Source organism: Gardnerella sp. CCPDSM (assembly GCF_056754715.1).
The window spans coordinates 1-115343 of sequence record NZ_JBQEQO010000001.1; the positions used below are offsets into that span (position 1 = coordinate 1).

The window sequence follows — 115343 nt, forward strand, 5'->3', positions numbered from 1 at the left end:
GAGAGATATGGCACAAAGCGACATTTTTATGTCGCCAAAATTGCCGCTTTGTCGCCAAAATAATAAAGATATATTTACGTGGCGTATGAGAACATGGAGTTATCGTGACAGTTTTTGCTAGATTTGCGATTTTTGCTAATTTTGCGATTCTTGCCACGATAACGCATGATTTGAGCGCTGCTAGTTTAGCGGAATAACAACATTGACCAGCCAAGTGTCATCATCTTTTTGAGCGCTTAAAGATCCACCTAAACGTTCCACGGATTTTTTGTGGAACAGTAGCCCTTTGCCAAAAACGAGCCTTTCGCCAAACTTATTCAACGTCGAAATCGAATTCATGCACATTATTCTGCATTCGCGCTCATCAACCGTAACATTCATAGAAAAATCAACGCTAGTATTGCAATGCTTGCGAATATTAGTAAGCAACTCACTGCACATGCTAATCGCACATTGAGCCTTTTCAGTACTAACAGTTGCAGATGCAGTAAAATCACCACTCCCCGAACTTTTATCAACCACTGTTAGAGAGCCATAGTACCCAAGCTGCTCACAAATTTGCCGTTCAGCTTGTAAGCGCGCACGAATATTGCATAAGAAATCAGTCAAACTTATGCGATCATTGCTATTAGAACCATAAACAAACTGCGTGCTAGAAATATTCGAATCTAAAGAATCATCATACTTATGCTCAGCTTGCTCAAGCAGACTGATAACAAGTCTCGCTTTGGAAAGCGCGTTACGCGAATGTTCAACAATCTGCTCTAACGATTCTTTTGTATGTTCATTGTTCTCAGCATATAAAGCATCAGTTGCAAGTAGCGTAATATCCGTAATCTCATTGTTCACATCGTCATGCAATTGCAACGCAACCGACGCAATATAAGACTGGAACTTGCTCCGAACAATATCCATTTTTGCGCGATTATTTTCTTCCAACATGTTCAAATACTTGCGCAAAGCGTAACCGCAAATCATGGAAATAAGAATAAAACAAGGAAAAGTAAGAGGAATGTACTCTAATTTTGCAAAGTACATAATATTCAGCGAAACTATGTACGCACAAAGCAAATACTTCCACGAATCGTAAAAGCCTGCAACAAACATGCTAGCAATCAGCGCAAAAAGCACGCAAGTTGCATTTACGCCTGGTACTGCTAACGTTACGCAATACAAAATCGGAGTTACGAGTGATATTTGACGAGGAAAAGCAATCAAAAGAAATATTGCAAACATCCAAACGTATTGACACGCAGATTGTAATGGATTATGCCACAACCCAGCTGTATTGCACGATTGCACATCCATTGACACTACGAGAATTGCCAATATTATGAATAAAGTTCGCTGAATTTTCCAGCTTTTAACCAACTCAATAACGCGCGAAAATGTTTTCATTAACATGCGCTATCCGTTTCTTGAGAAAGATTCGGACGTTCCTGCGGAAAATCATTGAAATATTGCATATTGCTATCTTGCTTACGATTTTGCATTGCAGCAAATGCGGATATTGCTTGCACGCGATTAGAAACATGCAATTTTTTGTAAATCCTATGAATATGCGTGTTTACAGTGTTTGGCATAAGACCAAGTTGAGCCGCAATCTGATTCGTCGTGTAGCCTTTAGCGAGCAGATCCATGATTTTTAGTTCTTGCGGCGGCAAAACGCTGCGCGACCTTGATTTAGAAAGCCTAATAAAAGATTCTTGCGGAGTAGCAAAATCGTACGCAACGTCTTTAACGCAACGGCAGCCATACACGTTCTTATTATCGCAATATTGCAAAGCTTCTGCCAATCCTTTGAAATTGTCTTTAGCAACCATCGCTTGTCCGCCAACTTGCGAAACCATCGAAGCGTAGGATCTACAATCGTAAGAAGTCATACCAATTAAAATAATGCTGTTGTTTTTCTCGCGAATTGCGCGTATTACGTCTACTCCAGACATGTCTTTCATTGACATATCAATCAAAATATAATCCGGAGTAGTTTTTGCCACTTGGCAATATTTCAAAGCTTGCGTTCCAGATTTTACGCACCATTTGCACACGTACTCACTCGGCAAAAGCTTGCTGAGCACGTTTCGCATAACCGCTAAAACTAGTTGGTCGTTATCTACTATTGCATACGTTTTTGGCATAATGGCTTTCTTGCAATCACACGCTACTTTTCTTATATTCTACTTTATAAACGCGCGCAAAGTAGGGCAAATTGTGTAGTAAAAAATGATTACAAGTACTGCGCGTAAATCATATGTGCTTATAATAAGTAACAATATGCAGCTTTTGGTTGCGCTGAAAATTCATTTTCAATAAAGATTGCAGCAGGATTATATGACAAAACGATTAGTAGTATTGCACTCCGCAGAAGTAGCTGCGATGGCGCTTGCCTCAACAGCTGCCTTTATGCGTAGTTTTGGCTTTTTCGTTTTGTGGCTTGTTCCAGGACTTCTTTCTGTTGCATTGTATTCTTATGCATATTTTTTCTTGCGAAAAATCGTTATTAAAGGAAAAAATGCGTATATAGAAAATAATATATCTAAGATTGATGGCGCGGGCGCTAACAGCACAAGTAGTGACGTTGAGAATACAGAGAACAACAAAGATTACATAATTACTCTTGAGCGAGAGCGCAAAAAAGTCGAATCACAAAATAAGCAAATACTCAACAATTACTCAAATAATTTAATAAATATTATTTCATGCTTTATTTGTGGACTTATTCACGTTCCTTGGATTTATTACTACGGAATTGCAAATGGCGTCTTAACATTGGTGATCTTGTGGCGAGTAATAAAGCGACCACAAGGTCACCCTATTGACGAAAGCGATTTTTAAAGATTTAAGGCTTTAAGGATTTAAGGATTTAAGGCTTATTGTTGATCTTCCATTGAAAGATTTAATCCTTTTGCAGCATTGCGAAAATATTCTACGTGATCGCCATAACCGTCTGCAATAATAGCATCCTCTTTTACAACAAAAGAGCCATTTTCTAGCACAATATATTTTGTAAAGAATTCTTCTAATTGCTTAGCTAATTCATCAATTTCATCTTGTGAAAGCTCTTCGCTACTATTTTCCGCAAGTTTATCTTTCTGCTTTTGAATTTGATTAATGCCATTTTCACTAACGTTTCCTATTTTGTTTACGTTATCTTCTGGCTGCCAAGAGTTTATGCCAAAATCACTCATGCTTACACTACCCATATTTGCGCTACTCATGTTTGTATCTCCTTGTATTTGTAACGTATTTGCACAACATATTTGTGCGTTGCTTTAAGTCTAATTACCAACATTTTCCGCGCAATATTGAGTACTAAGTTCTGAGTACATAATATTGCTCGAAGACTTGCGGCATTTATACTAGAAATACATACGAACGATAGGCAGTGTACGCGAATTAGCTACAATGCTCACAAACAAAACAGCAAATTGGAAGGGAACAACTCATGAGCAAGGACTCTATAAAACTTATTAAAAAAACGCTTATTTGGATTCTTAAGTGGGCAATATTTACATCAATCGAATTCCTTCTTTTGTACGTTGCGCTTATATCTTGGAATCATGATTTTGCACAGTTCATGAACGAATACAGAAATGCGATTATTCCATTTATGGCAGCAACTGGAGCTATGGCAGCAGCGATGATTCGCGACGAAGGCACTATTCTTGAAGTCAAAGATTAAGGTAGTTAAGATTATTGCGCGGATGCGATTGAAGCCTCTTGGCGAGCAACATCAAGCGCTTTGTTGAAGGCGTCGCTAGTCCAACTTGCTCCAGCAACAACCGAAATATGCAAATCTTTTAGCGGTTTTCCAACGATTTTTCCAGGGATAGCCTTTGAGAATGCATCCATATGGCCCTTGGAAATCGGCGTAAACGGATGAGATGTTATTTGCACACTGCTAATATTTCCATTTGCAACGCTTAAATTTACTTCAATACTATCTTCTGCAACAGGGCCATATGTAGCTTTGATTTTATAATCGCCATCTTTATAATTGCCGGTGTCTGTTTTAGGCTGATTCTGCTGGTTTTTAGAATCTTGCGAATCTCCAGAATCCTCAATTTGCGCAGAAGACTTAGATTGTTGAGCGCCAGCATCGTACTTTCCAGAAGGATTACCGCCATCATCAGCGCTCTGACCGGAATTACCAGCGAACTCATCGTTCATCGGCACAGCGCTTGGCTCACCACAAGCAGAAAACATAGCGGACGACGCGGCTACAATCGCAAGTGTAGCAACGGTTTTTGCAACTTTTTTAGACTTCAAATCATCACGCAAATTATTGCAACGTAAAACATCGTGAAACATATTATCCAAAACCATAAAATCATCGCCTTTAAATCTTGTATATTTTAAAACTTCGCGCAACTAATCATCTAAAAACTAATCATCTAAATTCGCTAATTTAGGCGACTTAGTAGGCTCATGGTCTTGCAAAGCTTCCGCAACACTTTCATCAACGTGAGCACTCGTAAACGCAGGCTTGCCACCAATCGCCTCGTATTCTTTGCGCGCATCCTCATTATTCCAACGCTCACCAACGAGCACACCGTGATTAAGCATAATTTCGCGATCCGCACACTGAGCTACCAAAGAATCGTGGGTTACAACAATAATCGTAGTGCCTTGATTGTGCAGCTGCTTAAACAAGTCGAGCACAATCTGCTCATTTTTTTCATCCAAATTACCTGTAGGCTCATCTGCAAGAAGCAATTTAGGGCAGTTAATAAGCGCACGAGCAACGCATACACGCTGCTGCTCGCCGCCAGAAAGCTGGCTTGGCAAATGGTGAGCGCGATCCTTCAAACCCACGCGATCCAAAGCATCCATTGCTTGAGCTTCGTCAACAACCGAATGATAGTATTGCGCAACCATCACATTTTCAACGGCAGTTAAATGCGGCACAAGATAAAACTTTTGAAAAACTAAGCCGATTACGTTTTTACGAACGTCAGCAAGCTGACCGGCGTTCAAATCCTCAAGTTTGCGTCCTTGCAAAGACACGGAACCCTTGGACGGCGAATCCATGCAGCCAATAATGTTCATGAGTGTTGTTTTGCCAGAGCCACTGGAGCCAACAATAGAAAGCCACTCGCCTTCTGGCACAGTAAGCGACAAATCGTCAACCGCGCGAAGAGAGCCGTAAATCTTGGAAATATGATCCAAAGTCAAAAGCATTTTCGGATTAGACTCCGCGCTTTCCGTCTTATTTTCTACATTCTCTGTCATATTAAATCCTTAACTCAAATCCTTAACTCAAATCTTAAATAATCTCTAAATTTACGCTTAAAACTATTCTTCTCGAAGCACAATCGCAGGGTCAATTTTCGAAGCGCGCAGAACAGGCGGCAACGCAGCAACGCAAGACGCAATAATGCTAAACGCCACAGAAAACGCAACAAGCCACCAATTCACACCCAAATCTCTAGAGAACACCATCGTTGCAAGCAGGCGTGCAAACACATACCCTACTGCTGTACCGGCAATGCCACCAACGAAACCGTATAGCCCAGCTTCCGCGGTAAATTCCACGCCAATACTCTTGGCACTTGCACCCAAAGCTTTGCGCAAACCAATTTCGTTTCGACGCTGCTGCACAATCGAAGAAATCGTAGTGCTCACACCAACCATCATCAGCACCAAAACAACAAGCGACACAATCCAAAACAGGCTGCGAAGCATTGTAACAATACCGGTATCTGCTGCAGTAACTTTAGTAACTTGCTGAGCGCGCACGCGCATAGAAGTCATATCGTTAATACTTCGCACAACCGCATCAACGCTAGGTGCAGAAGACGAGTAAGCAATTACATCTGCTCCGCGCTTAACGCCAGTAAGAATATTCACATCCGCATTAAGAGCATAAAGCATGGAATCTTCCGCGCCACCAGTATCCAAAATGCCACAAACGCGGAAAGTTGTGCCGTGAGTATCCATAATATCCGTTGAGACGCGGCCTTCAACAAGCTTTTGCTGAGAAGATTTTTGCGAAGACTGATCTGCAGATTTATTTGCGGACTGATTTGCAGACTTACTTTCAGACTTACTTTCAGACTTACTTTCAGACTTTTCTGCCGGCTTATGCGAGCCGTCAGTATTATCCGAAGATCTATACGCAATCGCAATACGAGAGCCTATTTTTAAGCCCATCGCAGAAGCAACATCTCGACCAACCATAACATTTCCGCCGCTAGGCCAGTCGCCATCCACATTCCAATGTTTATTAAGCGACTTTACTGAACGAACGTCTATTCCTGCTAAAACATACGGAGCTGCGTTAATACGCACGTTTTCGTAACGATATGTAGCAGATCGCATAGCACCTTTTGCAAGAACCATATCGTTTGTGTGCAAAACCATTGCGCGATCAATACCGTTTTTCCACTCGCCTTCCAAAGGAGTTACGATAATATTCGCTCCGTACGCGCGCATTTCGTCACTCATCTGTTGAGGCACAACAAGGCAGATTGCAGCTAAGCAAAACAGCGTAGCAGCGCCAACAAGCGTTGCAATAACAGCCATTACAGCGCGCGATTTACGGCGAAATACCGCGCTAAACAGCATGGTAATAAACATCGTGTTATTCGACGTAATATAAGATCTACCTGCCATGAAGCACCTCCGCAGGACGCACACTCAGAATCGAACGAATCGACGAGCCTGCAGCCGCAAGCACAGTCAGCGCAAGCAGCACAAACACAAGCACAAACACCATTGGGCGGAACAAAATCGCGGATCCAAACACCGTAAAACCAATAATCTGCGCCATTGCAAATCCCAAAACCATGCCAAACAACGCTCCCGCAAACGCAATAACCGCAGTTTCCATAAGCATAAGACGAGCAACAGCACCATCTCGCGCACCCAAAGCCTTAAGCAAGGCAAGCTCACCAGAACGCTCCGAAATTGAAGCAGCCATAAGATTCGCCACAGCAACAGCAGCAGCAATCAAACTCAATGCAGTCATCAAAACCATAACAGCACGCGTCTTATTTAATACGTTACCCTGCAACGCCGCAACTTGACGAACCTGCTTTGCAACAGCTCCCGGAATTACCTCCTCAATTTGGTAAGTAATCGAACTCGGGTAAGCAGTGCAATACCAAGTCTCCCACTCTTCCTGGCTTAGAGCTGCCGGATTTTTAGCAGCTTTACGAGCCAAATCATTTTCCGGAGTTGTAAGCGCTTTTACCTCAATCAAATCAGTCATATTCGGCTTATTTGCAAGATTTTGAGCATCGCTAGAGCTTGCGTAAATTGCGTTATTATCGTCGTCGCCAGAATCATATACTCCAACCAAGCGCAACGAAACCTCGCGCCCGTCACGAAGCAAACGCAAACGCTGACCAAGTTTTAAGTGCAATCGCTCAGCTAGCTGCGAACCTACCATTGCCTCGGATTGATTATCTTTTGCCCAACGACCTGAGCGAATCTTCCACCACGAACGCAAACCTTGAACGCCAACAACAGTTGTTTCACCAGAAGCCAGCGCAAGCTTGCGATTAAACCAAGTTCCAACAATAGGTACCACAGTTTTAGTAGAAGAATTCGCTTCAAAATTTGCGTGAACAGTTATTTTCGGCGCAAAATTCGTAATATTGAACGCCCAGAAAATCATTTTAATTTTCGCAGCATCCGATTCCTTCAAAAAAGCAGTAGACTCTTGGCTTTCGGCAATTGCTAAACTATGCAAAGCGGAGGAATTAGTTTGTTCGCGAGACGCATACAAATCATTCACCACAGCGCTAGATTTTGGCTGAACAACAATATTCGAACCGTACGAACTAAGCTCGGCGTTAATCTTGTCTCCAACGTCGTACACAACGCTAAGCATAGCAACGCTTACGCACGCGCTTAAGCACACTACAAGCGCAATCAGCAGACGCTTTTTTATTTGTCGCACAAGAGATCGAGCAACCATGCGCATCATAAACATTTGCGTTGCTCCTTACTTAAAGTGCGAACTAAGCACGTCTAAATCAGCAGTATGAATTGTGATTTTGCCATGCCCAGCCTTATACGGGAACGGAATCGGATTGCAACCACCTTTAAATCCAATAGTTGCTAAGTTAATTGCTACGTCGCATTTGCGGCAAATAATCTTACCGTCTTTTTCGTAGTAGCCTGCATCACCGCAGTTTTCGCAAGCATCCAAGCCAACGCCGTACGCTCCACCATTCTTTTTAATGATTATAAAGCGCATAACAGTGCCGTCTTTTGCTTTGTATTGGAAGCGATGAAGATGGCCGTCTGAAATTTGCACAAAGTTGATAGTTGCCACACCATCGTGCAATTCGTACGGTTCTGGAGGAGTAAGAGTTGGCTTAATATTCATAATAGATACGCCTGCAGTAAGCGTAAGTATTACGGTAACAGCAGCCAAAAGTGCTGCGAGCGCAGACTTTCGAGATTTCCGCTTAAAAGCTCGCTTCGTGCGAATTTCTGCAGCATTTTCTCCAACTACTGCCGTTTTAAAGCCGATTATGAGAGACGAAACTGCAGGAATCAAAAATACGCTAATTTGCGCCATAATCATCAGCGGATTATTGTTAATCAGCCAAACAAGCACGCTGAAAGAAAAGTCGTCAATATAAAGCAGAATGCTTCCTTGCATAATCTGCAAAAGTGAAGTTATGTGCTGCACAAGCAGAATAATCATGCTTAGCACAATCGCAATTTTGAAGGAAATCGCGTTAGACGTGGCTCGCAAAGAGCGCACCATAAGACTTAAGCAAATTGCTGCAATAACACCAATTACGAATCCAAGCGCACGAAGTAGCATGTCGGAAGTAAAAGGAGGCGTGCTTGAATCTACAAAAATCGTAAGCTGTAAAATAACGTCTGGAAGCGCATAAAATACGGTAAGCGCTAGCGCACACGCGCCAATTGCGTTGCTTATGTGCATTAAAAGTGGATGTTCGCGCCAGTTTTCAACAGTTTTACGAGAACGAATTACAACCGCAATTGCTGCAATATCAAAAGGAACTGCAACGCACAGCGCCGGCATATTAATAAAGTTGCGTTGATTAATTACTACGCTTGCGCGAAGAATTGCAAAAATAAGTGCAGCGACTGTGCCAAACGACAATCCGTACAGTCTCCAGCGCGCACTCAGCGGCTTATCGCGCCCCTCACCAACAGTAAGAGAAGCGCTTAAGCCCATTGTAAGTAGCGTAAGAGGGAGCAGCCCAGGAAGTACTGCTACGAACAGTCTGAGCATGACTCCCTCCTTTGCTATTAGTTACAATCTATTATTCAATAATTACTAATAATTACTAATAATTACTAGCTATTACAATTACTAGCTATTTCTAACTATTACTAATTATTACTAGCTATTACTACCACTGGCGAGGAGTGTACTTCCAGTCGTCGAAAGTAGCCTTGATTGGCTCAGTCCAGAAGCGGCCGGTTACGCCTGTAGCAGGATCAACGTGAAGCATCCAACCCTTCTTTTCTGGGGATTCGACAGAAAGCACGAGCTTGTAGTTGCCAGCCTTGTCGAGCTTAACGTTTGCACCGTAGTGAGGACCGTCGGAAGCGTTCATCTGCATGAAAGTACCCTTGCCAACGGATTCGCCACTTGCCTTATCAACAATCTCATAGTTCACAGTCAAATCTGGAATGAACTCGCCCTTGCCGTAGCCAAGCTTGGTGCCTTCCTTGTTTGCGTGAATATCGGCTTCAAGGTGGAAGCTAGCTTCGCTCGCCTTCAAACCCATGCCAGCTGGAACCATGTCCACTGGCTGGAAGTACACGGCGCCGATAGTAAGAGGTCCAATGTTTTGATCCTGGTGAGGGCCAACTGGCACCTCTTCAAAGCCCTTATCGCCGCCCTTGTCATCAGACTTGTCATCGGCCTTCTGCTCTGTTGCTTGTGACTTAGAAGCAGACTTTGCAGCATTTCCGTTAGAACCGCAGCCGGCAAGCGCAAGAATACCTGCGAGAGCCAAAGCAGCAAGTGCCATCATCTTATTATTCTTCATATCTAACCTTTTTTCTTTTGATTGATTAGTTATTTTTATTATTAAATTATTTATTAAATTATTAAATTATTAAATTATTAAATTAGTTAGTTAGCTATTTAGTTATTTTTATATTTATTGTTAGCTATCTATCTGTTGTTTATTTATTTGTTATTTATTTATTTGTTATTTATTTATTTGTTATTTATTTATTTGTTATTTATTTATTTATTTGTTATTTATTTATTATTTTGTCTATTTACTTTCTATCGCGCGCTTCCCACGGCTTCGCGCAATAGAAACGCAAAGTAGCGAAATCACAACAATCGCAGCCAAAATTTGAGCCACAATTGTTTCCACGTACGGATAGAATCCAAGCCAATCGTTAGTTGGCAAGCCTTGAATATACATACCTGCAAGCGCATCGCCCTCAATAAGAGCGTGCACGCCGCCGCCGGCAAAAATCACCACAAGCACCGACATAAGAGCACTTGTGCCAGTAAAGAATGGGCGAATTGGTATGCGAACAGAAGCAAAGCGAATAAGCAAGAATATAACTACCAAAACCGCAGCCGCAGAAACGAAACCGCCCCAAATCATGGAGGCAGCTCCGTTCGAAACAGCAAAAATAGCCTGGTAGAAGATTACAGTTTCCGCGCCTTCTCTAAACACCGCAAGGAAGCTAAGCAGAGCGAGCGAAATCAAGCTGCCTTTAGACACAGCAGCAGTAGTCTGATTGCTAATATACTTATTCCATGCTTGTACGGAAGAACGCGAAATCATCCAGTTGCTTGTGTACAAAAGCATAAGCATTGCAAACAGCGCAACCACGCCTTCTGTAATCTCTTGCTGAGGCCCAGAACCGTTGAAAAGTAAGCCAAACAGAGCTGCAACAATCAACGAAGCCACAACACCTGCCACAAGTCCCAAGTAAATGTACTTAACCATGTTTTTGTGACCGGATTTAATCAGGTACGCAATAATTGCTGCAACAACAAGCAGAGCTTCCAAGCCTTCGCGAAGCAAAATTACAAAAGCCTGTCCAAAAGAGCTTGTTATAAACTGCATAAACGGATTTGCGTTTGAAGATGCGCCTTTGTCTAATTTCGCCGAGTCTTCAATAAGCATTGCTTTAAGATCCGTTACGAACTTCTTAACTTGCTCAATTGTTTGGCCGTTGTTCATTGCTTGTCGGCACTCTTTGAATTGATATTCGACTGTTGAAACGCGGCTTCCGCTTATTGCGTTCATTACGTTCTTTTCGAAGCCGAGCTTTTCGTAATACTGGTAGTAGGCTTCGTTGATTAAATCAACTGCTGTTGCAACTTGCGACTTGTTTCCTTTTGCGGATTTGTAGGTTGCAACGGATTTGTCGAGAATAACGTTCATTTCTCGCGCAACTTGGCTCCATGTGCGGCCATTGCGTCCAAGATTTTTCTTTTTTGCAGCGTCGAGCTTTTTGCGTTCTGATTTGATTTGCGCACGAAGTTTTTGCGCGTAAATATTCGGCTTATCTATTTTTGAGTTTGAGTCGAGCTGAGCTGCAGTTTGCGAAACGTCTGCCGAAAGAGCTTTCGACACAGCGCTTATTTGTGATCCTTGATTTTGTTGATACACAAGCGTTTGCAGCTGCTGGAATTGGTCTTGTTGCGACTGAACTTTGTTCTGACCAAAGGTATCTCGCACAACAGTAATCATGTTCGAAGCAACGTAAACGGAATTGTAAGCTGCTTGGAATCTAGTTGCAGCACCGGAATTATTACCGTTATTGTATTCCGTTTGGCCTTGTTGAAATTCGTCATCTATTGCTTTGGAAACGGCAGACCAGCTAGCATAAGAACGATCTGCATCTGTTGCGAAAGCTGGCGTAGTTATAGCAAACGAGCTTATAACGAAACTCAATAACATGCACACAGCCAGCATCAGTGCAGCCGAATCACGAACAATTCGGCGCACTTTTACACACGCGCGCATAACATCTCCTCGCGTATTCTTACACTTCTACTTCTCAATGTGCTCTACCCCGATCGAGCACTCCCAACTAAAACTTGCCATCAAAGGCCCCACAGGTACATAATATCGACATATTAAGTAGATTGATATAGTTAAGCGCAAAAAACACGCAAATATTGCAAAAATGATATTGATAACGATAATTATCAATCTTTTTTCTGTGATTATTCGGCAAAAAAGTGCGCTGGGAAGGCGGCCGTTTTGCGAAGCGCATGATTTGGCGAGATTACAGCAAACTCAGCGCTTGTAGTTTGCACTATTTTTTGCAAATCGCTTTCTTGTGAAATAAAAAGCGCAGTTGCGAGCGCATCGGCGTAAGCAGTTGGAAAAACGCAAGTTTTAGCAGGAACGTAAGTCCAGCTTGCAGCGAGTTTTTGCGAAGGAACGCCGTATAAAGCGTTAATTAAGTGAGTTGCAATTAAATTAGATTCAAAAGCATCGGATTCAAAAGCATTAGCGTCTGAAGAACTAGCACATACTTTCCAGCGCCTTCTTGCAGTAGATGAAGCACACAACGCGCCGTTTGCAATTGATGCCACACCTACAGCTTGCGTTGTGTCAAAAGGATTTTCTAGTGCAACTTTTATTCGGCTATTTTCTTCGCTAAAGCAAGCGCGCATATCACCACCGGCGTTTACCAAAAAATCAAAATCCGCAGGAAAATCACTATTCGCAGGCGTCTCTCCACCAAGCTCATCTTTAATAATCTGCGCCACGAGATCTACAAAATAGCCCTTTCCAGCCGCACCAAAATCAAGCTGTACTGAATGACTTGTGTGGAGCATTGTGCTACCGTCAGCTCGCGAAATATCTGACCACGTAACTGGCAAAGCGCGATGATATTTGTTCCAACTGGCACTGGCACTGGCACTGCCACTATTCTCGCTCGCATTATCTGCCAATTCAGGAATAAATTTCACAGAATTATCGTATCCAAGCGCAAGTAAATCCGCGCCAACGCACGCATCGAAAGCTCCGTGCGTTGCAGCATAAAACTCGTCATAAATTGCAAAAAGCGGCTGAGCCCACGATGGAAACTCAAAATCGCCGCCAGCCTTCGCACAAGCCATGCGCGAAACTAGCGAATCTGCACGAAAGCGCGAAAGAGTACACTCATACTCTTCAACAAAAGCGCGAATCCGCTGTTCAACGCACTGAGGAATCGGTTTGCTGCTGGAAATAATAATCCCCGTGCCAAGCGCGCGCTCAATCGCAACAACATTCCCGAACATCATTTGCCTCACGCAAACATTTCATTCGCTTTTTTAGAAAGCTCATACCGAAGAGGACGTTCGCCCACCGAGTCAATCATTCCAAGCTCAATCAAACCGTTAAGCGCACTCACAATCTTTCTCTCACCAATCTTCTCATCAATTGCATTGCCAACGTATTCGCTTAATTGCTTGCGAGTCATTGGAGTTGGATTATACGAAAAAAGCTTATTTTGCAACAAAATAGTCATAACCTCGTACTGCACTTTAGAAATCGCTGTTTTCTTGGAGAACTCTAATAGCTTACCCATGCAGTAAATAATCTGTTTTAATTGCAAAATAATATTGTTTAAGACTTCGTTCTGTGCTTTTTTAATATATTGCAACATTGTGCAGCAAAACATAGTTAAATCATTGCAATTAAACAGTTCTTGCGATTTGGAAAAAGCGGCATAGTATCCAGATTTTTCTGCGTAAATTACAGAACTTAAGCTCAAAATTGTTGGCATCGAAAGCTGCTCGTGCAATTGCAAAGCAAGCAAAAACCGCCCAGTTCTGCCGTTTCCATCGTAAAACGGGTGCACGCTCTCAAAAGCATAATGACACATGCACGCTTTAATAAGCGTTGGAACTTCGGCACTATTCATCAAACTCAACATCTGCGTTAAATGATCTTGAATTTCCACTTCCGTTGAATCGCCATCGTGCACTACATTATTTGCAGCATCACGAATACTTACTTTTCCACTCCTAAAAATCTCGCCATCTGGAATATCGCCTGATTCTAATTCGCCTTGCATAATGCTGTTGTAGATTTTTCGTATATCTTGCAAGGTTTGTGGAATTGAAGTGCTACTCTCATTGGAATCTGCAACTGACTTTACAGGCGACTTTTCGACTGACTTTACATTCAAATCCGCAACAGACTCCGCAACAGACTTTTCTTTAGAATCTGCAAGCTCAAGAAAAAGCTTAGTAAATTCACTAAAACGCGTATGCTTATTCTGCTCGCTAGCAGCATCAAGTGCTTTGGAAAGCTCTTTTCTAGTGCTGTGAACACCCTCAATAATGTTGGTATTTTGCACTTCTTTTGCAATAAGTTGCATTAAATACTCGCGTTGAGCAAACCGCGGCAACCTGCTCCACGCTTTTTCAACCGCTTTTTCAGTATTCGCAATATCATTCATGTGCGTCACAAGATCCGTTACGCACATTGCAAAAATCTCATGCGCGTCAAATATGATTCCAGAACGATACGTTGCAGGATTATCAATGCGCAATAGATATTCTTTTTCCGCAATATCGCAAGGTTTTGCATTACTTTTAGACATCGCAACTGTTTTGCGTATTGTTTTGTAATCCATAATGCGACTCCATTTACATTATTGCGTTTACATTATTGAAGATTTTGTAGTAATGTCTTGCAATATTTTGCTTGCGCTATTTTACATATACGCAAATAACGCATTTATCACAAAATGATTGCTTAACTAACGTAAAAATCTATTCTATACCGACATTTTGGCAAAATGAAGGCATAGCGCACAAAAAACATTCATCTATACCGACATTTTCACAAAATGAAGGCATAGCACACAAAAAACATTCGTCTATACCGACATTTTCACAAAAACGCACTATAGAAAAATCAGCAGCGCTGGCAACATCAACATAACGCCACTCGTTTCGGCGTATATTATTCCAAAGATAAGCGCTATGTTATATCTAAATCTTTACTTATTTGCACATAACAACAATAAAAAGTAAAGATAATTGCGATTTTATGCACACAAATGTAAAGATTCGCAAAACTATAAGAAAAAAGAAAGGGGCCTTCTCTCGCGAACGCGAGCAAGCAAACGCAAACAAGCAAACGCGAGCGAAAGCCCTTAAAACTACGAAACCTTAAGGGCTATCTTCTACTTAAGCAACCAATCAACAATGCTTTCAACGCGAATACCGTCATAATCATCGTCTAAAGCCTTACTCAAAGTAATAACCAGCTTTTCGTAATTATTCTGAATCTTACGAAGCGGCTTTAACTCGCGCTCGCGCACAGACTCATCCATCATACTTTCAGTTACTTGAATATAAAGCTTTTCGCAAGCAGAAGTAGCAACAAAATCCACTTCCAAATTATCTATTTTGCCAACAGCAACATCGTATCCTCGCCTTAAAAGCTCAAAGAAAACAACGTTCTCTAGCGCGTGCCCTCTATCTCTGTCCCTAAACCCAAGCAAATAATTGCGCAACCCAATATCAACAATGTAATACTTGCCAAGAGTGCGTAAATAATCCTTACCTTTAATATCGAAACGTTTAACATCGTAAAACATGTAAGATTCTTTTAACGCACCAACATAAGCGGATATAGTTTGAGTAGCAGGCTTAGCGCCGCGTGCGCGCAAGCCACGAGAATCGCTATCCGCAGAATCAAGCAACTTTTCCGAAGAAAGCGTATTACACACAGAATTTAATGACGTATTGTTTCCAATATTATCTGCCAAAAACATAATGATTTTTCTAAGAAGGTCGGCGTCTGTAATCTGCCTTTGCCCGCGGCGCTTCTCGCGCTCGAGTATATCGCGAACTACTACAGTGGAATAAATTCCGTCCAACAAAGTCATTGCTATACTCTGATTAAAGCCTGATTCTAGGGCAATATCACAAATTGCAGGCATACCACCGTAACGCATATAAGCTACAAACAAGTCATCAAGCTCTACACTACTGCCATTCGCACTAACTGCTCTTTTTTTCAAATCGCCGAGCGGAGACTTATATTCTTCAATAGAATAATCCTGAAAATCAACAAACTCTTTGAACGAAAGCGGATACATTTTCACTTCCACATACCGCCCAGACAAGTACGTTGAGTACTCCGAAGAAAGCAGGTATGCGTTGGATCCAGTTATGTAAATATCGCAATCAAAATCTACGCGAAACGAGTTAATTGCATCTTCCCAACGATCTATACGTTGCAGCTCATCAAAGAAAAGATACGTTTTTCTAGGAGACTTAACACCAGAAGACTCAATCTTAGTAGACTCAATCTTGCTTTTAACGTAATTGTATAAGTCTTTGTAACTCATATCTTGAAACTCGAGCGACTCAAAGTTTATAGAGATAATTTGATTCTGCTCAACTCCGGAATTAAGAAGGTAAGATTGCATAAGTTTAAGCAGAGTTGACTTACCACAGCGACGAATGCCCGTCACCACTTTTACAGGTTCAGTATCTTTGAAAGTTATAAGCTGATTAAGGTAAATATCGCGATTTTTAATACTTTTGCCGACTATTGCAGAGCGATTGCCACGCATTGGCATATTATCGCTTTCAAGTAACTGATTTTGCGAATTTACCATAATAAACCTCGACTCCGCTTTAACAAGTTCAGCGATTAGCAAAACAGTACCAATGCTGATTGTGTGGCCACAAATTTCATGAATTTTATAATCCTATGAATATTATGAGTCAAACTTCGATTTTTTACAAGTTTAGGTTATTGATGACCTAAACTTTTATTTTTCGTAAGTTTAGGTTATTGATAACTTAAACTTTTGGTTTTTAGAAATTTAAGTTGCGCACAAACGCAAGCAAGCAAACGCGAGAAAGAAAGCTCTAATCAATCTATTCCATAACGAGTTTTATACGCAGCATAATCCTTATCTTGCAAAACGCTAGCCACATTCGGCGCGTATTCATATTCTTCTTCAACAAGATGCGCAAACTGCTGCTGAGCCAAAAGATCAACTTGCAAAGGCTTTGTAATAATGCGGAACATATCCTCAAGAAGCTTCGTATCGTTAGCATCTTTAGCCTGGATTGAAGCCTTGTCATTAACGAGCTGAGTTATTAATCCCCAATCAAAATGGTACCCAGCATCTCGCGCAACTATATCCCAAAAAACACGTTGCGTTCTACCATTGCCCTCACGAAACGGATGTAAAACATTAAAATTATTGTAATTTACGCTTAGCTTACTAATAAATTCATCAATAGATAAACCTTGCAATAAATTATCATTTTTAAGCGTTTGCTCACAATAACGAATCCCAACGCCCATGTATTCAAGCGGATGAAACGGCTCGCCGCCGCCTTTAGTCATGTCAATAGTGCGAATCTGACCAGCCCAATCGTAAACATCCTGAAAAAGATAATGATGAATCCACTGCAATTGCTTAACAGTTCCTTCAGCATGAGGCAAGTGTTCGTACAAAATAGAGCACCTTGTGAGAACAGCATCGTTCTCATATTTATCTAATTCAATCTGATTATTTATATTAGACTTGTTCTTCAGCACTCGCGTATGAGGAATAAGATATGGGTCAAAAACTGTTTCCATAGCACTAACGCAATCCGAGTAAGTTAATCCATTACACCATACCTAGAGCGCATTCTAGCAACAAATTCGTCACTGGTTATAAAACCTTTAGCATATTGATTTGCGTCATAAAGAAACTCTTTTGAAGGCGAATTGCCTTCAAGTCTGCCTGAAGCTATTGCAAGACCCAAATTTTCTTCACGTCTACGTTGCGTTTCTTTATCAATCATTCCTACTCCCTGCCAGCACCGCACCCAAATCAAAAACAACTATCAACTATTTTACTATTCGCAATGCATTTTAATTACAGCATATTTTGCGATTTTGCGTACTCAAAAGTAAAGATAAGCAAAACTTAAGCAAAAAGAAAAGAGCATTAGCGCGAACGCAAACAGACGCCTCCACTTTCAAAAGTGAAAAAATATTACAGTTTTGAAAGTGAAAATGATATAATACTTTCAAAAGTAAAATAAAATTAAAGTTTTGAAAGTGAAAATACGTATCCGCTTTCAAAAGTGAAAAATACTATTATTCTGAAGACGAAAGGCGATTGAAATGAAACTCATCGAGAGAACAGATTACCTAAATCGCCTAAAGCGACTTAAGGACACCCCAGATATAAAAATCATTACCGGTATTCGGCGCAGCGGAAAATCGGAGTTGTTGCGCGCTTACCGCACGCATTTAGAAAACACCTACAGTAATCAAAGTAGCAAACTTTACGCGTCAGCAAAGCATGCGCAACTTCCAAACACACTACAACAACAAAATAACCTAAATAATCAGCAACTTAACATAATCAGCATCGACTTTAATAACCTAAATTATGAAAATCTGAAAAATTACAAAAGCCTTTTTGAATACGTCGAAAGCCGTTATATACCAGGCGCTTACAACGTTCTTATGATTGACGAAGTGCAATTGTGCCCAAAATTTGAGCTTGCGATTAATAGTCTTCACAATAGCAATAAATACGATATTTACTTAACGGGATCCAACGCATTCTTACTTAGCTCGGATCTTGCAACACTGTTTAGTGGGAGATTTGTTGAAATACCAGTATTTCCGTTTAGTTTTGCAGAATATTGCGAATACTTTGAAATAACAAGCAACTTTAACGATGCTCTGCAAAAGTATTTACAACAGGGTGGACTCGCCGGCTCATATGTTTACGCTAACCAAGACGATGCAAAAGCGTACATAAAAAACGTGTATACAACTCTTGTTAAACGCGATTTAGTAGACAAATACGCAATATCAGAAGTGTCACTTCTTGACTCAATATGCGAATTTTTAATGGATAATATTGCAAATCTCACAACCGCAAACAATGTAAGCTCAATACTTAAAAAGAATCAGATTGAAACAACTCACATAACTGTTGGTAATTATCTAAAATATTTATGCAATGCGTTCATGTTTTATAAAGTAAAACGTTACGATATTCGCGGCAAAAAATACTTAGAAACAAACGAAAAATACTATTTAGCAGATACCGCACTACGCTACGCAATTCTAGGAACGCGAAATATGGATTACGGAAGAGCGTACGAAAATATTGTAGCACTTGAGCTTATGCGAAGAGGATACTCAATTTACGTTGGTAAACTTTACCAAAAAGAAGTAGATTTTGTAGCAGTAAAAGCGAGCGAAAAGCTTTATATTCAAGTTTCAGACAACATTAGTGATGATACAACGTTGGCGCGCGAACTCTCGCCGCTAAAAGCAATAAAAGACTCTTACCCTAAAATCCTGCTTGCAAATACGCGTCACGATTCTTATGACATTGACGGAATACGCGTAATAGACATAGCGCAATGGCTGCTCGAAGCAAACACGCCGTTTAGTTTGTGAACGTTACTTTCTCAGTAGGCTGACTGAGTTTTTAACAGTGTTTTGCTTATCACCGTTACTTTCTCAGTTCGTTAGCTGAGTTAGTAACAGTGTTTCGCCTCTGAGATCTATTTTCTTTACGCGCGAAATAAAAACAAAAAGGCAGGAGCTTGAGGATACCCCAAACTCCTGCCTTAATAAGAGATTACTTAACTTGCGCAAGTTTATAAAACTCACAAAAGCAATAAAACTTACGTAAGCAATAAAAGCAAACCCTAAATCACTTTTGCGTTAGGCAACACGTTGCCGTCTTTATCAACGTTACAACTGTGTTCAACAGCAATCGTGATGTGATCATCGTCAACAGAGAAGAAGCCGTCCGTCACTTTAAAAACGTGACGCACACCCTTCAAATCGTCAACCTTCACGAAACCGTGATCAATTAACGCAAGCACAGCCTCATGCCCAGGAAGCACACCCATCGCGCCATTCACAGAAGGAATAACCACAAACTTAGCATCGCCTTCCCACACAGGATGCCTGGCTGCCACCACACTAACGTGCAGCGATTTTACTTGCTTCTCTGCCATAATCACGCACCAAACTCTTGCTGCATATCGTGCCAACGACGCTCAAGATCGTCAATGCCACCAATGCCGGAGAATGCCTGCTCAGGAATTTCATCGTAAACACCATCGCAAATACGAGTGAATGCTTCGATGGTTTCGTCTGCTGGCACGTAAGAACCTGGACGACCTGTGAACTTTTCAGCCACATAGAAGTTCTGGCCAAGGAACTGCTCAATCTTACGAGCGCGGCTCACAGTGGTCTTATCTTCCTCACCAAGTTCATCAATACCAATCAAAGCGATGATATCCTGAAGCTCCTTGTTGCGCTGCAAAATAGCCTTCACACGGTTTGCGCAATCGTAATGAGCCTGTCCAACGTAACGCGGATCCAAAATTCTAGAAGTAGAAGCCAAAGGATCCACAGCTGGGTAAATACCCTTAGCTGCAATATCACGAGAAAGCTCAGTAGTTGCATCCAAGTGCGTAAAGGTTGTTGCAGGAGCAGGATCGGTGTAATCATCTGCAGGAACGTAAATAGCCTGAAGTGACGTAATGGAATGGCCGCGCGTAGAAGTAATACGCTCCTGCAACGCACCCATTTCATCAGCCAAGTTTGGCTGATAACCCACTGCAGAAGGCATTCGACCCAGCAACGTGGAAACCTCAGAACCAGCCTGAGTAAAGCGGAAGATGTTGTCAATAAACAGCAACACATCCTGATTCTGCACATCGCGGAAGTACTCAGCCATGGTCAAAGCGGTAAGAGGCACGCGAAGACGAGTCCCAGGAGGCTCATCCATCTGGCCAAAGACAAGTGCCGTTTTCTCCAAAACGCCAGCTTCAGCCATTTCGCCAATCAAATCGTTACCTTCACGGGTACGCTCGCCGACGCCAGCAAACACAGACACACCACCGTGGTTCTGTGCAACGCGCTGAATCATTTCCTGAATCAACACTGTTTTACCAACGCCTGCACCACCGAACAGACCAATCTTGCCGCCCTGAACGTAAGGGGTAAGCAAATCGATAACCTTAATGCCAGTCTCGAACATCTGAGTCTTAGACTCGAGCTGATCGAAAGCTGGTGGGTTGCGGTGGATTGGCCAACGCTCAGTTACTTCAATATTCTCGCCTGGCTTGGCATTCAAAATGTTGCCGGTAACGTCAAAAACGTGACCCTTAGTAACATCGCCAACAGGAACGGAAATTGGACCGCCGGTATCTCGCACTAAAGCACCACGAACCAAGCCGTCAGTAGGCTTCAACGCAACTGCACGTACGGTTGAATCACCAAGGTGCTGCTCAACTTCCAGCGTAATCTCATGAACGGTATCGCCTTCCGTATTACCAACGGTATTGATATCGACCTTGAGAGCATTGTAAATATCCGGCAGATAGCCGACCGGGAATTCAACGTCAATCACGGAACCCTGAACGCGGGTTACGCGACCAGCTGTTGGATCGACCTCCTGCTCAGCTTCTGGAGGCGCTGTGGTCTGATTTTCAGCCATATGCTCCTAATCCTCCTCATTATTCAGCGCATCAGCGCTGCCGATAATCTCGGTAAGTTCTTGAGTGATAGATGCCTGACGTGAAGCATTAAGCTTTCTAGTCAAATCATCCACCAAATTGCGGGCGTTATCTGTAGCCGTATGCATAGCGTTCTGCCTACTTGCTGTTTCAGAAGCAGCAGAAGTAAGTAAGCACTCGTGAATACGAGACTGAATATACTTCGGCAAAACAGCATCCAGCACTTCATCCGGACTTGGCTCGAAGCAATACTCAACAGCGTCTGGATTGCTTTGACTTACTGCTTCTTCACGAGCCGAAACTGCACTAGTAGACGACAACGATGCTGAAGGTCCAGAAGCTGCTTCGTAATCAGGACGGTGCATAGCAAACTCCTCACCATCCTTCAACGGAACAAGCTCAACTGGCAGCATGCGCAGCGTACGAACTTTTTGCCTCACCATATTGATAAATTCGGTGAACACAATATACAGTTCCGAAACTCCGCCTTCTGCTTCCGGCGTCATATAAGCATCCATTAAAGTATCGGAAATCTTTTCAGCAATAGTAACGTCAGGATGATCAGTAGAACCTTCCCAAGTACCTGCCACATCGCGATTGCGATACTTATAGTAAGTTGCACCACGACGACCATACACGTACAGTTCCGCGTGCTTACCTTCTGCATCAAGCTTAGCTAAAAGCGCTTCAGTCTCACGAATAATCGAAGACGTAAATGCACCTGCCATGCCACGATCAGAGGTAAGTGCTAGAACTGCTACGCGATTGCCGGCATGTTCTTTACCAAAAATAGGATGCTTGATATTTGCTTCGTGATGAGCTACCAACGCCTGCACGGCATCGAAAATTGCGTCACTATAAGGCTTAGCATTAAGCGCAATATCTCGCGCTTTAGCAATATGCGAAGACGCAATCATTTCCTGAGCCTTAAAGATTTTACCCAAAGACTGTGTGGAAATAATTCTCGATTTCAATGCAAGTTGGGAGGACATACGCTACTTCCCCTCAGGCTCGCGACCGTCTGTTTTTGGCTTAGCTACAAGCTGTTCCTTTTCAACAGGAGCAGGATTTTCAGCCGGCGGCAATGAATCCTTTACAATCAAAGGCTTGCCAGCAGAGGTCTTAAACGTCCTACGGAAATCTTCAATAGCCGCATCAAGCTTAGCTTCAGTTTCCTTAGTGAAGTCTTCAGTATCGCGAATTACTTGCAAAATGTCGGTTCCACTATCCAAATAATCCAACAATTCGCTTTCAAATCGCAAAACATCCTTCACAGGAATATCGTCAAGCTTGCCGTGCGTACCAGCCCACACAGAAACCACTTCCTGCTCCATAGAGCGAGGAGAGAACTGCTTCTGCTTAAGCAACTCGGTTAAACGAGCGCCACGCGTAAGCTGAGCCTTTGAAGCAGCATCCAAATCGGAAGCAAACATTGCGAAGGATTCCAAAGACTTGTAACGAGCCAAAGAAATCTTCAACATGCCGGAGACTTTCTTCAAAGCCTTAGACTGAGCAGCACCACCAACACGAGACACGGAAATACCAACATCTACTGCTGGACGCTGACCTGCGTTGAACAAATCAGACTGCAAGAAGATCTGACCATCGGTGATGGAAATCACGTTGGTTGGAATGTATGCAGAAACGTCGTTTGCCTTAGTTTCGATAATTGGAAGGCCAGTCATAGAACCGCCACCCAAATCGTCAGAAAGCTTAGCGCAACGTTCAAGCAGACGAGAGTGCAAGTAGAACACGTCGCCTGGGTAAGCTTCACGCCCAGGTGGGCGACGAAGAAGCAAAGAAATCGAACGGTATGCTTCTGCTTGCTTCGACAAATCGTCAAAAACAATCAACACATGCTTGCCGTTGTACATCCAGTGCTGGCCGATTGCAGAACCGGTGTAAGGAGCAATGTACTTAAAACCTGCAGAATCAGAAGCTGGGCTTGCCACAATTGTGGTGTACTTCATAGCGCCTGCTTCTTCAAGGCTCTGACGCACTGCTGCGATAGTTGAGCCCTTCTGACCGATTGCTACATAAATGCAGCGAACTTGCTTCTTTGGATCGCCACTTTCCCAGTTCGTACGCTGGTTAATAATCGTATCGATTGCGATTGCAGTCTTACCGGTTTGGCGGTCACCAATAATTAACTGACGCTGGCCGCGACCAATTGGGGTCATTGCGTCAATAGCCTTCAAACCAGTAGACAAAGGTTCGTCAACTGGATGACGGTGAATAACGTCTGGAGCCTGGGCTTCAAGAATACGACGCTCACTGCACTCAATCGCACCCAAACCATCGATTGGATTACCCAAAGGATCAACGGTACGACCAAGATAAGCGTCACCAACCGGCACTGACAAAACTTCGCCAGTGCGGTAAACTTCCTGCCCTTCCTCAATGCCAGTGAAATCACCGAGAATAACTACGCCGATTTCGTGTGCATCAAGGTTGAACGCAAGGCCCAAGGTGTCGTTCTCGAATGTGAGCAGCTCGTTTGCCATGCAGCCGGACAATCCAGCTACGTGCGCAATGCCGTCACCAGCCGTAACAACATAGCCAACTTCTTGCGTTGGCATGTCGGTTGGCTTGTACGAGTCAACGAACCCGTCAAGCGCCTTGCGTATCAGGGCGGGATCAATAGATAGTTCCGCCATAATTCTCCTTAATTTACTACTTCACTGCCTGTGTCCAAGCGCCATTGCGCGCAGAACGTTGCAACTGCTTTAGTTGCATCAACATGGTGCGATCGGTTATTTGATCACCAATCTGTATACGCATGCCACCAAGCACGTTTGGATCCACAATTGGGTTAATGTATGCACGATGACCCAACTTATTGCTGTAGATTTCAATCAAACGCTTAATTTGCTTATCTGTAAGAGGCTGAGCAGTAGTGACAGTGACCAATGTTTCGCCAGCTTCACGCTCAAATCCTGACCAAGCGCCGCCGAAGCTACCGGTTTTGCCGCTTTCAGCACCACCATGCCACGTTCCTACTAGATAATGCATAATGCGCAATACGACAGGGTGCGCTTTACCTCCAATAAGCTCGTCAATTAGGCGAGACTTATCTTCCGAAGATCTATTCGGATCGGTAATCGCATCAGAAAGCTCAGGATACTGATCAATCATGTCCATCATTGACGAAAGCTCGTCAGCGATGCGCTGCGCTTCATCGTGCGCATCTGAGATGGCCTGCGCAAGAGAAGAACGCGACAAACTATCGTTTGCACGCGATGCCTTTTCTGGCATTATTACCTCCTCATTTCTGTAAAAATGAAGTATGCAATAAATACAAAATAAATAAAAGCGTAAATTTATTTTTTATTTTACAATTATTAAATTTTGTATATTAATACTTACTTGATTTGATCCGAATTTTTAGATTCTCCAACTTCATCAATCACATGATCAATAATTTTGGAGCTTACGGTATCGTCATCCAACTTGGATGCAAGAATCTTGCCAGCTAACGCTGCTGCAAGAACCGACACCTCTCCTTGGAGGCTGGACATGGCATGCTTATGCTGAGCCTCAATGGAATGCTGCGCTTCACTAATGATTTTTGCAGCATCCTTTTCAGCGCGTTGTCTAGCTTCGCCAATGATTTTTGAAGCTTCCGTACGAGCCTCTTCGCGTGTTTTTGCAGCATCAGCTTGAGCTTGAGCAAGCTCTTCTTCCATCTGACTTTTTAATTCGTCAGCTTCATGCTGCATGTTCGCTGCTTTGGCCATTCCGCCTTCGATTTTTTCTGCACGCTCATCAAGAATTGCCTGGAATTTAGGCATAACGAACTTGTAGAAAAACGCTGCAAGAACTACCAAAACAACTAACGACCACACTAAGTCATAAGGCTCAGGCAAGAACAACGCCAAACCATTACTCTCAGATGCATGTGCCATGGCTTGTCCTTTCTATTCCTTCAACACTTTTATATTTGTGCTGGAACGAGTTGTTTCGTTCGGTTCACTTTCCCATAATGTAGGCAACGAATCCGAGCAAGCCCAGAACCTCGATAAATGCCAAGCCGACGAACATGAACAACTGAAGACGGTTGCCAACTTCTGGCTGACGTGCAGTGGATTCCATAGCTTTAGCAACAACTATTGCCATACCAAGTGCAGGAGAAATTGTTGCGACAGCAAAGCCAAGAATGCTAAGGTTGCCGACCAAGCCTGCGAGAGCGATGATACTATTCATTGGTTTCCTTTCTGTTAAAACAGTAACCAGTATAAACCCTTAAGATGGGTAAAATCTGAAGATTTAAGCTATGCTATCAGGCAACAGCAACAGCAGACTTTTCTTCCTCTTCAGGGTAACTTTCCGAAATGTAGACGGAAGCAAGCACGGTGAAAATAAACGCCTGCAAACCGGCTACCATAATTTCGAATAAGGTAAACAGAATGCCACCAAGCAGCCACAAAACGCCGCCTAAGGCAAGGAGTTTATTGCTGGAATCCACCACGAAGAAATTGGTGAATACTAAGCAAGTGGCCACCAGCAAATGGCCAGCAATCATATTCGCAAACAAACGGATTGTAAGCGAAAGTGGTCGCACAATTATTAATTCTATGAGCTGCAATGGCGAAAGAATGAAGTAAATCGGCCATGGCACTCCCGCTGGGAACAATGCTTCACGGAAGAATCGCAAAAAGCCTTTTTCACGAATGCCAGCAATAAGATATTGGCACACAACCCACAAAGCAAATACAAGCGGACCAGTAATGGTTGCGGTTGCAGCCATATTTAATCCTGGAATCACAGAACAAAGATTAAAGAAGAAAATTGTGATGAACAATGTAGACATCATTGGCACATAACGCTTGCCACGTTCTTCGCCAATCATTTCGTAAACAATGTTGTAACGCACAAAGTCCATTAGAATTTCAAGCACACTCTGGAATCTTCCTGGAACTAACTTCGCACGAGCAGCACCAATTCCAAAAATAATCATAACGATTACAGCCATAAGAACGCGCACTAAAACAATGCGGTTCATAGCAAATGGTGTGCCTTGGAACAAAATCTCTGGAGGCAAAAATTCGCCAATATTAGGCAATTCTGGTCCCGACGAAGCCACTGTAGAAGCTACATTGGTAGTCTTCAGCAAAAAGTCAAGCATTCCATTCATAAGTGCCTCCTTAAGCAATTCGTTCACACGCCTTCACAACTGCCGCTCACTCACATCATGCAATTCACTCATCTTGCGGCATTACATATTAGCTAAATCATCTATTTCGTATCTCGTAAGGCGCGGGGCACGAAACGAAAAATACATCTAAATGCTGATTCTACTCTTCGCATGTACATAATTACGCAGTGTCGAAAATTATTCATGCATGCCGTACTTCATGTTGCTAAACGGAAGGAAATTATCCATACGCGGAGAGGCAGGTTCATGCCGAATTGAACGATCTGTACCAAGCTTTCCAGTAGCACGAAGCTGCGGAATATCGGAAAGCTTGTAAGGCGTCGTTTCGTACACCCAATTAAGCCAGTTTCGCCAAAGTAGATTCGCGTGAGCACGCCAAGAAAAAAGTGGCTCCAAATTAGCATCATCATTAGGGAAATAGTTATGCGGGAACGGCACGTTACTTAAGCCTTTTGCCATATCTCGCTCATATTCTTGAGCAAGAGTCATTTTGCTATATTCCCAATGCCCAAGAGCAAAAACCTCTGAAAAATCGCGTGTAGCAACTAAGCCCGGGCCTGATTCAGGTCCACATGTTAGTATTTGCAAACGCTTATCTGCAGCAATATCGTCAATATTCACTCCAGCTATTCTTGAATGCGGCTGCAATGCTATTTCGTCAAAACCGTTAGTAAGGAAGCAATATTCATCCTGCAAATATTGCGGAAATACGCCGAAAACTTTTTCGTTAAGCACATGCTTTTTTATGCCGTAACGATAGTAAAGGGCGCCCATTGCTCCCCAACATAAGTACATTGTTGAAAAAACGTGCGTTGATGCCCAGTCAAGAATTTGCGTGAATTCAGGCCAATAATCAACATCCTCAAATTCCATATGCTCAACTGGAGCGCCGGTTACTACAAAGCCGTCGTAATAATTGTTACGAAGTGCGTCAAGATTTTCGTAGAATTTTACTAAATGATCTGCGTTTACATGAGTTGATACATGCGTAGAAGTCTTCATAAAATCGACATCAACTTGCAAAGGCGACTTAGAAATAAGGCGCAAAAGTTGGGTTTCTGTTTCGATTTTTTTGGGCATAAGATTCAAAATCAGCAATCGTAACGGTCGCACATCCTGCTGTTCTGCTTCTGGGCGCTCCAACGCAAAAATGCGCTCAGCATCTAAAATACTGCGCGCAGGCAATCCTTCAGGAATCTTAATAGGCATGTGTTTATTATACCCCACACTTGTTTATGCCTGTATTTGCAGCGCATTGCTACATAGCAATTTCCGCTAAAATACAGCGAAACACGCCCGAAAGTTGACAAATCTAAATTTGCACCTATCGTAGATAGAGTTGCTAAAAGTAGCCGACGCGGGGTGGAGCAGCTCGGTAGCTCGCTGGGCTCATAACCCAGAGGTCCATGGTTCAAATCCATGCCCCGCTACTAAAGCCAAGGATCACACAAATTTCTCACGATTGTTGTGGTTCTTGGCTTTTTTGTTTGTATATTCCAAAATATTTTTCTAAATAGAATGCCGCCAATAATCAATAATGCGTCGCAAATAATCACATTAATAAAGCAGCACAGCTAAACGACGACGCGCACGAGCTAATCGAGCATCGTCAGCAGGAAGCATCGCAAAATATTCAATCATTCGCGCACGCACTTCTTCTGCATCTTTACGGTGTCCGCTTGCCAGGAAATCAAGCAATCTACCAAAAGCATCATCAATATGACCATCAATCATATCAACATCTGCTACAGCAAGTTGCGCTTCTACACTATCCGGATTATCTCCTGCACTTTTTCTAACTGCTGCAACATCAGTATTAGAATTACGCGCAAGCAATAAAGCCTTAGCATGTTCTCTAGAAGCGAGTGAATCGTGAGGATCAGCTTCAATCAATTTAGCGTATTCCTTAGCTGCACCTTCGTAATCACCTTGCATAGCAAGAGAGTGAGCTTTCTCATGAGCTGGAGGAATATTCTCAACATTGCTAGAATCAGCCGAATCAGCAGCATCAGCGGTATCGGCATTTGCATCTTTAGAACTATTCGCGTCGGATTCGTTTGAAGATTCAACAAAAGGCGCAGTTCCAGCAACACCGGAACGTTCCGCAACTTGCACCAACTGCGGCAAAATTGCACTACAAATCTGCTGCAATTCTTCATCGCTAGGCAAACCTTGAGCAATAGGCATCGGCCTACCGCCAACCAATCCATAAATTGCAGGAAGCTGCTGAGCGCGCAAAGCCTGCGCAATCGTAGGATTCTCGTCTGCATCAATACGAGCTAATTGCATGCGACCATCAAGCTCATTAACAGCATCCGCCAATTTCTGAGCAACGTCATAATACGCTTCATCATTGGCTTGCCACAGCAAAAGTATGATTGGGAAACTTACTGAAGTTTGAACCATTGCTTGGAAAGATTGCTCATTTACATCAATAACGTATCCGCCTGCTTTTGGAGCTCCCACTGAAGAGGCGCCATTACTTCCAGAAGCCTTAGCTGCCTGCTTAGCTTGCGCTTCTACGCGACGCTTTACACCCTCTAAATCTACAGCTCCAGCAAGCGAAAATCCTCCAGGATTCATGCCTTGCGCTTGACCACTCACCATTATTGCCTCTTTCCAGCACTTAAGTTGTGCTTCTGAAAACTACTTGTGAAGATTTATGAAAATTTACAAAGCTTTACGAAGTCTTACAAAGCTTCTACTTTAATCGGCTGACGTTCCGCACCAACAGGCATGATTTTCATATGAGATCCAGCTGGAGGCACAACTAACGCAATTACATTTACATACGTTACGCGCATAGTACCTTTTGCTTTTTCGTCACCAAATAATGCTTTTTCTTCATCCGAAGCAGGTCGAGATTCACGACCAGCTCCAGCAGAACGCGTCCATACGGAATCAATACGAGCCACAACTAAGTCACTACCATCGCTCGAGCGCATAATACTAATTTGTTTCAAATTAGGAGTAAATACCTGCTCTTGCGAGCCTTTGTTGCGCTCAAGACCAGCTTGCACAGCTTTAGAAAGTTCAGTTAATTTTTTCCGCAAATAATCATCTTCAAAATGCTTAGCATATTTACTTTCGTTTCCGTGTTGCAATACGTCAGAATATGCTGCTACCGCTGCCTCTGGAGTCATAACTAGGCCCTTATCGTTAGCTTTACCCATTGAAGAGCCGATGCTTGGCACAGCAAATTTAGGAAGATGCACTCCAGGGAACAATCTAGCAACAGCCCAAAGCTTGTAATTTGAATGCGCACGCTGCTGACGCAACACCAATAGACGCTTTGACTGCTGATCTTTAGTTGTTGTGGTAATTGTCATAAGATCACGCGGCCAGCCAGGATTAGTTGGCACAATAGTTTGCGCAGCAACTCTAGGGATTGCAGTTTTTGGATCCAAATTTCCTAGTTTTCCGGCAATTGTAAGCTCACTTGCACGAATATCTAAAGCTGGTCCAGAAACAGCTTGCGGCAACATATTTACGTTTTTTTCGTCATTCGCACGTTCCAACGCACGAAGCAATCCAAGACGAATATCTTTTTCTTGCAGCATTGTTACGTTAGGCGATTCCTGGCTGCTATGAACTTCAGCAGGCTTAGGCACCTGGCCATCGCAAGCAGACAATCCTGCAACCATAAAAATTGACAATACACTTGCTACGAAAGTTAACGCATTGCGAAACATTTTATTTGAGTTTCTGCCGTTACTTTCGCCAATATTAATGTTCATATTACGCATGTTGCTCATTGCCTCGCTCACTCGAGGAATTGCCTCGGTAACCTTTGCTATTTTTGCGATAGCGGCTATTGTTATTGCTGCCGTGATATCCACGACGATTATTACGAGATTGCTGCTTATTCTGCTGTTTCGATTGCTTTTTAGATTTATCAGACCCGTCATTCGTGCGTTGATTGTTCTGATTGTTCTGATTATTCGGATTATTCGGATTATTTTGATTATTCCGATTATTATCTTTGCCTTGCTTATTTTGCGAGCCATATTTACCGCGCGAATTAGATTTATTTTGCAAACCATGCTTATTGCGCGATTCATTTTTATTTTTAGAATCAGATTGATTCTGTGCCTCGCCATTACTCTTATTTTTGCGATTGTTATTTTGAGAATTCTTCCTATTCTGCGCATTTTGCTTACGTTTGTTATCTTGCTTATTTTTATTTGAATAAGAATTTTCTTTAGATTCAGCGTAATCTTCAGGCTTAGAGTTTGCGCTATCTTTTGCGATATCTTTTGTACTATCTTTTGCGCTATCTTTAGAAGAATCCACAGAATCAGCAGAATCTACAGAATCAGCAGAATCAGCAGAATCTACAGAATTAAATTTAGAATTTGCGTCATGCTGTTGAGAAAAACGAGCCGCAAACGCAAGAAGCTCATCTTGCGAAATAACAGTAGTTTCAGCCAAAGAATCTGTAGAAGATACAGCTGTTGAGGCATAAGCAGTACGAACCTGCTTATTATCATCAATTTGATTATTTCCTTCGTAAGATGAATTTTTATGATTGCGCGCATGCGAACCATGACGAGCATGAGAACCAGAAGACTTTTTATGATGCTTATGACCGAACATTCCAGACCATGTGCCGGCAAAAGCTTCAATAAATGAAACTTCTTCACTTCGAGCAGACTTTACTGTCAATACTCCTGAACGACTTGCCACAAGCTGCTTATTGCGTCGACGATGCGGTTCCATTGCAAAAATAGTTGCAGCAAGAAGCGAAAGTGCCGCAAAAAGCACCGCAATAAAGTACAAAGGAGTAGCAAAATCTGGAACTTGATGCCTACGCCAGCGTAATTCTATAGAAGCCTCAGGCGAATTATCTCCTAAATCAATTAGCAGTACGCGCTTAGCAGCTTGCGAGCGAATTCTAATAGAACGAGCATCCTTATGATTCGAAGCATTTTTTGCACTATCTTTGGATTTCTTCATAGCGCCTGTTGCAACTGCATGATCATAAGAAGCAGAACCGGCAGTTTGCACATAATCAGCTGTATTTATTGCCAACTTTGCTAAACCTAACTGGCATGTAACAATCGGCCATAAATTAGATTTTTTGAACGGAACATCCGGATCATCGCTATCCGTACTAGCTTCTGCAGCCACTTTATTTTTTACGGATACTTTCTTTACAGAAAGATTATTCCAATCGTGCAAACCTGTAATACGCTGTACTGAAGAACCAGCAATCCACCCACGAACATCTTTTGTTAAGCCAACAGCCACGCAAATAGGCTTACGAGTGTGCAAAGCTGCAACGCTTACACGAACTCGATTATCGACCAAATTAAGCACGCCTGGATCCGTAACAATATAACGAGTTCCAGTTACTTTCGTATATGCAATAACTACGTCATTTGGCTTCCAGAAAGTTGCATTCGCAACACCAAGAGCAACACTCAATACTGCCAGCACGGCAAAAAATGGAGCTACAATACCTCGCATAATTTTAGCGCGCAATGTTAGTCGTCGCATCGGCTGTCCTTCTTTTTCAGAAGAGTTGTTGATATTCGTCATAACGCTACTATTCTACAATCTTTTCATACCAGTTGAAGATTTGAATTAAAAATCAACATCAAGCGGTAGTGTAATCATATGCAAAAAACCACAATATTGAAACAAAAATCCTTAATAATGCGCGCTTTTGCTGCTATTAGCACAGTAGCATTATGCGTAGGATTAGCTTCCTGTAGCGGAAATGCAAGTAGCACAAATGGCGCTGCTGATGAGAATGCGCAAAAAGCAGGTATGCAATTATTAGAGGGCGTAAGCGCTTCTGGAGAACTCGGTAAAAAGCCAAAAATTAATCTACAAACTCCAGTTAAAGTAAAACGAAATTCATACGCAATTTTGCAACACGGCAACGGTCAAACCATTAAAGAAGGCGACCGCGTATGCTCGCAAGGCATTGTATTGAACGCCAAAGATGGCAAAGAATTAATGAATACTTGGGATAAGGGCAGACTCGATTGCTCAATTTCCATTAATAAGACTTCAACAAGCCGACCATACTACGCTTTAATTAAAGGCAAGAAGATTAATACAACAATCGCTTTTGGCATAGATGGCGGTAATAAAAATCCTTCCTACATTATGGTTCTCACAATGGTTTCGCGTGCGAAAGCATTAAGCCGTGCGAATGGTAAAGAAGTAACCGATATTCCAGCGGGATTGCCAAAGGTTACTCGCGATGCTTCCGGAAGGCCTTCCCTTGATTTGAACGGCTATAGGTCAGATGGAAAGCTTGTTTCTCAAACTTTGATTGAAGGAACCGGAAAAACTGTAACAGCAAAAGACACAGTTTCCGCTCATTACACTGGTTGGACTACCGATAAAGACGGCAAACTTCACCAGTTCGATTCCTCTTGGGATCGCAAGCAGCCTGCAGAATTCTCTCTTGCAGGAGGCGTAATACCAGGTTGGACAAAGGGTTTGGCTGGAAAGAAAGTCGGTTCACAAGTATTGCTTGCAATTCCTCCAAGTGATGGATATGGCAAGGAAGACAAAAAGGACGCAAAGGGCAACGTAATAATTCCTGCAAATTCAACGCTGTACTTCGTAGTCGATATTCTTTACGCTTCGTGATTGCTTAGTAATTACTAAGTTATTTAGGTGATTATTAATTGATTACTAAGTGATTTGCTATTAATCATTTATGCCGCGCATGCGAAAACGTGCGCGGCATTTTTGTATATAAACTTACGTAACAAATTCTGTATAGAATAGAATACTTTAAATTAAAAAAGACGAAGGTCTGTGGACTCCACACCACGCATGTCGTCATAGTCAAGAATTAAACAAGTAAAGCCACGATCTTCCGCCAAAACACGTGCTTGTGGACTAATAGTTTGAGCCGCAAAAATGCCACGAACAGGTTTAAGCAAAGGATCCCTGTTCAACAACTCGCAGTAGCGCGTAAGCTGCTCAACGCCGTCAATACCACCGTGACGTTTAATCTCAATCGCCACATGCACACCATCCGCGTCCTGAGCCATAATATCCACCGGGCCAATAGCAGTCGGATACTCACGGCGCACCAAAGTTGCGCCATCACCAATACGCTCAATTTGCTCAGCTAAATAGCGCTGCAAATGGTCCTCAACGCCATCCTTAACCAAGCCCGGGTCCTCGCCCAAATCGTAAGTATTATCGCTATAAACATGATTAAGCGAAATCATAAGCAAATCATCGCTTTTATCTGCAGAAACACGCAAAATGCACCCATCTGCAACAATGCCAGAATCAGATTCGTTACTGTCTTCTTTACGCGCACTGCTTTCTTTACACGCACTGTCTTCTTTACTAAGAACACGCATAGTGCAAGGAGCAACCATCCAATTAAGCGGCTTGTATGCACCAAGCTCCGAAAAAATAAGCACGCTGCCATCTGCTTTAATAAGTAGCACTCGCTTAGATAGCGGAAGCGTAGCATTCAATCTACCTGTATATTCAGCACTGCAATCTGCAACAATAATTCGCACACAGCAAGCATAACAGAAATAACGTAAAGAGATACCTTACTTGCCCAAAGCTTCAGCTAAATCACGATTCTGCCAACGCTCATGAAGCGCGCAATAACCACCAAACAGCACAAGCCAAACTAATCCACCAATTGCAGAAACACGAGTATCTTCGCTAATAAACAGCGTAATATACACAAAAACAAAGAACGCAATAGTAAGTGAATTAAGTAACTTGTAGTGAGGCATTACGAAGCCATCCGGCATAAAGTCAGCAGACATGCGATACTTACGGTGCGTAACCATAATCAAAATGTAAATCATGATTATTACTGCAGAAGATGCAGAAGCAAACAAAATAAACGCACCATGTACGCCAGGAATGGAATTAATTACAGGAGAAAGAAGAATCAACGCACCTGAGAACAAAATTGCGCGAGCAGGAACTTTAGTGCGAGAAACCTTACGCAACTTGCCCAAAATTGGCGATGGAGATTCAAGAGCAATCTGATACATGTGGCGGCCGGCAGAATACAGCAAAGAGTTAAGCGCAGAAGAAGCGGCCGTAATAACCACAAAGAACACAAGTGCTGAAGCCCAATGCAAGCCAGCGTACTGGAACACCATAATGAACGGCGACATAAACACGCCCTCAGCATTCGTAGCTTTAAACTGCTGCCAAGGCACAATAAGCATAATTGCCACAAGAGCGCCAACATAGAAAATCAAAACGCGCATGATAATCTCGTTCACAGCCTTTGGCAAAACATGGCGAGGGTTCTTAGTTTCCGAAACAGTTACGCCAACAAATTCAATAAGCTGGTACGCATAGAACACCATTTGGAAGCTCATTAAGAAAGCCAACCAACCATTAGGCATAAGCGAAAAATTGTGGAAAATATTATCCAAGCCAGCATGCCCGGCAGGACTTATTACGCCACCGTGCAAAGGCGTTGCAGGGTAATGGTAACCAATCAAAGCCATAACTACAGCGGTTACAATAAGCGCCACAATCAGCGTAATTTTAATCATAGAGAACCAGAATTCTGTTTCTCCAAACAGCTTAACCGCCACTAAATTAATGCACACTAAAGCAGCTAAAAACACTACTTCTATAAGCCATTTCCAATGACTTACGTCAATATCGAAAGTTTGGAAGAATGTGACGCAGTACGTGCTAACAGCCGTAATTTCACTCATGCCAATTAGCACAAGCACAAACCAGTACGACCATCCAGCAAAATTACCCCATCCTCTGCCAAGATAGCGCGTAATAAAACTGATAAAAGTATGCTGATTCGGATCTTTGTACATTAACTCGCCAATGCCACGCATAAGCAAGAACATAATCAAGCCAACAATAATGTAAACTAATACAATACTTGGGCCAGTTAAGCTAATTGATTTTCCAGATCCAAGGAATAAGCCCGTACCAATTGTGCCGCCGATAGCAATAAATTGCACATGACGCTTGGTGAGGCTGCGTTCCATTTGATTTGTGCTACTAGCTTCGCTCTCCGTTGTAGATGCAGCGGAAGTTGCAGCGGAAGTTGCGCAGGAAGATTGATTATGAGAAGATGTGCTATTTTGTGCTACTGTAGATTCTGCATTCGTAGAATCTACATTAATGTCACTATTGGCAATCTCACTCATTATTAAAACTCCATTTCTTAGCAATCACGAAATTACAAGTTTATATGAACCCCGTAACTATTCGCTAATTTATACTTTTCTCGCAGCAGCACTTAAGTTTCCGCAACTAAACTTTCCGCAATTAAATCACGAATAAATCACGACTACTAAGCTGCCGTCACTCAACGCTTTTAAGCGAGCTAACAGGATCGATTCTGTCTAGCGCAGGATTATTAGCCCATTGCACAATCAGCGCAAAGATTAGAGTTGCAACTCCCGCAATGCAATAACTTAGTGGAGAAACCTCTACTTCGAAATACAAAGACGGCATTCGCAAAGCTTTAGTTAGCAATCCTGCAATTAATCTTCCAAGAGGCAATCCAACAATAATGCCAATTATTGTAAGAGTAAGCATTTCTTTGTGAATATAAGAATGCACTTCGCGCTTATAAAAACCAAGCACTTTAAGCGTTGCCATTTCGCGCGAGCGCTCCGAAATATTCGTACTAGACAAGGTAAATAGCACTGCCAAAGCCAAACCTGCAGCCAAAGTTACAATTAACGCAACTACAGCATTCATAAGATCGAAACTAAAAGCATGCTTCATGCGCGTAATATTCATAACTGCGAGAACTCCATCTCGCTCAGAAATACCATTCGCATATTTGATTTTCTTATTATCATTGCCTAGCAGTCGCAAGATCAACGCATTATGCTTTAAAGACTTACTACTTTTAGCATTAAATAAGCGCTCGTAGCAACGCTGAGTCATGTACATGTTGGAACCTATGAGATTTCGAACAATAGCACGAACTTTTACTGTTGCTCGCTTAAAGCTTGTATTAGTTACAGTAATTTCATCGCCACGATTAATATCCAAAGAAGCTGCAGCGCTTTGCGAAAGAAGAGGACCGTCATCCGTAAGCTCAACAGTTTGCAAATTATTGTCAATATTTTGCAAGCGCACAAGACGAGCCAAAGTAGATGTATCTTTTACAACAATCATTTGTACGCTTTCAGCATCTTCTACATTATTGTGCTTAGATTTGCCATTGTTTTGCGCGTTTTGATGTTTTGCAATCTCTCCGGAACTTACATAAGCAGGAAGTATAGTTTTGACTAAATTATTCGACTTATCTTTTTCTATACCTTGCTTCATATTGTTGAAAGAATCTGGAGTAGAAATCGCAATCATATCGTAACGATAAATTCCTTCATATTGACGAATACCTAAAGTCGCTACGGTATCGTTTAAAGCAAGTCCACACACAATAAGCGCAGTGCAGCCGGCAACGCCGCCAATTGTCATGCATAAACGACCTTTAAAACGCGCCAAATTGCGAATAGTTACCTTATTGAGGAAGCTCATTCGTTTCCAAATCCAAGGCAATCGCTCAAGCAAAACGCGCGCTCCAGCTTTAGGCGCTTTTGGACGAAGCAAAGCTGCAGGCACCTGCCTGGTTTCACGCCAGCTCACAACTATTGTGCATATAGCAACCGGAATCACAAATGCTAGAACGCACAAAGAACCGTACAGCCAGTCGTAACGCAAGCGAATGTCTGGAACAGCATAAAGTCCTCGCAAAATCTTCAACAGAAGCGACGGAATTGCAAGGAACCCAACAATATCTCCAATTCCGCCGCCAATAAAGCAAGCAAAAATAGCGAAGAATGCGTGCCTTGTTACTGCAGCAGAACGACCGTAACCTAGGCTTAAGTATGTGCCAATAAGACCGCGCTCTTCTTCAACCATGCGAGCCATAGCTGTTAAGCTCATCATCATTGCAACTACAAGAAACACTGCAGGAAAAGCGTAACCAAGCGACTGAATTGAAGCAACGTCCGAACGCAAACTAGCGTAGCTGTCGTTTGAAATACGCGTTGCAATATGCCATTGAGCTTGAGGAACTTTCTTCTGAATTTCCGGCTTAATTTTCTTACGAATTTTCTCACTAATCTGCTTCTTTACCTTCTCCTTTGCGGCAGCAGGAATGCGTTGAAGCTTTGGATTAGTGGCAATAATACGTTTTGTTTCAAAATTAACTAATGCGTCAACAACTTGATTATGCCGAGCTTTTTCGCGACTAGATTGCACGCGAGCGCGAATTTCTTCCGATGCGTCATCAACAATAGCACGATACTTTTTGGAGAAAGCGCTAACTTTTTCAGCTTCATTTAATCGCACAGATATTGCAGAATATGGCGAATTACTTGCGCTATTAGGCATAAAAGAAGTGAATATTGGGTAGCGAGATGTTACAGAGTTACGAAAAGCTTTAGATTGGTATCCGTCAGGATTATTTAAATCATTACTGTCAAGCACGCTGCCAGTAATTAGAAGACGGTATGTTTCAAATTCATCTTTTTTATTATTTGAAGAGTTTTTATTTGAAGAGCTGCTATTTGCCGAAGTTGATTTTTGCAGATTTACAACAACAGTACTTCCAATCTTTAAGCCGCTATCGTGCAAAAATCGTTGAGTTACAACAGCTTCGCGATTATTAGAAGGCATAGTGCCGTGTAGTAAGTGCAAACGATTCAGTTTTTTATGCAAGTCAACATAGTGCACAAGATTCATTGCGTACGAAGAAGTTGCATCATCTGATGGATGAGCCGTAGCTTTCCACGAACGTTCCGCTTCAACTTCACTTACGATAGGTAATTTGCGAAGAGCTGCAACGTCATCTTTAGTTAATCCTAAAGTAGACACGATTTGCAAATCGTAAGCACGCAATTTTGAATACATGCTGTCCGTGCCAAGAAGCATGTCATTGCAGCCGGCGTAAATTCCTGTCATAACAGCAACGCCAAGCATTGCAATAACTGCTAGAACGCAAAAACGACGCCATTGATGAATCCACATTCTAACGGCGCTAATAAATAATGCACTCACTTAAATCACCACTCAATATCAGCAATGGCCATAGGATTCTCTTGTATAGTCTCGCTTACTACTTTCCCCGAGCGGAAACGCACAACTTTATGTGCCATAGGTGCGATTGCAGCATTATGCGTAATAATAAGTACCGTCATTCCTTCCGTTTTGCAAATATCTTGCAATAATTGCAATACAGCTTTTCCGGTTTCGTAATCCAAAGCTCCTGTAGGCTCATCGCATAGAAGAATCTTAGGTTTTTTAGCAAGAGCGCGCGCAATAGATACTCGCTGCTGTTCGCCGCCAGAAAGTTGCGCTGGGAAATTGTGAAGACGGTCGCCTAAGCCAACATCCTTAAGCATTTTTGCAGGATCAAAATGATCTGAACAAATCTGTGAAGCCAATTCAACGTTTTCAAGAGCAGTCAAATTTGGCACAAGATTGTAAAACTGGAAAACAAAACCAATATCTTCACGACGGTAACGCACTAAACTCCTACCTTTGAGCTTAGTAACATCACAATGGCCAACAACAACTCGACCGCTTGTTGCAGTATCCATTCCACCTAAAATATTTAATGCCGTAGTTTTTCCAGCACCCGAAGCGCCCAAAATTACTGTAAGCTGGCCACGTTCAGCCGTAAAACTAGCATCGTCCAAAGCTCTAACAACTGAAGAACCGGACGGATATTCTTTTACAACATGATCAAATGTTATGTACGCCACAATGCACCTTTTATGAATATCATACGTTGAGATTTGGTTTCAACTTTGCTACCGATTATTTATTTTTGTAATTATTTTACTTGATTATTTTACTTGATAGTTGTGAATATTTTATGAATTTCGACTTAAATACGCGAGGGCCCAAGCCGATCCATACAATACGCATTACCAAGCCAAGTATGCCTGGAATTCGGCCATACTGCGCCTAAACGAGGAGCACCCTGGCTCATCCAAATGCTTGGAACTCTACCATCCGCACTTTGAGAACCGAGAAGGTTAAAACCATTCTTACTTTCAAGCCAGTCAGTGTGCTGAGTAACAAGCGCAAGTCCTTCTTCCAAAGTAAGAGGCAAGCGTTCGTCGGAATCAATAAGTTTACGAGCAACATCAGGCTCACGGTTCAAATACGAGCCACCAGTATGCGGACTAATAACCAAGTAGAACGGTCCTTCAGGCTGCTCTAAACCATTTTGCGGTAGAAAACTTGCAATATCGCGCGGAGGCATAGTAGTAAACCCAGCCATGCGATTAATGCTTGTTCGCGAAATCAATGATTCAGGCGAAACAAGCTCGCGAGTAGGCACTAATAAAATATCCTCACCCAAATCGCTATTTTCAAGCGCTTTTAGCAGCGGACAAGCAAGCTTACGAAAAGCATCAGCGCTCATATCCGCCACATCCGGGTATCCAAGCGCCACAATGCGGTCGAGTTGCTGCTGTATTTCTTCCGATGCTATTGACATACTTCCAGTTTACGCAAAGATTTTTATAATCGCGAGCGCTTAATTTTAATATTATTAAGCAAAATTGCGCTTTTTAGAAATAATTTCTGCCAACTGAACAGCGTTTAGTGCAGCACCTTTACGCAAGTTATCGTTAGTAATAAACATTGCTAATCCGCGCTTTCCATCCACAGCTTGATCTTGGCGAATACGACCAACATAGCTTGCTGATTTTCCTGCAGCAAGCTGAGGAGTTGGAATTTCGTTAAGCTCAACTCCAGCCGCGCTACTAAGCACTTCGCGAGCCATATCCGGCGTTACGTCATGATCGAACTCAGCATTAACACTCATACCGTGGCCAGTAAAAACGCCTACGCGCACGCAAGTGCAGGATGCTGCAAGATTTGGTAAGTGCAAAATCTTACGACTTTCATTACGCAACTTTTGCTCTTCGTCAGTTTCTTCAGAACCGTCGTCAACAATTGCTCCAATAAATGGCACAACATTAAAAGCAATAGTGCGAGCAACTTTCGTAGGTTCCGGAAAATCAATAGCGCTACCATCAAAAACTAATTTGTCAGCTCCTTGATTTATCGCAGCTTGAGCTTCGTTCATAAGTTGTAAAGCTCCAGCGCGGCCAGCTCCCGAAACAGCCTGATAAGAAGATACTATTAGTCTCTTTAAGCCAAAAGCGTCAGCAAGCGGCTTCAATACTGGCATGCAAGCCATTGTTGTGCAATTAGGATTTGCTACGATTCCGCTAGGAATTGTGTCCAAATCTTCAGGATTTACTTCCGCGACTACCAGCGGCACGTCGTCGTGCATGCGCCATTGAGAAGAATTGTCAACTACGATTGCGCCAGCTTCAGCAAATTTTGGTGCCCAAATTTTTGAAGTGCCACCGCCTGCAGAGAAAATAGCAATATCAATTCCGCGCAAATCTGCTTTCTCAACGTCTTCTACAACAACATCTTTGCCGCGGTATTGCAAAACTGTTCCTGCAGAATGAGCAGAAGCCATGAATCGCAAATCATGAATCGGAAAGTCGCGCTCATCGAGCACACGGCGCATTACCATACCAACCTGGCCAGTGGCACCTAAAACAGCTACGTTCACGCCTGTTTCATTGATAATCGTCATTTTTTGCTCCCTTAACAGAATGCCAATAATTTCGGTGCTTCAGCGACCGCTTCCGCCGTACACAACAGCTTCAATCTGATTTGCGTCCAAGCCGTAAGCAGTGTGCAAAGCGCGTACTGCTTCATCAAGCTGATCAACCGGCACTAAAGCAGCAATACGAATTTCCGAAGTGGAAATCATTAGCGTATTAATGCCATGATCACTTAATGCTGTAAAGAACGTAGCAGCTAAACCAGAATGTGTTTTCATACCGACGCCAACCACTGCTACCTTACCAACGGTAGGATCCACGTCCATAGAAGTGAACTTCAATTCGTCGCGAGCTTCTTCAAGAACTTTACAAATTGCTTTCATCGACGAGCTAGGAGCAGTAAGAGAAATATCCGCAGTACCAGTAGATGCGCTTGCTTGAGCAATCATATCTATATTTGCATTAGCTTTTGCGAGAGTATTGAACACTTTCGCAGCCATTCCAGGAATATCTGGAATTCCACGAACTGTAATCATAGATTCGCTGCGATCATGCGCAATACCTGAAATAATAGGCGTTTCAACACCTAAATCTGGGAACAAATCACCCATGGTAGAACGAATATCCTGATTTACCATTATTACCGCCCTTAATTTCTACTTGCTAGCTATATGTAACGAATTTGCTTTCTTATTTACAGACTATACTTGCTTATTTTCTAATACTTAAAATTAACTCAAATTAGGTAAAGTATGCGGATCTACATTGCGCGGAACAATAAGCGTTCCGTTCCTGCGCGAAAATGAGCTTCGCACATGAAGAGGCATACTAAAACGCTGCGCATACTCAACGCAACGCAACGCAAGCACACGCGAACCGCATGAAGACATTTCAAGCATAGAATCGTAATCAATAACTGGGATTCGCTTAGCAGTTGGCACAATACGAGGATCCGCAGTGAAAACGCCATCAACATCTGTATAAATTTCACAAATGTCAGCTCCTAAAGCAACTGCAAGAGCAACTGCTGAAGTATCTGAACCTCCACGACCAAGAGTAGTGTCATCCCCTATTTCACTAATTCCTTGGAATCCGGCAACAATCGCAACGCTTCCCTTACTAAGCGCACGACGAACACGGTCCGGTTTGACTGCACGAATACGAGCTGCACCAAATTGAGTGTCGGTCATAAAACCTGCTTGCGAACCGGTAAAAGAGTAGGCGTGCGAGCCTTGAGCATGAATAGCCATTGCAAGCAAACTCATAGAAATGCGCTCACCTGCTGTCATAAGCATGTCCATTTCGCGAGCAGGAGGATGCGCATTTACGCTCATTGCTTGATCAATTAAATCGTCAGTAGTGTCTCCCATTGCGGAAACAACTACTGCAACATCGTTACCAGCTGCTTTTGTGGCAAGAATACGTTTAGCAACGCGTTGTATGGCATCGGTATCCGATACAGAAGAGCCACCATATTTCTGTACGATAAGCGCCAATTTTTACCCCTTGCTCATGTCGATACAGATAAACGCATAAGATACAACAAATCTTTGGTTTGATATTAGCCTATCAACTGTGCTCTATTATTCGCAATTATTGACGGTTCGCAAGCTAAAAACTCAAATATCACACAGTTTGGCGGCCAGTAAAAGCGCGTCCAAGCGTTATTTCATCCGCATATTCCAAATCGCCGCCAACAGGCAAACCACTTGCCAAGCGCGTAACTTTAATATCTAGAGGATCAAGCAAACGCGCTAAATATGTAACTGTTGCTTCGCCTTCAATATTTGGGTCAAGCGCAAGAATAACTTCTTTTACTTGAGGATTTTTAAGACGCTCAAGCAATTGCGTAATCGCCAAATCTCCCGGCCCCACGTTTGCCATTGGATTAATAGACCCACCAAGAACGTGATAAACACCTGTATATTCGTGCGTGCGCTCAATGCTCATAATATCTTTAGGCTCTTCAACAACGCAAATTTTGCTATGATCTCTGCGCGGATCCGCACATATAACACAAGGCGTTTGTTCACACACGTTGCCGCAAATATCGCAAAAACGAACGCTTAATTTCATTTCATTAATAGCGTCGATTAACTCTTGAGTTTCTAAATCAGGAGCAGATAGCAAGTAAAAAGCAATTCTTTGAGCGCCTTTCGGGCCAATACCTGGCAGTTTAGAAAACGCGTCAATAAGACGACCAATAGCGCCATCATAAGACGATGCATTATGCACTGTTTATTACTCCTCTTGCTTTTTGCTTGTATTAGCAGCTACATTTTTAGGATTTTTAGGATCGCTAGCAGCAAATTCTTCAACAGTTTTTACTTCAAACATTTGCTTAAGCTCATCATCGCTTACAGAATTTGCAACTTCTAGCGAAACATCATCCATTGAGCACTCATCTTCAGACGCTCCACCTGATGGCATTTCTTGAATTTGCTCAGCCTGCTGCGAATCTTGATTATTTTGATCAAATTGCACGCTAGAAGCAGATTCGTTAGTTTTTGCAGAATATACTGCAGGCGATTCTGTTTTTGCTGCAGGCTGCGTTTGTGCTGCAGGCTTAGTTTGCGATACAGGCTTAGTTTGCGATGCTGCTTCTACTGATTGCGAAGAATCCTTAGGTTGAGCAGAATCCTTAAGACTAATAACATCAGCAATAGGAACAGACGACATCTCTGCCCAAGCATCATCTTCAGCAGCCGGTAAAGCAACTTCTTGCTTTAGACCTTCCGCAGTATTATTAGAATCTACTGACGCTGCGGAGCCATCAGTTTTCTGAAAATCCGAAGATGCTTTTTCTTTGGAAGAACTTTCGTTCGTGCCATCACTATCGGAATCATTTTTTGCGCTAAAACCAGTAGCTATGCCAGTTTTGCGCAATAAAATATCACGCTTAACTTTAGCGAGACTTTGAGGATCCATTCTTGCAACAGACTCAACTTTTTCACCATTAGCAGCAACAGGGGCCGGAGCAATCATTACTTGATTTCCGAACACTTCTTTAACTACGCTCATTACTACTTTTGGTACCTTTTGACCATCGTAAGGCGAAGTTGTGCACAATGCGAGCGCAAACGCATGCTGACTTATTGGCTCGTTAAAAGTCAAAACTAAATGTTGCCGGCCCGGTTTAACAGAGGCAAGCTGAACTTTAGGCACATATTCGCTCGTTACATATTCACGAACATCTTCAGGCAATTTCGCAACTACTTCATCCCACATTTTGTTCACGTCTTTAGAATCATTATTTTGAGATTCGGCAGTAGAAGTAGTTTCTTTAACGTTAGATGCTTGGCTTAGCTTAGTTTCTTCTATTTTTTTATTGCTTTGTGAGCCTATAAAATGCCCACCAGAAGATGCAGCTTTATTTTGCAAACTATCTTTTTGCAAACTATTGCTTTGAGCAGTAGCAGTAGCATGATTTTGCTGATTTGAAGATGAGTTTGATCTTAAGTTGGCAGAATTTGTATTAATTTCGCTTGCGTGCGAAGATTCAATTTCACTGTCTGCAAGCAGGCGCGCAACCAAAATTTCTAAATTCATACGTGGTGAAACTGCGCTAGACATTCCGCTTAATGCACTATTAATAGTTTGTGCCATACGAGATAAATCAAACAAAGACATTTTTGTGGACTGTCTTTTCAAGGATTCCAAATCGTCTGGAGCAATATCATTAAGCAAATCGGATGCAGCATTAGCACCAGCAGACACAATAAGTAGCAGATCACGAACGCGACCAAGTAAATCTTCCATAAACTTGCGAGTATCGTAACCGCCAACAACAACGCGACGCACTACATCGTATATTGCAGCACCATCATGCTCAATAAGCGCATCAATAGCTTCGCCAATTAAAGCGCTAGGAGTAAATCCGAGCAATGCCACAGCTGAATCTAATGAAATAGCACCATCTACAGCACAAAGCATAAGCTGATCAAGCACAGAAAGAGTATCTCGCATTGATCCAGCTCCAGCGCGCATAGCAAGACGCAAAACACCCGGCTCAGCAACAATGCCTTCTTTTTTGCAAATATCTTCAATATACGGGCTCATTACTTCCGGAGGCACAAGTCGGAATGGATAATGGTGAGTACGCGAACGTATAGTTCCAATAACTTTATCGGGTTCAGTAGTTGCAAAAATAAACATCACATGCTCAGGAGGCTCTTCAACAATCTTCAACAATGCGTTAAAGCCTTGTGGAGTTACCATATGAGCTTCGTCGAGAATAAATATCTTGTATCGATCACGAGCAGGAGCAAAACCAGCTCGCTCGCGAAGTTCTCTAGCGTCGTCAACACCGTTATGACTTGCAGCATCTATTTCTACAACGTCTATTGAACCAGGACCGCCGGTTGCTAAATCTTTACAACTTTGGCATTCACCACAAGGATGCGAAGTTGGACCCTTCTCACAATTAATACAACGCGCCAAAATACGTGCAGAACTTGTTTTGCCACATCCGCGAGGGCCTGAGAATAAGTACGCATGCGTAATTTTGCCTTGGTCTAACGCCCTAGACAAAGGTACGGTAACTTGATCTTGTCCAATAACACCATCAAAAGTGTCAGGACGATACCTACGATACAGTGCAAGTGCCATGTTTTCTAACCTACCGCGAGCTAACTATTTCCCCGTATATTTTATTTCAGATTAGCAGCATCCGCCACCCGTCTTTTTGTGTAAAAAAGCACTTTTCAGTGCGATTTATCACAATCTTCCAAACCTGCTCGTGCTGCAACCTCTACGCTTGGAGCAAAAGGAATATTCAAAGGAGCTGTAACGCGTACAGTTACGTCATCCTTAGTTGACGTACAAAATTTCATTTTTAAACGACTTGAAACAACAGTACGACTAGCAGTGCTACAAGCATTTGGTTCCATGCGTTGCAGTGCGGAAGCTCCAGACAATGCCGCAGCTGTAGCTACAGCATAAGCTTGATGTTTAACACTTAACACATGCCCCAAAATTGCCGAAATCACAAGCATAACGCAGACTGCGATTACAAGCACTATGCCAAGCACCGTGCCAGAACCGCAGTCAGCCTTATTCTTTAACTTACGCACAAAAATTATTGAATGCTTTACAAAATTACGCTCACTCATGCCAAAACCTGACTTACATGACTTTCCACCAAAGGCGGCAATATGTGAAGAGGATCTGGAATAAGAGGACATTTCACCACAATATTTGCCACATTTCCACTTTTGCTTACTCTTACAGAAGCACCCGTTCCTGCAACTCGTTGAGCAATACTCGCTGCAGCTTTATCGTTGTGATGAGTAACCATATAGTACGCAACTTGCGCTGCAGCATCGTGACAATTCATTGTGCAAACAACCGCTCTACCTAAACCAAGCAGCACTAATACAATTGCTAATGCGCATGGCAAAACAATAGCAAACTCAGCAGTTACAGCACCAGAATCTTTTTTAATAACACACAACCGTCGCTTACAAACAATAATTTTTCGCATCGTAGGCTCATTTCACTCGATTTAACACATGAATCAATTAAATCAACTAACCAATTTTCAATGCTTTTTTCACCAAATCAGTCAAAGTTTTACGAACTTCTCCTGACTTCAAAATAGCAACTAGCAATGCAGCGAACCCAGTAGCAGCAATAATAACAACTGCATATTCGGCAGTTACAGCACCAGAATCCCGTTTATTAAGATTGCTAGAGCATCCATTACTTTTTTGCCGTAAAAGAGATTCAACTGATTCTAATTGTTCATCTACTTGCAACATAGATACGTAGTATCTTGTAGCAAGTTTTTGCATCATCCCAACCATAATCTTGTACCTTTCCCTTCACGTATCCGAAATTTTCGGATATTAATATTCTTACAAGCTAATACGTAATCTCCAATAAAAAATTTGCATTGTGGATAAAAGCTAATTAACCCTAGAAAATATTCATTTATAAGAAAATTTCTTTTTAAAAATAAAAAAATTTTAATTTTCCAAACTATTAATTATTAACTATTAACTATTAATGCATAAACGACGCAACAGTAGGAAAAATACCAATGCACATAAAAGCCGGCAAAAAGCACAAACCAACCGGAAGAAGCAATCGCACAGACAATCTGGAAGTTTCTTGCCTAGCAACATTTGCCATAGTTTGCTCATAATGTTCTGAAAGAGCAGACAATACAGGAACTGGAGAAGAACCACGGCACCAAGATTCATAAAGCGCCATACTAAGCCAATTAGCCAATATTGTTGAAGAATCTATCTCATCATTTTTTGCATATTTACTACTTTTCTTATTTTGTTCAGGTTTCAAATTATGCACATAAGTTTCAGACCATGCTTCATGCCAAGAATCCCCCAATAATAAAGCATTTGAAACATTGCACAGCCATATTCCGTAACCGCCCGGCAGCACGCTTCCAACTGCGTCAAGCGCGCGCGGAATAGAAACTCCACTTCGCAAAGCAACAATAATCATATGCAATCCAAGCAAAGGATCTATGTCTAACGAACTAGAATTACGCCATTCGTATTTCATAATTGAACTACTAGGGAAATTATTATGCTCCTCCAAAGCATGCGCTCCTAAACGTAAATTGCAACATTGCCACACCATCACAACGCATACTGGCACAATAATCCAAAGCTGATTCGTGTACTGCATATTTAGCTCCTTAACGCAGCATTAGACATAGTGCGCTGAGATATTCTCAACATAGAACGCACCCAAGCTAGCCCCAAGCTATAACACGTTGCACCAATAGCTAATAAAATCCATCCGTGAATTGTTGTAATAAGAATAAGAATTGGATGCCCACCTAGCAATTCACCAGCCAATAGAGACAAAACAGGTAAAGCGGTAAGCAATTTTATAGTTGATTTTGGCATAGAAGCAACGTCGTTACGTAAATCTTCTGCACGACGCTTGGCATGGTACGAAGCAGAAGTTGCTTCAACGCAAGTAGTTATAGAACAGCCCAAAGTGTTACTTAATTTATAAGCCGACATAAGATTTTCTGCAACGCTATGTATATGTTTTTCAAGTCGACTTTTTTGGCTATTAGATATAACGCGATTTTTTGGCAAACATTTAGCGTAAAGCCATAAGTAAATAAGATTCGTATTTACAGCAGCAAATTTAGTACGCTTAGAAAGCTCAGCATCACACTGAATTACATTTTCAAATGTTGAGCCAGCTTTCAACGCTGCAACCAAACCGGCAAGAGCTTCTTCAATATCCATTTTTACCCCCAATATTAAAAATGCAATATGAATTTTTAAGTGCGATTACGAGCAAACCTACGAGCAAACAAGAATATTATCTTTAGGAAGATTCCATCGCTTAGCAAACTTATTCCACGATTGCGAAGTTTCTATGCGAACATTGTTTCCGCCACGATTCGTCAAACGCAATACAGGAATTCCTCGCAAAGCTTCGCCGCTAGGAGAAGATTCTAAAATTCCAAGTTCTCGAATCATTCGCTTACCGTCAGCCATTCTTTCTACGTGAATAACCACGTCAAAAGCGCCAGCTGCTAAAGCACACAAAGCGGCAGGATCTAATCCGGCAAGCAAACCTAAAGCCATAAGTCGAGCAGGAACTTTTTCTACTTCGTCGGCATGCAAAGTTGTCATTCCACCCTTATGCCCAGAAGTAAAAACGCGCAACAAATCCGCAATCTCTTCACCTCTGCATTCCCCCAAAATAATTCGATCCGGACGCATTCTCAAAGTCGCTTTTACTAATTGAGATAATCCAATCTCGCCAACGCCTTCCACATTTGCTTCGCGCACGCTTAAAGACACGTGATTTGCAGTTAGCTCACCAAGCTCTCGAGTTTCCTCAACAGATACGATTCTGTCATTACTATCCGCAATAGAAAGAAGCGCTTTCATAAGCGTTGTTTTACCCGAGCCTGTGCTTCCGGTAATCATAATATTGGCTTTTAATTTCACAAGCATGCCAAGAACATAAGCAATCTCTTTAGGAAACATGCCTTGATTACTTAACGCTAATAAATCGTAGCGTTTTAGCGACGGAAAACGTATAGATAAAGCTGCTCCTTGAGCTACTACAGGAGCAAGCACAGCATGAATACGAACACCTGAAGTAGTTGAAGCGTCTGCAATAGGGCAAGCGTCATCCAGCCTTTTGCCTAATTGCGCGCAAATCCACACCGCATACTCACGCAACAATGCAGGATTACACAAAGGCACGCGCGGCTTACATTCGCGCAATCCTTTGCCTCGATCAACCCAAACGCGGCCTTCTTCGCTTATTACCATGTCTGTAACTAGCGGGTCAGAAGCAAATTCTTGCAAAATACCAAAATCAATATCACGAACATTATTTCCAACCATAACTCCCCCTAATATTTCGAACTTCTATTTTTTAAAATTTCTATTTTCAAAACTGCTATATTTAGAGCGACGATACTTTTCAACAATCTCTTTTGAATTAGATATAACATCCCCCAAAAGCCAATGTTCTAAACGATTCATAGTCGGCTTCATCGATGAAGGTATATTTCTTATTCCATAGCCGCCTATTATGTCGGAATATAAATGAGCATCATATGGCAAACAGCTTATTATTGGAGTTGCTAAATATTGAGAAGCTTCATCAATATTTACAGCATAAGATTTTGCTGCTAACCCGCGTGGGCATAATCCGACTGTAGAAAATTCATTATGAAGCGTTTCAACATTTTGAATCTCTTCAAGCCTTTGAAGATGCGCGCGAAAACGCGCTAAATCTAGCACCGATAATTCAACTGCTCCTAAAGTTGTAGCGCTAACTAATTGTGGAATATCGCGATAAATTTTTTCTACTGAATTTCCAGCACCAATATCAACAATAACAACATCGCAAGCTTCAGCTAAGCCTCGAATAGCAGCCTCTACTACCCAAGGCTCAGGGTTTTTGCCTTTCCACGGAGAAAAAGCTAAAACGCCAACCTCATCCCAACGCAATAATTCATTACAAAGCACATACCCATCACATCTTCCAAGAGGAGCATCAACCTCTTGCAATCGACGACCTTCATCAAATTCCAAACCAAGCAAAACATCTAAACCGCCATGTGTTAAATCTGCATCAACAAGCGCAACGCTATACTTTTTTTCGCTTATATGCCGCGCAATAAGAGATAAAAGTGTGCTTAAGCCAATTCCATCCGTTGCAGCCATGCCGACTAATATGTTTGACGGCAAAGGATCAAACACGTGGCTTTCAATAGGAGTTTCTTCAACGTATTCGCAAAAAGATTCAGCACACTCTTTTACAGAAACGTTGCTTTTATGATGCGAAATAGGAGCGATAATTGTGTGATCGTTCGCAACAACTGTTTTGTCCGATTCATCAAATGAAATATCTGGCGTTATGCAAGCGCTCGCGCAAGCACCTAATTTTGGCGGATAAGCATAGCGCTGCAGTTTTGCCGTGTTTTCAGCCGCATTTTTAATTGCATTTATATTTGTAGTATTTTCCATGCGACTATTGAAACGCATATACAATCAGTTAACAATATAAAAAATGCAATGTGGTTAAAAGCTTCGTAAGTATATAAAATTAAATAATTTTTTAGTAGATTAAATAATTACTTTCGTAAATTAAATAATTACTTTACAACTTCCGCAGATTTCAACACAAGATTACCGTGAGTTTGCATGTAGCGTTCCAATAATTCGCCATAAATAGGCTTAGTTTTTAGCACATCCGATACCAACAATGCAATAAACGCAGATGCTGCAACAGGCAAAGTATGTATCATGGTGCCAGACATTTCTACAGTTAGCAAAATTGATGTAAGCGGCGCTTTTACAGAAGCAGACAAAGTTCCTGCCATTACGCACACGGCAAACACTGGTATAAACTTCGCATCAATGCCAAATATAGAAATGCTAGTAATACTACGCGATGCAACGCCTCCAGCAAGCGCACCAACCGCAAGAATAGGCATAAAAATACCACCCGGAGCTCCGCAGCCAAAACTTGTAGAAGTAAATAGCATTTTCGCCACAAATAGCAGACAGAGCATAGCGATACTTATTTTTCCATATTCTGAAAGGCGCACAAGATTAGATCCGCCTCCAAGAACTTCCGGAAGGAACAAGCCCACTGGTATTGCAATTAAGCAAGCTACAATAACAGGCATCCACTTTGGCAAATAACCATACAAGGTTTGCAAACCAAGAAGAGACCTATTCATCAAAGAGCCAACAAAACCAGCAAAAATACCGAGAGGAATCAGCCAGAAATGCAATTCCATTGGCAAATCCGGAATTTTTCCGAAATCAAGAACCGGACGCAAACCGAAGCATGTTTGAGAAACAAAATCAGCAAAAAGAGAAGCAACTGCAGCACACATTAAAACTGTGGAAGATATGCCATGCTGCACTTCTTCCAAAGCAAACATAACGCCAGAAAGCGGAGCAGAAAATGCCGCTGACAAGCCAGCAGCAGCACCAGCAGTTACAACATAATGCTCTTTAGAATCGTTGCGCTTGCCGTTTCGGAATATTCTAGCTAGCATTTGCGCTCCGCAAGCACCAATCTGAATTGACGGGCCTTCTCTACCAAGAGACAAACCAAACAAAGAACCAAGCAAACCTGCTACAAAGCGAACCGGCAAAATAGTATGCCAACGCATGTTCAATCCACGATTAACGTAGCCCACGACTTGTGGAATGCCACTTCCGGAAGCCATGCTTTCTTTAAGGCTCATCCAACCAACAATAAGACCCACAATCACAGCAAATATTATGCAAGGAATAATAAGCCACAAATTGTTATGAATTTGCAAAAATGCCCATCTAGCAAAATCAGTACCGCACTCAATTCCGAGCCTATAAAGCGCCACAAGAGATCCAGAAACAACTCCAACAACCATGCCTGCGACTACTATTTTCCAGCGAAGTTCACAAAAAGTATCAGCTATTTGTGATGCACAGTTGCGCACAAGGCTTATTACATTCTTAAAATCCACTACTACTCGATTCTGCGCACAATACTTAACTATAACTAAATCGACTAAATCAACTCTAAACTAACTTTAAATCAGCTCTAAATCAGCTCTAAAGCATGTTCATCAACAAAATTTGCGAAGCAACATAGCCAACCGAAGCAGACAAAAATGGTGCAATCAGCTCAGCAACAAGTAGAAAAACACCATCTTTAACACGCTTTGACTGTATAAGATCAACTCCTTCAAAAATTGCAGTAGAAAAAGTTGAGAATCCGCCCAAAAATCCCAAAATCATGCAATAAACAAACTTAGCGCCAAAAATTGTTACTGCAACCATAAAAACATTAGAAATAACTCCTAAAGCAAACGATGCTGCACAATTTATAAACAGCGTTGCAACAGGAACTCTACTATCATGGCTTGCAGAAATCTTTTTAGTCATCACGCATCTTAAAACAGCACCCAAACCGCCAAAGAAGCAAGGCAAAACAAATATAGTAAAAATGTACAAAAGACCCATCATTTCACCACCTTAGTATTAGCTTCTTGAGCAGTACGCTCTCGCTTTATATTAATGCGACTTGCAATTCCTGTTCCAAGCCGACTGCCAACAAACGCCATAAAAACGCCAAAAATCAGGGAAAAAATCATACCTACAACAGCAAACGTTACGCGCGGAGTTACAAAAGACACTGCACTTTCAAATGCGAAAGTAGACATAGTTGACAATCCTCCACAAAAGCCCGTTCCTAAAGCATATTTGTAAAAAGTTTGCTTTTCTTTAGATAGCGCTTTAACAGATATTGCAGTAACAAGAGCGAAAATAAAGCAAGCAATCATATTAGACAAGAAAGTGCCTAAAGTAAGCTGACCAAATATAGAAGATTGTAGATTTACCGGATAAATTAAAGGCGCGTAGGAGGAAATTATCTCGCGAACAAATGCTCCTAAAGTGCCACCAATAAAAACTAAAAGGTATAAGCGGCGTATACTTTTACGATTTTTCTCGCTTTTTTTATTCATTTTCACCCTTTTCGCAAAACTCTTTTCATAAACCAAAACGACACTCTCGATTGAGAAGTGCCGTTTTGTTAAGTTAATCATCAAAGAATAAACAATTTCAGTCCGTTAGCGAGTGAACACTAATAATATGATCTCGCTGCGGACCAGTGCCAATAGCAGAAATACGGCAGTTAGAAAGCTCTTCCAATCGCTTCACATAATTCTGGGTATTTTGAGGCAAATCTTCAAACTTGTGAACTTGAGAAATATCCTCGCTCCATCCCGGAATCATCTCATACACTGGCTTTGCGGAAGCAAACAGAGACTGATCTACTGGCATTTCTTCCATTCGACGAACAGTACCGTCTGCCAAAGTAACATCGTAAGCTACGCAAACTGGAACTTCCTTTAAGCCAGTTAAAACGTCAAGCTTAGTAAGAACAATATCTGTTAAACCATTTACGCGAGTTGCGTAACGGCTTACTACAGAATCAAACCAACCGCAACGACGAGGACGGCCTGTTGTAACGCCATACTCATGACCCTGCTCACGAAGCCAATCGCCTTGCTCATCCAAAAGCTCAGTTGGGAATGGACCTTCGCCAACACGAGTGATATAAGCCTTAGCAACGCCGATTACGCGAGTAATGCGAGTAGGTCCAACGCCAGTACCTGTGCAAGCGCCGCCAGCAGTAGGATTAGAAGAAGTAACAAATGGATAAGTGCCATGATCAACGTCAAGCATTGTGGCCTGGCCACCTTCAAACAGCACGGTTTTGCCTTCGTCCATTGCTTTATTCAATACCAAGGAAGTATCCGCAACATAAGGCTTCAAACGCTTACCAAGTTCAACAAGCTGAGCAGTTACTTCATCAATATCAATAGGATGCTGGTTATAAAGCTTTACCAGCATTTGATTCTTTTGATGCAAGCTTGCCTCAACCTTGTCGCGCAAATGCTCCGCATTAAATAAATCGTGTATGCGAATGCCAACACGGTTGATTTTATCCGCATAAGTAGGTCCAATGCCGCGGCCGGTCGTACCAATCTTATGCTTTCCAAGGAAACGCTCCGTAACTTTATCGATTACGCGATGGTATGGCGTAATAACGTGCGCAGCTTCGCTTACAAGCAAACGCGAGCAATCCACACCGCGAGATTCCAAAGCGTCAATTTCTTCAAGCAGAACTTCTGGATCAACAACAACACCGTTGCCAATAACTGGAGTTACATTAGGGCTAATAATGCCGCTTGGAAGCAAGTGCAGCGCATAAGATTCATTTCCAACTACAACAGTATGGCCAGCATTGTTGCCGCCATTAAAACGTGCGACAATATCAACTTTTGAACCAATTAAATCTGTTGCTTTGCCTTTACCTTCGTCACCCCATTGAGCGCCAATAAGCACAATTCCAGGCATGCCGCACCTCCATTTTTTGGGCTAACGTTGCCCAAATTTGCACAATCCTACCTGACTAGAGTATCGCTACGCCCCTACTGATTAAGTAGAAGAAAAATACGATTAAATATCAAATCTACTATTTCAACGCTTTTCCGGCAGAACCAAGCCGCACACACGCTTCTACAACACGTTGTGCCATAGCTTTTTCGGCTTCGCGGCCCCACGAACGCGGGTCATATAATTTCTTTTCGCCAACTTCGCCGTCTAATTTAAGCACAGCATCATAATTACGGAACATGTGACCGGCAATAGCTCGCGTAAAAGCATACTGTGTATCCGTATCTATATTCATTTTAACTACGCCGTAACGCACAGCTTCAGCAATTTCTTGAGCAGTAGAGCCAGATCCTCCGTGAAATACCAGCAAGAAAGGCTTCTTAGAAGCGCCAAAAGTGCGAGTATCGCAAATATTTTGATAATTCCTATATACTTTTTCTTGGATTTCTTGCAATAATTGCGGACGTAACTTAACTATGCCCGGCTTATAAGATCCATGAACATTGCCAAAAGTAAACGCTGCCATGTATCTGCCGCGCTCGCCCAAACCAAGACGTGCAGCCACATTCAAAGCATCTTCAGGCGTAGAGTATAAGCGCTCGTCAATGTCTGCACGATGCCCATCTTCTTCACCGCCAACTGCGCCAATTTCAATTTCAAGAATTGTGCGAGATTTTTGTGAAGCATCAAGTAACTCTTCTGCAACGTCTAAATTATGTTGCAAATTAACTGTTGAACCATCCCACATATGCGATTGGAATAACGGCTCCTCACCTTTCTTTACCTGCTCTGCTTCATGAGCCAAAAGCGGGCGAATCCAGTCGTCAAGGTAAGCCTCTGCACAATGATCAGTGTGAAGAGCAATAGTGATATTTGGGTATTTAGATGCAACCTCATGCGCAAAAGCAGCAAAAGCAAGCGAACCTACTACGCGATTATTTACGCACTGACCTGAAAAATAAGCGGAACCACCAACAGATACTTGAATAATTCCATCGGATTCAGCTTCAGCAAAACCTTGAAGCGCTGCATTCAGCGTTTGAGTACTCGTAACATTAATAGCAGGATACGCGTAGCCACCTCGACTTGCAGCATCAAGCATGTGTGCATAACGTTCAACGGTTGCAATAGTCATACCTGTATTATCCGCCTTTATAACTCACATAGCTACATATATACACAAAAAAGTTACAATATAAGACTATAAAACAGGCTTAATCTTGCATTTTCTTATGGCGCTTTTTTGCTTCTGTAACAACAAATTCGTGATATTTAATTGCAATCGACTCATCCAATCCTGCTATCTTCGCAAGTTCTATTAGTCGACTTATTTGCTCATGTTCACGCTTTGCGTCCAAAGGCGCAAAACCAGCTTTAGCTTTTAATTCGCCAATGCTTTTAGTAGTTTTAAACCTCTCTGCAAGAAGCGAAATCACAGCGTTGTCAATATTATCAACAGATTGACGTAACGTAACAATTCTTTCTGCAGTATCTTTGCAATTTAGATCCAAAGAATCATCACGCACGTCAATTGTTGTTTCAGAAAAATCGCACATACTTTTTAGTCAAAATAGGTTTGCAAAACCATGGTAGTTTCCGTGCTTACTGGCACAATACGATGAATTGTGTTAATAAGCTCTTCCAATTTGCTAGGAGTGGCAACTCGCACTACCAGCATGAAGCTTGGGCTACCTGTAATAGAATAGCAAGCTTCAATTCCAGAAATATCACGCAATTTAGTAGGAATTACCGCTTCCTGAGCAAAGTCAAGCGGCGTAACTGATACAAAAGCACTAACTGGAAGTCCGCGGCGCTCATAATCAATCAACGCGCGATATCCAGTGATAACTCCCTTGCGCTCTAGTTTTTGAACGCGGGATTGCACAGCAGAAACAGATAATCCAGATGCTTTAGCCAAACGCGTTAATGTTGCGCGGCCATCGTGCTCAAGAATATCTACAATAACTGCGTCAGTTGAGTCCATAGGAATATTATTCTCAGCCTTGCTTGAATTCACAGTCATGTGAGCTCCGTTCTCTCATCGACGCTGATTGAGAATTACAATCAGATCCGTATAGCGTCGGATTGCAACCAATATTATGTTACCGTATTTTTTACAGAAAAAGAACAAAATATTATAAAAAATTATAATAATGTATGAATTTATAAAATTTAATACATTTCGATAGATATTATCTGTAGTTTTATAGGGTTTGTATATACATAATTAATATGAAGCTTATAAATTTTGACAATATTCAGCAATATAAAAACTTTAAAGTGTTGCAGAATTAAAATAATTGGCGTATAAACGAAACCTATAAACATCTTCAACTGTTCCAACAAGAAAGCTAAATAACAATAAATTTTACATAAACAAACACATTTTACACAAACAAATAGTAGAAGGAGCATAATATGGCTGTCGTAGCAAAAAACACAACTGCAATACCTCGATCAGGTATACGAGATGTGTTCGACCGCGTAGAACAAATACCTGACGCTATTTCTCTATGCCTTGGAGAACCAGGAGAAACCGCTTCTGCTCATGTTGTTGAAGCTGCTTGTAAAGCTCTACAAGCTGGAAAAACAAAGTATACAGACGTGCTTGGCATACCTGAATTTCGAAATGCTGCAGCCGCCTACACTAGCCGCGTAAAAGGCTTAGATTACGATCCAGAAACAGAAATTCAGGCAGTTGATGGCGCTACCATCGGCTTATACCTAGCAATTAAAACAGTTGTTGACCCAGGCGACGAAGTAATCATTCCTTCCCCATACTTTACTTCTTATGACGCAGAAGTTCTTATGTGCGACGCAGTTCCGGTAACAGTTGCTCTAAAACCGGAACATGGAATGCATGTAAACGCAGATGAAATTCGCAAAGCAATTACCCCACGAACTCGCGCTATTATTATCAACTCTCCATGCAACCCAACAGGAGCTGTAACAAGTGCAGAAGAATTGGCAGAAGTTGCGAAATTATGCGAAGAATTCGATTTATGGGTTATTTCGGACGAAGTATATCATCCGTTTGTATTCGCGAGCGCACCGGACGCGCAGCCTGAAGGATACGCTGTAGCGCCGTCAATTGCTGCGGTTGAAGGAATGAAAGATAGAACTATTGTTGTAGAAAGTTTGTCAAAAACATACGCAATGACTGGTTGGAGAATAGGTTACCTACTTGCTCCAAGCCATGTTATTGAGCAGAGCAGCAAAATCGCTGAAATGATGCATTCTTCAATAAATTCTAGCGCTCAATATGGTGCGATTGCAGCGCTTACCGGACCGCAAGACCATGTTCTGCAAATGCGAGAAGAATATCGCGCAAAACGAAGCTTAGTTTTGGATGCATTGTCGGATTGCGAAGCCGTAAATCTTATTGAACCACAAGGTGCATTCTACGTTTTTGTGGACGTTAGACCAACTGGTTTAACTTCTGAAGAATTTAGTAGAAAATTATTAGAAGAAGAAAAAGTTGCGGTTGTTCCGGGAGAAGCATTTGGCGCTGAAGGAAGCGGATTCGTGCGACTTTCATATGCTGGAAATGCAGATGATCTTAAAGAAGCTGTAGCGCGTATGCGAAAGTTTGCTCTTGAACAGCAAGCTAAACATGCAATGTAAATATTGCGATTATTAAGCAAAAGACTGACGAAGTAGCGGCTAAGTATTGATATACCGTTACTTTGTCAGTCTGCAGCTTAAAAATAAAATTTAAATTATTTATTTAAATTATTTATTTATTTACTTACTTATTTATTTATTTACGCAACGTTTTGCGTAGAAGTTCCGTTTGTAGAACCGTTAGCTTGCTGAACAATAGCAGCTAAGAAATCACGATTCGAAGCAGTCTTCTTTAATCGCGGAATCAAAGTTTGATAAGCTTGCTCAGCTTCAAGGCCGCCAAATAGACGACGCAAGCGATAAATAACAGGCAAATCTGCAGCTGGCGTAATCAATTCTTCACGACGAGTTCCAGAAGCGTTAATATCTACTGCTGGGAAGAGACGCTTATCTGCCAAATCACGGCTCAAACGCAACTCCATATTGCCAGTTCCCTTGAACTCTTCGAAAATAACTTCATCCATCTTGGAACCAGTTTCAACCAATGCGGAAGAAATAATCGTCAAAGAACCGCCGTCTTCAATATTTCGAGCTGCACCAAAGAACTTCTTTGGTGGGTACAAAGCTTGTGCGTCCACACCGCCGGAAAGAATACGACCCGAAGCAGGTGCTGCAATGTTATAAGCACGCGCCAAACGAGTCATAGAATCAAGCAACACTACAACATCCTGACCAAGCTCTACTAAACGCTTAGCTCGCTCAATAGCAAGCTCTGCAACAGTAGTATGATCCGTTGCTGGGCGATCAAAAGTAGAAGAAATCACTTCGCCCTGAACAGTGCGCTCCATATCGGTAACCTCTTCTGGGCGCTCGTCTACAAGCACAACCATAAGATGAACTTCAGGATTGTTAGTGGTAATAGCATTAGCAATATTCTGAAGCGTAATGGTTTTGCCAGCTTTTGGAGGAGACACAATCAAACCACGCTGACCCTTACCAATAGGTGCAATCAAATCGATTACGCGACCAAGCATGCGATTAGCAGTAGTTTCTTGGCGTAAGCGTTCGTTAGGATACAGCGGCGTAAGCTTAGCAAATTGCGGACGATTCTGAGCCTCTTCAACGCTCATTCCATTAATGCTGTTAATGGATTGCAAAGGAACAAACTTTTGCCTTTGGTTGCGTCGGTCTCCATCGCGAGGAGCACGAATAGAGCCTTGCACAGCGTCGCCCTTGCGCAAACCGTACTTCTTAATTTGGCTCATTGACACGTAAACATCGTTAGGTCCAGGCAAATATCCAGAAGTGCGCACAAATGCGTAAGATTCCAAAACGTCAACAATACCTGCGACTGGAACTAACTCTTCTTGAGGCTCTTCATGACGAGATTCTCGTGGTTCTCGCAATTCGCGATCTTCACGTTCGTCACGATTGTCACGATTGTCACGAACGTCGCGATTATCACGGCTGTCGCGATCAAGACGAGAATTACGCTCAGCACGATCTTGACGGTCATTGCGCTCAGCACGACGATCATCACGATCATCTCGCTCTGCGCGATCCATGCGATCAGAACGCTCTGAACGGTCAGCAAATTCTGAACGATTATCGTCATAATCGCGAACGCGACCACGCATACGGCGCTGGAAACGGTCGCCGCGATTTGCTTGCTCTTCACGATCAAAATCACGTGCAGAGCGCTGACGACGAGAATCTGCATCACCGCGCGAATCTTCACCTGGCAAAGTTGCCAAAATTTGATCCAAATCGCGAGAATTTACATCTTCCTGACGACGCTCACGATTATTGTTGCGATCATCCGCAGAACGGCGGCGCTGGAACGCATTGTTACGATTAGATTCGCGACGATAATTTTTAGATTCAAAATCATAATCATCGCGTGAATGACGCTCGCTATCGATATTTGGAACCAGATTTTCCAGCTCCTCTAAATCTTTATCATCATTTAATGATTTAACGTCTTCATTATCTGCACTAATATTTGCAGAATTATTAGCTCCCATAGAATTGTCAGGCACGCGAACGCTTACACCAGCAGGCGCTTCTCCCCCGTTGCGCGCAGCTGTCAATGTTGCTAACAATTCAGGCTTACGCATAGTTGAAGTGCCACGCAAACCCATTTGCTTCGCGAGATCTTTCAATTCTGAAAGCTTCATTTTCTCAAGATTCTGGCTTGTTGCCACAATTTTACCTTTCCTTAACTCACGCGGAATATACTGCCGGCAAGCTTTTACATGGAAGATTACGGAATATCCGTCACGAACCCGCTGCTATTACATAACTATGTATACAACAACGAACAGTATGTATGCTACTACAGCTCTACGACGCTGCAAAACGCGACGCGCCCTAATTTTGATTATTTTTAATTTCAATTTTTATTGAATTGGTAAGCAAACAAAAAGCGCTAATAATCGTAAATTAATATCCACAATTATTAGCGCTTAATAAGAATTTGATAATTGCGAATAAAGCAAAATTACCAAATTATATTTTTATATTAAATTATTTATGCTTACTACTTTTGTTTATTATTTCTTTTCGTGGTAAGACTTTTCAGTATTTACAGACCACACATTAGCTTTAGAAGTTTCGCCGTCACGAATATCTTTTACAGCTTCGATTGCGGTTGCCATGGAGTGATCCTGGTTGTTATAACGGTGCTGGCCGTTTCGACCAACGCAATACAAATTACCGAAGCTATCCAAATACTTAATAAGCTCAGGCATTTGCGCATAAGTGTCGAAATACGCTGGGTAAGCCTTTGGAACGCGCTCACGGTGAGAATCAAGCACATCCTCTTCGCCGTTAATAACCTGCATACGAGTTAACTCGTCAATTGCCATAGCGCGAGCTTCTTCATCGCTCATATTCCAGAAGTCGTCGCCTTCTTCGCAGAAGTACTCAAGACCAATCCAAACAGTGTTGTCAACATCCTTAACGAGATATGGACTCCAGTTGTTGAAGATTTGCAAACGACCAACTTTATAACCAGGATCCTGAACGTAAATCCAGCAATCTGGAACAATTGGCGGATTACCAAGAGTAGGAATGGTTGTTGTATTACGCAAACGCACGCGCTTAACAAGCAAACCAACAGTTACAAAGTCGCGATAAGGCAAACCTTTAGCCACACGCTGCATTTCAGCTGGGACTTCAGCCTTTGCATCGCCGTTTGCACCCTGCTCAAGAGCTGCAACCAAATCCTTAATTGGCATAGAAGATATGAATTTATCTGCATGCAACTCGGAACGTTCACCATTCGCATCTTCAATAACAACTTCAGAAATCTTGCCATTGTTTTGCTTAATAGCAACTACTTTGGCATCGGTGCGAACAGTAGCGCCATTTTCACGGCAACGACGTTCAACAGTTTCCCATAACTGGCCAGGGCCTAACTTTGGATACCAGAATTCCTCAATTAAAGAGGTTTCTACTTCCTTCTTCTTGCCGTTCTTCTTAGGGAAAAGCTTAGAGAATGCATTCTTAAGCACTTCTACAATGCTTAAGCCCTTAACGCGCTGAGCACCCCAATCTGCAGAAATCTGGCTTGGGTGCCTGCCCCAAAGCTTCTCGGTGTAGCCTTCGAAGAACATCGAATAAAGCTTCTTGCCAAAGCGATTAATATAGAAGTTCTCAAGATTTGTTTCTGGAAGCTTATGAATCATCGACCAAAGGTAGCTAAAACCAACCTGCATAGTCAAAACAAAGCCCATAGAGCGCAACGTGGCTGCAGAAAGCGAAATTGGGTAATCAAAGAAATGATGATTCCAGAAAATACGAGAAACGCGGTGACGCTTCAACATCACTTCGTCTTCAACTTCAGGATCTGGACCACCTGGTTCCAAGTCATGGTGACGACCAAGCTTCTTGTCATCGTATGAAGGAGCACCCTGCAAAGGTAACATTTCGCGCCACCATTGCATAATGCGATCATCCTTCGAGAAGAATCGGTGACCGCCAATATCCATACGATTACCGTTGTACTTCACAGTGCGAGAAATACCGCCAAATTCACGCGTGGCTTCAAGCACTGTTACGTCATAGCGACTAGAGCCGCCATCTTTAACGAGTTCCCAGGCTGCCGTCAACCCTGCCGGACCGCCACCAATAATTACCACAGATTCCTTTGGGGATTGTGTATCCGTCACTTGTCCTCCATACCTAAATACATCAATTTTTACAAAAACACAGTTGAGTGCTTAGTAAAATTTCTATATATCTTTATTGAGCATACGCGCATCACGCGATAGATTCAGGAATGTCAATGTCTGTTTTCTGAACTTCTTCAACATTTACATCCTTAAAAGTTACGATGCGAACATTTTTAACAAAACGCGAAGGTCGGTACACATCCCATACCCAAGCGTCAGTAAGTTGCACATCAAAATATACGTCTTGTCCAGCAGAGCGAACATTAAAATCGACTTTATTAGCTAAATAAAATCGTCGCTCTGTTTCCACGACATAAGTAAAAAGCTTAATAACATCACGATATTCTTTGTATAACGCAAGTTCAGCATCAGTTTCATAATTGTCGAGATCTTCGGCGCTCATTGCTTCCCTTCCGTACTGGTGTTATTAGTGTTACGCTTGCGGCCGCGACCTATAATACGCCACCATGCTCGCTTTGAAGACGAGCTTTCTGCATTATTAGAATTATACGGCCATGATTCATCAAGATTATCATGACGCACGGGTATAGCCACAGAATGTTCATGCGCACTTAATGCTTCAGATACACCAGGATTTTCCTCAATAACATGCAATCCAAAAGCATCAAGCGAACGAATAGCATCATACTCGTCCACAATCGTATCCATAACTATAAAATCTTGATATTTTTGATGCTCAGCATCCCAAAGAGCATCGCGAGCTGTGCCAGTTTGCATAAAACCAAGCGACTGGTACACAGAAAGCGAGCGGGCATTAGTTGCAGGCACACCAACCCAAATTCGGTGCAATCCAAGACCTGCAGGCTCAGAAGCAAAACCGTATGTCATAACTCGAGGCATTGCGTCACGAGAATAGCCGCGGCCGCGATAATCCTTACCAAGCACAACCTGAATACGTGCAGAGCGAGACCAACCGTCAACATCGATAAGAAAAATCATGCCGATAATTGCGCCGCTAGTATTCTTAACATCGTCTAAAACATCAGGAACAATAGCCCACGCAATTGTAGGGCGAGACTGCGCATCGCTAGCAAATCTACACAATTCAGATTCATTTTGAGCGGAAAAACCATCATGCGACCACTGAACAGAACGTTCAACCCACGCATGAACCATTGCTCGCTCTGACTGAGAATCCTTGCCTGTAATTACTGCAGCGCCGTCAAATGCACACAATTCGTCCATTCTTAGCAAATCATCGCACGTTGCAGGACGCAGTTTTGCCATTTCTCCACGAATTGGAGGAATTACTATAGATTTTGCTAACTCGCGAGAGTTGTTCACACCGTCATTGGTTTGTTGCATACTCACCTACTTGTTTTTACCTCTAAATTAAGGCCATCAGCATAATACATGATAATCCACAAACTATAAAGCGCGCTATGAAGCAAATAGTAAATTCTGCGTACTTACTACATGTAACAAACTAATTTGTGCACGTAGTAAGCACGCATCACTTACTTTTCAATATAAATTGCGTTATTGCAGCAAAGCGTTTGCGCAATTTGTTTTTTAATTTCAGCCTTTGATTTTTGCCATTACAATCTTAGTAACAGCTTTAGCGTCAGCTTGACCCTTAGTTGCGCGCATAACAGCACCAATAATTGCGCCCATCGGCTTCATATTGCCTGCCTTAAGCTTTTCTGCAACTTCAGGATCGGCTGCAAGAGCAGCGTCAACAGCAGCTTCCAAAGCGCCGTCGTCATTCATAACCTTGAATCCGTGCTTATTAACAACTTCATCAGGCTTACCCTCGCCAGCCAAAACGCAAGCAACAGTTTGCTTAGCGAGCTTGTCGTTAAGCTTGCCGTCCGCAATCAGCTTTTCAACTTCAGCTACGTCTTCTGGAGTAATAGGCAATTCTTCCAAAGTTACTCCACGAGCGTTCGCTTCGCGAGCAAGCTCACCAAGCCACCACTTCTTAGCGCCTGCTGCAGTTGCTCCAGCTTTAACGGTTTCTTCAACCAAATCAAGAGCATCTGCGTTCAAAATATCGCGCATTTCAAGATCGCTAATACCCCATTCGCTTTGCAAACGGTTACGGCGCTCACGAGGCATTTCTGGCATTTCGGCCTTCATGCGCTCAATATGCTCCTTAGTGATGTGAAGCATAACCAAATCAGGATCTGGGAAGTAACGATAATCGTCAGCATCCGACTTTACGCGACCGCCAGCAGTAATCTGAGTTGCTTCATCCCAGTGACGGGTTTCCTGCAAAATCTCGCCGCCTTCGCTCAAAATAGCAGCCTGACGACGAATCTCATATTGCAATGTCTTTTCAATACCTCGGAATGTGTTCACATTCTTTGTTTCGGAACGCGTACCAAATGGATCAGTTGGCTTTCTGCGAAGCGAAACGTTCACGTCAGCACGCATATTGCCCTGCTCCATGCGAGCGTGGGAAATGTTAAGAGCGCGAACAATATCGCGGATTGCACGCATATAAGCACCAGCAATTTCTGGAGCGCGTGAACCCGCACCCTCGATTGGCTTAGTTACAATCTCGATTAAAGGCACTCCTGCACGATTGTAATCAACCAAAGAATGATTTGCGCCTTCAATACGACCGTCAGCGCCACCAACGTGCGTATTCTTACCAGCATCATCCTCAATATGAGCGCGCTCAATCGGCACGCGGAACACAGTGCCATCTTCCAGCTCAACATCCAAGTAACCGTTGCCATTAGTAGGCTTGTCGTACTGGGAAATCTGGTAATCGCGAGGCATATCTGGGTAGAAGTAGTTTTTACGAGCAAACTGGCTCCACTCAGCAATTTCGCAATGTAAAGCCAAACCAAGCTTAATTGCATAATCAACTGCAGTCTTGTTTACAACTGGCAAAGAGCCTGGCAAACCAAGGCTTACAGGCGTTAACTGAGTATTTGGCTCGCCACCAAACGATACTTCCGCCGGGCAGAACAGCTTAGTGCGAGTGCAAAGCTCAACGTGGGTTTCCAAACCGAATACTGGGTCAAACTGCTCCACAGCATCGGCATATTTCATAAGTTTTTCAGCCATGAGAATCCTTCTTACTTAAGCTTTACTTCACTTTACTTAGCCAATGAATCGAGCCAACCAGCTTTAAGCGACTTCCAAATTGGGCCGCCCCACTGTTCTTCGAGCGCTGCTTCCAACGCTGCTGCAGGCTTGTACATCTTCTCATCATGGCATTGCGGAGCAATAATCTGAATGCCAACAGGTAAGCCATCGTCGCTTAAGCCTGCTGGAAGGCTCAAAGCTGGAACGCCAGCCATATTTGCAGGAATCGTAGCAATATCATTCATGTACATAGAAAGCGGATCGTTCATCTTTTCGCCAAACTTAAATGCCGTTGTAGGGCTTGTTGGAGAAACGAGAACATCTACTTTCTTAAATGCTTCTTCAAAATCGCGAATAATAAGAGTACGAACTTTTTGAGCAGAACCGTACCATGCGTCGTAATAACCTGCAGAAAGTGCGTAAGTGCCGAGAATAATACGGCGCTTTACTTCGTCACCGAAGCCAGCTTCACGAGTTGCAGCCATCATATTTGCTGCAGTCTGAGGCTTGTCTGCTGGCGGCATTACGCGCAAACCGTAACGCATACCATCGTAACGAGCCAAGTTGGAGCTTACTTCTGAAGGCATAATAATGTAGTATGCAGCCAAAGAATAAGGGAAGTGAGGGCAGGAAACTTCCGTAACTTCTGCACCCATATCTTTAAGCAGCTGCACAGCTTCGTTAAAGCGAGCTTCAACACCTGGCTGGAAGCCATCGCCACTAAGCTCCTTAACAAGACCAACCTTAACGCCCTTCAAATCACGGCGAGCGCCTTCACGCGCAGCCTGAGCCATTGGAGGAACAGGTGCTGGAATAGAAGTAGAGTCGCGCCTATCGTTGCCGCCAATAATCTCCTGCAAAAGCGCAGAATCAAGAACGGTACGAGAAACAGGACCAATCTGATCCAAGGAACTTGCCATGGCGATTGCACCAAAACGGCTAACTCCGCCGTAAGTTGGCTTTGCGCCAACGGTACCAGTTAAAGCACCAGGCTGGCGAATAGAGCCGCCGGTATCTGTGCCCAAAGCAATAGGAGCTTCGAATGCAGCAACAGCAGCTGCGGAACCGCCACCGGAACCGCCAGGAACGCGCTCAGTATCCCAAGGGTTGCAAGTGGTTTGGTAAGCAGAATGCTCGGTAGAAGAACCTTGAGCAAACTCGTCAAGATTTGTTTTACCTAAGATTGGCATTCCAGCTGCCTTAAGCTTTTCAATAACTGTAGCGTCGTAAGGCGGCACCCAGCCTTCAAGAATCTTGGAAGCTGCAGTGGTAGGAATGCCTTTAGTAACAATCATATCTTTAATTGCAATTGGCACGCCTGCAAGCTCAGGCAATCCTTCAGCTTCGCCATTAGCATTCTTTTTATCAAAAGCATCTGCTTGCTCGAGTGCAATATCTGCAGAAACATGCAAGAAAGCCTTAATCTCAGGCTCAGCAGATTCGATTACTGCCAAGTGAGCCTCAACAAGCTCGCGGCTAGAAACTTCTTTAGCTTTTACAGCTTCTGCCATTTGAGCAGCAGAAAGCTTTACTAAATCTTGAGTATTCGACATATCACTCCTCCCCCAAAATGCGAGGTGCTACAAACATGCCAGACTCACTCTTAGGAGCACCAGAAAGCGCTTCTTCCTGAGTTAATGGCGTAGCAGGCACATCAGGGCGCAAATAAGCTTCCAGAGGTACTGGATTTGCAGTAGGTGGCACATCTTCGCCAGCAACTTCCTGCACTTTATTAATAGATTCTGCAATGACGTTTAACTCGCCCTGCAAGCGACTGATTTCTTCGTCGCTTAAAGCAATCTGGGAAAGAACACCCAGATGCTCAATTTCTTCTCGTGTGAATGTAGGCATAACCTCAACTATATGTGTGATACGTGACCTTCGCATAGTAAAAAAGTAATGTGGATAAAAGCTTTGCATACATTATTGCCACAATATTTTTTATATCTTATATACATTTTTATTTATTCATATTTTTGTAGAAGTTATGTCTGATTTTCAAAAAATTTTCTTATAACATGCGAGCGATGACTTTTAGGTAGATTTTGCACATATTTTCACAAAATTATTACGTGTAGAAAATTGCAAAAATCACGCTTTTGTGCATGTCAACACGCCGTAAGACCAAAAACGACGTAACAAAATAGTGTTGGTATTTCAACATTATTTAAACATTTGTTTGAAGAATAAAAAATTATTTTATGCAACTAACACATAAATAAAAAGTGTGTAATAATCAAGTGATGTGAGGAGCTGAAACCTAATGCAGTGAAGCATATAATGCACAGAAGCACATAAAATGCAGCATCTCGCTAAAAAATAATCTAAAAATCATAATCGAAAAATAACACAAAATCGAAGGACACATATGAAGAACACAAAGTTCTACCGTAATGCAGCAATGTTGTTGCTTGCAGGCGCAACTATTATTCCACAGGGATTGGCAGCACCAGCAATGGCCGCTCCTGCACCAAAAGCTCCAGAACCAGCTCCATCTTGCGCAGCTAAAAAGGATGCTTTGAACAATTATTTGTGGGATTTGCAATACGATAAAACAAACATTCTCGCCCGTCATGGCGAAAAACTTGACAACAAATTCTCCAGCGATAGCTTCAACAAAGGCGGCGAATTCGTAGTTGTTGAGCATCAAAAGAAGAACATCACCAATACAACATCAAACTTGTCGGTTACTTCCGCCAACAATGATCGCGTATACCCAGGTGCTCTGTTCCGCGCTGACCAGAATTTGATGGACAATATGCCAAGCCTTATTTCCGCAAACCGCGCTCCAATCACACTGAGCATTGATTTGCCAGGCTTCCACGGCGGCGAAAGTGCTGTAACTGTTCAGCACCCAACAAAGAGCTCTGTGACCTCTGCAGTAAATACCTTAGTTTCTAAGTGGAACGCTCAGTATGCGGCAAGCCATCATGTGGCAGCTCGTATGCAGTACGATTCTGCAAGCGCACAAAGCATGAACCAGCTTAAGGCTAAGTTCGGTGCTGATTTCGCCAAGATTGGCGTACCGCTGAAGATTGATTTCGATGCTGTACACAAGGGCGAAAAGCAAACGCAGATTGTAAACTTCAAGCAGACTTACTACACCGTAAGTGTTGATGCTCCAGATAGCCCAGCTGACTTCTTCGCACCATGCACCACGCCAGAAAACTTGAAGAACCGCGGCGTTGACAGCAAGCGTCCGCCGGTATATGTGTCCAATGTGGCCTACGGCCGTTCAATGTACGTAAAGTTCGACACCCGCAGCAAGAGCACCGATTTCCAGGCTGCTGTTGAAGCTGCAATCAAGGGTGTTGAAATCAAGCCAAACACCGAGTTCCATCGCATTTTGCAGAACACTTCTGTAACTGCTGTGATTCTCGGCGGCAGCGCTAACGGTGCAGCCAAGGTTGTTACTGGCAACATCGATACGTTGAAGGCTTTGATTCAGGAAGGCGCCAACTTAAGCACCTCCAGCCCAGCAGTTCCAATTGCTTACACCACTTCCTTCGTCAAGGATAACGAAGTAGCAACTTTGCAAACCAATAGCGATTACGTTGAAACCAAGGTTTCTTCCTACCGCAACGGCTACTTGACTTTGGATCACCGTGGAGCTTACGTAGCTCGCTACTACATCTACTGGGATGAGTACGGCACCGAAATTGACGGCACTCCTTACGTACGTTCTCGCGCTTGGGAAGGCAACGGCAAGTATCGTACAGCTCACTTCAACACAACTATTCAGTTCAAGGGCAATGTGCGCAATCTCCGCATCAAGCTTGTTGAGAAGACCGGCTTGGCTTGGGAACCATGGCGTACAGTGTATGACCGTTCCGATTTGCCACTGGTTCGCCAGCGCACAATCAAGAACTGGGGCACCACCTTGTGGCCACGAGTTGCTGAAACTGTGAAGAACGACTGATACTTATCACAATTTCAAAAAATAACTTAATAAAATAATTTAAAAAGATAATTTAATAAATATAACTTAATAAATATAACTTAATAAAGATAACTTAATAAATAATTGATAATTAAATATAAGTGAATACAACAAAGGGCTTTATCTTGTAGCCAGTTACGAGATAAAGCCCTTATTTTATTTGTATTATTTATTTTATTTGCGAAATATTATTTAGATATTTTAAATATCGCGATGCTTTTCAATTACGTAGCCAATTGCGTACATAACTACAGCCCAAGCAAGAACCACTAGACCGGACTGCCACCATGTAAAAACATATGCGTTTGGCGGAAGTTGCGGCCCAGAATTAGCGGATGCACCTAAGAATTGGCTTACAGCATTGCCTGGCAAAATCTGAATAAGTATTGAAGTCCACTTCGCAAAATTGCTTGCAAGCATAATAATGCTAACAATTGCCTGCAGAATCATCACGGCTCCAATAACGCACATAATTCCGCCAGCAGTTGACTTGCAAATCATGCCGAAACCATAGGCCATTGCTGCCACAACAACCATGATTGCAGGAGATCCAAGAAGCAGCATAAGCGGCAATTTCCACACGTTGCTTCCAGATAATCCGGAAATGTTATCTCCCATAAAAGCTAATTCTGCAGCAGCTAAAGAAACTGTCATTGCAATAAGTTGGGCTACAAAAACGTAGATTGCAACAGCAATAAACTTAGCAGTAAAGAACATACCCCTTTTAGGTACAGCCGTAAGAGAAGCCTGAATTGAAGTCGTAGAATGTTCCGCGGTTACAGCAAGCACTGCAAAAATCGCCAAAACAATCAAAGATATAGAAGCAAAACTAATAACTAAGCGGAAAATGCCTTCTTGAGATGCAATAAGGTCACTTTTATCGCTCGGTCCAACAGTAATCGCAGCACTTGATTTGCTACCAGCTGCACCATTGTTATTAACGTCAACTTTAGACATTGCTTTCTGCACAAGCGCGATAATAAAACTAAAAATTACTGGCAAAACAATTGTTAATGCCATGCACCACCACGTAGACGCAAGTCCGCGCAGCTTAACAATTTCAGATTTAAGCGTGTGCATAAATGTAAGGCGTAAGTGCTGAGCGTTCATGCTGCGGCCTGTTTTGTAAGAATTGCTCGCCGGATATTCAACAGCTTGTTCAATTTGCCCACTCATTTTGCGCTCCTTCCATCTACATATTGCGTTCCAGTTGCAGCAGTAGTATTTGGCAATGCTTTTGTTACGTACTGCTCCTGGCCGTGCGTAAGAGTCAAATACGCTTCCTCAAGCGAAGCGTGCTCTTGATTTAGCTGATATACCAGAATTTGATTATCTGCAATTTCGCGCGCAATCTGGTTGAGCTCGCATCCTGTTATTCTAAAAAGCTCGCCTTCTTGAACGTCTTGAGGAGTACGAGTATCAGTCACAATCTTGCATTCAGGATTATTCTGAGCAAGCACAGACTTTAGTTTTTCGCCTTCTGGAGTCACAAGTCGCACAGCGTGCTGCGAATGTGCGTCAACAAAATCTTGAACTGTTGTACGTTCCAAAATTTCGCCATGCGCAATAATAACTAAGTTATCTGCAGTTAGCGCAACTTCGCTCATTAAGTGCGAACTAAGTAGTATTGCTCTGCCTTCGCTTGCGTAATACTTGCACAATTCGCGAACCCACTTAACGCCTTCTGGATCCAAACCGTTAATTGGCTCGTCCAAAATAAGATTGTGCGGATCTGCTAAAAGTGCCGCCGCAATCGAAAGACGCTGGCTCATACCGAGCGAGAACGAACCTGCTTTGCGAGTTTTTACACTTGATAATCCCGTGATATCAATCACTTCGTCAACGCGCTTTTTTGATATTCCGTGAGTTAAAGCCAGCGAGTACAAGTGATTGTACGCCGTTCGACCTCTGTGAGCAGACTTTGCGTCAAGAACTGCGCCAACTTCCGTCATTGGAGAGGCAATTTTTGCGTAAGGTTTGCCGTCAATAAGAGAAGTGCCGCTATTTGCATGAATAAGGTTTAATGCGCAACGCATTGTGGTAGATTTACCAGCGCCATTAGGGCCTAAAAAGCCCGTGACTTTGCCGTCTTCAGCGACGAAAGAAACGTCGTTAAGCGCTGTTTTTGCGCCGAAACGCTTTGTAATATGTTGGAATTCTAACATAGCTTAACAGTATCACAAATAAAAAAAAATACACATTAAATGTAAGCGTTTATGAGTACAGGCTGCTGCGTTTTGTAATGCGATTGTTTGTTTGCGATTGTTTGTTTATATTCGCCTGTTTGTAGCTTGTATCAGCAATTTGGTGCTGCATGTTGTGCAATCCACGCGTGCATGGAAACAGCCGCAGCTGCTCCTGCGTTTAGCGAGCGAACAGAGCCGAATTGCGAAATATAAACAACGTCATCCGCCATTTCTAACGCTTTTTTGGAAAGGCCTGGACCTTCTGCACCAAAAAGCATAAGGCAACGTTTAGGGAACTTGTAGTTTTCCATAGCAACAGCGCCTGGAATAATATCGAGCGCTATAACGCGCGCGTTTTTAGCGTCTTGTTCCTTAATATTTGCGATTTTTTCGGCTTCTTTATTGCCTTCTGCTTGTGCTTTAAGCAAAAGTTGATGCGCTTCTTCTGCTTCTTTAAGCATATTTTCGCGCCAATTAGTTACTAGAGTTTCAATAGTTGGGCAGCATTCAACGTATTGGTAAAGCTCAGTCATTAACGAGCCTTTGCGATTCCATTTATGAGGCCCTACGATATACACTTTTTTCGCAGTAAACGCGTTTGCAGTGCGAACCATAGAGCCTATGTTGAAATCGTGAGTCCAATTTTCTACAGCTACTTCAAACTCATGGCGGCCTTTAGAATCGAGATCCGCTTTTATGGCCTCTACTTTCCAGTACCGGTAACGGTCTAAAACGTTACGCTGGTCGCCTTCGTCTAGTAATTCAGTGCTAAACCGCGCATCATAATTTGGCGATTCTGGATTATCTGGACGAGGTTCACCTGGATGCTCGTCTTCCCATGGGCCAACTCCTATAGGTCGGAATTCTGGCTCATCGGAAGCTTTTGCAGCCAAAGTAATTGGATTCGGTTCGTGCATGTGTGAGTTTTGCTCCGTTTAATACTTTTTCTTAGTATTGGCAGCTAGTAATTGCAGCTAGTCTTGGCAGCCGTCAGTTGCGCAATCGCCTGTGCAACCTGACTTGCAGTGACCACCGCAGCAGTTATCTTCACAGCACGGCTCAGTGCAACCATCATGAGCGCAATCACCCGTGCACTCTACTTCGCAATGACCACCGCAGCAATTATCTTCACAGCATGGCTCAGTGCAACCATCATGAGCACAATCACCAGTGCACTCTACTTTGCAATGACCACCGCAGCAATTATCTTCACAGCAAGGCTCAGTGCAACCATCATGCTTGCAATCTCCTGTGCATTTAACCTCGCAATGACCGCCACAGCAGTTGTCGTTGCAGCAATCGTCGTGATCTGCATCTGCACGTAATTCTTCTTCATCGAAAGCTTGAACAAATGCCATTTTAGTACTCTCCTCACTTATTGGATTTACTAATTGAAGATGCCTTGTGCCTTGTTCGTCGGCGTCAACACCACCAATTAATGCAACTATAGCAAGAATTTGCGCGCCTTGCTGATTAACAATGCCAAAATCAAGACTTAATTCATTGCCGTGTCGTAAAGTCACAAGCGAAGAAGTTTGAACATACGATTTTTCAGAAAGCCAAGAGTCAAGTAACAATACTCGCTTGCCTTTAACAGACGGACCTTTTGTTGCAGGGAAAACAAAATCCATAACGAAGCCGTCGAGTGCAATTCCTTTACGTTCTGCAGCATGAATAAGCGCAAAAACCATCGGCACTGCAGCAGCAGTTAACGCACCAATAGCGTCAACATCGCGTTCTAACGAATACCCAGCTTTCTCAATTGCATCAAAAAGAACATCACCAACCAACTTGGAGCCGCGCTGAGCAAAAGTAACAGAAAACAGTTCGCTAAATGGTTTCGCACTCATATCTGCACAAAGCATGCGCTTAAGTTCCGCGCGTTCCTCTTGTAATTCCGTCATTATTACACTCCTTAGCGTTTAGAGTTCTTCAATTTTTGATGCTTTGATGTTTTTATGCTTAACGATCTTCTACTGATACTTCCGGAGCGCTCAGCTCTTTAACATCAGCTTTATCAGAATCTATAAGATCTATTGAAGCAATAACTTTACTTTGATCTAACTTCTGAAGTTTACGCGCTGTTACCAACACTCGCGACTCAAGCGAAGAAGCAAACTTATTGTAAGCTGCAACCGTTCTTGCCAAAGATACGCCAAGTTTTGAAGCATTTTCTCCAAGAACTGCAAAGCGATCATACAATTCTCGAGATAAATCGAAAAGTTCTTTTGCATCATCTGTAAGACTTTGCTGCTGCCATGCGTACGCAACAGACTTAAGCACAGCCCACAAAGTAACTGGAGAAGTGAGTGCTACTTTTTGCGCAAAAGCATCATCCATAAGCGTTGGGTCCGCCTCAAGAGCTGCCTGAAGCAATGCTTCGTTTGGAATAAATGCAACTACAAAGTCTGGTGCTGTTTCAAAAGCCTGCCAATATGCTTTAGCTCCCAATACTCTAACGTGTTCTCGCAAAGCCTTAGCGTGCGCTTTTAGAAGCTCACTCCTTCTAGCCAATTCTTCGTCACTTGCATTATCTGGTATTTCGCAAGCACGCTGATAATCCGCATACGGAACTTTTGCATCAACTGGAATTGTTTTGCCTCCCGGCAGATGCACAACCATATCCGGCCTCTGCTGCTCACCATTTACTCCAGTCACAACAACCTGCGTATCAAAATCAACATGTTCAAGCAAGCCTGCGGATTCCACAATATTCTTTAGCTGAGCCTCACCCCAAGCTCCGCGGACCTTGTTATTTCGCAATGCTGCAGAAAGCGAACTTGTTTCGCGGTCAAGCCTTGTTTGCTGCTCACTTAAGCCTTTAAGCTGAGTGCTCAGCACACCCATTTCTTGCTTGCGTCCTTCTTCAATCTGCGAAACTTTATTCTTCAGAGCTTCAAGATTGTCTTTTACTGGAGCAAGCGCTTCCAAGACTTTACCTTGCTCTTTCAAAGTTTTTTCACGATTTAACCGTTCACGTTCTTCTCGCTCTGCACGCAATTGTTCTTCGCGATTCACTCGCAATTGTTCTGCTTGCTGCGCTTTTAACAGCTCAGACTCCACAAATTTCAATCGCTCAGCAAGCTGCTCTGCTTGTGTGCGATATCGTATAGCCTGATTGCCATTTTCTTGCGCTTGAGCGCGAGCTTGTTCATACTGCGAGCGCAATTCGTTAAATTCGCGTTGACTTACGCCATTAGCGCCTTGCGTTCCAGAGTTGTGCTTAACAATAGCCAGCACAACAATGGCGGTTATTGCTACAGCAACCACCATTAAAACAAGCATCACAATATTATCGAACATACGTTCTATTAAACACTATTGAGTTGACTTTTAAAACATAATTAGACACGTGCATTATCTAATACAAAAATAGCGCGCTGCATACTGGAAAATAATCCAATAAACAGCACGCTTTGTTCGATTTGACTACATTATTTGACTACATTGAAGAATGCAGGAACTACGCAATCTTGAGAGTTACATGGTCGCTAGTATTCTCACAATCCGCAACTACGCGAGCGCCATCATGCACCTTTCCAGAAAGCAGCAATCGCGCAAGTTGATCGCCAATTTCCGTTTGAACCAATCTGCGCAACGGACGAGCACCATAAACTGGATCGTAGCCATGCTCCGCAAGCCAAGCGCGAGCAGAATCACTCACATCCAAGCTAATACGGCGATCACTCAAGCGTGCAGCCACTTGACGAACTTGAATATCCACAATTCCACCAAGCTCTTCGCGGCTCAACGGATGGAACATAACAAGCTCATCCAAACGGTTGATGAACTCTGGCTTAAACTCAGCGTGAACAGCGTTCATAACAGCCTTGCGCTTAGCAGTATCGTCCAAGCCCTCTTGCACAAGGAATTGCGAACCCAAGTTTGATGTCATAATCAAAATCGTATTCGTAAAATCAACCGTTCTACCCTGACCATCAGTCAAACGACCATCATCCAAAACCTGCAACAAAACGTCGAATACTTCTGGATGAGCCTTCTCAACTTCGTCAAAAAGCACTACAGAATACGGACGCCTACGCACAGCTTCAGTAAGCTGACCGCCTTCCTCGTAGCCAATGTAACCAGGAGCAGCACCGATTAGACGCGAAACGGAAGCCTTTTCCATGTACTCGCTCATATCAATGCGAACCATTGCGCGCTCGTCGTCAAACAGGAAGTCGGCAAGAGCCTTTGCAAGCTCCGTCTTACCAACGCCAGTAGGACCCAAGAATAGGAACGAACCAGTTGGGCGATTCGGGTCTGCAATTCCAGCGCGGCTTCTGCGCACAGCATCCGCTATAGCCTGAATTGCTTCGCTTTGACCAACAACGCGCTTAGAAAGCTCCTTTTCCATGTTGAGTAGCTTCTCATTTTCGCCTTGCATCAAGCGACCAACAGGAATGCCAGTCCATTCGCTAACAACTCCTGCAATAGAATCAGCATCAACCTGGTCTGGAACCATCGGCTCTTTCGCTTCACTCTTAGCGTTAGCAGCCTCAGACTCCGCTTCTTCCAAAGCTTTTTGGATGCTTGGAATTTCGCCATACAAAATACGGCTTGCTTGCTCCAAATTGCCTTCGCGCGTAAATTTGTCAGCTTCTACGCGCTTAGCATCGAGTTGCGCTCGCAAATCACCAACCTTGTTATGGCCAGCCTTTTCCGCATCCCAACGCGCTTTCAATCCAGAAAGCTTTTCGCGCGAGTTTGCTAATTCTTCCTGCAACTTTTCTAAACGTTCGCGTGCAGCAGCATCTTCCGCTTTCTTTAATTGCATTTCTTCCATTTCAAGACGCGTAACTTTGCGCTGCAATTCGTCGATTTCTTCTGGCTGAGAATCAAGCTCCATACGCAAGTGAGCTGCCGCTTCATCCACCAAATCAATCGCCTTATCTGGAAGCTGTCTGCCGGTAATATAGCGGTTTGAAAGCGTTGCTGCAGCTACGATTGCATCGTCACTAATAGTCACCTTGTGGTGCGCTTCGTAACGTTGCTTAAGTCCACGCAAAATCGTCACCGTATCTTCAACAGATGGCTCGCCAACGAATACTTGCTGGAATCTGCGCTCAAGTGCCGAATCCTTTTCAATATGCTCACGATACTCGTTAAGCGTAGTTGCACCAACCAAGCGCAGCTCACCGCGCGCAAGCATTGGCTTAAGCATATTGCCAGCATCCATTGAACCTTCTGCAGATCCTGCGCCAACAACAGTGTGAATTTCGTCAATAAACGTAATAATTTGACCGTCTGATTGCTGAATTTCCTTCAACACTGCCTTCAAGCGTTCCTCAAACTCGCCGCGATACTTCGAACCTGCAACCATCGAAGCCAAATCGAGACTGATAAGACGCTTGTTTTGCAAAGTCGTAGGCACATCTCCTGCAACGATTCGCTGAGCCAATCCTTCTACAACTGCCGTTTTACCAACGCCCGGCTCGCCAATTAGCACAGGATTGTTCTTCGTGCGGCGAGAAAGAATCTGAATCACGCGACGAATTTCCTGATCGCGACCAATAACAGGATCAAGCTTTCCTTCGCGAGCGCGCGCAGTCATATCAACAGAATACTTTTCGAGCGCTTTGTAGTTGCCTTCCGCGTCTGGGCTTGTCACTTTTGCGCCTCCACGTACAGTTGGCACAGCTTTTCGCAACGCGTCTGCAGAAACGTTGTACTTTTTGAAAATATCCGCAACTGCATTCGGCGAGCTTGCAACTATGCCAATAAGCATGTGCTCCGTAGAAACGTATTCGTCTCCCATTGAGCGCATTTCTTTTTCGGCTTGACTTAGTGCAGCCAAAAGCTGACGACTTGCATCTGGCTTAGTTGTAGTTGAGCCAGTAGATGAAGGCAATGCCACTAATGCTTTACGAATTTCAGCACCGATTTGTTGCGCATCTGCCCCCGTTTGCGCAATAAGCGCGCGCACTACGCCTTGCTCTTGGCGAAGTAAGGCATCCGCCAAATGCAAAGTGTCAACTTGCGCATTGCCAGCTGCAGCCGCGCTTTGCACAGCATCGCTTAATGCGTCTTGCGCTAAGGTTGTAAACTTTTGTTCCATATCTACCTCATTTCCACGAAAGCTCTAAAACACATTTCAGTTAAGTCAAATCGCTGCAACTTTTGTTGCAACCTTTATTGCAACTCTCGTTGCAATTTCAAGCTTTTTGACGACACTTTCGATTTCTAACGAGCTTTCACTTTCATGTATCTGATACGTATAACAGATTTTCCTATAACTTTATTCCTAAAACTTGAGTGTACTAGACTCAAGTTTTGTTTTCAAGAACTTTCAATCGCAAATAATTTACGCAAATAACTTAATTAAGCAGCAATCAAGTTTAGTTAAGGAGTACGTAAGATTTAATTAAGTAGTAAATATGTCGTAATCTTAAAAACATGAGAATTGCACGTTTTTCGTATAATGAAGTTCCGCAATACGCTTTCGTCCAAAAAGATGAAACCGACGGTAAAGATTATTTAGTAGCGCTTGAAGGGCATCCTTTAAGCCCGCAAGGAGTTAAGCCAACTGGTAAACGTTACGCGTTGGATGCCGATGGCGTGCGCTTACTTGTGCCTGTGATTCCGTCAAAAGTGTACGGATTGGCAAAAAATTACGATACTCGTTCCGATGACGAGCGCGCTACTTCTCCTGCGGCTTCTTCGCATACTGCCGCAGATATGGTGATTTTTACAAAGCCGAGCACTTCTGTAATTGGTCCAGACGATCCAATTGTGATTCCTGCTTGCTCAAACGACATGAATTTTGAGCCAGAAGTGGCAGTTGTTATGGGCAAAATCGCCAAAAATGTGACAGTAGATACCGCAATGAATTACGTTTTTGGCTTTACTTGCGTAAACGACGTAACTTTGCGAGATTGCGCAGGTAGCGACCCAATGTGGACGCGCGCAAAAGGTTTCGACACTTCTTGCCCACTTGGACCTTGGATTACAACCGAGCTAAATTGGCGCGATGCACATATTTCGTTTACGCTTAATGGCGAAAATGTGCCGGAAGCTGACGGCACTACAGCTCGACTTATTCACAGTATTCCAGAGCAAATTGCTGCAATTTCAAGCTTCTCAACGCTTCTTCCAGGAGACGTAATTTTGACGGGAACTCCATACCCGGCTGGAACTTTACGCGCTGGTGACGAAGCGATTGTACACGTAGATGGTATTGGCTCGCTGCGCAATGTGATTGTGCATGCGTAACTAAAATCATCGATTTGACTTAAAACTACACAAATGCGCGTGGGCCAAAGATTGCCGAACCGATTCTAACCATTGTTGAACCTTCGGCAATCGCCCACGCAAAATCGCCGGACATTCCCATCGAAAGCTCTAATTTTGCAGAGTTTTCATCATGATCTTGCGCGAGTTGTTCACTCACACAATCTCTAATTTCTCGCAATTTTGCGAAACCACTTCTCACTATTTTTTCATCATCCACGCGCGCTCCAAGTGTCATAAATCCGTGCAAATTAAGCGCAGGCAGGCTAGATATAGCGAGAGCTTCGTCAATCGCGCGTTCGGAAGCGCACCCGGATTTTGTAGATTCTCCCGAAACATTCACTTCCAACATAACGTCTGTGCAAAGTCCCAAATTTTGCGCGCGAGCAGATATTTTTTGCGCAAGTTCAATGCCGTCAACCGACTGAATACCATTTGCAAGCGGCAAGACTTTGTTTATTTTATTGCTTTGCAGCTGACCTATTAAGTAGAGCGGAATTTCGCCGTTCACACCAACGCTTAAACCTTCTCTAGCAGCTTGTGCGCGTAAAATCTCGGCTTTTGCAACGATTTCTTGTGGGCGATTTTCCCCAATTACTCGCACTCCTGCTCTGAGCACTGCCATGATTTCGCCAACATCTCGCGTTTTAGTTGCGGCAAGCAGTGTAACCGACTCAGCTTTGCGACCATAATGCGATTCGGCTTGAACAATGGCGTCTTGCACACTGTGCACGCCGTCGGCAATTTGACGCGCACGAACACAATCAACCTCAGTATTCGCTAAATCTTTTTGCGTCATATATGCCATTTATTGCCCCAATCTATATATCGTAAAAACAGTCACACTAATTGAGGAATTTTATCACTATATTTACGACGTGCAGCTTCTGCAGTAACTCCAAGTGCGCGACCTATTGTATTCCACGACTGACCATTTTTGCGGCTTTTGTATACAACGTCACTTATCTCTTTTTCAATTGCGTGACGGCGATAATTTAATCTGGTCAATTCACGAGATGGATCCCAGCGAGAATCCAAAGTTGGATCTCCTGGATCTGGTTCCGATTTTGCTTCCATTTCTTTTGAAATAATCTCGCCATATTCCGCAAGATCTTTTTGCTCTTCTTTACTCAATTCACTAAATTTCATTTCAACCCTTCCTTTTCTCAGTCTAAATACATAGTTTAGTCGAGGAAAGGCACGGATTTGTCGGCTAGGTTTGCGCGAACAGAACCCCACGGCGTGTCATCGCTTTCAAACAACGCAAGAGCATTGTTTGCACTCATATCTACCGGTTGATTTTGACCAGGTTTTTTGTATCCCAGAAGATACATACAATATCCAATCATGCTCTCAGCGCTCCAGCCAGCTTCACGAAGAGCACCGACGTCTAGCGAATGCTTACTTTTTGCAAGCCTCTCGCCTTGTGCGTTGTCAATTAGCGGCAAATGCGCAAATTGCGGACGCACATAATGCACGCCGTGAGCCGCAAAAAATCCCGATTTTTCAAGCAACTCACCAATCCAAATCTGCAACGCTGCAGAACGCAGCAAATCGCGGCCGCGCACAATATCATTTACTCCGCTCAAAACATCGTCAACAACAACAGCAAGCTGATAAGAAAAAACGCCATCCGCGCGGCGAATCACCATATCTCCCAAATCGCGATCAATATTAAAAGATTGCGCACCAAAAATCGCGTCTTCAAAACTCACATTTGCTTGCAGCGAATCAGCAGGCGGCACAGCAAGCCTTAAGGAATGTTGCTTATTATTTTGCAAACGCTTTTCGATTTGCGCCAAACCTTGCGCAGTTTTGCGCAGATTTCTGCACGTACCCGGGTAGCGTATAAAACCGTCGCCTTCTTGCGGAGCTGCGATTGCACGAATATCGGAACGCGAGCAAAAACAAGGGTAGATTAACGAATTTCCGTCTTCGTCTTGCAAGGATTCTAGCGATTCGAGAGCTTCTTGGTAGATTGCAGTGCGCTTATGCTGATAAGTAGGTTCTCCAACCCAATCAAGCCCAGCCCATTTCAAGTCGTCAATAACTCGCGCGCTAGCATCCTTCGGCATTCGCGCAATATCAAGATCTTCCAAACGCAAAAGCATGTAGCCGCCCTGCGATTTTGCAGAAAGCCAAGCAGCCAACATTGCTACCATATTGCCAATATGCATACGCCCGGAAGGAGTCGGCGCAAAACGACCAATTGCAATAGTTGACTTCGAAAACATGATTTCGTCTTTCTTAAAATCTTTCTTAAAATCTTTTCCAATATCTTTCTTAATAAGCACAAGTTTGCAAAGCATAAACTTGCAAAATAAAAAGCGCGTAACGCATTCATACTAGCATTACGCGCTTCTTACAATCGCAATAAACCACAATCAACCGCAATCAACCGCAATCAATCACAGTTAAAAGCAATGTTTTATGCAAATAATGACTTATACATAACCACTCCCAAGATTGCGCCGGCAATAGGAGCAATAACTGGAATCCACGCTTCACCCCAGCGCGAAGAACCCTTGTGCGGAATTGGCAAAATTGCGTGAAGCAAACGTGGCATAAGGTCTCGAGCAGGGTTCAAAGCAGGACCAGTTGGGCCACCCATAGAAGTCACCAAGCCCCAAACAACGAAGCCAACTACGATCGAAGCGCCAGCCAAATTCTTCTCGCCCCATGGAGAAGTAAGGCAGCAAAGAGCAGCCAAAACAAGCACAAGAGTACCGAAGAATTCGTTAAGGAAGTAGTTAAGCTTGTTGTTATATGCGTCTGTGGTGCAGAAAGTGCCAAGAATTGCTTCTGGCTCCTCAGTTTCGTTGTAGTGCGGCAAATAAGTTACGTACACAATAAGCTGGCCAACCAACGCACCCAAAAGCTGAGCGACAATGTAAGGCGCAACATTAGCCCACGGGAACATGCCGTTTACAGCTTGCGCAATTGTCATAGCAGGATTGATATGCGCGCCGGAAATTCCGCCAAACATAAGAACTGGGAACATCACACCAAAACCGTAGCCCATAGCAATATTAAGCCAGCCAGCATGGTGTCCTTTAGTATTTTTTAATTCAACGTTTGCAACAGCACCGTTTCCGAAAATCATAAGAATAGCAGTGCCAATAAATTCTGCAGCTAACGTTGCCATAAACGAATGTTGCATGGTCCTTCGATCCTTCTTACCTGTTTCAAACTCCACACACGTAATCACGCGTAAATAAATTCACAACTCGCAATTGCGATTAGCACAGCATGGAACATAATATATTCTCATTTTCAAAGAAGCTAAGAAAATGAATTCCAACCTTTATTCTTTGATAGTTTCCCTTATGAGCGCGACAGTCTGCACAAGCAGTAGAATCGCTCCCACAACAAAAGAGGCCCGCCATTTCGGCGAGCCTCTTGTTCCCAAAAACAAACTCAGCGGTTTCATCTGCACAACATCCTCGTCGTAACGGTTACAAGTCTTAAAATCCCGTTCAACGTCCACGGATTCCATATCCATACACTTTTGTGGGTTACCGCTATCTCTTTTTTGTTTTTGTATTTTTATTATCGCCGCTTTTTGCTTAATAGTAAAGCTCAAAATAAGCTTTGTTCGCATATTGTCACTACTGTTCAATCGCACTAAAAAAACCGTAACTATTGCACACTTTTGTGAACATGCAAAGGTTATCATGTGCGTTTACGTTCGAATTACAAAACTGTCGGCGTGTCGCACCACCCGACACTCATTCGCGCACTTCCCTTACAACGCATACAATTACGGAGTATGGTACAAATTTTTGACGCTCCCTCAAAGGCGATTTTGCGAGGTCAAATTGCAGAACACATCGCCGAAGATGAAAAGGCAGAAAAACGTGAAGCTCGTGAGGGTGAGCTACCGTTGCCAAAGGATCGTTTCTTCGATCGCGAATTAAGTTGGTTGAAGTTCAATCGACGAGTGCTTGAGTTGGCTCAGAATACTGATTTGCCGCTACTTGAACGCGCTAATTTTGCTGCTATTTTTGCGTCAAATCTCGACGAATTCTTTATGGTTCGAGTCGCAGGCTTAAAGCGCCGCATTGATTCTGGAATAGCAGTAACTGCAGCATCAGGCTTAAGTCCTCGCCAGCAATTGCGCGCTATTAGTGAAGTCACTCACCGCCGCCAAGATGAGCATGCTCACTATGTTATTGAGCATATTCTTCCTGAGCTTGCAAAGCAGCGTATTGTTTTGCTCAGCTGGGATAAGCTTACAGAATCAGAAAAAGCGCGTTTGTCTGATTACTACAAAAAGCAAGTATTCCCAGTTCTTACGCCTCTTGCGGTGGATCCTGCTCACCCGTTCCCATACATTTCCGGCAAGTCTATTAACTTGGCTGTTATCGTCGAAAATCCAAATTCTGGAAAGTCGCATTTTGCGCGCGTAAAAATTCCAGATAATTTGAACCGTCTTGTACCAGTCGACGATTTAACAGATGAGGAAGGGCGCGAAGAGCGTTACGGCTTCATTACTATGGAGAAGCTGATTGCAGCACACTTGGAATCGCTTTTCCCAGGAATGATTATTAAGGAAGCCCGTTCCTTCCGCGTTACACGTAACGAGGATATTGACGTTGAGGAAGACGACGCAGAGAACTTGCTTAACGCCATGGAGAAGGAACTTCTTCGCCGCCGCTTTGGACCGCCTATTCGTTTGGAAATTTCTAACGAGGCCAGCCCATTCCTTTCTCAGTTGCTTGCAAATCAGCTTCGTGTAAGCCCTGAGGAAGTCTATCGCTTGCCTTCGCCGCTTGATATGACGGTATTGTTTGAATTGCAGGCGCTTGATCGCCCTGATTTGAAGTATCGTCCGTTTATTCCTACTACGAACCGTCAGATTGCGGAAGTTGAAACTAGCCACGCTCAAGATATTTTCGCTTCTATTCGCGAGCATGACATTTTGTTGCATCATCCTTACGATTCGTTCTCTACTTCTGTGCAAGCATTCCTCGCGCAGGCTGCTGCGGATCCAAAAGTGCTTGCAATTAAGCAGACTTTGTACCGTACGTCTAGCAATTCGCCAATTATTGACGCTCTTGTTGACGCAGCTCACGCTGGTAAGCAGGTGCTTGCGCTGGTTGAGATTAAGGCGCGATTTGACGAGGACGCAAATATCGCTTGGGCTCGTAAGCTTGAGCGCGCAGGCGTTCACGTTGTGTACGGCATTGTTGGTTTGAAGACTCACTGCAAGCTTTCGTTAGTGGTTCGCCAAGAAGCAGAAGGATTGCGCCGCTACTGCCACGTTGGTACAGGTAATTACAATCCTAAGACTGCTCGCTTGTACACGGATTTGGGTTTGCTTACTTGCGATCCTGTAGTCGGCCAGGATTTGACTCGCTTGTTTAATCAGCTTTCTGGTTATGCGCCAAAGTCTAGTTTCCACCGCCTGCTTGTGGCTCCTCGAACAGTTCGAACTGGTATTATTGCGCGAATTCAGCGTGAGGAAGCCGCAGCTCTTGCTGGCAAGGAAGCTTGGATTAAGATTAAGGTCAATTCTGTGGTTGACGAGCAAACTATTGACGCTTTGTATCGTGCTTCGCAAGCTGGAGTAAAGATTGACATTGTTGAGCGTGGAATTTGCTCGCTTAAGCCTGGAATTGAGGGGTTGAGCGACAATATTCGCGTTCGCTCTATTCTTGGCCGATTCCTTGAGCACAGCCGCATTTACGCTTTTGCTAACTCTTGCGGCCCGCAGATTGGTGATGGCCCTGCAAGCGGACCAGAAGTGTGGATTGGTTCGGCTGATTTAATGCACCGTAATCTTGACCGTCGCGTTGAGACGCTGGTTCGCATCAGCGCGCCAGATCAGGTTGAAGCTTTGATTCAGTATATTGATTTGCAAATGGCTGATTCAACTGTTTCGTGGTGGATGGATGGCGATGGCACATACACGTTGCATTCTCGCGATAAGGAAGGCCGTCCGCTCGTAGACAGCCAGGCTTACCTAATCCATACCCACACGCGTAAGCCTCGCGGCGCGAACTAATCGCAAGTAACTAACAAACGATAAGCAAGAGCCAGATTCAGTAACATGTTTCTGGCTCTTGTTGTGTTTATTACTCCTTCTAAACCGCCTAAATTTCAAGCGTTCCAGCAGTAACCAAAATCTTCTACAGCACCATTTGCCAGTTTTGGGATGTTTTTTGAGTAATTATTTGCCAGTTTTGGGATGTTTTTTACGCCATAATTTGCCAGTTTTAGGATAATTTATGTAAAAATTGAGCATTTATAATATTGTTACATGCTACATAACAGTTCCATTTATATCTTCTTAAGGCTTGGAAGTTGGAGCTGAATCACCTGATTACCTTAAGTTACAGCTCCTGCAATATCTAACTAATATTCTCAGCAACTATTTTGGCAATATATAGCCTATCTAGCCACCAACATTGTTTGGTAATAGTTTCACCGTTTGGAAGTGTTATAACATCATTGCCATTTTTACCGTGTGGCCTCATATGAAATACGTGATTAAATGACATCTTAGGAAGCTGATTTCCATCCGTTCCATAGCCAGTAGATTTACCAGATATCATAATCTCATGCACTTTATTCCATGCAGGCGCAACATATTTTTCAATATCTTCTTCGGGCATATTCCATAGAAAACCACCAACTAAAACATCATCTTTATAGCAAGTCGATTTTCTATTTTTCCCGTCGTTCTTAAAAACAACAAAATAGAACTTATTATTCTCAAAAAACTTATACAATCGCGAATCATGCCATTGCATATTTGGATCTGCTAATTCGGCCCAATCATCCTCTTTTAACGCAGGGAAAGACATATTCTGCTCTGGTTTACCATCATCATACAAAACAGTAGTTTTTAATTGAGTCACACTCGCTGCAGCAAACTGTTCAATTTCTTCTATTCTGTTCTTTTTTACACCCAACATCTTCAGTGCAAGCTGCGAATTAAAAGAATAATGCGTTTTAAGCTCCACATTAAATTTGTTGGCCAAATCGAAAATTTTATAACCAACATATCGCCCAATCTTCTTTTGCACATAATCATTAAGATTTTCGTTAATAGATATTGGCAACCGTTCAAAAAGACTACCGTCACCTAAAACTCTTTGTGCAACAATTGTCATGTAGCTAGGCTTATACGAAAACGCGCGTTGTTTTGCGCGTATATATTTACTTTCAAACCCACTTGGAGCAGGAGCGTCTCTCAACGACTTTGCAGCCGTTTCTCCCTTAGTGCAAGCAGCAAGATAATTGGTATCAGACTCACTTAACCTATCTGCATAACCAGAAGCTACTTTGTTTTTTATATATTCCCAATCTTTACGAATTGTTTCTAGCTCACCAGGTTCATATTTCAATACAAAAGAACCATAAATAGTGCAATCAAGTCTGGATTGGTTGGCTTTATCAGTCCTGTTATCAAGATAATAAATAATAATCATCTGACGCGCTTTTTGCCAAAATGATGAGTTATCAAAAACCTCATTACACAGCGTCAAATAGTTGATAATATCAAAGACCAAACGTTCTTTAGCAACTATCTTCTTTTTCTTGTTCGAACGAATCGGCGTGACTTTTAATTCATAAAATTCATCAGCAACCATAATATCCGGTTGTTTATCGGAATTTATAGAATACCCGAAAACTGATTCTTCAATAATATTGCCTAAAGAACCCTTGTTGCCTGCTTTTTCACCACGACCAGTTTTATCAATCTCACGAAAAGTTTTGCCATTGATTCCAGTAAGGAGAGCGGTTATTTCGTCAATGTCCGAAAACTTGCGATTGTCGCCTATATGATTAGACATACTTCCCACCATTCTGCATCTTCCCTGGCACAACTTTATTTATTACATTTTCCTATTAACTTAATTCCTCTGCAACCTATAAATAATCATAATTATTTAGATATGAATTTTATGCCAAAATGTCATTAGCAAGAACTTCGCCAATTTTATGCGGAATACCAGTGACCAATGCGTTTCCCATGCAAAACGCTCTATGACCATCACTCATTCCATCATTCGTCCAACCTTTAGGAAACATTTGCAACTGGTCTAGCTCATCTGGAACAAGTCTTCTCAATCTGCCATTTTGCATAACAACATGTTTGGTTCTACTAGCGCTTTTCCCACCTTCACCTGTAAGAATAGTTCTGCTTGGTGCATCAATTTTATCTGGAAAAGCAACAGGACCTTCGGAATACATGTACTCAAATCCATTTGAAGCTGTTCGCAACTCCCTTTTACCGCCTTTAAGATACTGCCAAGAAGCAAGCTTATCTTCTTCAATCCAATATTCTTTAGGCACTTGATTGGCATCAACTAGAACGCTACCTAGTGTCATTGCATTGCCAGAAAACACAGCATCCGTTTTAACTGTATAAACTATTCCATCTTGCATAACACCAGCATTCTGAAATAGGCTCACCTTAGCTTGTTTGCCAAAATCTTGAGATATAACATACGGATTGTCACTAATAGAAAATTCATATTGCGCAGCATTTTTTTCTGCAACAGATACTGGAAAAGCTCGTGCAATAACACCATTTTGTAAAAGCCGAGAAAGCTTGTTAGGCCATTTTTTAGAATCATGCTCTGCAAAAATATACACGCGTCTACGTCTTTGAGGCATTCCATAGTCAGCAGCATTAATAACTCGCCACTCTACACTGTATCCTAATCGAAAAAGGCAAGAGAGAATAATGGCAAAATCCCTACCACGCTGTGCAGCAGGTGATTTTAATAGACGATCAACATTTTCAAGCAGAACATATTTAGGATGACGTAATTCCAACATTTTGTTAATGCTCCACCACAGAACTCCTTTTTTGCCGTCAATTCCGGAAGATAATGCTAAAGGTTTTGCCACAGAATAATCTTGACAAGGAAAACCACCAACAAGCATGTCAAAATTTGGAATATCACATTCCCCATGTTCGAATTTTTTGAGCACTTCTGCTATATCTTCATTAACACAGCTACCTTTGCCAAAACGCTTCTCATAGCACCTCCACGCAAATTGCTTGGATTCTTGCCCGGCAGGCTCCCACTGATTCGCCCAAACTGTTTTGAAAGGTCCTGCTGGTTCTGCAGTAAAATTGTTTTCCTCAGAAGGCGTATACCCTTCAAGCCCAAGACGAAACCCACCTACTCCCGCAAAAAGTTCAGCAACTTTTATTGTCTTGGACATACAAACCCTCACAACACTAACAAATTTCAATAACTACATAACTTAGTATAAATTCAATACACAAAAAGATCAAATTTTACTAAACTGTAAAGTCCAATTCCGAATCTGATTTTTCTGCTTCAATAAAACATATTTAAACCATTTGCCAGTTTTAGGATGTTTTTTACGCCATAATTTGCCAGTTTTAGAAAGTTTGGGTTATCTAACAATCTGATTTACGCAGCGCATCTGCATCACAGTCATAACTTGAGATATCACAGTCACGGAAGTCAAAATGACTGTCATAAGTAGACGCATCTCGGTCAAAATATGTAAGATAACTGTCAAAATATAGCCAATCACGTTCAAAATCGAAAAAATGACAGTCATATATACGAAAATCACTGTCACAAACGAGAAAAATGACAGTCACAACACTTTTATCACAGTCATGGCCATGATATAATGACAGTGATGTTATGACAGAGGAAACAAACCAACTACAAAATATTAGAAAAACAATCATTAAAGCAACTTCCTCACCTAACTACAAAAACAAATTTAAGCATTAACAAATCACTACTAGCCACACATAAACACAGTTAATCAAGGAGCAAGCAATGGCAATCGTAAACGAACAAATTAAAGACGCCATCAAACGATTGCGCCTCCAAAAAACAGATGACTCCAATTATGAAGCAAAAAGCTGTGACGTAAAACTCAGCGTAAGTGTGTGGGAAACAGTAAGCGCTTTTGCGAATACGAATGGTGGCACACTATTACTCGGATTAGATGAAAGCAATAATTTTTCTCCAACAAAAAACTTTGATATCAACAAAGTTCGCGATCAATTTATTGAAGGAATAGGCGACGGCGGCGTAAACGGAGCGCGGCTAACCTATCCTCCAAGATATAACTTAGAAAGAGTAATCGTAGACGATAATTCTCAAATTCTAGCCATAAAAATCTACGAAAACACTGCCGATAAAAAGCCTTGCTATATTACAGCTAAAGGAGATAAAGGCGGAAGTTACAAGCGCGTTGACGATAAAGACATTCGCATGTCGAATGATGAAGTTTACGAAATAGAAAACGCATTACGTCCAAGCGATATAGATTTGTCGATTGTTAAAGAAGCTACAAAATCTGATTTAAACAAGGACTTAGTCGAAAATCTTATAGTAAGACGAGCAAATTCCAAGGCTTTACGAGGTACTACAACAGAAGATGAAAAACTTACGCGTCTTAATATTACAGATAAGCAAGGGCGCGTGCGAATGGCGGGACTTTTAACTCTTGGAAATTATCCACAGCAATTTTTCCCGCGATTGTTTATTGACGTAACAGCTCACGCTGGAACAGAAAAATCTTCGACTGGAGTGCAACGCTTTATAGACCGCGAAGAATGTAGCGGCGCAATATCCGAAATGATTGAGGATGCAGTAAACGCGGTTATTAAAAATCTTCGAGTTAGCACATTTATTAGCGGCGTCGAACGCATAGAAGAATCGGAGATTCCGCGCGAAGTTCTACGCGAAGCCATAGCTAATGCAGTAATTCACAGAGAATATCACGAATATTTTCAAGGTCAGCCTGTAAGCGTTGACATTTTCCCAGACAGGGTTGTTATAACAAATCCTGGAGGATTATGGGGAGGAAAAACGCTTGATAACATTGACGACGGCGAATCGAAGTGCCGAAATGCCACACTTATGCAATTGGCACAATACACACCAATCGAAGCAAATAGAATTGGAGCAGGGCCAGTTGAAGGCCAAGGTAGCGGAATTGCGTTTATGATTAACGAAATGCAAGCATGGTCGCTGCCAAAACCACAATTCATACCTAAACTTGGATCTTTTAGCGTGATTTTGCAACGCGCGAAAGCAAAACTTCCTAGCGACTTAAATTACGTAAATTACGTAAATCACACAAACTGCTCTCAAATAATGGATTCTAATAAAAACCATGTTGAGGAACGTAACGACACTGAACAAACAGTAGGAAATTACATTCACGTTGAACACACGCAAGCGGAGAGCAAAAACAATCCACTAAATGACAATATTTTACTAACGCTTATACCTGTTGACTCTACAATAACAACTCTAGAATTAGCTGAACTAACTAAAAAGTCTCCAGAAACAATCAGACGACATTTACGTAAGTTAATTGCAGAAAATAAAGTAAAAGCACTAGGAAAAGTAACAAGTAAGCAGCGTAAATATACGAAAATCAGCAACTGATTTTCTCTAAGTCAATACTAAACTCAGCGCGAGCGATTCGCCCGCGCCACTCACTTACACTAAATCTCAAGCGTTCCAGCGGCCAAATCGCAGGACACAAACGGCATGAAATAAAATGGCATGGTCGCAATTTTCTGATTTGCGTCATAACCATAATTATTTTTAGAAACTTTTATTGCAAACTCAAACTTGTTATGCGTTGCAAACTTATTTAGAGAATTAAGTGTTCCTCTGCCTTTTTTAACATCAATAGGGAAAAGTTTGTTATTTGATTCAACTATAAATTCCAATTCTGAATCTAATTTTCCGCGCCAATAAAAAAGTTTTAAACCATTTGCACTAAGTTCGTTCGCAACGTAATTTTCAAAGAAAATACCAGATAGTGTATTGTCTCTTTCATTTGAAATAAAAGATGCTGCATTCACTCCGCTTTGATACGAAAACATGCCAATATCGCACAAAAATAGTCGGAAATTGCTTTCATTCTCTTGCATAAGTGGCATAGTTATATGCTCTTTAAGCTGGAACGACTGATTAACAATATGAGTCATAAGCAGCCATTGAATGGATGTTGCAAAATCTCTAGTCCTGCCGTCTTTTTTAATAAGACCGGCTGAAAAGTTTTTTGACTCCTTGTTAAGCTCCCTAAAAATATTTTCAAATAGGAGTCGAGATCTTAAGATTGACTCGCTGCTTGCCTGATACAACTCCATGTCCGCAAGATAATTGTCATACAGCGAACGCAAAATCTCACGCGTTTCTAGTAAATCTTTGCGCTCAATATATGCTTCTACTGCTTCTGGCATGCCTCCAATTAGCAGATATTTATACACTTCATTTAACGCAAGATTGTGAATTTCTGTAGGCAGCGCTTGCTTAGAAGCATATGCTTCGCGCACCTTTGTGTAAAGAAGACTGTTGTTATTTAGTAGGAATTCGCCAAAAGTCATTGGATAGATCGTTATCTGGTCGATTTTTCCTACAGGAAAAAGGAATTGGTCTTTTGCTGTTTTTTCAGCATTCTGCTTACGAGATTCGCGATGCAATTTAATACGTACCATTGAGCCCGTTGCAATTACGTGAATTTTTCTAAAATCTTGGCAAAAATATTTAAGCGACGAAATAATATTTGGGCATTCTTGAATCTCGTCAAAAATCAGCAACGTGCTTTCATCTATAGGCTTTGAAAACCGCAAAGACAAGTATTCGATAATTTTTTCTGCGTTTGCCGTGCTTTCGCAAAAGTTACGAACCTCATCTTCTTTTTTAAGATCGATGTAAATATAACTATTTTTATAATATTTTTCTGCAAAAAGTTCTTTTACTAGATATGTTTTACCAACCTGGCGCGCACCCCATATAATTAGCGGCTTACGATTCGGCTTGCTATTCCAGGCGATTAATTTTTGTAATGCTAGTCGTTCCATGGCTTACTCTTTTTATTGTTGCTATTACAACGATTATACCATTATTTGCCAGTTTTAGGATGTTTTTTACGCCATAATTTGCCAGTTTTGGGAAGTTTTTTGAGCAATTATTTGCCAGTTTTAGCAAATTTAAGGATTATAAAACAATAACAGCTCTTTTGTTACTGCTACGACTGTGACAAAAGTAAAAGATTAGGGCACAACTAAAAATTGCGAAAGAAAACCGCTAAAATAGTGAATATGAGTGCAGTAACGACGCAATACGTTGAAGCAGCTGGCGGAATAATCTATCGCAAGCGCAATATTACAAACAGCTCAAATGCAGGCGAAGAAGCAAAAACAGGCAGCAATGCAATTAAGCCTAGCGACGCAATAAAGCCTAGCGACGACGATTTTGAACTTTGCATTGTTTACCGTCCTAAATATGACGATTGGAGCTGGCCAAAAGGAAAGAACGAGCCAAACGAATCACATCGCCACACAGCCGTGCGCGAAGTTGGAGAAGAAACAGGATATTCAGTCACACTAGGTCCGCATATTGCCAAAATAGAGTATCCACTTGAGCACGAAGGCAAAAAGCAAACTTCTAAAAGCGGCAACGCATCACGCAATTCTCAGCCGGAAGTAATAAAACGAATCCACTACTGGATGATGCGCTTAATTGACAAGCCAACTGCAGCTAAACGTCTTCCTGCTTTCGGGCCAATTAAGCCAGCAAAGCCTACTGAAATTGGCAATGTTTTATGGCTTACTCCTTCTAAAGCGCGCAAAAAGCTTACGCACGATAGCGACCGCGAAGTGCTGGATGCTTTCTTAGAGAAGCTCCACGCAGATCAAGGAGAATATAGCACGTTGCTTTTGGTGCGCCACGGGAAAGCTGAGTCTCGAAAAACTTGGCAAGGAAGCGAGGCAACTCGACCAATCACACCTCTTGGAGCAGCTGCATCATACGCTCTTGGTCGCGAGCTTGCCTGCTACGCGCCGAATAAAATCATATCGTCGCCTTGGAAACGTTGCGTTGAAACGGTTGCGGCTTTTTCGCACGATTCTTCACTTCCAATAGAACAAGTTGCGGAACTTACTGAAGATCATCACGAAAAACAACCAAAATCTACGTTATCTGTGCTTATAAACGAAATACAAAATCTTGAGCGCAACGCACAAAATACAAGCGAAACTAGCGACGCAAGCACAGCCAACAACGCAATCGCTGCCAACAGTGCAACAGTCATATGCCTGCACCGCCCAGTTATTGGCACTTTCTTCAATTATTTGCGCGAAATAACGAAACCTAGAGCACACAAGCGCATACTCAGCCAAAAATCTCCATACATGCCTACAGGAAGCGCAATAGTTTTGCACATAATTAATACCCCTAAAGGCGCTCGCATTATTGATATTGAAAAGGTTATTCCAAGTGTCTACTAGTTTAAATTCTCAATCGAGCTCTATTCATTCAAGCAGATCTGCTTTTATGCCAAGCCCCACTGGAGCTGCCCGCCCAAGCCGACCTGCACAAATGGATCCTGCAATGCTCGCGCAGATTGAAGGCGGCACAGATCCGCAGGTTGTAAACGAAATTAGCCACACTTCCGCTGCCGTTTTGCTTAACCGCGTTCATAAAACGCAGTCGCCGGAAATCGTCGAGCGCGTGCTGAATTTGGTTGAAAATGAAGGCATTGAAGTTATTGCAGATTTGTGGAGTCACACGGAAGCTGAGTCTCTTCCTGGAATGTTGTGGCGACTGTATTTATTGCGCATGTCGCTAAGAAAGCAGCGCGAAGCTTACGCCGAGTATTGGAGTCTTGGCGAGCCTGAAGCAACGAGCGCTTCGGCTATTACAGGAATCGACGACGCTCCTACAGGTGAAGATATTGCGCGACTTGCGGACTCTATTCTTTCTGGCGCTTTTACAGGCGATTTTGCCGTAGCGCTTTACCGCGCTTCAGCTTTTACTTCGATTATTGCGCGCGGAATGCGAGTTTACGCAAAAAAGTTAGATGAGCAAGCAAATACAATACACACGCAGAAAATTGCAAAAGTTTTGCACGTATCCGCGAATATGCACGCTCTTTCGTTATCTTTTGCGCATGGTGCAAAATTGTGGCGCGCAGGAAAGTTGGAATAAATTATTTGCGATTAAAATTATGCGGCGCGTGAAAACAGAAAACAAGGTATACTCAAAATGATGCTGGCTTGTGCTTAAGCCCCGGGCTCCATTTTTTGCCGCTGCGAGCGGCGTTTGCGCCGACAGGCGCTTTCGCAAGTCAGTATCGTTTCTGTTTTAGATTTTAGATTTTAGATTTTTGCTATCTAAGTTTAAATAAAATATATTTTTACTCAACATTTGTTTATATTTTGCGCAAAAATAACGGCACGCCGATAGCTTAACATGCCATGCTTGCATTACCCTAGAAGGTATGGATCTTCATGTTTTACATCATCCGCTGGTGGACCACAAGCTCACCGTTTTGCGTGATAAGAATACACCTTCTAACATTTTCCGCGAGTTGGTTTCCGAATTGGTAACCCTCGAAGCATACGAAGCAACCCGCAATTTGGAAGTTAGCGATCGCGAGATTGAAACTCCTATTTGCAAGATGACTGGCAAGCATTTGAACCGCCCACGCCCAATGGTTGTGCCGGTTTTGCGCGCTGGCCTCGGTATGCTCGACGGCATGACTCGCCTTCTTCCAACTGCTGAGGTTGGATTCCTTGGCATGAAGCGCGACGAGCAAACGCTCGATATCATCACTTATGCCAACCGTTTGCCAGAAGATTTGACAGGCCGTCAGTGCTTCCTTCTTGACCCAATGCTTGCCACTGGTGGCACTCTTATTGCCGCTACGCATTATTTGGCTGAGCGCGGAGCTAAGGATGTTACTGCTATTAACATTTTGGCAGCCCCAGAAGGCTTGAAGCGCTTGGAGAAGGAGCTTGATCCTTCTATCGATTTTAAGGTTGTTGTTTGCGCTGTTGACGAGCATTTGAACGACAAATCTTATATCGTTCCAGGTCTTGGCGACGCTGGCGATCGCTTGTACGGTTTGATTGACTAATATACTTACCAAATCAAGCGAAAACTAGAATATAAAATCTAAAATCAAAAACTACAAAATAGCCTGCTGATTTGCAACACTTTGCAACTTCAGCAGGCTTTTGTATTAATTAATTGCCGCAATATTGCATCATAAATCAGATAATATAGCTACTAATATAGCTAGGCTTTATTCACAGCTCCTTTAGCATATAAAGCTTCTAAAGCATCACGCAAAGTCCCACTGTAGCTGATGCCAGCTTTTTGCGCCCAAGTGTCAAGCCAAGCTGGAAGAGTAACATTTTTACGAACTGACTGAGAACCGTATTTTGCAGCATAAGAATCCATATCAAGCGCAACCATCGATAACTTTGAATTAGGATTTTCTACAACAATATCACTAATATCGCTAGCTTTTGGTGCAGTCTTGCCACTTTCTAGTTCTGTAAGAACCCATCCGCTTGCTGCGTCTTCTGCCATAATCAAAGCATCTGCAAGATTACTACCGCCAGTTACACACCCTGGCAAATCAGGAACTTCTGCAACAAAACCCCCACTATTATCTTCGTATGGAGTAAGAATAACAGGATACGCTAATTTCATCATTTCACCTTTGTCTCACTAATTCCTGCCTGGCGCCAGATTGACTTAACAACCGACGTGTTAATATCACCTGGATGCTTAGGCACTGTGACTTTACCCGTTTTGGTTTTATGTACGAATTGGCAATGACTTCCACGCTGTGCAAAAAGTATCCATCCGTCTTTCTTAAGACGTTTTTCAATCTCTTTGTATCTCATAAAAAGATTATACACACTATGCGCATAAAATAAAATAATTAATCAAACTGCTATTAAATCACGCATACGCCTATGTTCATTTACCGCGGACGAGTTATGGCGACTTCGCGAGCGCGTTCTGCCAATTCGTCTAGTTTCGCAAGCTCTGCGCGTTGAGCATCAGTTTGCTTGGGCGAAAATTCGCCGTAACGATTTTGCGCAGCAGTGCAAATTAAAAAGTCAGCTAAACGCGGATTTTTTGGCAAAACGGAGCCGTGCATATACGTTCCAATAACATTGTATTTGCGAGCGCCTTCAGTGTGATCTTCGCCATTATTTCCGCAATTTTCACTATCAACTGAGCCAAGCGGCTGCGTGCCATCTTCCAAACTTGTGCGCCCAGAATGATTCTCGTAGCCAACAATGTCGCCAAAATCGGCGCTATGCTCCACAAGATTTCCAATCATGCGCACATCTTGACCAACCGTATGCTCACCGAGTATGCCAATTCCTTGAAGTTTTTGCCCCTCAACGGTTTCAAAATACTCTCCAAAAAGCTGGTAAAGTCCACAAATCATAAGCATTGGAACGCCATTTTTTGCAAGCACCCGAATCGCGTCCGCGCGAGCAAATAAATCTTCCGTAACTCTGCTTTGACCATGATCTTGGCCGCCGCCGCCAAGAATCATATCCACGCGCTTTGGCCAATCGTCACCAACGTTGTACTCGTGTAGCACAGGCTCGTAGCCGTATAATTCCGCACGGCGCATAATCGTAAGCACATTGCCGTAATCGCCGTAAATATTCATGTCTTTTGGATACAGCGACACAATATCTAGCACGCGATTTTCGGCTTCAAAAGTAGTATTTTCTTTACTAATATCACTGGAACCATTCATGACTATTACTTTCCAACTCCAACGTCTTTAACTTCCGCAAGTTGCGCTAAAGCCGCGCGCACGCGAAGCATGGCAGTATATGTGCAATATATGCGTTTAGCGTTTTTAGCGTTGCCACTAAAATCGCCATTCACAAAAGCTTTAACGTCTTCTTCCAAATCTGTGTTCACGTTTCTAGCTGCAACCTTATCGTATTGCAGCCGCAAAGCCATATCCCACGCGCGAGTGCCAGAAACGCACGCAACTCCAGTACCACTAAAGCTTGCAAAATCAACGTCCCACAGCCAGCTCATGTCTCTACCGTCCGCATATTCGTCGCAAATTGCAATCATTGTATCGTGATTTTGCGGATGATCCGAAGCAATAGCAAGCCTAAAACCAATAGGATTCTTCACTAAAACAAGCTCAACAGGAGCGCCATTAACTTCAATTACTTCGCCTCTACCAAAAGCAGGAGTTACGTGAGAAATCGCTTCCATAAGCGCATCGTCATCGAATTTTTTCAGCGTAGAATTTTGTTTTGCAGCGTCCGCTAATATAGCGCGAACTACTGTTGCTGCAGCAGCAGCGTTGAAAATATTGTAAGCGCCGTCAAGTTTTACAGATGTGGTTTTACGCTTGCCGTCAAGTATAAACTCAGCTTCATGATCTTCGACTTTTGAAAGAACAACGTCTGCTTTAGAAAGATTATTAGCTTTGCTTTCTGCAGCATCTTCGCAATTTTTGCTTTTTTCAGCACTATTATGCAAATCATCATCCGTTGGGAACATGCTTTTTACGGCAGTATCCAAGCCGAAATACCGCACGCTAGAGCCAGCAGGAACAACATTTGCGAGCGCACGAATACGTGGATCTTCGCGATTTAGCACTACTGTTCCTTCGGTTGCGGCAGCTACGTTGCTTAATAGTTTTGCAGTTGTGTCAATTTCGCCGAACCGGTCGAGCTGGTCTCGCATAACATTTAGCAATAAAGAGTAGCGCGGCTTGATTTGATTTACAAAATGCACTGCATACGCTTCGTCAAGCTCTAAAACTGCAATATCCGCGTCTAACTTTGTGCCAAAAGCCGGCATAGTTTTCGCAAGAGCTGCAACTACTCCTCTAGTAAAGTTTGAGCCTGTTGGATTAGTAAATACTTTAAATCCCGCGTCTCGTAGCATAGAAGTTACCATACGCGTTGTGGTAGTTTTGCCATTAGTTCCGGAAATAAGAACTATTCCGTATGGCAATGATGCAAGAGTACGCGCTAGAAAGCCGGAATCGAGGCTTTCAATAACTTTACCCGGCAATGCGCTTCCACCATGATGTAGCACCCTAGAAAGAGCGCAAACAAGCTTTCCTACAGCAGGCATCGCAAAACTGTAGAAATGCTTATGCAAGTTTTTATGAAAATTATTATGCGAATTGCGCGAATTATTATGCGATTCGTAGTCGCCGCTTGACATGCTAAATCACACTCCTGCCTGCTGGTAGTCTTGCGGCATATCCATAAACTTGGAAGTTGCACCCAAGAATGCAAGATTAAAGGTATCCGTAGGGCCGTTGCGGTGCTTTGCCATAATAATATCGGCTTCGCCTGGGCGATCTTCCTTATTGTAAAAATCAGGACGATGCACAAGGAACACCACGTCAGCATCCTGCTCAATAGAACCAGATTCACGCAAATCCGAAAGCTGAGGCTTTTTGTCGTTTCGCATTTCCGGTCCGCGGTTAAGCTGGCTTAAAGCCACAACCGGCACTTCAAGCTCTTTTGCAAGCAACTTAAGCGCACGCGAGAATTCCGAAACTTCTTGCTGACGGCTTTCAACGCGCTTGCCGGAACTCATAAGCTGAAGGTAATCGATAACTACCAATTTCAAATCATTCGTTTGCTTCAAACGACGACATTTTGCGCGAATTTCCATCAAGCTCATATTTGGACTGTCGTCAATAAAAAGCGGAGCGTTCTGCATTTTTGTCCAGAAATTATTTAGCGTATTCCAACGATCTGGAGTAATATCTTCCGCTCTTCTCATAGCAGCAAGTGGAATATTTGTTTCTGCAGCAATAATGCGCTGAGCTAATTCCACTTTGCTCATTTCCAAAGAGAATACGATAGTCGTCATATTGTGATGCAATGCAGCCGAACGAGCGAAATCAATACCAAGCGTAGACTTTCCCATTGCAGGACGGCCTGCAACAACAATCATTTGACCAGGTTGCAAACCTTGCGTAACTTCGTCAATATCGCGAAATCCTGTTGGCACTCCCTGCTCAAGCTCATGATTTTGCATTTTATCGAGCTGATCAAGCGCATTTTGCAAAACCGGGCCAATAGCAACGTAATCTTGGCGCACTTTGCCAGCACTCATCTCGTACACTTCTGATTGTGCAAGATTTACAATATCTTCTGCTTGCGCACCGGAGGCAGAATATCCCATTTGCGCTATTTTTGTGCCAGCAGTAATAACATTTCGCAATACGGCATTTTGATGCACAATATCCGCGTAATACATTGCGTTTGCAGCAGTTGGCACGGATGCTACAAGGCTGTGCAAATAGTCTGCGCCTCCAACTTTATCGAGATTTCCAGCTTTCATCAATTCGTTTGCTACAAGCACAACGTCAACAGGCTGGGATCCTGCAAAAAGCGTAAGAATAGCATCATAAATTGTTTGATGTTGTGGCAAATAAAAGTCTTCTGTTTCTAGCACTTGCGATACTTCACCAATAGCATCCTTGCTCATAAGCATTCCGCCAAGTACTGCCATCTCTGCGTCAACATCGTGCGGAGGAATGCGATCAAACAATGTAGCGCCGCTTGTGCCGTCCGCATTGCGAGACGCCCCAGAACCATATATTGAGGTGCCGCTATTGCCGTCACGACCGCTTCCCACGCGGCTAACATTGCCTTTAGTAGACTGCCACATATCATTATCTGCCATAAAAACGAGTATAAACGCGCGCACGTATTAAGGCAGAACAGCATTAGCGCTAACACAAATAACTATAAAGTGCAAATAAAAATATGATTTTGAAAAGTTATCCGCACATTATCCACAATGTTATCCCCACTGTGTGGATAATTTTGTGGGATATCCACTTAGACACGCCTAAAATGTGGATAACTCTTCTTTTTATGCACATCACTTAATCCGTGCGTGTTATATAAAGTGCATAATAATGAAAAACCGCACACTTTGCGTAAAGCATGCGGTTTATATTTTGCAAATATTTAATTTATTTAAATAAAATATTCGCTATTAAATTTAATTATTTTTTATTTTCAGAATTATCTGGAGATTCAGATTCTTCCTCGTCTTTTGTAGAAGCAGTTTCTTCTTCCGAATTATTTTCAGAATTATCTTCCGAGTTAGCTTCCGATTCTTCTTCCGAATTATCTCCAGAATTATCTTCAGAATTTTCTTCTTCCGACTCCTCCTCAGACTCTTCTTCAGAATTATCTTCCGAATTGTCTTCTTCCGGTTCTTCTTCTTCCGAATTATCTCCAGAATTTTCTTCTAAATTATCTTCAGAATCAACTTCCGAATCAGCTTCAACACTCTCAGCTTCCGCACGTTCAGCTTCAACGCTCTCAGCTTCCGCCTCATTATCATCATCAACTGCAATATCAACGGAAGTAAGAACTGCCATCTGCGTTTTATTAGCGTCATCATCAGCAACAGCAACTACAGCGCCACCATGACTTTGAGCAATAGCAGAGAAATCGTAAGCGCGCTCTCCTTGATCTACTAAATCAACACCCTTACGCTCTTTTGCCTCGGAAATACGCCATCCAAAAAGCTTTTCAAGCGCAAAAGCTATAACTGCGGTCACAGCGCCTGCATAAAGCACCGTAATACCAATTAAGCAAAGTTGCGCAACAAGCTGATGCCAATCTCCAACCGAAAGTAAGCCAGAGCCTTCCGCAAATAAACCTACAGCAAGCACGCCAATAAGAGCAGCAACGCCATTAACACTTACAACGTGCAAAGCGCCATCATAACGCATGAAAGTACGAGAATGAGTTACTAGGGATGTAATTACGCCAGAAATAATACCCAAAACTAATGCCCACATCGGCGCAATAACATCTGCCGCAGCCGCACTCGCAGCTAAACCAGCCATAACGCCGGACGCAGCACCAAGAGCCGTAAAACAGCCAGAGTGCAAACGTTCAGTTACTCCCCATGCAAGCATTGAAGCGGATGCAGTAATCGTGGAACTAACCCAAGCGTATCCTGACACACCAGAAATACCAGCAGAAGACCCAATCATCAAACCTAGCCAACCGAACCAAATCAGAAAAACTCCAAGCATAACAAATGGAACATTATGCGGGTGACGAGCAGGAATACCATTTTCAGCAGCAGACTTCATTGATGAAGTTTCATCTGAAACTTCAGTTACAGTAGCGATTGGAGAAACAACCGCTTCACTAGAATTATTTTTAACATGAGCAACATCAGCCCACAGCGCACGAGATAGGCGACTTTTATTACCGCGAGAATTTTCGCGAGAAGAAGCACTTTCAACATTATCGTTTGCTCCAACACGAGCAACATTCTTAATATGCAGCACAAAGCGTTTAAGAGGGAAATGAGCGTGCCCGCCAATAATCATCACGATTGCGAATGCGGAAACAGCTGCAGCCATGTGCAATAAGGATCCGCCAGCAAAATCATGAACATTAATACCCAATGCTTGAGAAATAGCTCCAGTAGGAGATAAAAGCCCTCCTCCGCACACCATATGCGCAAGTGGAGCAAATACTAAAGTTACCCACAAAGCAACGAATATGAGCCAAATAGCGTAACGCACACGCCCTGCCAAAGCGCCTGTAATTAAAGCTACAGCAACTACAGCGCACGCTAAACGGAAAGCCGCTGGAATACCACCAGCTAAACCAGAATTAGCATCCATAGACGTAAATACGCCATGATCAGCCACCATAGAATCCCTAAACAGCAAACCACTTAATGGATCACCAACAATTCCGCCAGCCATATCTTTACCGGCAAAAGCCATTGACCAGCCCCATAGCGTCCATACGATTGTTGTAACAGCAATAGCGCCTGCAGACAACATCATCATATTTACCATTGATGTAGCGCGCTCACGGCCGCCATAAAATAGGGCAATTCCAGGCGTAATAATAAACACTAATGCGCCTGCCAACAATGCCCATTGCGGATCCATCGTGGTCATTTTTCACCTCAATTACTTCAAACAGCGCAATGCAAACATCACTGCAACTGATGTATCACTTTATTTCTATTGTACCGAGAAAAGTTACGTAGAGAAAAGTTTGAAAAAATAGAAAATGCAATAATTACTGTAGAAATTGCAAAGCCTGCTCATTTTTACTTGAGCAGGCTTTATTTTGTAAAACTTACGCTAATAGTCCATCAACGAAACTCTTAGGATCAAATTGAACTAAATCGTCAGGGCCTTCACCAAGTCCTACTAGTTTTACTGGAACACCTAATTCACGTTGAACCGCAACGACGATACCGCCTTTAGCTGAGCCATCAAGTTTAGTAAGTGCAATTCCAGTAATACCAATAGCTTCAGCAAATACTTTTGCTTGAGCCATACCATTTTGACCAGTAGTAGCATCCAATACCAGCAGCACTTCATCCACTGGCATAGTTTTTTCTACAACTCTACGAATTTTGCCAAGTTCTTCCATAAGATTTGCTTTATTTTGCAAACGACCAGCTGTGTCTACAATCAACACATCCGCATTCTCGTCTTTCGCTTTATTCGCTGCAATAAAAGCAACTGAAGCAGGATCAGCACCATCTTTATCTGCTCTAACAACTGGCACGTTCACAGCAGAAGCCCAAGTTTCAAGCTGATCGGCAGCAGCGGCGCGGAAAGTATCTGCAGCAGCAAACATTACAGAACGATGTTGAGCTACAAATAGTCTTGCTAATTTTCCGGCAGTTGTGGTTTTGCCGGTTCCATTTACGCCAACCATCATAATAACGCCTGGATGATGAGCATCCGGCTTATCAGCATTCAATCGGCGATCAGCATTTTCGTCCACTACTTCTAAAAGTTTTGCTCGCAAAGCTTCACGAATATCATCAGCACTTGAAGTGCCAGAAATACGAGCATCCTTACGCAGTGCATCCACTAATTCTTCACTAGCTTTAGTGCCAACATCAGCCAAAAGCAAAGTATCTTCTACATTTTCCCAATCTTCTTCTGAAAGATTATCTTTGCTTATTATGTTGAAAAGCGCGCGCCCAAATGGGTTAGCACTATGCGATAAGCGCTCACGAAGCCTTGTTAAGCGAGAAGAATTACTTTCCGGCAACGAATCAGCTTTCGCTACTTTCTTAGCGTCTGAATCTAACTTCGTCTTCACACGTTTAGATTCAGCCGCGCCAGCATCCTCAGATGCCTCTATATCTGCAGAATTATCAACGCTTTTTGGAATTACCGGCCCGTGGCTATTTCCACGAATGCGCAGAATCACAGCCGCAGTTACTAATAGAACAGCAATAATAACAGCTGCAACTGCAAACCAGATAACCATATCCATATCCATAACCATATTCATGCCATCAAGCCTATGAAAATCAAGGGACACTAGCAATACATTTCACTATTTTTTCTCATATTTACCACAGTTTTGTTTAAATCTACCGCAGTTTCAAAGAATCTATTACACTATTAAAGACAATAAACGACAATAAGCGTTGTGTTTAAAAGTGAATTTTATAATTCTAAATAGCATAACAAGGAGTAGTTATGGTAGATAATGCAACTGTAGAAGTATACGGTGCAAATTGGTGCGGTGATTGCATACGTGCGAAAGCTGCTTTGAATCAATATGGCGTAGCTTTTGTTTGGCATGATATTGAAACAGAAGATGGTGCTGCAGATAAAGCAATTGAGATTAGCGGTCAAAAGCATATTCCAGTAGTTACTTTTGAAGATAATACTTTTATGGTAGAGCCTTCAGCTACGCAAATTAAAACAAAGCTAGAAGATTTAGGATTATTAAAATAATTCATGCGTAACACGCTCAAATGCGCTAGTATTCACTTCGTCGCTTGAATGTAGTACACTTAGCGTTTGTTGCCCCTTTAGCTCAATTGGCAGAGCAGAGTCCTTTTAAGTCTTGGGTTGTGGGTTCGAGTCCCACAGGGGGCACTTTTTTATACCCAAATTTAGACTGCAGCGTTGTAGCGTTACTAAACACGAATCATATATAAAACAATTGCATAAAAAAAAACGGGGGAGCCGAAGCTCCCCTTACGAAAAATTCGCTTAAAAGTCAAAGACGACAATTTACGTCGCCCTTATTGAGAATTAGCTTTTTTATTGTATAACACTAGCTACAAAAAGCGCTATAGAATCACACAGATAAAATCAACTTGCCCAAACACTGGCGTCTTGATCGTCTTCGTCAATATCAGTTCCGTGATTAGTTGGTTGAGAATACGTGTATTCATCGTCCACTACGCCAGAATCAGCATCTGCGTTTATTGCAGCAAGCACACGCTTATCCATCTTGTACTGTGGAAGCACATTCTTAATGTAACTTGTTACAGCATCTTGCATAGCAACGTCGTGGCCAACTTTTTCTGCCATAAACCAACGATGATCCAAAACTTCGTGGAAGAACTGAGCCGGCTCGATTTGTGAACGGAATTCAGTAGGAATCATACGAACTGTAGGCTCGAATACTTCTCGCATCCAATCGGTTGCAACAATCTCCAGCTCTTCGCCTTGACGCCATGTAGAAGTACGATACGCGTCCAAATCGTTAAGCAACCTGCGAGCCTGATTTTCTTGCACATCCAAGCCTGTTAAACGAAGCAGCTTGCGCGACGCATAACCTGCATCCACAACTCGAGGACGAACCAATACTCGACGGCCGTCTTCCGAAGTCTTCATTTCCAACTCATCAACGTCGAATCCAAGCTCATTAAGCCTATTCACACGACGCTCAATACGCCACATTTCATCCGGACTAAACTTATCTACGTCAGTAAGAGTGCTCCATAACGAGTGATAACGATCAACCAGACGATTTCCTATTGTAATTTCATCTACTTCTGTAGGCAGAAGCTGGCCTGAACTCAAATCCATAAGTTCGCCAATAATATTGGTTCTAGCTAAATCAATATCGTATTCGCGCTGGCCTTCTGTCAAACTTCCGTGCAAATCACCAGTTTCTGCGTCAACAAGGAATGCGGAAAACGCATCTGCATCTCTTAAAAACAGTACGTTAGAAAGCGAAACATCGCCCCAATAAAAACCGGAAAGGTGCAAACGCACCATCAACACAGCCAATGCGTCTATAAGACGCTCAGCGGTATCCGGACGTAACGTTCGCGCAAATAAAGCACGATACGGAAGAGAAAACTTTAAATGCTTAGTTACAAGTATTGCTTCAAGCTTTTCACCATTAGCGTCACGCCTACCTGCCACAACCGCTATAGGCGTAACTGTTGGAAGCTCAAGTTTGCGAAGTCGTCGTAAAAGTTCGTATTCTCGTTCTGCAACTTGACGAGTAATTTCCTTCATTGCATAAACTTCGTCGCCAACGTGAACAAATCGAACAATATGTCGAGAAATACCACGCGGCAAATTTACGAACAAATCAGCTGGCCATTGAGAAAGTGGTAGCTCCCACGGAAGCGTGAACATTCTTGGATTCGAGCTAGCCGCAGTAATTTTAAGCGCCTGAGGTTCTTGATACGACGCACTCTCATCCTGCGCAGATACTGAAGTTGCCTGCATAGCGCGCGGATCCAGTTGAGGAGCGTCATTCCATTCCATAATGTCCATTTACCAATCAGCTCAATGCCAACAATATCTCTGTATTGCGTATGCAACACAGATTAATCACTGACTAATTATTGATAACAACTATATATAATAAGCCATCCACAATAACGATTTTTTTAAACACGCTATTTTTTAGATTTTATGTAACTTTTATAGGTCTTTTTGTTGGCAAAAACGGGGTTCGCGTTATTTTGCGAACCCCGCATACCTTTATACCGAAAGTTTGCTTATCATGCTTATGCTATAGCACTCAAAGCTACTTACTAGTTCAAACGCAATTCAGTAGAAGGCGCGAACAAGTGCATCTTAGACGGATCGATCTTAATCTTCACCGTGTCGCCAACCTTTGGCAATGCACGAGGATTCACGCGGATTGTTGTGAGCTTGTTCTGATCAGACATCATCGTAGATGCTTCTTCAGGAGAACCATCAGTGATGATATTGCCGTAGATGTAGCCATCGGAACCGAGATCCTCTACGTTCACAACCTTCAAGGAGAAAGCGTTTGGATCATCGGAAGTTGCAAGGCTTGCATCTTCTGGACGGAAGCCAACAATAATCTGTCCATTATCTTCTGCAGTAAGCTTATCAACAGCTTCTGCTGGAAGAACGATGGAATCCTCGCCAATCTGAGCGCGGCCATCGACAACTGGATGCTGGTTGATGTTCATAGATGGGGAACCAATGAAGCCTGCCACGAAGACGTTTGCTGGGCGATCATAAAGCTCAGTTGGAGCACCAACCTGCTGAAGAATACCAAGCTTAATAACGGCAATGCGATCACCCATAGTCAAAGCTTCGGTCTGATCGTGGGTCACGTACAGTGTAGTAACACCCAATTGACGCTGCAAAGCAGCAATCTGAGTACGAGTCTGAACACGAAGCTTAGCGTCAAGGTTGGAAAGAGGCTCATCCATAAGGAAGACCTTTGGTTCACGAACAATTGCGCGACCCATAGCAACACGCTGACGCTGACCGCCTGACAAAGCCTTTGGCTTACGATCCAAATACTCAGTCAAATCCAAAACTTCTGCAGCTTTTTCAACGCGCCTGCGAATTTCTTCCTTAGGAACACCTGCAATCTTCAAAGCGAAGCCCATGTTGTCTGCAACGGTCATATGAGGATACAACGCGTAGTTCTGGAATACCATTGCAATATCGCGATCCTTTGGCTGCATAGTAGTAACATCTTGACCGCCGATGAGGATACGTCCCTTGTTAACCTCTTCAAGGCCTGCCAACATACGCAAAGTAGTGGATTTACCGCAACCAGATGGACCAACGAGTACGAGGAATTCGCCATCCTTAATAGTCATGTTCAAATCGTCAACCGATGGCTTATCGTTGCCAGGGTAAATACGCGTGACATGATCAAATACAACTTCTGCCATGATATGTTCCTTTCATCGGCAGGTACGTGCCGAACGATCCGTAGTGAAGGGTGTGCACTCATAACCCCTTTTCCTACATCGGCGGGAATCAATCGTACACAGTTTACTTACCTGGTCCATTGAAGGTTTCTCTTCGTTGAGCCATGCCTTAATATACCATGTTTAGCTCAGAAAAACAGCAAAAAATCAGTATTTTCTCAATACTCGGCGTGTCGAATACGCAAAAAGTTGCTAATAAATACTTAAACAATAGTTAGTTTTCGCTATAAAAAATATGCAATTATATAATCATTTGTTTGTATTAATAGTGTCTGTTTTGCAATACAAAAACGGACGTTAAGCATAAGCCTAGCGTCCGTTTTAATCAAATAATTTATTTTATTAGCTATAGAGCAATAGGGGAGTCAGTGTTAGAGATTTTAGGCATTTGACCTGCAACTCCAACTTGATTTTTATTCAAACCAATGCAATGCAAAATTGCATCAAGCACGCTCATATCCTTGCTATTAACAGCATTAATATCGAGCAACTTTCCATTGATAGTTACGGTTGGCGTTGTCATCGAACCCTTATTAGATCCAGAAACATTCAACAATTCTGCAAAATCAGGAGTGTATTTGTTAATCAAATTCTGCCACTTGTCGTACCTGCGTTCGAAAGCCTTGCTTGCAACAGATTCGTCTACACCAGCTTTCTTAGCTTGTTCAATCAACATTTCATTGCTTACAGGCTTATATCCTTCGCCTTCTTCTGGCTGGAAGTCTTCCGCAAAAATGTTGTTAATAAATTGCAACAAATGCTCTGGGTCACTGTCATTGTTTGCAATATAAGCAATAGCTCCGTATACGCGGCTTGAATAGTGATCTGTTGAAAGCGAATCCAAGAATGACATTGGGTGTATTTCTAAATTAATTTGGCCTGCTCGAACCATCGCAATCAGCGCTTTGTCTGCTTTACGATTAAAGCCGCCGCACCCAGGGCATAAAGGATCAAAATAAGTTGCAACAGTTGGAACTTTAGCAACAGGCTGGTTATAGCCAAGCTTGCTTATAACAATTCCGCCCATAGGAGTCATAACTTCTGGCTTATATTTAGCGCCAAGTTTCTTTAATTGCTCTTTAGATTTATTAGAGCGTTCAATTTGCGTTTGTTCAACATTGCTTTTTGGAGACTTATAAAAAGCTTGGTAAGTAGTAACACCAACAGCAGCTAACATAGCCATAACAATCAGCACTACAATAATTCCAATAATTGTTTGCTGACGACGCTCACGAGCTTCACGCTCAAGACGCTCACGATTTTCTTCAGTTCTTTCACGCCTACTCATTAACGAAGCATTCTGGTTGCTATTATCTACTTGAATATTAGGCATCGTAATCCTTCAATCTATTTTTTAATCTTCCCCACTAAGATATTCTCCCAGCGGCACACGTAAAACAAATAAACAACTTTCACACAGTTTAATTGATGGTATCAACGGAAAATAGAGTATTTGAAACAATAATTTTATTCTTCTTTAGATTTTTTGGAACCAAATAATGCTCCTAATCCTAAGCAAAATAATGTAGTTCCTTTGAATAACGCAAGAATAATCCAATAAATAAGAAAACCTATTGCGTAGCCAACAGAAGTTTTAGAAAAAATAGTTGGAGAATAAGTCGGCAAAAGAATATTCAAAAAGCCGAGTTTAATAGACAATAATTCCGGAGTTGTTCCACACAACAGCGGATAAATAACAGATCCAGCGCAAGAAACAATCACAACTCCAACCATTCTCGGCAGCGAATATAACAAACCGCGAATAATGTGCCACGGCAAAGATGCAATGCGAATAACCGCATCATGGCGCGGAATAGAACCGTTATTAAGTTGTAATCGACGCAATCTAGCTGAAATATTGTAGCCTAAAGTTGAACTTACACACATCATGAGTATGCAAAGTCCCGCAGAATCTAGCACGCTTAAACATGCAATAAAAGCACATATCAATAAACAAGCTATTAAAATCCACGCTCCACGATACGCATACGTAGGTTGGTTTGATATTTGATGCGCATCTTGCGAAATAGCAGTTGTAGAATCAACAGGCTCGTCGATAGCATAATTTTTATTATCTGCGCTTATTACACTTCTTGCGCTTGTTGCGCTTCTTGCATTTGTTGCGCTTATTACGCTTGTTACGTCAGAAACGTCGTTATTTATGCAATCTTGCTTTGTTACGGCTAACGTTTCGCTAGTTGTTTCAGATAACGTTTCGCTAGTTGTTTCAGATAACGTTTCGCTAGTTGTTTCAGATAACGTTTCGCTAGTTGTTTCAGATAACGTTTCGCTAGTTGTTTCAGATAACGTTTCGCTAGTTGTTTCACAAGTTGTTTCACGCCACATTCTGCGCATGTCTCCAAGCGCAGAATTTTTATCAAAAGGGCGGTTCGCCTCTGGCCAGGCTAAAGGATCCATAGCATCTTGACTAATCGCTTTTTCTAAATCAGAAGGAAGACACCTCTGCTGGCGAATCGGATTCAAAGCTTTACGGAAAGCATCCATTGTTCTAGGAGGCAAGCCAGTTAAATCCGCATTGCCAGAAGCTGCACGCTCCAAAACCGCCATCATAGGCTTTGTGCCAAAAACCGGCTTACCTGTAGCCGCAAACGCAAGCACAGCTGCAACTGACCACCAATCTGTAATCTCGTCTGAATCTCCGCCCTCAATAATTTCTGGCGCAATAAAACCAGGAGTTCCCATAACTAATCCAGTACGAGTAACATGACTTTCACCTTCGCCCATAGCAATACCAAAATCCACTAATACAGGGCCGCGAGAAGAAATCATAACGTTAGTAGGTTTAATATCTCGGTGAATAATTCCAGCATCATGCACTGCTTTAACAGCAGCAATAAGCTTATGCGCAAGTCTCTCTAAATCATCCGCAACATAAGGACCATTTTCTGCAACATCTTCGCGCAAATTATGACCTTCAATCAATCCTGTAACAATAAACGCAATAGAAGCATCAAGCTCCATATCAACAATTTCGCACACTCCAGGGTGATGAATGCGTTTTAATGACAAAGCTTCGCGCTTAAGTCGCAATCGCGCACGCTCCTGCTCAGAATCCTCATTTTCATTGTCTTCTGCACGAACCGAAGCTCGCAGTATTTTCATAGCATACTGATTTCCACCATCATCGCGCACACGCCAAACTGACCCCATTGCTCCACCGCCAAGTCGGTCAATAAGCGTGTACCCGCCAACATTATTGCCAGGCTGTAAATCAAACATGCTCATATCTTCCATACTGCATTATGTTAGTGCGCTACGATGCCAAATTTGGCATATTATTTTCGGTTTAAAGCATCATTACGAAATTTAGCAACACCATAATTTTGTAATGACGTGGCATATGGTACACTAAACAATGTTCTGCATGTCGTACGCGTTATGCTTAAGCTTGCGAACAACGCCTCCTTAGCTCAGATGGCCAGAGCGGCCGCCTTGTAAGCGGCAGGTCGCCGGTTCGATCCCGGCAGGAGGCTCCATTATTATTTGCTTGCGATTCGTAAATTTTTCTTAAGTTTTATGCTAATTTCAAAAACAATGGTTTTTCTTATCTTTAATATCGCATATAATGACGTGAAATGATTAAAGCAGAGGGGATAGTAACTAATTAACTATTTAGATTAACTATTTAAAATAGAAAAATTTACTTTTCATATAAAGTGCCGAATTATGGCGTATTATGAAAATAACAAATCTATATCTGCGCACATAATCATCTGTATAACAAAACTTTTCGCGAGTAAGAACTCGGAAACCTTCCCCCAACTCAGGGTTTCCGGGCGAGAGTGGAGCGTCCCCCAACCAGCTCCACCTCATAGGGGGCGGGAATATCCCCTTCTCTCCCGCCCCCACTTTTTTATTTTTGCTTTTAATACTCTTCTAATTACTTTTAATGCCAATGCAGCGTAGAAGGTATAATAAAAGTTGGTTTGATAATGAAGGGAGTGGTTATATGGCACGTCGATGGACACCTCGACGCTTAATAGTAATGCGACGAACACGCATTATCGCTTGCATCTTGTCTCTATCGCTTGCTGCTTTAAGCACGTTCGCATTTACAGCGCAAAAATCTGTAGCGCTAGTTGTGAACGGCAAAACTCGCATAGTCAACACTTACGCAACCACTTCAATTCGCTTACTAGAAGAGCAAAAAATACCTGTAAAAACGCATGATCAAATCATTTCTTCATCTGGAGATATTCTAGCTAATCACGCCACTGTTACTGTACGTAGCGCTTATCAAACTTCTATTACTGTAGACGGTGTAACAATACCATTTTGGACAGTTGCTACTAGTGTCGATCAATTAATTGGTTTCTTTCGAGCGAATGCAAAAAACGCTAAGAGAATTACAGTAAATTTGCAAAATATTTATGACAAACTTACGTGCGGATTATCGATTAATAAAAAAGGCCCAATAACGGTTATTGCTGATGGAAAGTCGAGAGTAGCTCCAGACGGCAGCCTGCCGGCAAGCTCTATACTTGATTCTCAAGGTATTGTGCTTGGAAAAGAAGATCGAGTTAGCGTAGAAGAAAATGATGGAAATACTATTTTGCGTATTTCGCGCGTAACACACGGCAAAGAGACTCGCACAGTTTCGCTACCTTTTGCCACACAAACTGTGGTTGATCCTAAGCTTCCAGCAAATGCTCGAGTAGTGCAACAAGCTGGTGTTAATGGAGAAAGAGAAGACGTATATAACGTAACTTACGTAGATGGCAAAGCTGAAAGCGCAACTCTTATTTCGCAAAATATAATAAAGCCTGCAATTAATCAAGTTATTGCAGTAGGAAAGTCAGCTCCTGCGCCGGCACCGCAAAAGCATGAAGAGAAAAAGCCGAAGCATAACAAATCTCAGGTAAAAAAAGATACTAAGCTTGCAGAAAAGTCTGCAGAGAAGGCTTCCGAAAAACCTGCAGAAAAGCAAAAGCCAACAAAACAAGAACAAAAACTGCAGCAAAATCAGAATCAAAATAACCAAACAAATCAAGCCAAAAAGCAACAGAGCGCAGAAAAACCTGCAGAACAAAATTCTCAAGCTCAAAACAGCCAACAACAAGCTGGAAAATCTGCTACACAACCTTCTAATACGGCTCAGCCTAACCCTAATGGCCAGGCTCAAAGTAGCGGAGATGCTCAAAAGAATGCGCAAGATTCTTCAAATAAAGCAACTCAGCCACAGCAGCAAAATACTGCAGCAACAACAACTACTCCGGCACCAGCTCCTGTAACCAATCCTCCGGCGCCAGCACCGGCAGATAATCCTAACAGCCTAGTTCATGCAACTCCTGAACAAGCTAAGCTTTTTGCGCAAGGAGCAGCCGCACAGATGGGCTGGACTGGAAAAGAGTGGGAAGATCTTCTTTGGCTATGGAATAGGGAATCAGGCTGGAGATGGAACGCTGAAAATCCCAGCTCGCATGCTTACGGCATTCCTCAAGCTCTTCCTGCTAACAAAATGAGAAGCGCAGGAGATAACTGGCACGAGGATGCAGCTGTGCAAATCAGCTGGGGATTAACATATATTAAAGCGCACTATAAGTCTCCTAGCGGCGCTGTGAAACATTCTCGCGATATTGGTTGGTATTAAACAATAATTAACTACTTAAATCGAATACTACTAAATATTAATTGGACGGTACACATTGACAGAACTCAACACTGAAAATAATGGTCAACTTTTAGGCGCAGCAGAAATACGAAGGATTGCTGCAGAAGAAGGTATTACACCAACAAAAAAGTTCGGTCAAAATTTCGTTATCGATCCTGGCACAGTGCGGAAAATAGTTGCAGCTGCAGAAGTAAAACCAGGAGACACCGTTATGGAAGTTGGGCCTGGTCTTGGATCTCTTACTCTTGCAATATTGCAATCGGGAGCACATCTTACAGCTGTAGAAATTGATCCTCACCTAGCTAATCGCCTTCCACACACAGTAGAAGAATTCATGCCTGGCGCTGCAAATAGGTTTAACGTGATTCTTAAAGACGCTTTAACAATAAGCGCTGATGACGTGCCGCAACTTGCATCTGCTCAAGAATTTACACTTGTTGCGAATTTGCCATATAACGTTGCAACACCTATTGTTCTTACGCTACTTGAAAAATTTAGTAATTTGCAGCATTTCTTAGTGATGGTTCAAAAGGAAGTTGCAGATCGCTTATGCGCTCAACCAGGAAGTAAAGTATACGGCACGCCTAGCGTAAAGTTAGCATGGTATGGAAAGTCTCAGCGTGCAGGTCTTATTGGCCGCAACGTTTTTTGGCCTGCTCCAAACGTTGACTCCGCACTTGTATCTTTTACAAGAGATTCAGTAAGCAAAGGAAGTAACAGCGAGCGCGAAGGCGTTTTTAGGCTTATTGATGCAGCTTTCCAGCAGCGCCGCAAAACATTGCATGCAGCTCTTAAACATATCGTTGCCGAAGAAGCGTACGAAAAAGCTGGAATTGACCCAACTAGACGTGGAGAAACGCTTACTTGCGATGAATTTATTTCTTTATACAAAGCGTGTGAAGTTTGCAAATAAAAAATAATTCAAAAAAATAATTCAAAAAATACTGGCACGCGCTAAATATCAGTCATACATAACAAGTAAAATGCGATTTATATTTACTGCAACTTGCGCGGCTTGTTGCGAATAAAATAATAAACTTACAGATTGGAAGTGTACATGACGCAAGAATACGATGAACGTATTGCTCGTAAAGCTTTCATATCTCAAAGAAAACGTTCCGTGCTAACTGTTGTAAGTGCAGGTTTGGCTGTAGCTTTTGTGCTTGCGCTGCTTGTTCAATTCCACGTTTTTGGAATTAATTCAATAGCTGCTCCAAAAGATAATCCAAATTATGGAGTAACTGCTCCGTGCGCAGTTAGAAGTAAAGACTACGCAAAAACGACTTATCTCGATAATCGCGCTATAAAAATTCGCGTATTAAATGGCACAAAGTTCCGCGGATTTGCTCGCGCAGTTGGTGAAGCTTTAAACGCGCGAGGCTTTAATCTTACAGAAGTTAACAATAATAAAGTTAATAACGTAAAGCGCACTACTATTTACTTCGGTAAAAATGCTATTAACGAAGCTTATACAGTAAATTCTAACTTTGTTGATGCTGTTATGCGTATGGATGATCGTCAAGATAAGCTTATTGATATTGTGCTTGGCTCAACTTTTAATAATCTTCGTCCAAAAGTTGACGTTCCTGCAGCTGGCGCATCAATTAAAGAAATACAAGGATGCGTAAAAGCTGATTCCATGAAGAAGCTACCTAAAGCTCCTGCGCATAAAGAGGCAAAATAAAAGCAAAATAAGCGCAAAATAAAATTAGTAGCCAAAAGCTAACGCTTTCAACGTTACGTTTACTTATTATGCGCTACGTTTACTTATTATACGTTTCGTTATACCAGCGTTGCAATTCTGCAACCGCAATATCATGCTCCACAGGACCGTTATCAAGACGGTAATCAAGCATATGCCTGTACGCTTCGCCAACTACAGGGCCTGGCTGTAAATTAAGCAATTGCATAATTTCATTACCATCAACATCTGGGCGAATAGCGTTAAAATCTTCCTGCTTTTTAAGCTCTCGAACACGCTCTTCCATCTCATCCATAGCATGTTCAAACATCAAAGCTTTGCGACGATTCTGCGTAGTAGCATCCGCTCGAGTAAGCCTGTTTAAACGCTCGTATAAGTGACCTGAGTCTTTTACATAGCGACGCACTGCAGAATCGGTCCATGGCTCATCAACGTAACCGTGGAAGCGCAAATGCAAATTCACTAACTCGCTAACATCGTCAATAATATGATGATCGAAATGCAAAGCTTTCAAACGTTTGCGCGTCATTTTTGCACCAACAACATCATGATGATGGAAGCTTACTTTCCCGCCATCTTCAAACTTTCGAGTGCGCGGCTTACCAATATCGTGCAATAATGCAGCTAAACGCAAAGTCAAATCAGGAGCTGGCACAGGGCCTTCATCGTCTGTTTCCAATGCGATTGCGCGCTCAAGAACCATCATTGTGTGCTCAAACACATCTTTATGGCGATGGTATTCATCAATTTCAAGTTGCAACGCTGGAATTTCTGGCAGAACGCGCTGTGCGATACCTGATTCAACAAGAGCTTCTAAGCCTTGACGAGGCCTATCAGAAAGCAACATTTTGGTAATTTCGTCTCGAATACGCTCTGCAGAAACAATATTCAGCCTATCTGCCATATCTACTATGGCTTCAGCAGTATTAGTTTCGATAGTAAAACCAAGTTGCGCTACGAAACGCACAGCGCGCATCATACGCAAAGGATCATCATCAAAAGATTGTCGAGGATCTACTGGAGTGCGCAATACGCCTTTAACCAAATCGCTAGCACCACCAAACGGATCTACAAATTCCAAATCAGGCACACGCAAAGCCATTGCGTTTACAGTAAAATCTCGCCTGGAAAGGTCACCTTCCAAAGTGTCACCATATTGCACTTCAGGTTTACGCGAATCTGGATCATACACGTCAGAACGGTAAGTAGTAATTTCAACTTTTACTTCCGTACCATCTGCACGTCGACGCATAGCGCCCAATGTTCCAAATTTGCGACCCATATCCCAAAAACCGTCGTGTCCCCAACGACGCAAAATTGGTTCGAATTCTTCAGGACGCGCTGAAGTGCAAAAATCAAGATCGTGCGACACGCGATGCAAAAGCATATCGCGAACAGGACCACCAACTAATGCAAGTTCATAATTATGCTCAGCAAAAAGTCGCCCCAACTCTACAGCTTCAGGCCAAACCTCAAAGTTTTCACTCACCCTTACCGACACCCTTTCAGCAAAA

The 115343-nt window shown here is 42.7% G+C and carries 100 protein-coding genes, 3 tRNA genes and 1 pseudogene (1 of these 104 running past the window's edge); 19 read left to right on the top strand and 85 right to left on the bottom strand.

Annotated elements, in window-relative coordinates; genetic code table 11:
* Positions 1 to 180 precede the first annotated feature (180 nt).
* Together ACTJLE_RS00005 and ACTJLE_RS00010 are read right to left on the bottom strand one after the other, a co-directional pair.
* Positions 181 to 1404, bottom strand: coding sequence for a histidine kinase dimerization/phosphoacceptor domain-containing protein (locus tag ACTJLE_RS00005; RefSeq protein WP_481266895.1), 1224 nt, complete (start codon positions 1402 to 1404; stop codon positions 181 to 183).
* On the bottom strand, positions 1398 to 2138 hold the full coding sequence (locus ACTJLE_RS00010; RefSeq protein WP_481266896.1) for a LuxR C-terminal-related transcriptional regulator: 741 nt from the start codon (positions 2136 to 2138) through the stop codon (positions 1398 to 1400). The genes ACTJLE_RS00005 and ACTJLE_RS00010 overlap by 7 nt, the downstream gene beginning before the upstream one ends.
* 193 nt (positions 2139 to 2331) lie before the next feature.
* Here ACTJLE_RS00010 and ACTJLE_RS00015 point away from each other — a divergent pair, with 193 nt between their 5' ends.
* A complete protein-coding gene (locus ACTJLE_RS00015; RefSeq protein WP_481266897.1) occupies positions 2332 to 2835 on the top strand; it encodes a hypothetical protein in 504 nt (167 codons plus the stop codon).
* Between the two features lie 35 nt (positions 2836 to 2870).
* Here the strand turns inward: ACTJLE_RS00015 and ACTJLE_RS00020 are convergent, their stop codons facing one another.
* Positions 2871 to 3218 carry a hypothetical protein gene (locus ACTJLE_RS00020; RefSeq protein WP_481266898.1) on the bottom strand — a complete coding sequence of 116 codons (348 nt, stop codon included), beginning with the start codon at positions 3216 to 3218 and terminating at the stop codon, positions 2871 to 2873.
* A gap of 227 nt (positions 3219 to 3445) precedes the next feature.
* Between ACTJLE_RS00020 and ACTJLE_RS00025 the strand changes: the two genes are divergently transcribed.
* Positions 3446 to 3682 carry a hypothetical protein gene (locus ACTJLE_RS00025; protein ID WP_479691514.1) on the top strand — a complete coding sequence of 79 codons (237 nt, stop codon included), beginning with the start codon at positions 3446 to 3448 and terminating at the stop codon, positions 3680 to 3682.
* A gap of 11 nt (positions 3683 to 3693) precedes the next feature.
* Here the strand turns inward: ACTJLE_RS00025 and ACTJLE_RS00030 are convergent, their stop codons facing one another.
* The 12 genes from ACTJLE_RS00030 to ACTJLE_RS00085 all read right to left on the bottom strand — a co-directional run bounded on the left by ACTJLE_RS00030 (position 3694) and on the right by ACTJLE_RS00085 (position 17746).
* Complete coding sequence (locus ACTJLE_RS00030; protein WP_481266899.1) at positions 3694 to 4326, bottom strand: FMN-binding protein; 633 nt, start codon at positions 4324 to 4326, stop codon at positions 3694 to 3696.
* A gap of 60 nt (positions 4327 to 4386) precedes the next feature.
* Positions 4387 to 5232, bottom strand: coding sequence for an ABC transporter ATP-binding protein (locus ACTJLE_RS00035; protein ID WP_481266900.1), 846 nt, complete (start codon positions 5230 to 5232; stop codon positions 4387 to 4389).
* 63 nt (positions 5233 to 5295) lie between these two features.
* Positions 5296 to 6615, bottom strand: a complete 1320-nt coding sequence (locus ACTJLE_RS00040) for an ABC transporter permease (RefSeq protein WP_481266901.1) — start codon at positions 6613 to 6615, stop codon at positions 5296 to 5298.
* A complete protein-coding gene (locus ACTJLE_RS00045; protein WP_481266902.1) occupies positions 6605 to 7939 on the bottom strand; it encodes an ABC transporter permease in 1335 nt (444 codons plus the stop codon). The genes ACTJLE_RS00040 and ACTJLE_RS00045 overlap by 11 nt, the downstream gene beginning before the upstream one ends.
* Positions 7940 to 7951: 12 nt before the next feature.
* Positions 7952 to 9223, bottom strand: a complete 1272-nt coding sequence (locus ACTJLE_RS00050; protein WP_481266903.1) for a Fe-S-containing protein — start codon at positions 9221 to 9223, stop codon at positions 7952 to 7954.
* Between the two features lie 121 nt (positions 9224 to 9344).
* Positions 9345 to 9989 carry an iron transporter gene (locus ACTJLE_RS00055; RefSeq protein ID WP_481266904.1) on the bottom strand — a complete coding sequence of 215 codons (645 nt, stop codon included), beginning with the start codon at positions 9987 to 9989 and terminating at the stop codon, positions 9345 to 9347.
* A 234-nt stretch (positions 9990 to 10223) separates the two neighbouring features.
* Positions 10224 to 11942 (bottom strand): FTR1 family iron permease, encoded by a 1719-nt coding sequence (locus ACTJLE_RS00060; RefSeq protein ID WP_481266905.1) that lies wholly within the window; start codon positions 11940 to 11942, stop codon positions 10224 to 10226.
* Positions 11943 to 12145: 203 nt separating this feature from the next.
* Positions 12146 to 13213, bottom strand: coding sequence for an FAD:protein FMN transferase (locus ACTJLE_RS00065; RefSeq protein ID WP_481267087.1), 1068 nt, complete (start codon positions 13211 to 13213; stop codon positions 12146 to 12148).
* Between the two features lie 8 nt (positions 13214 to 13221).
* Positions 13222 to 14556, bottom strand: a complete 1335-nt coding sequence (locus ACTJLE_RS00070; protein WP_481266906.1) for a Fic family protein — start codon at positions 14554 to 14556, stop codon at positions 13222 to 13224.
* Positions 14557 to 15111: 555 nt separating this feature from the next.
* Positions 15112 to 16557 carry an ATP-binding protein gene (locus ACTJLE_RS00075; protein ID WP_481266907.1) on the bottom strand — a complete coding sequence of 482 codons (1446 nt, stop codon included), beginning with the start codon at positions 16555 to 16557 and terminating at the stop codon, positions 15112 to 15114.
* Between the two features lie 260 nt (positions 16558 to 16817).
* A complete protein-coding gene (locus ACTJLE_RS00080; RefSeq protein WP_481266908.1) occupies positions 16818 to 17537 on the bottom strand; it encodes a Fic/DOC family protein in 720 nt (239 codons plus the stop codon).
* Between the two features lie 23 nt (positions 17538 to 17560).
* The gene (locus ACTJLE_RS00085; RefSeq protein ID WP_481266909.1) at positions 17561 to 17746 is read right to left on the bottom strand and encodes an antitoxin VbhA family protein; all 186 of its coding nucleotides are present in this window, start codon (positions 17744 to 17746) and stop codon (positions 17561 to 17563) included.
* Between the two features lie 325 nt (positions 17747 to 18071).
* Here ACTJLE_RS00085 and ACTJLE_RS00090 point away from each other — a divergent pair, with 325 nt between their 5' ends.
* A complete protein-coding gene (locus tag ACTJLE_RS00090; RefSeq protein WP_481266910.1) occupies positions 18072 to 19370 on the top strand; it encodes an ATP-binding protein in 1299 nt (432 codons plus the stop codon).
* A gap of 254 nt (positions 19371 to 19624) precedes the next feature.
* On the opposite strand, the gene ACTJLE_RS00095 is transcribed toward ACTJLE_RS00090, so the two are convergent.
* From ACTJLE_RS00095 to ACTJLE_RS00135, 9 genes are all read right to left on the bottom strand, one after another.
* The gene (locus tag ACTJLE_RS00095) at positions 19625 to 19939 is read right to left on the bottom strand and encodes a F0F1 ATP synthase subunit epsilon (protein ID WP_119487071.1); all 315 of its coding nucleotides are present in this window, start codon (positions 19937 to 19939) and stop codon (positions 19625 to 19627) included.
* Between the two features lie 2 nt (positions 19940 to 19941).
* On the bottom strand, positions 19942 to 21429 hold the full coding sequence (atpD, locus tag ACTJLE_RS00100) for a F0F1 ATP synthase subunit beta (protein WP_479691512.1): 1488 nt from the start codon (positions 21427 to 21429) through the stop codon (positions 19942 to 19944).
* 6 nt (positions 21430 to 21435) lie between these two features.
* Positions 21436 to 22440: a F0F1 ATP synthase subunit gamma gene (locus ACTJLE_RS00105; protein WP_119487069.1), complete on the bottom strand. Its 1005-nt coding sequence runs from the start codon at positions 22438 to 22440 to the stop codon at positions 21436 to 21438.
* Between the two features lie 3 nt (positions 22441 to 22443).
* Positions 22444 to 24105 (bottom strand): F0F1 ATP synthase subunit alpha, encoded by a 1662-nt coding sequence (atpA, locus tag ACTJLE_RS00110; RefSeq protein ID WP_481266911.1) that lies wholly within the window; start codon positions 24103 to 24105, stop codon positions 22444 to 22446.
* Between the two features lie 16 nt (positions 24106 to 24121).
* The gene (locus tag ACTJLE_RS00115) at positions 24122 to 24703 is read right to left on the bottom strand and encodes a F0F1 ATP synthase subunit delta (RefSeq protein ID WP_415700863.1); all 582 of its coding nucleotides are present in this window, start codon (positions 24701 to 24703) and stop codon (positions 24122 to 24124) included.
* 107 nt (positions 24704 to 24810) lie between these two features.
* The gene (locus ACTJLE_RS00120) at positions 24811 to 25353 is read right to left on the bottom strand and encodes a F0F1 ATP synthase subunit B (protein WP_481266912.1); all 543 of its coding nucleotides are present in this window, start codon (positions 25351 to 25353) and stop codon (positions 24811 to 24813) included.
* Between the two features lie 64 nt (positions 25354 to 25417).
* Entirely contained in the window at positions 25418 to 25651 is a 234-nt protein-coding gene (gene atpE, locus ACTJLE_RS00125; protein ID WP_481266913.1) for an ATP synthase F0 subunit C, read from the bottom strand.
* Positions 25652 to 25727: 76 nt separating this feature from the next.
* Positions 25728 to 26582 carry a F0F1 ATP synthase subunit A gene (gene atpB / locus ACTJLE_RS00130; protein ID WP_481266914.1) on the bottom strand — a complete coding sequence of 285 codons (855 nt, stop codon included), beginning with the start codon at positions 26580 to 26582 and terminating at the stop codon, positions 25728 to 25730.
* A 198-nt stretch (positions 26583 to 26780) separates the two neighbouring features.
* Positions 26781 to 27812: a homoserine O-succinyltransferase gene (locus tag ACTJLE_RS00135; protein WP_481266915.1), complete on the bottom strand. Its 1032-nt coding sequence runs from the start codon at positions 27810 to 27812 to the stop codon at positions 26781 to 26783.
* 147 nt (positions 27813 to 27959) lie between these two features.
* Here ACTJLE_RS00135 and ACTJLE_RS00140 point away from each other — a divergent pair.
* A tRNA-Met gene (locus ACTJLE_RS00140) sits at positions 27960 to 28033 on the top strand.
* Between the two features lie 127 nt (positions 28034 to 28160).
* Here ACTJLE_RS00140 and ACTJLE_RS00145 read toward each other — a convergent pair.
* The 3 genes from ACTJLE_RS00145 to ACTJLE_RS00155 all read right to left on the bottom strand — a co-directional run bounded on the left by ACTJLE_RS00145 (position 28161) and on the right by ACTJLE_RS00155 (position 32144).
* Positions 28161 to 29210: a tetratricopeptide repeat protein gene (locus ACTJLE_RS00145; RefSeq protein ID WP_481266916.1), complete on the bottom strand. Its 1050-nt coding sequence runs from the start codon at positions 29208 to 29210 to the stop codon at positions 28161 to 28163.
* A gap of 83 nt (positions 29211 to 29293) precedes the next feature.
* A complete protein-coding gene (locus ACTJLE_RS00150; protein ID WP_481267088.1) occupies positions 29294 to 30295 on the bottom strand; it encodes a DUF8094 domain-containing protein in 1002 nt (333 codons plus the stop codon).
* A 46-nt stretch (positions 30296 to 30341) separates the two neighbouring features.
* Positions 30342 to 32144 (bottom strand): hypothetical protein, encoded by a 1803-nt coding sequence (locus tag ACTJLE_RS00155; protein ID WP_481266917.1) that lies wholly within the window; start codon positions 32142 to 32144, stop codon positions 30342 to 30344.
* Between the two features lie 78 nt (positions 32145 to 32222).
* Here ACTJLE_RS00155 and ACTJLE_RS00160 point away from each other — a divergent pair, with 78 nt between their 5' ends.
* Entirely contained in the window at positions 32223 to 33212 is a 990-nt protein-coding gene (locus ACTJLE_RS00160; RefSeq protein WP_481266918.1) for an FKBP-type peptidyl-prolyl cis-trans isomerase, read from the top strand.
* 152 nt (positions 33213 to 33364) lie between these two features.
* On the opposite strand, the gene nucS is transcribed toward ACTJLE_RS00160, so the two are convergent.
* The 24 genes from nucS to ACTJLE_RS00280 form a co-directional block, all read right to left on the bottom strand.
* The gene (gene nucS, locus ACTJLE_RS00165) at positions 33365 to 34108 is read right to left on the bottom strand and encodes an endonuclease NucS (protein WP_481266919.1); all 744 of its coding nucleotides are present in this window, start codon (positions 34106 to 34108) and stop codon (positions 33365 to 33367) included.
* 36 nt (positions 34109 to 34144) lie between these two features.
* Entirely contained in the window at positions 34145 to 35578 is a 1434-nt protein-coding gene (locus ACTJLE_RS00170) for an amino acid permease (protein ID WP_481267089.1), read from the bottom strand.
* 319 nt (positions 35579 to 35897) lie between these two features.
* Positions 35898 to 38582, bottom strand: a complete 2685-nt coding sequence (locus ACTJLE_RS00175) for an ABC transporter permease (protein WP_481267090.1) — start codon at positions 38580 to 38582, stop codon at positions 35898 to 35900.
* 35 nt (positions 38583 to 38617) lie between these two features.
* On the bottom strand, positions 38618 to 39319 hold the full coding sequence (locus ACTJLE_RS00180; RefSeq protein WP_481266920.1) for an ABC transporter ATP-binding protein: 702 nt from the start codon (positions 39317 to 39319) through the stop codon (positions 38618 to 38620).
* Positions 39320 to 39444: 125 nt separating this feature from the next.
* Positions 39445 to 40062, bottom strand: coding sequence for a DUF5701 family protein (locus ACTJLE_RS00185; protein ID WP_481266921.1), 618 nt, complete (start codon positions 40060 to 40062; stop codon positions 39445 to 39447).
* 54 nt (positions 40063 to 40116) lie between these two features.
* On the bottom strand, positions 40117 to 41181 hold the full coding sequence (locus ACTJLE_RS00190) for an aspartate-semialdehyde dehydrogenase (RefSeq protein WP_481266922.1): 1065 nt from the start codon (positions 41179 to 41181) through the stop codon (positions 40117 to 40119).
* Positions 41182 to 41220: 39 nt separating this feature from the next.
* Positions 41221 to 41790: an ACT domain-containing protein gene (locus ACTJLE_RS00195; RefSeq protein ID WP_481266923.1), complete on the bottom strand. Its 570-nt coding sequence runs from the start codon at positions 41788 to 41790 to the stop codon at positions 41221 to 41223.
* A gap of 93 nt (positions 41791 to 41883) precedes the next feature.
* Positions 41884 to 42648 (bottom strand): aspartate kinase, encoded by a 765-nt coding sequence (locus ACTJLE_RS00200; protein WP_481266924.1) that lies wholly within the window; start codon positions 42646 to 42648, stop codon positions 41884 to 41886.
* A gap of 130 nt (positions 42649 to 42778) precedes the next feature.
* Complete coding sequence (gene recR / locus ACTJLE_RS00205) at positions 42779 to 43387, bottom strand: recombination mediator RecR (RefSeq protein WP_481266925.1); 609 nt, start codon at positions 43385 to 43387, stop codon at positions 42779 to 42781.
* Positions 43388 to 43393: 6 nt separating this feature from the next.
* Positions 43394 to 45760 carry a DNA polymerase III subunit gamma/tau gene (gene dnaX, locus ACTJLE_RS00210; RefSeq protein ID WP_481266926.1) on the bottom strand — a complete coding sequence of 789 codons (2367 nt, stop codon included), beginning with the start codon at positions 45758 to 45760 and terminating at the stop codon, positions 43394 to 43396.
* Positions 45761 to 45855: 95 nt separating this feature from the next.
* The gene (locus ACTJLE_RS00215) at positions 45856 to 46263 is read right to left on the bottom strand and encodes an Rv3654c family TadE-like protein (protein ID WP_481266927.1); all 408 of its coding nucleotides are present in this window, start codon (positions 46261 to 46263) and stop codon (positions 45856 to 45858) included.
* Positions 46260 to 46634 carry a TadE/TadG family type IV pilus assembly protein gene (locus tag ACTJLE_RS00220; RefSeq protein ID WP_481266928.1) on the bottom strand — a complete coding sequence of 125 codons (375 nt, stop codon included), beginning with the start codon at positions 46632 to 46634 and terminating at the stop codon, positions 46260 to 46262. Before ACTJLE_RS00220 ends, ACTJLE_RS00215 begins: the two co-directional genes overlap by 4 nt.
* A 46-nt stretch (positions 46635 to 46680) precedes the next feature.
* Positions 46681 to 46956, bottom strand: coding sequence for a DUF4244 domain-containing protein (locus ACTJLE_RS00225; protein WP_119487048.1), 276 nt, complete (start codon positions 46954 to 46956; stop codon positions 46681 to 46683).
* Between the two features lie 199 nt (positions 46957 to 47155).
* The gene (locus tag ACTJLE_RS00230; protein ID WP_481266929.1) at positions 47156 to 47803 is read right to left on the bottom strand and encodes a type II secretion system F family protein; all 648 of its coding nucleotides are present in this window, start codon (positions 47801 to 47803) and stop codon (positions 47156 to 47158) included.
* A 2-nt stretch (positions 47804 to 47805) separates the two neighbouring features.
* A complete protein-coding gene (locus ACTJLE_RS00235) occupies positions 47806 to 48381 on the bottom strand; it encodes a type II secretion system F family protein (protein WP_481266930.1) in 576 nt (191 codons plus the stop codon).
* Positions 48382 to 48438: 57 nt separating this feature from the next.
* Positions 48439 to 49500 (bottom strand): TadA family conjugal transfer-associated ATPase, encoded by a 1062-nt coding sequence (locus ACTJLE_RS00240; protein ID WP_481266931.1) that lies wholly within the window; start codon positions 49498 to 49500, stop codon positions 48439 to 48441.
* 24 nt (positions 49501 to 49524) lie between these two features.
* Positions 49525 to 50631, bottom strand: coding sequence for a CpaE-like family protein (locus ACTJLE_RS00245; RefSeq protein ID WP_481266932.1), 1107 nt, complete (start codon positions 50629 to 50631; stop codon positions 49525 to 49527).
* A 128-nt stretch (positions 50632 to 50759) separates the two neighbouring features.
* Positions 50760 to 52127 (bottom strand): ClC family H(+)/Cl(-) exchange transporter, encoded by a 1368-nt coding sequence (locus ACTJLE_RS00250; RefSeq protein ID WP_481266933.1) that lies wholly within the window; start codon positions 52125 to 52127, stop codon positions 50760 to 50762.
* A gap of 88 nt (positions 52128 to 52215) precedes the next feature.
* Positions 52216 to 52626 carry a fluoride efflux transporter FluC gene (locus tag ACTJLE_RS00255; protein ID WP_481267091.1) on the bottom strand — a complete coding sequence of 137 codons (411 nt, stop codon included), beginning with the start codon at positions 52624 to 52626 and terminating at the stop codon, positions 52216 to 52218.
* Positions 52626 to 53129 carry a fluoride efflux transporter FluC gene (locus ACTJLE_RS00260; RefSeq protein WP_481267092.1) on the bottom strand — a complete coding sequence of 168 codons (504 nt, stop codon included), beginning with the start codon at positions 53127 to 53129 and terminating at the stop codon, positions 52626 to 52628. Before ACTJLE_RS00260 ends, ACTJLE_RS00255 begins: the two co-directional genes overlap by 1 nt.
* Before the next feature lie 97 nt (positions 53130 to 53226).
* Entirely contained in the window at positions 53227 to 54528 is a 1302-nt protein-coding gene (locus ACTJLE_RS00265; protein WP_481266934.1) for an adenylosuccinate synthase, read from the bottom strand.
* Positions 54529 to 54646: 118 nt separating this feature from the next.
* Positions 54647 to 55702 (bottom strand): class II fructose-bisphosphate aldolase, encoded by a 1056-nt coding sequence (fbaA, locus tag ACTJLE_RS00270; protein ID WP_481266935.1) that lies wholly within the window; start codon positions 55700 to 55702, stop codon positions 54647 to 54649.
* A gap of 79 nt (positions 55703 to 55781) precedes the next feature.
* Positions 55782 to 56123, bottom strand: a complete 342-nt coding sequence (locus ACTJLE_RS00275) for a chorismate mutase (RefSeq protein ID WP_481266936.1) — start codon at positions 56121 to 56123, stop codon at positions 55782 to 55784.
* A gap of 5 nt (positions 56124 to 56128) precedes the next feature.
* The gene (locus tag ACTJLE_RS00280) at positions 56129 to 56590 is read right to left on the bottom strand and encodes an Lrp/AsnC family transcriptional regulator (protein WP_481266937.1); all 462 of its coding nucleotides are present in this window, start codon (positions 56588 to 56590) and stop codon (positions 56129 to 56131) included.
* 395 nt (positions 56591 to 56985) lie between these two features.
* Here ACTJLE_RS00280 and ACTJLE_RS00285 point away from each other — a divergent pair, with 395 nt between their 5' ends.
* On the top strand, positions 56986 to 58191 hold the full coding sequence (locus tag ACTJLE_RS00285; RefSeq protein WP_481266938.1) for a pyridoxal phosphate-dependent aminotransferase: 1206 nt from the start codon (positions 56986 to 56988) through the stop codon (positions 58189 to 58191).
* Positions 58192 to 58331: 140 nt separating this feature from the next.
* Here ACTJLE_RS00285 and rho read toward each other — a convergent pair whose 3' ends face one another.
* The 7 genes from rho to gatC all read right to left on the bottom strand — a co-directional run bounded on the left by rho (position 58332) and on the right by gatC (position 67217).
* Positions 58332 to 60335 carry a transcription termination factor Rho gene (gene rho / locus ACTJLE_RS00290; RefSeq protein WP_481266939.1) on the bottom strand — a complete coding sequence of 668 codons (2004 nt, stop codon included), beginning with the start codon at positions 60333 to 60335 and terminating at the stop codon, positions 58332 to 58334.
* 348 nt (positions 60336 to 60683) lie between these two features.
* The gene (locus ACTJLE_RS00295) at positions 60684 to 62303 is read right to left on the bottom strand and encodes an NAD(P)/FAD-dependent oxidoreductase (protein WP_481266940.1); all 1620 of its coding nucleotides are present in this window, start codon (positions 62301 to 62303) and stop codon (positions 60684 to 60686) included.
* A gap of 91 nt (positions 62304 to 62394) precedes the next feature.
* Complete coding sequence (locus ACTJLE_RS00300) at positions 62395 to 62709, bottom strand: DUF2469 domain-containing protein (protein ID WP_004105898.1); 315 nt, start codon at positions 62707 to 62709, stop codon at positions 62395 to 62397.
* Positions 62706 to 63632, bottom strand: a complete 927-nt coding sequence (locus ACTJLE_RS00305) for a GNAT family N-acetyltransferase (RefSeq protein WP_481266941.1) — start codon at positions 63630 to 63632, stop codon at positions 62706 to 62708. The genes ACTJLE_RS00300 and ACTJLE_RS00305 overlap by 4 nt, the downstream gene beginning before the upstream one ends.
* 213 nt (positions 63633 to 63845) lie before the next feature.
* On the bottom strand, positions 63846 to 65345 hold the full coding sequence (gatB, locus tag ACTJLE_RS00310) for an Asp-tRNA(Asn)/Glu-tRNA(Gln) amidotransferase subunit GatB (RefSeq protein ID WP_481266942.1): 1500 nt from the start codon (positions 65343 to 65345) through the stop codon (positions 63846 to 63848).
* Positions 65346 to 65377: 32 nt separating this feature from the next.
* Positions 65378 to 66919, bottom strand: coding sequence for an Asp-tRNA(Asn)/Glu-tRNA(Gln) amidotransferase subunit GatA (gene gatA, locus ACTJLE_RS00315; RefSeq protein WP_481266943.1), 1542 nt, complete (start codon positions 66917 to 66919; stop codon positions 65378 to 65380).
* A gap of 1 nt (position 66920) precedes the next feature.
* A complete protein-coding gene (gene gatC / locus ACTJLE_RS00320; RefSeq protein WP_004126322.1) occupies positions 66921 to 67217 on the bottom strand; it encodes an Asp-tRNA(Asn)/Glu-tRNA(Gln) amidotransferase subunit GatC in 297 nt (98 codons plus the stop codon).
* Positions 67218 to 67734: 517 nt separating this feature from the next.
* On the opposite strand from gatC, the gene vly reads away from it, so the two are divergent.
* A complete protein-coding gene (gene vly, locus ACTJLE_RS00325; RefSeq protein ID WP_481266944.1) occupies positions 67735 to 69285 on the top strand; it encodes a cholesterol-dependent cytolysin vaginolysin in 1551 nt (516 codons plus the stop codon).
* 222 nt (positions 69286 to 69507) lie between these two features.
* Here vly and ACTJLE_RS00330 read toward each other — a convergent pair whose 3' ends face one another.
* The 6 genes from ACTJLE_RS00330 to clpB form a co-directional block, all read right to left on the bottom strand.
* Positions 69508 to 70482, bottom strand: a complete 975-nt coding sequence (locus tag ACTJLE_RS00330) for an ABC-2 transporter permease (RefSeq protein WP_481266945.1) — start codon at positions 70480 to 70482, stop codon at positions 69508 to 69510.
* Positions 70479 to 71471, bottom strand: a complete 993-nt coding sequence (locus ACTJLE_RS00335; protein WP_481266946.1) for an ATP-binding cassette domain-containing protein — start codon at positions 71469 to 71471, stop codon at positions 70479 to 70481. Before ACTJLE_RS00335 ends, ACTJLE_RS00330 begins: the two co-directional genes overlap by 4 nt.
* A 131-nt stretch (positions 71472 to 71602) precedes the next feature.
* Positions 71603 to 72409: a TrmH family RNA methyltransferase gene (locus ACTJLE_RS00340; protein ID WP_004114127.1), complete on the bottom strand. Its 807-nt coding sequence runs from the start codon at positions 72407 to 72409 to the stop codon at positions 71603 to 71605.
* A gap of 57 nt (positions 72410 to 72466) precedes the next feature.
* Entirely contained in the window at positions 72467 to 73396 is a 930-nt protein-coding gene (locus tag ACTJLE_RS00345; RefSeq protein ID WP_481266947.1) for a hypothetical protein, read from the bottom strand.
* Between the two features lie 58 nt (positions 73397 to 73454).
* Positions 73455 to 74795, bottom strand: a complete 1341-nt coding sequence (locus ACTJLE_RS00350) for a DNA recombination protein RmuC (RefSeq protein WP_481266948.1) — start codon at positions 74793 to 74795, stop codon at positions 73455 to 73457.
* A gap of 160 nt (positions 74796 to 74955) precedes the next feature.
* Positions 74956 to 77550, bottom strand: a complete 2595-nt coding sequence (gene clpB, locus ACTJLE_RS00355) for an ATP-dependent chaperone ClpB (protein WP_481266949.1) — start codon at positions 77548 to 77550, stop codon at positions 74956 to 74958.
* Positions 77551 to 77888: 338 nt separating this feature from the next.
* Here clpB and ACTJLE_RS00360 point away from each other — a divergent pair, with 338 nt between their 5' ends.
* A complete protein-coding gene (locus ACTJLE_RS00360; protein WP_481266950.1) occupies positions 77889 to 78704 on the top strand; it encodes a fumarylacetoacetate hydrolase family protein in 816 nt (271 codons plus the stop codon).
* A 25-nt stretch (positions 78705 to 78729) separates the two neighbouring features.
* Here the strand turns inward: ACTJLE_RS00360 and ACTJLE_RS00365 are convergent, their stop codons facing one another.
* The 5 genes from ACTJLE_RS00365 to ACTJLE_RS00385 all read right to left on the bottom strand — a co-directional run bounded on the left by ACTJLE_RS00365 (position 78730) and on the right by ACTJLE_RS00385 (position 82323).
* Positions 78730 to 79530: a YggS family pyridoxal phosphate-dependent enzyme gene (locus ACTJLE_RS00365; RefSeq protein ID WP_481266951.1), complete on the bottom strand. Its 801-nt coding sequence runs from the start codon at positions 79528 to 79530 to the stop codon at positions 78730 to 78732.
* Positions 79531 to 79562: 32 nt separating this feature from the next.
* On the bottom strand, positions 79563 to 79871 hold the full coding sequence (locus ACTJLE_RS00370; RefSeq protein ID WP_481266952.1) for a hypothetical protein: 309 nt from the start codon (positions 79869 to 79871) through the stop codon (positions 79563 to 79565).
* A gap of 35 nt (positions 79872 to 79906) precedes the next feature.
* Positions 79907 to 80956 carry a glutamyl-Q tRNA(Asp) synthetase gene (locus tag ACTJLE_RS00375; protein ID WP_481267093.1) on the bottom strand — a complete coding sequence of 350 codons (1050 nt, stop codon included), beginning with the start codon at positions 80954 to 80956 and terminating at the stop codon, positions 79907 to 79909.
* A 194-nt stretch (positions 80957 to 81150) separates the two neighbouring features.
* Positions 81151 to 81882, bottom strand: coding sequence for an MIP/aquaporin family protein (locus ACTJLE_RS00380; protein ID WP_481267094.1), 732 nt, complete (start codon positions 81880 to 81882; stop codon positions 81151 to 81153).
* A gap of 144 nt (positions 81883 to 82026) precedes the next feature.
* Positions 82027 to 82323 (bottom strand): hypothetical protein, encoded by a 297-nt coding sequence (locus ACTJLE_RS00385; protein WP_481266953.1) that lies wholly within the window; start codon positions 82321 to 82323, stop codon positions 82027 to 82029.
* A gap of 168 nt (positions 82324 to 82491) precedes the next feature.
* Here ACTJLE_RS00385 and ACTJLE_RS00390 point away from each other — a divergent pair, with 168 nt between their 5' ends.
* A complete protein-coding gene (locus ACTJLE_RS00390; protein WP_004119572.1) occupies positions 82492 to 84729 on the top strand; it encodes an RNA degradosome polyphosphate kinase in 2238 nt (745 codons plus the stop codon).
* A gap of 346 nt (positions 84730 to 85075) precedes the next feature.
* Here ACTJLE_RS00390 and ACTJLE_RS00395 read toward each other — a convergent pair whose 3' ends face one another.
* The 3 genes from ACTJLE_RS00395 to ACTJLE_RS00405 form a co-directional block, all read right to left on the bottom strand.
* Positions 85076 to 86524 carry a Sau3AI family type II restriction endonuclease gene (locus ACTJLE_RS00395; protein WP_481266954.1) on the bottom strand — a complete coding sequence of 483 codons (1449 nt, stop codon included), beginning with the start codon at positions 86522 to 86524 and terminating at the stop codon, positions 85076 to 85078.
* A 109-nt stretch (positions 86525 to 86633) separates the two neighbouring features.
* Positions 86634 to 87908: a DNA (cytosine-5-)-methyltransferase gene (gene dcm, locus ACTJLE_RS00400; protein ID WP_012913719.1), complete on the bottom strand. Its 1275-nt coding sequence runs from the start codon at positions 87906 to 87908 to the stop codon at positions 86634 to 86636.
* A gap of 198 nt (positions 87909 to 88106) precedes the next feature.
* Positions 88107 to 88277, bottom strand: a complete 171-nt coding sequence (locus tag ACTJLE_RS00405; RefSeq protein WP_481266955.1) for a hypothetical protein — start codon at positions 88275 to 88277, stop codon at positions 88107 to 88109.
* Between the two features lie 230 nt (positions 88278 to 88507).
* On the opposite strand from ACTJLE_RS00405, the gene ACTJLE_RS00410 reads away from it, so the two are divergent.
* Positions 88508 to 90133, top strand: coding sequence for an ATP-binding protein (locus ACTJLE_RS00410; RefSeq protein WP_481266956.1), 1626 nt, complete (start codon positions 88508 to 88510; stop codon positions 90131 to 90133).
* Between the two features lie 59 nt (positions 90134 to 90192).
* Here the strand turns inward: ACTJLE_RS00410 and ACTJLE_RS00415 are convergent, their stop codons facing one another.
* Positions 90193 to 91560, bottom strand: a complete 1368-nt coding sequence (locus ACTJLE_RS00415) for an ATP-binding protein (RefSeq protein ID WP_481266957.1) — start codon at positions 91558 to 91560, stop codon at positions 90193 to 90195.
* A 240-nt stretch (positions 91561 to 91800) separates the two neighbouring features.
* Here ACTJLE_RS00415 and ACTJLE_RS00420 point away from each other — a divergent pair, with 240 nt between their 5' ends.
* The 3 genes from ACTJLE_RS00420 (at position 91801) to upp (ending at position 94619) form a co-directional block, all read left to right on the top strand.
* A complete protein-coding gene (locus ACTJLE_RS00420) occupies positions 91801 to 92988 on the top strand; it encodes an NUDIX hydrolase (RefSeq protein WP_481266958.1) in 1188 nt (395 codons plus the stop codon).
* A 46-nt stretch (positions 92989 to 93034) separates the two neighbouring features.
* Positions 93035 to 93688 carry a thymidine phosphorylase gene (locus ACTJLE_RS00425; RefSeq protein WP_481266959.1) on the top strand — a complete coding sequence of 218 codons (654 nt, stop codon included), beginning with the start codon at positions 93035 to 93037 and terminating at the stop codon, positions 93686 to 93688.
* 292 nt (positions 93689 to 93980) lie between these two features.
* Positions 93981 to 94619, top strand: a complete 639-nt coding sequence (gene upp / locus ACTJLE_RS00430) for a uracil phosphoribosyltransferase (protein ID WP_004133956.1) — start codon at positions 93981 to 93983, stop codon at positions 94617 to 94619.
* A gap of 161 nt (positions 94620 to 94780) precedes the next feature.
* Here the strand turns inward: upp and ACTJLE_RS00435 are convergent, their stop codons facing one another.
* From ACTJLE_RS00435 to ftsY, 7 genes and pseudogenes are all read right to left on the bottom strand, one after another.
* On the bottom strand, positions 94781 to 95200 hold the full coding sequence (locus tag ACTJLE_RS00435) for a type II toxin-antitoxin system HicB family antitoxin (protein WP_481267095.1): 420 nt from the start codon (positions 95198 to 95200) through the stop codon (positions 94781 to 94783).
* Positions 95200 to 95397, bottom strand: coding sequence for a type II toxin-antitoxin system HicA family toxin (locus ACTJLE_RS00440; protein WP_481266960.1), 198 nt, complete (start codon positions 95395 to 95397; stop codon positions 95200 to 95202). The genes ACTJLE_RS00435 and ACTJLE_RS00440 overlap by 1 nt, the downstream gene beginning before the upstream one ends.
* 80 nt (positions 95398 to 95477) lie before the next feature.
* The gene (locus ACTJLE_RS00445) at positions 95478 to 96275 is read right to left on the bottom strand and encodes a type 1 glutamine amidotransferase (RefSeq protein ID WP_481266961.1); all 798 of its coding nucleotides are present in this window, start codon (positions 96273 to 96275) and stop codon (positions 95478 to 95480) included.
* 5 nt (positions 96276 to 96280) lie between these two features.
* Positions 96281 to 97720 carry a DUF1727 domain-containing protein gene (locus ACTJLE_RS00450; RefSeq protein ID WP_481266962.1) on the bottom strand — a complete coding sequence of 480 codons (1440 nt, stop codon included), beginning with the start codon at positions 97718 to 97720 and terminating at the stop codon, positions 96281 to 96283.
* 6 nt (positions 97721 to 97726) lie between these two features.
* Positions 97727 to 99199 (bottom strand): replicative DNA helicase, encoded by a 1473-nt coding sequence (gene dnaB, locus ACTJLE_RS00455; RefSeq protein WP_481266963.1) that lies wholly within the window; start codon positions 99197 to 99199, stop codon positions 97727 to 97729.
* A gap of 427 nt (positions 99200 to 99626) precedes the next feature.
* Positions 99627 to 101462 (bottom strand): annotated as a pseudogene (locus ACTJLE_RS00460) (ammonium transporter); the annotation flags it as partial.
* A gap of 184 nt (positions 101463 to 101646) precedes the next feature.
* Positions 101647 to 102825 (bottom strand): signal recognition particle-docking protein FtsY, encoded by a 1179-nt coding sequence (gene ftsY / locus ACTJLE_RS00465; RefSeq protein ID WP_481267096.1) that lies wholly within the window; start codon positions 102823 to 102825, stop codon positions 101647 to 101649.
* 191 nt (positions 102826 to 103016) lie between these two features.
* Between ftsY and ACTJLE_RS00470 the strand changes: the two genes are divergently transcribed.
* Positions 103017 to 103277, top strand: a complete 261-nt coding sequence (locus ACTJLE_RS00470; RefSeq protein ID WP_481266964.1) for a glutaredoxin domain-containing protein — start codon at positions 103017 to 103019, stop codon at positions 103275 to 103277.
* A 71-nt stretch (positions 103278 to 103348) separates the two neighbouring features.
* Positions 103349 to 103421: transfer RNA gene (locus tag ACTJLE_RS00475), tRNA-Lys, on the top strand.
* 219 nt (positions 103422 to 103640) lie between these two features.
* On the opposite strand, the gene ACTJLE_RS00480 is transcribed toward ACTJLE_RS00475, so the two are convergent.
* From ACTJLE_RS00480 to ACTJLE_RS00495, 4 genes are all read right to left on the bottom strand, one after another.
* The gene (locus ACTJLE_RS00480) at positions 103641 to 105056 is read right to left on the bottom strand and encodes a DUF4032 domain-containing protein (protein WP_481267097.1); all 1416 of its coding nucleotides are present in this window, start codon (positions 105054 to 105056) and stop codon (positions 103641 to 103643) included.
* A gap of 272 nt (positions 105057 to 105328) precedes the next feature.
* The gene (locus ACTJLE_RS00485; protein ID WP_119487009.1) at positions 105329 to 106456 is read right to left on the bottom strand and encodes an ABC transporter ATP-binding protein; all 1128 of its coding nucleotides are present in this window, start codon (positions 106454 to 106456) and stop codon (positions 105329 to 105331) included.
* Between the two features lie 385 nt (positions 106457 to 106841).
* Positions 106842 to 107828, bottom strand: a complete 987-nt coding sequence (locus tag ACTJLE_RS00490) for a DsbA family protein (RefSeq protein WP_481266965.1) — start codon at positions 107826 to 107828, stop codon at positions 106842 to 106844.
* A 134-nt stretch (positions 107829 to 107962) separates the two neighbouring features.
* Positions 107963 to 109750: a serine/threonine-protein kinase gene (locus ACTJLE_RS00495; RefSeq protein ID WP_481266966.1), complete on the bottom strand. Its 1788-nt coding sequence runs from the start codon at positions 109748 to 109750 to the stop codon at positions 107963 to 107965.
* 165 nt (positions 109751 to 109915) lie between these two features.
* Between ACTJLE_RS00495 and ACTJLE_RS00500 the strand changes: the two genes are divergently transcribed.
* The 4 genes from ACTJLE_RS00500 to ACTJLE_RS00515 all read left to right on the top strand — a co-directional run bounded on the left by ACTJLE_RS00500 (position 109916) and on the right by ACTJLE_RS00515 (position 113811).
* Positions 109916 to 109992 (top strand) — tRNA-Thr (locus ACTJLE_RS00500).
* Positions 109993 to 110465: 473 nt separating this feature from the next.
* Positions 110466 to 112106, top strand: coding sequence for an aggregation-promoting factor C-terminal-like domain-containing protein (locus tag ACTJLE_RS00505; RefSeq protein WP_481266967.1), 1641 nt, complete (start codon positions 110466 to 110468; stop codon positions 112104 to 112106).
* 40 nt (positions 112107 to 112146) lie between these two features.
* Positions 112147 to 113040 (top strand): 16S rRNA (adenine(1518)-N(6)/adenine(1519)-N(6))-dimethyltransferase RsmA, encoded by an 894-nt coding sequence (gene rsmA / locus ACTJLE_RS00510; RefSeq protein WP_481267098.1) that lies wholly within the window; start codon positions 112147 to 112149, stop codon positions 113038 to 113040.
* Positions 113041 to 113184: 144 nt separating this feature from the next.
* Positions 113185 to 113811 carry a LytR C-terminal domain-containing protein gene (locus ACTJLE_RS00515; protein ID WP_481266968.1) on the top strand — a complete coding sequence of 209 codons (627 nt, stop codon included), beginning with the start codon at positions 113185 to 113187 and terminating at the stop codon, positions 113809 to 113811.
* 79 nt (positions 113812 to 113890) lie between these two features.
* Here the strand turns inward: ACTJLE_RS00515 and ACTJLE_RS00520 are convergent, their stop codons facing one another.
* A protein-coding gene (locus ACTJLE_RS00520; RefSeq protein ID WP_481266969.1) for a CCA tRNA nucleotidyltransferase crosses the window boundary here: on the bottom strand, positions 113891 to 115343 show its 3' portion. Its footprint extends 20 nt past the window's final position; only the last 1453 of its 1473 coding nucleotides appear in the window; its start codon lies off the right edge, out of view; the stop codon is at positions 113891 to 113893.

Bases quoted from the DNA above. Each gene is read 5' to 3' on its own strand.
- ACTJLE_RS00005 (WP_481266895.1), bottom strand. From the start codon at position 1,404: ATGTTAATGAAAACATTTTCGCGCGTTATTGAGTTGGTTAAAAGCTGG.
- ACTJLE_RS00010 (WP_481266896.1), bottom strand. From the start codon at position 2,138: ATGCCAAAAACGTATGCAATAGTAGATAACGACCAACTAGTTTTAGCG.
- ACTJLE_RS00015 (WP_481266897.1), top strand. From the start codon at position 2,332: ATGACAAAACGATTAGTAGTATTGCACTCCGCAGAAGTAGCTGCGATG.
- ACTJLE_RS00020 (WP_481266898.1), bottom strand. From the start codon at position 3,218: ATGAGTAGCGCAAATATGGGTAGTGTAAGCATGAGTGATTTTGGCATA.
- ACTJLE_RS00025 (WP_479691514.1), top strand. From the start codon at position 3,446: ATGAGCAAGGACTCTATAAAACTTATTAAAAAAACGCTTATTTGGATT.
- ACTJLE_RS00030 (WP_481266899.1), bottom strand. From the start codon at position 4,326: ATGGTTTTGGATAATATGTTTCACGATGTTTTACGTTGCAATAATTTG.
- ACTJLE_RS00035 (WP_481266900.1), bottom strand. From the start codon at position 5,232: ATGACAGAGAATGTAGAAAATAAGACGGAAAGCGCGGAGTCTAATCCG.
- ACTJLE_RS00040 (WP_481266901.1), bottom strand. From the start codon at position 6,615: ATGGCAGGTAGATCTTATATTACGTCGAATAACACGATGTTTATTACC.
- ACTJLE_RS00045 (WP_481266902.1), bottom strand. From the start codon at position 7,939: ATGTTTATGATGCGCATGGTTGCTCGATCTCTTGTGCGACAAATAAAA.
- ACTJLE_RS00050 (WP_481266903.1), bottom strand. From the start codon at position 9,223: ATGCTCAGACTGTTCGTAGCAGTACTTCCTGGGCTGCTCCCTCTTACG.
- ACTJLE_RS00055 (WP_481266904.1), bottom strand. From the start codon at position 9,989: ATGAAGAATAATAAGATGATGGCACTTGCTGCTTTGGCTCTCGCAGGT.
- ACTJLE_RS00060 (WP_481266905.1), bottom strand. From the start codon at position 11,942: ATGCGCGCGTGTGTAAAAGTGCGCCGAATTGTTCGTGATTCGGCTGCA.
- ACTJLE_RS00065 (WP_481267087.1), bottom strand. From the start codon at position 13,213: ATGTTCGGGAATGTTGTTGCGATTGAGCGCGCGCTTGGCACGGGGATT.
- ACTJLE_RS00070 (WP_481266906.1), bottom strand. From the start codon at position 14,556: ATGGATTACAAAACAATACGCAAAACAGTTGCGATGTCTAAAAGTAAT.
- ACTJLE_RS00075 (WP_481266907.1), bottom strand. From the start codon at position 16,557: ATGGTAAATTCGCAAAATCAGTTACTTGAAAGCGATAATATGCCAATG.
- ACTJLE_RS00080 (WP_481266908.1), bottom strand. From the start codon at position 17,537: ATGGAAACAGTTTTTGACCCATATCTTATTCCTCATACGCGAGTGCTG.
- ACTJLE_RS00085 (WP_481266909.1), bottom strand. From the start codon at position 17,746: ATGATTGATAAAGAAACGCAACGTAGACGTGAAGAAAATTTGGGTCTT.
- ACTJLE_RS00090 (WP_481266910.1), top strand. From the start codon at position 18,072: ATGAAACTCATCGAGAGAACAGATTACCTAAATCGCCTAAAGCGACTT.
- ACTJLE_RS00095 (WP_119487071.1), bottom strand. From the start codon at position 19,939: ATGGCAGAGAAGCAAGTAAAATCGCTGCACGTTAGTGTGGTGGCAGCC.
- atpD (WP_479691512.1), bottom strand. From the start codon at position 21,429: ATGGCTGAAAATCAGACCACAGCGCCTCCAGAAGCTGAGCAGGAGGTC.
- ACTJLE_RS00105 (WP_119487069.1), bottom strand. From the start codon at position 22,440: ATGTCCTCCCAACTTGCATTGAAATCGAGAATTATTTCCACACAGTCT.
- atpA (WP_481266911.1), bottom strand. From the start codon at position 24,105: ATGGCGGAACTATCTATTGATCCCGCCCTGATACGCAAGGCGCTTGAC.
- ACTJLE_RS00115 (WP_415700863.1), bottom strand. From the start codon at position 24,703: ATGCCAGAAAAGGCATCGCGTGCAAACGATAGTTTGTCGCGTTCTTCT.
- ACTJLE_RS00120 (WP_481266912.1), bottom strand. From the start codon at position 25,353: ATGGCACATGCATCTGAGAGTAATGGTTTGGCGTTGTTCTTGCCTGAG.
- atpE (WP_481266913.1), bottom strand. From the start codon at position 25,651: ATGAATAGTATCATCGCTCTCGCAGGCTTGGTCGGCAACCTTAGCATT.
- atpB (WP_481266914.1), bottom strand. From the start codon at position 26,582: ATGAATGGAATGCTTGACTTTTTGCTGAAGACTACCAATGTAGCTTCT.
- ACTJLE_RS00135 (WP_481266915.1), bottom strand. From the start codon at position 27,812: ATGCCTATTAAGATTCCTGAAGGATTGCCTGCGCGCAGTATTTTAGAT.
- ACTJLE_RS00145 (WP_481266916.1), bottom strand. From the start codon at position 29,210: ATGGTGAGTGGTCAAGCGCAAGGCATGAATCCTGGAGGATTTTCGCTT.
- ACTJLE_RS00150 (WP_481267088.1), bottom strand. From the start codon at position 30,295: ATGTTTCGCAATGCGTTAACTTTCGTAGCAAGTGTATTGTCAATTTTT.
- ACTJLE_RS00155 (WP_481266917.1), bottom strand. From the start codon at position 32,144: ATGACGAATATCAACAACTCTTCTGAAAAAGAAGGACAGCCGATGCGA.
- ACTJLE_RS00160 (WP_481266918.1), top strand. From the start codon at position 32,223: ATGCAAAAAACCACAATATTGAAACAAAAATCCTTAATAATGCGCGCT.
- ACTJLE_RS00170 (WP_481267089.1), bottom strand. From the start codon at position 35,578: ATGGAACGCAGCCTCACCAAGCGTCATGTGCAATTTATTGCTATCGGC.
- ACTJLE_RS00175 (WP_481267090.1), bottom strand. From the start codon at position 38,582: ATGTGGATTCATCAATGGCGTCGTTTTTGCGTTCTAGCAGTTATTGCA.
- ACTJLE_RS00185 (WP_481266921.1), bottom strand. From the start codon at position 40,062: ATGTCAATAGCATCGGAAGAAATACAGCAGCAACTCGACCGCATTGTG.
- ACTJLE_RS00190 (WP_481266922.1), bottom strand. From the start codon at position 41,181: ATGACGATTATCAATGAAACAGGCGTGAACGTAGCTGTTTTAGGTGCC.
- ACTJLE_RS00195 (WP_481266923.1), bottom strand. From the start codon at position 41,790: ATGGTAAATCAGGATATTCGTTCTACCATGGGTGATTTGTTCCCAGAT.
- dnaX (WP_481266926.1), bottom strand. From the start codon at position 45,760: ATGGCACTTGCACTGTATCGTAGGTATCGTCCTGACACTTTTGATGGT.
- ACTJLE_RS00215 (WP_481266927.1), bottom strand. From the start codon at position 46,263: ATGAGTGAGCGTAATTTTGTAAAGCATTCAATAATTTTTGTGCGTAAG.
- ACTJLE_RS00220 (WP_481266928.1), bottom strand. From the start codon at position 46,634: ATGCGAAAAATTATTGTTTGTAAGCGACGGTTGTGTGTTATTAAAAAA.
- ACTJLE_RS00225 (WP_119487048.1), bottom strand. From the start codon at position 46,956: ATGGTTGGGATGATGCAAAAACTTGCTACAAGATACTACGTATCTATG.
- ACTJLE_RS00230 (WP_481266929.1), bottom strand. From the start codon at position 47,803: ATGCAGTACACGAATCAGCTTTGGATTATTGTGCCAGTATGCGTTGTG.
- ACTJLE_RS00235 (WP_481266930.1), bottom strand. From the start codon at position 48,381: ATGGATATTGAAGAAGCTCTTGCCGGTTTGGTTGCAGCGTTGAAAGCT.
- ACTJLE_RS00240 (WP_481266931.1), bottom strand. From the start codon at position 49,500: ATGGTTGGAAATAATGTTCGTGATATTGATTTTGGTATTTTGCAAGAA.
- ACTJLE_RS00245 (WP_481266932.1), bottom strand. From the start codon at position 50,631: ATGGAAAATACTACAAATATAAATGCAATTAAAAATGCGGCTGAAAAC.
- ACTJLE_RS00255 (WP_481267091.1), bottom strand. From the start codon at position 52,626: ATGGGTCTTTTGTACATTTTTACTATATTTGTTTTGCCTTGCTTCTTT.
- ACTJLE_RS00260 (WP_481267092.1), bottom strand. From the start codon at position 53,129: ATGAATAAAAAAAGCGAGAAAAATCGTAAAAGTATACGCCGCTTATAC.
- ACTJLE_RS00265 (WP_481266934.1), bottom strand. From the start codon at position 54,528: ATGCCTGGAATTGTGCTTATTGGCGCTCAATGGGGTGACGAAGGTAAA.
- fbaA (WP_481266935.1), bottom strand. From the start codon at position 55,702: ATGACTATTGCAACCGTTGAACGTTATGCACACATGCTTGATGCTGCA.
- ACTJLE_RS00275 (WP_481266936.1), bottom strand. From the start codon at position 56,123: ATGTGCGATTTTTCTGAAACAACAATTGACGTGCGTGATGATTCTTTG.
- ACTJLE_RS00280 (WP_481266937.1), bottom strand. From the start codon at position 56,590: ATGACTGTGAATTCAAGCAAGGCTGAGAATAATATTCCTATGGACTCA.
- ACTJLE_RS00285 (WP_481266938.1), top strand. From the start codon at position 56,986: ATGGCTGTCGTAGCAAAAAACACAACTGCAATACCTCGATCAGGTATA.
- ACTJLE_RS00300 (WP_004105898.1), bottom strand. From the start codon at position 62,709: ATGAGCGCCGAAGATCTCGACAATTATGAAACTGATGCTGAACTTGCG.
- ACTJLE_RS00305 (WP_481266941.1), bottom strand. From the start codon at position 63,632: ATGCAACAAACCAATGACGGTGTGAACAACTCTCGCGAGTTAGCAAAA.
- gatB (WP_481266942.1), bottom strand. From the start codon at position 65,345: ATGGCTGAAAAACTTATGAAATATGCCGATGCTGTGGAGCAGTTTGAC.
- gatA (WP_481266943.1), bottom strand. From the start codon at position 66,919: ATGTCGAATACTCAAGATTTAGTAAAGCTTTCTGCTGCTCAAATGGCA.
- gatC (WP_004126322.1), bottom strand. From the start codon at position 67,217: ATGCCTACATTCACACGAGAAGAAATTGAGCATCTGGGTGTTCTTTCC.
- vly (WP_481266944.1), top strand. From the start codon at position 67,735: ATGAAGAACACAAAGTTCTACCGTAATGCAGCAATGTTGTTGCTTGCA.
- ACTJLE_RS00330 (WP_481266945.1), bottom strand. From the start codon at position 70,482: ATGAGTGGGCAAATTGAACAAGCTGTTGAATATCCGGCGAGCAATTCT.
- ACTJLE_RS00335 (WP_481266946.1), bottom strand. From the start codon at position 71,471: ATGTTAGAATTCCAACATATTACAAAGCGTTTCGGCGCAAAAACAGCG.
- ACTJLE_RS00340 (WP_004114127.1), bottom strand. From the start codon at position 72,409: ATGCACGAACCGAATCCAATTACTTTGGCTGCAAAAGCTTCCGATGAG.
- ACTJLE_RS00345 (WP_481266947.1), bottom strand. From the start codon at position 73,396: ATGACGGAATTACAAGAGGAACGCGCGGAACTTAAGCGCATGCTTTGT.
- ACTJLE_RS00350 (WP_481266948.1), bottom strand. From the start codon at position 74,795: ATGTTCGATAATATTGTGATGCTTGTTTTAATGGTGGTTGCTGTAGCA.
- clpB (WP_481266949.1), bottom strand. From the start codon at position 77,550: ATGGAACAAAAGTTTACAACCTTAGCGCAAGACGCATTAAGCGATGCT.
- ACTJLE_RS00360 (WP_481266950.1), top strand. From the start codon at position 77,889: ATGAGAATTGCACGTTTTTCGTATAATGAAGTTCCGCAATACGCTTTC.
- ACTJLE_RS00365 (WP_481266951.1), bottom strand. From the start codon at position 79,530: ATGGCATATATGACGCAAAAAGATTTAGCGAATACTGAGGTTGATTGT.
- ACTJLE_RS00370 (WP_481266952.1), bottom strand. From the start codon at position 79,871: ATGAAATTTAGTGAATTGAGTAAAGAAGAGCAAAAAGATCTTGCGGAA.
- ACTJLE_RS00375 (WP_481267093.1), bottom strand. From the start codon at position 80,956: ATGTTTTCGAAGTCAACTATTGCAATTGGTCGTTTTGCGCCGACTCCT.
- ACTJLE_RS00380 (WP_481267094.1), bottom strand. From the start codon at position 81,882: ATGCAACATTCGTTTATGGCAACGTTAGCTGCAGAATTTATTGGCACT.
- ACTJLE_RS00385 (WP_481266953.1), bottom strand. From the start codon at position 82,323: ATGCGAACAAAGCTTATTTTGAGCTTTACTATTAAGCAAAAAGCGGCG.
- ACTJLE_RS00390 (WP_004119572.1), top strand. From the start codon at position 82,492: ATGGTACAAATTTTTGACGCTCCCTCAAAGGCGATTTTGCGAGGTCAA.
- ACTJLE_RS00395 (WP_481266954.1), bottom strand. From the start codon at position 86,524: ATGTCTAATCATATAGGCGACAATCGCAAGTTTTCGGACATTGACGAA.
- dcm (WP_012913719.1), bottom strand. From the start codon at position 87,908: ATGTCCAAGACAATAAAAGTTGCTGAACTTTTTGCGGGAGTAGGTGGG.
- ACTJLE_RS00405 (WP_481266955.1), bottom strand. From the start codon at position 88,277: ATGACTGTCATTTTTTCGATTTTGAACGTGATTGGCTATATTTTGACA.
- ACTJLE_RS00410 (WP_481266956.1), top strand. From the start codon at position 88,508: ATGGCAATCGTAAACGAACAAATTAAAGACGCCATCAAACGATTGCGC.
- ACTJLE_RS00415 (WP_481266957.1), bottom strand. From the start codon at position 91,560: ATGGAACGACTAGCATTACAAAAATTAATCGCCTGGAATAGCAAGCCG.
- ACTJLE_RS00420 (WP_481266958.1), top strand. From the start codon at position 91,801: ATGAGTGCAGTAACGACGCAATACGTTGAAGCAGCTGGCGGAATAATC.
- ACTJLE_RS00425 (WP_481266959.1), top strand. From the start codon at position 93,035: ATGCCAAGCCCCACTGGAGCTGCCCGCCCAAGCCGACCTGCACAAATG.
- upp (WP_004133956.1), top strand. From the start codon at position 93,981: ATGGATCTTCATGTTTTACATCATCCGCTGGTGGACCACAAGCTCACC.
- ACTJLE_RS00435 (WP_481267095.1), bottom strand. From the start codon at position 95,200: ATGAAATTAGCGTATCCTGTTATTCTTACTCCATACGAAGATAATAGT.
- ACTJLE_RS00440 (WP_481266960.1), bottom strand. From the start codon at position 95,397: ATGAGATACAAAGAGATTGAAAAACGTCTTAAGAAAGACGGATGGATA.
- ACTJLE_RS00445 (WP_481266961.1), bottom strand. From the start codon at position 96,275: ATGAATGGTTCCAGTGATATTAGTAAAGAAAATACTACTTTTGAAGCC.
- ACTJLE_RS00450 (WP_481266962.1), bottom strand. From the start codon at position 97,720: ATGTCAAGCGGCGACTACGAATCGCATAATAATTCGCGCAATTCGCAT.
- dnaB (WP_481266963.1), bottom strand. From the start codon at position 99,199: ATGGCAGATAATGATATGTGGCAGTCTACTAAAGGCAATGTTAGCCGC.
- ftsY (WP_481267096.1), bottom strand. From the start codon at position 102,825: ATGAATATGGTTATGGATATGGATATGGTTATCTGGTTTGCAGTTGCA.
- ACTJLE_RS00470 (WP_481266964.1), top strand. From the start codon at position 103,017: ATGGTAGATAATGCAACTGTAGAAGTATACGGTGCAAATTGGTGCGGT.
- ACTJLE_RS00480 (WP_481267097.1), bottom strand. From the start codon at position 105,056: ATGGAATGGAATGACGCTCCTCAACTGGATCCGCGCGCTATGCAGGCA.
- ACTJLE_RS00485 (WP_119487009.1), bottom strand. From the start codon at position 106,456: ATGGCAGAAGTTGTATTTGATCATGTCACGCGTATTTACCCTGGCAAC.
- ACTJLE_RS00490 (WP_481266965.1), bottom strand. From the start codon at position 107,828: ATGCCTAATATTCAAGTAGATAATAGCAACCAGAATGCTTCGTTAATG.
- ACTJLE_RS00495 (WP_481266966.1), bottom strand. From the start codon at position 109,750: ATGGAAGATATGAGCATGTTTGATTTACAGCCTGGCAATAATGTTGGC.
- ACTJLE_RS00505 (WP_481266967.1), top strand. From the start codon at position 110,466: ATGGCACGTCGATGGACACCTCGACGCTTAATAGTAATGCGACGAACA.
- ACTJLE_RS00515 (WP_481266968.1), top strand. From the start codon at position 113,185: ATGACGCAAGAATACGATGAACGTATTGCTCGTAAAGCTTTCATATCT.